At 51.6% G+C, this 115343-nt stretch carries 104 protein-coding genes (1 of these 104 cut by a window edge); 53 read left to right on the top strand and 51 right to left on the bottom strand.

Going from position 1 to position 115343, the window contains the following annotated elements; genetic code table 11:
- Positions 1-6: 6 nt before the first annotated feature.
- Together tag and SK38_RS21035 are read left to right on the top strand one after the other, a co-directional pair.
- Positions 7-576, top strand: a complete 570-nt coding sequence (gene tag, locus SK38_RS21030; RefSeq protein ID WP_008786423.1) for a DNA-3-methyladenine glycosylase I — start codon at positions 7-9, stop codon at positions 574-576.
- Positions 566-1006 carry an N-acetyltransferase gene (locus tag SK38_RS21035; protein ID WP_008786424.1) on the top strand — a complete coding sequence of 147 codons (441 nt, stop codon included), beginning with the start codon at positions 566-568 and terminating at the stop codon, positions 1004-1006. Before tag ends, SK38_RS21035 begins: the two co-directional genes overlap by 11 nt.
- Here the strand turns inward: SK38_RS21035 and SK38_RS21040 are convergent.
- Entirely contained in the window at positions 975-3308 is a 2334-nt protein-coding gene (locus tag SK38_RS21040; RefSeq protein ID WP_048236984.1) for a molybdopterin guanine dinucleotide-containing S/N-oxide reductase, read from the bottom strand. The genes SK38_RS21035 and SK38_RS21040 overlap by 32 nt on opposite strands.
- A 159-nt stretch (positions 3309-3467) precedes the next feature.
- Between SK38_RS21040 and SK38_RS21045 the strand changes: the two genes are divergently transcribed.
- The 6 genes from SK38_RS21045 (at position 3468) to ghrB (ending at position 9384) form a co-directional block, all read left to right on the top strand.
- Positions 3468-4130: an OmpA family lipoprotein gene (locus SK38_RS21045; protein ID WP_003827397.1), complete on the top strand. Its 663-nt coding sequence runs from the start codon at positions 3468-3470 to the stop codon at positions 4128-4130.
- Between the two features lie 104 nt (positions 4131-4234).
- Positions 4235-5251 (top strand): LacI family DNA-binding transcriptional regulator, encoded by a 1017-nt coding sequence (locus SK38_RS21050; RefSeq protein ID WP_005133828.1) that lies wholly within the window; start codon positions 4235-4237, stop codon positions 5249-5251.
- A 99-nt stretch (positions 5252-5350) separates the two neighbouring features.
- A complete protein-coding gene (locus SK38_RS21055) occupies positions 5351-6100 on the top strand; it encodes a sugar phosphate isomerase/epimerase family protein (protein WP_048236985.1) in 750 nt (249 codons plus the stop codon).
- Between the two features lie 3 nt (positions 6101-6103).
- The gene (locus SK38_RS21060) at positions 6104-7042 is read left to right on the top strand and encodes a sugar kinase (protein ID WP_048236986.1); all 939 of its coding nucleotides are present in this window, start codon (positions 6104-6106) and stop codon (positions 7040-7042) included.
- Positions 7043-7106: 64 nt separating this feature from the next.
- A complete protein-coding gene (locus SK38_RS21065; RefSeq protein WP_003827389.1) occupies positions 7107-8387 on the top strand; it encodes an MFS transporter in 1281 nt (426 codons plus the stop codon).
- Positions 8388-8409: 22 nt separating this feature from the next.
- Entirely contained in the window at positions 8410-9384 is a 975-nt protein-coding gene (ghrB, locus tag SK38_RS21070) for a glyoxylate/hydroxypyruvate reductase GhrB (RefSeq protein WP_048236987.1), read from the top strand.
- A gap of 58 nt (positions 9385-9442) precedes the next feature.
- Here ghrB and SK38_RS21075 read toward each other — a convergent pair whose 3' ends face one another.
- Positions 9443-10153, bottom strand: coding sequence for a DUF3053 domain-containing protein (locus tag SK38_RS21075; protein ID WP_003827386.1), 711 nt, complete (start codon positions 10151-10153; stop codon positions 9443-9445).
- 380 nt (positions 10154-10533) lie between these two features.
- Between SK38_RS21075 and SK38_RS21080 the strand changes: the two genes are divergently transcribed.
- The 3 genes from SK38_RS21080 to cueP all read left to right on the top strand — a co-directional run bounded on the left by SK38_RS21080 (position 10534) and on the right by cueP (position 12043).
- Positions 10534-10824, top strand: a complete 291-nt coding sequence (locus tag SK38_RS21080) for an HTH-type transcriptional regulator (protein WP_003827383.1) — start codon at positions 10534-10536, stop codon at positions 10822-10824.
- Between the two features lie 279 nt (positions 10825-11103).
- Positions 11104-11316, top strand: a complete 213-nt coding sequence (cspE, locus tag SK38_RS21085; protein ID WP_000014594.1) for a transcription antiterminator/RNA stability regulator CspE — start codon at positions 11104-11106, stop codon at positions 11314-11316.
- A 187-nt stretch (positions 11317-11503) separates the two neighbouring features.
- Complete coding sequence (gene cueP / locus SK38_RS21090; protein WP_048236988.1) at positions 11504-12043, top strand: copper-binding periplasmic metallochaperone CueP; 540 nt, start codon at positions 11504-11506, stop codon at positions 12041-12043.
- Between the two features lie 113 nt (positions 12044-12156).
- Here the strand turns inward: cueP and glyS are convergent, their stop codons facing one another.
- From glyS to SK38_RS21105, 3 genes are all read right to left on the bottom strand, one after another.
- Positions 12157-14226, bottom strand: a complete 2070-nt coding sequence (glyS, locus tag SK38_RS21095; RefSeq protein WP_008786433.1) for a glycine--tRNA ligase subunit beta — start codon at positions 14224-14226, stop codon at positions 12157-12159.
- Between the two features lie 9 nt (positions 14227-14235).
- The gene (glyQ, locus tag SK38_RS21100; RefSeq protein WP_001168551.1) at positions 14236-15147 is read right to left on the bottom strand and encodes a glycine--tRNA ligase subunit alpha; all 912 of its coding nucleotides are present in this window, start codon (positions 15145-15147) and stop codon (positions 14236-14238) included.
- Between the two features lie 95 nt (positions 15148-15242).
- Positions 15243-15551 (bottom strand): YsaB family lipoprotein, encoded by a 309-nt coding sequence (locus SK38_RS21105; protein WP_048236989.1) that lies wholly within the window; start codon positions 15549-15551, stop codon positions 15243-15245.
- Between the two features lie 172 nt (positions 15552-15723).
- Between SK38_RS21105 and SK38_RS21110 the strand changes: the two genes are divergently transcribed.
- Complete coding sequence (locus tag SK38_RS21110) at positions 15724-16719, top strand: acyltransferase (RefSeq protein ID WP_048237065.1); 996 nt, start codon at positions 15724-15726, stop codon at positions 16717-16719.
- On the opposite strand, the gene yiaB is transcribed toward SK38_RS21110, so the two are convergent.
- The 3 genes from yiaB to xylA all read right to left on the bottom strand — a co-directional run bounded on the left by yiaB (position 16716) and on the right by xylA (position 20097).
- On the bottom strand, positions 16716-17081 hold the full coding sequence (yiaB, locus tag SK38_RS21115; protein WP_048236990.1) for an inner membrane protein YiaB: 366 nt from the start codon (positions 17079-17081) through the stop codon (positions 16716-16718). The genes SK38_RS21110 and yiaB overlap by 4 nt on opposite strands.
- A gap of 167 nt (positions 17082-17248) precedes the next feature.
- A complete protein-coding gene (gene xylB / locus SK38_RS21120) occupies positions 17249-18703 on the bottom strand; it encodes a xylulokinase (protein WP_048236991.1) in 1455 nt (484 codons plus the stop codon).
- A gap of 71 nt (positions 18704-18774) precedes the next feature.
- Positions 18775-20097: a xylose isomerase gene (xylA, locus tag SK38_RS21125; protein ID WP_048236992.1), complete on the bottom strand. Its 1323-nt coding sequence runs from the start codon at positions 20095-20097 to the stop codon at positions 18775-18777.
- Positions 20098-20458: 361 nt separating this feature from the next.
- On the opposite strand from xylA, the gene xylR reads away from it, so the two are divergent.
- On the top strand, positions 20459-21637 hold the full coding sequence (xylR, locus tag SK38_RS21130; protein ID WP_008786439.1) for a D-xylose utilization transcriptional activator XylR: 1179 nt from the start codon (positions 20459-20461) through the stop codon (positions 21635-21637).
- A 44-nt stretch (positions 21638-21681) separates the two neighbouring features.
- Here the strand turns inward: xylR and SK38_RS21135 are convergent, their stop codons facing one another.
- Positions 21682-22506: a protein bax gene (locus tag SK38_RS21135; protein WP_008786441.1), complete on the bottom strand. Its 825-nt coding sequence runs from the start codon at positions 22504-22506 to the stop codon at positions 21682-21684.
- 316 nt (positions 22507-22822) lie between these two features.
- Between SK38_RS21135 and malS the strand changes: the two genes are divergently transcribed.
- Entirely contained in the window at positions 22823-24853 is a 2031-nt protein-coding gene (gene malS, locus SK38_RS21140; RefSeq protein WP_048236993.1) for an alpha-amylase, read from the top strand.
- 176 nt (positions 24854-25029) lie between these two features.
- Positions 25030-26280 (top strand): valine--pyruvate transaminase, encoded by a 1251-nt coding sequence (avtA, locus tag SK38_RS21145; protein WP_048236994.1) that lies wholly within the window; start codon positions 25030-25032, stop codon positions 26278-26280.
- 34 nt (positions 26281-26314) lie between these two features.
- Here the strand turns inward: avtA and SK38_RS21150 are convergent, their stop codons facing one another.
- Positions 26315-26788, bottom strand: a complete 474-nt coding sequence (locus tag SK38_RS21150; protein WP_048236995.1) for a 4Fe-4S dicluster domain-containing protein — start codon at positions 26786-26788, stop codon at positions 26315-26317.
- Positions 26789-26953: 165 nt separating this feature from the next.
- Positions 26954-27769, bottom strand: a complete 816-nt coding sequence (locus tag SK38_RS21155) for a helix-turn-helix domain-containing protein (protein ID WP_003827350.1) — start codon at positions 27767-27769, stop codon at positions 26954-26956.
- A gap of 252 nt (positions 27770-28021) precedes the next feature.
- Between SK38_RS21155 and SK38_RS21160 the strand changes: the two genes are divergently transcribed.
- The gene (locus SK38_RS21160; RefSeq protein WP_048236996.1) at positions 28022-29422 is read left to right on the top strand and encodes an MFS transporter; all 1401 of its coding nucleotides are present in this window, start codon (positions 28022-28024) and stop codon (positions 29420-29422) included.
- Positions 29423-29432: 10 nt separating this feature from the next.
- Positions 29433-31388: a glycoside hydrolase family 127 protein gene (locus SK38_RS21165; RefSeq protein WP_048236997.1), complete on the top strand. Its 1956-nt coding sequence runs from the start codon at positions 29433-29435 to the stop codon at positions 31386-31388.
- Between the two features lie 87 nt (positions 31389-31475).
- On the opposite strand, the gene SK38_RS21170 is transcribed toward SK38_RS21165, so the two are convergent.
- Complete coding sequence (locus tag SK38_RS21170; RefSeq protein WP_008786446.1) at positions 31476-32216, bottom strand: MipA/OmpV family protein; 741 nt, start codon at positions 32214-32216, stop codon at positions 31476-31478.
- A gap of 121 nt (positions 32217-32337) precedes the next feature.
- Between SK38_RS21170 and SK38_RS21175 the strand changes: the two genes are divergently transcribed.
- Positions 32338-33288, top strand: coding sequence for a LysR family transcriptional regulator (locus SK38_RS21175; RefSeq protein ID WP_020996058.1), 951 nt, complete (start codon positions 32338-32340; stop codon positions 33286-33288).
- Positions 33289-33303: 15 nt separating this feature from the next.
- Here SK38_RS21175 and SK38_RS21180 read toward each other — a convergent pair whose 3' ends face one another.
- Entirely contained in the window at positions 33304-34440 is a 1137-nt protein-coding gene (locus tag SK38_RS21180; protein ID WP_003827345.1) for an HlyD family secretion protein, read from the bottom strand.
- Positions 34441-34445: 5 nt separating this feature from the next.
- A complete protein-coding gene (locus SK38_RS21185) occupies positions 34446-34769 on the bottom strand; it encodes a DUF3302 domain-containing protein (RefSeq protein WP_003024200.1) in 324 nt (107 codons plus the stop codon).
- Positions 34770-35469: 700 nt separating this feature from the next.
- Here SK38_RS21185 and SK38_RS21190 point away from each other — a divergent pair.
- On the top strand, positions 35470-36558 hold the full coding sequence (locus SK38_RS21190) for a type I restriction endonuclease (RefSeq protein ID WP_048236998.1): 1089 nt from the start codon (positions 35470-35472) through the stop codon (positions 36556-36558).
- Positions 36559-36598: 40 nt separating this feature from the next.
- On the opposite strand, the gene aldB is transcribed toward SK38_RS21190, so the two are convergent.
- The 7 genes from aldB to SK38_RS21225 form a co-directional block, all read right to left on the bottom strand.
- Positions 36599-38137 (bottom strand): aldehyde dehydrogenase AldB, encoded by a 1539-nt coding sequence (aldB, locus tag SK38_RS21195; RefSeq protein ID WP_008786449.1) that lies wholly within the window; start codon positions 38135-38137, stop codon positions 36599-36601.
- A 92-nt stretch (positions 38138-38229) separates the two neighbouring features.
- The gene (gene yiaY, locus SK38_RS21200; RefSeq protein ID WP_008786450.1) at positions 38230-39381 is read right to left on the bottom strand and encodes an L-threonine dehydrogenase; all 1152 of its coding nucleotides are present in this window, start codon (positions 39379-39381) and stop codon (positions 38230-38232) included.
- A 188-nt stretch (positions 39382-39569) separates the two neighbouring features.
- Positions 39570-41414 (bottom strand): selenocysteine-specific translation elongation factor, encoded by a 1845-nt coding sequence (selB, locus tag SK38_RS21205; RefSeq protein WP_048236999.1) that lies wholly within the window; start codon positions 41412-41414, stop codon positions 39570-39572.
- Entirely contained in the window at positions 41411-42802 is a 1392-nt protein-coding gene (gene selA / locus SK38_RS21210) for an L-seryl-tRNA(Sec) selenium transferase (RefSeq protein ID WP_048237000.1), read from the bottom strand. The genes selB and selA overlap by 4 nt, the downstream gene beginning before the upstream one ends.
- Positions 42803-42900: 98 nt before the next feature.
- Positions 42901-43509, bottom strand: coding sequence for a glutathione S-transferase (locus tag SK38_RS21215; RefSeq protein ID WP_008786453.1), 609 nt, complete (start codon positions 43507-43509; stop codon positions 42901-42903).
- Between the two features lie 97 nt (positions 43510-43606).
- The gene (locus tag SK38_RS21220) at positions 43607-44743 is read right to left on the bottom strand and encodes an HlyD family secretion protein (protein ID WP_003827339.1); all 1137 of its coding nucleotides are present in this window, start codon (positions 44741-44743) and stop codon (positions 43607-43609) included.
- Positions 44744-44745: 2 nt separating this feature from the next.
- Positions 44746-45108, bottom strand: a complete 363-nt coding sequence (locus SK38_RS21225) for a DUF3302 domain-containing protein (RefSeq protein ID WP_003827338.1) — start codon at positions 45106-45108, stop codon at positions 44746-44748.
- 531 nt (positions 45109-45639) lie between these two features.
- Here SK38_RS21225 and mtlA point away from each other — a divergent pair.
- The 3 genes from mtlA (at position 45640) to mtlR (ending at position 49427) form a co-directional block, all read left to right on the top strand.
- Positions 45640-47553, top strand: coding sequence for a PTS mannitol transporter subunit IICBA (gene mtlA, locus SK38_RS21230; RefSeq protein WP_008786455.1), 1914 nt, complete (start codon positions 45640-45642; stop codon positions 47551-47553).
- Positions 47554-47691: 138 nt separating this feature from the next.
- Entirely contained in the window at positions 47692-48840 is a 1149-nt protein-coding gene (gene mtlD, locus SK38_RS21235) for a mannitol-1-phosphate 5-dehydrogenase (protein WP_020996057.1), read from the top strand.
- Entirely contained in the window at positions 48840-49427 is a 588-nt protein-coding gene (mtlR, locus tag SK38_RS21240) for a mannitol operon repressor MtlR (RefSeq protein ID WP_003024179.1), read from the top strand. Before mtlD ends, mtlR begins: the two co-directional genes overlap by 1 nt.
- 12 nt (positions 49428-49439) lie before the next feature.
- Here the strand turns inward: mtlR and SK38_RS21245 are convergent, their stop codons facing one another.
- Entirely contained in the window at positions 49440-49646 is a 207-nt protein-coding gene (locus tag SK38_RS21245) for a hypothetical protein (protein WP_032945348.1), read from the bottom strand.
- 292 nt (positions 49647-49938) lie between these two features.
- Between SK38_RS21245 and SK38_RS21250 the strand changes: the two genes are divergently transcribed.
- The 7 genes from SK38_RS21250 to trmL all read left to right on the top strand — a co-directional run bounded on the left by SK38_RS21250 (position 49939) and on the right by trmL (position 60201).
- Positions 49939-50301, top strand: coding sequence for a YibL family ribosome-associated protein (locus tag SK38_RS21250; RefSeq protein WP_048237001.1), 363 nt, complete (start codon positions 49939-49941; stop codon positions 50299-50301).
- A 488-nt stretch (positions 50302-50789) separates the two neighbouring features.
- Positions 50790-51431, top strand: a complete 642-nt coding sequence (locus SK38_RS21255) for a SadB/YajI family lipoprotein (RefSeq protein ID WP_048237002.1) — start codon at positions 50790-50792, stop codon at positions 51429-51431.
- Between the two features lie 43 nt (positions 51432-51474).
- On the top strand, positions 51475-55776 hold the full coding sequence (gene sadA, locus SK38_RS21260) for a trimeric autotransporter adhesin SadA (RefSeq protein WP_048237003.1): 4302 nt from the start codon (positions 51475-51477) through the stop codon (positions 55774-55776).
- Between the two features lie 295 nt (positions 55777-56071).
- The gene (lldP, locus tag SK38_RS21265; protein WP_003827332.1) at positions 56072-57727 is read left to right on the top strand and encodes an L-lactate permease; all 1656 of its coding nucleotides are present in this window, start codon (positions 56072-56074) and stop codon (positions 57725-57727) included.
- Positions 57724-58500 (top strand): transcriptional regulator LldR, encoded by a 777-nt coding sequence (lldR, locus tag SK38_RS21270; protein ID WP_048237004.1) that lies wholly within the window; start codon positions 57724-57726, stop codon positions 58498-58500. Before lldP ends, lldR begins: the two co-directional genes overlap by 4 nt.
- Positions 58497-59687, top strand: coding sequence for an FMN-dependent L-lactate dehydrogenase LldD (gene lldD, locus SK38_RS21275; RefSeq protein ID WP_048237005.1), 1191 nt, complete (start codon positions 58497-58499; stop codon positions 59685-59687). The genes lldR and lldD overlap by 4 nt, the downstream gene beginning before the upstream one ends.
- 40 nt (positions 59688-59727) lie before the next feature.
- Entirely contained in the window at positions 59728-60201 is a 474-nt protein-coding gene (trmL, locus tag SK38_RS21280) for a tRNA (uridine(34)/cytosine(34)/5-carboxymethylaminomethyluridine(34)-2'-O)-methyltransferase TrmL (protein ID WP_048237006.1), read from the top strand.
- A gap of 87 nt (positions 60202-60288) precedes the next feature.
- Here trmL and cysE read toward each other — a convergent pair whose 3' ends face one another.
- The 5 genes from cysE to SK38_RS21305 form a co-directional block, all read right to left on the bottom strand.
- Positions 60289-61110, bottom strand: coding sequence for a serine O-acetyltransferase (gene cysE, locus SK38_RS21285; protein ID WP_003024160.1), 822 nt, complete (start codon positions 61108-61110; stop codon positions 60289-60291).
- 77 nt (positions 61111-61187) lie between these two features.
- Positions 61188-62207: an NAD(P)H-dependent glycerol-3-phosphate dehydrogenase gene (gene gpsA / locus SK38_RS21290; protein ID WP_008786462.1), complete on the bottom strand. Its 1020-nt coding sequence runs from the start codon at positions 62205-62207 to the stop codon at positions 61188-61190.
- Positions 62207-62674 carry a protein-export chaperone SecB gene (secB, locus tag SK38_RS21295; protein WP_003024155.1) on the bottom strand — a complete coding sequence of 156 codons (468 nt, stop codon included), beginning with the start codon at positions 62672-62674 and terminating at the stop codon, positions 62207-62209. Before secB ends, gpsA begins: the two co-directional genes overlap by 1 nt.
- A 46-nt stretch (positions 62675-62720) precedes the next feature.
- Positions 62721-62972 (bottom strand): glutaredoxin 3, encoded by a 252-nt coding sequence (gene grxC, locus SK38_RS21300; protein WP_003024152.1) that lies wholly within the window; start codon positions 62970-62972, stop codon positions 62721-62723.
- A gap of 52 nt (positions 62973-63024) precedes the next feature.
- Entirely contained in the window at positions 63025-63456 is a 432-nt protein-coding gene (locus SK38_RS21305) for a rhodanese-like domain-containing protein (protein WP_003024148.1), read from the bottom strand.
- Positions 63457-63704: 248 nt separating this feature from the next.
- Between SK38_RS21305 and gpmM the strand changes: the two genes are divergently transcribed.
- The 3 genes from gpmM to SK38_RS21320 are packed head-to-tail and all read left to right on the top strand — an operon-like array spanning position 63705 to position 67481.
- Positions 63705-65249, top strand: coding sequence for a 2,3-bisphosphoglycerate-independent phosphoglycerate mutase (gene gpmM, locus SK38_RS21310; protein ID WP_003827325.1), 1545 nt, complete (start codon positions 63705-63707; stop codon positions 65247-65249).
- A gap of 33 nt (positions 65250-65282) precedes the next feature.
- Positions 65283-66542, top strand: a complete 1260-nt coding sequence (envC, locus tag SK38_RS21315) for a murein hydrolase activator EnvC (RefSeq protein WP_231587333.1) — start codon at positions 65283-65285, stop codon at positions 66540-66542.
- Positions 66543-66545: 3 nt separating this feature from the next.
- Positions 66546-67481, top strand: coding sequence for a divergent polysaccharide deacetylase family protein (locus tag SK38_RS21320; protein WP_048237007.1), 936 nt, complete (start codon positions 66546-66548; stop codon positions 67479-67481).
- On the opposite strand, the gene SK38_RS21325 is transcribed toward SK38_RS21320, so the two are convergent.
- The 3 genes from SK38_RS21325 to kbl form a co-directional block, all read right to left on the bottom strand.
- Entirely contained in the window at positions 67482-68519 is a 1038-nt protein-coding gene (locus tag SK38_RS21325) for a glycosyltransferase (protein WP_048215306.1), read from the bottom strand.
- A 182-nt stretch (positions 68520-68701) separates the two neighbouring features.
- Positions 68702-69727, bottom strand: coding sequence for an L-threonine 3-dehydrogenase (gene tdh, locus SK38_RS21330; RefSeq protein WP_003024132.1), 1026 nt, complete (start codon positions 69725-69727; stop codon positions 68702-68704).
- 9 nt (positions 69728-69736) lie between these two features.
- Positions 69737-70933 carry a glycine C-acetyltransferase gene (kbl, locus tag SK38_RS21335; protein WP_003827313.1) on the bottom strand — a complete coding sequence of 399 codons (1197 nt, stop codon included), beginning with the start codon at positions 70931-70933 and terminating at the stop codon, positions 69737-69739.
- Positions 70934-71147: 214 nt separating this feature from the next.
- Here kbl and rfaD point away from each other — a divergent pair, with 214 nt between their 5' ends.
- The 7 genes from rfaD to SK38_RS21370 all read left to right on the top strand — a co-directional run bounded on the left by rfaD (position 71148) and on the right by SK38_RS21370 (position 78534).
- Complete coding sequence (rfaD, locus tag SK38_RS21340) at positions 71148-72128, top strand: ADP-glyceromanno-heptose 6-epimerase (RefSeq protein WP_048227317.1); 981 nt, start codon at positions 71148-71150, stop codon at positions 72126-72128.
- A gap of 79 nt (positions 72129-72207) precedes the next feature.
- Positions 72208-73254, top strand: coding sequence for an ADP-heptose--LPS heptosyltransferase RfaF (gene rfaF, locus SK38_RS21345; RefSeq protein ID WP_048237008.1), 1047 nt, complete (start codon positions 72208-72210; stop codon positions 73252-73254).
- 3 nt (positions 73255-73257) lie between these two features.
- Complete coding sequence (gene rfaC, locus SK38_RS21350) at positions 73258-74226, top strand: lipopolysaccharide heptosyltransferase RfaC (protein ID WP_048237009.1); 969 nt, start codon at positions 73258-73260, stop codon at positions 74224-74226.
- 16 nt (positions 74227-74242) lie between these two features.
- A complete protein-coding gene (locus tag SK38_RS21355; RefSeq protein WP_231587332.1) occupies positions 74243-75526 on the top strand; it encodes an O-antigen ligase family protein in 1284 nt (427 codons plus the stop codon).
- Positions 75519-76532: a glycosyltransferase family 2 protein gene (locus tag SK38_RS21360; RefSeq protein ID WP_048215303.1), complete on the top strand. Its 1014-nt coding sequence runs from the start codon at positions 75519-75521 to the stop codon at positions 76530-76532. The genes SK38_RS21355 and SK38_RS21360 overlap by 8 nt, the downstream gene beginning before the upstream one ends.
- Position 76533: 1 nt before the next feature.
- Positions 76534-77589 carry a lipopolysaccharide core heptosyltransferase RfaQ gene (rfaQ, locus tag SK38_RS21365; RefSeq protein ID WP_048215302.1) on the top strand — a complete coding sequence of 352 codons (1056 nt, stop codon included), beginning with the start codon at positions 76534-76536 and terminating at the stop codon, positions 77587-77589.
- Positions 77590-78534, top strand: coding sequence for a glycosyltransferase family 8 protein (locus SK38_RS21370; RefSeq protein ID WP_048237010.1), 945 nt, complete (start codon positions 77590-77592; stop codon positions 78532-78534).
- A gap of 26 nt (positions 78535-78560) precedes the next feature.
- On the opposite strand, the gene SK38_RS21375 is transcribed toward SK38_RS21370, so the two are convergent.
- From SK38_RS21375 to SK38_RS21390, 4 genes are read right to left on the bottom strand one after another with little or no spacing between them, the layout of a single operon-like run.
- A complete protein-coding gene (locus tag SK38_RS21375) occupies positions 78561-79553 on the bottom strand; it encodes a glycosyltransferase family 8 protein (RefSeq protein ID WP_048237011.1) in 993 nt (330 codons plus the stop codon).
- 47 nt (positions 79554-79600) lie between these two features.
- The gene (locus tag SK38_RS21380; protein WP_048215299.1) at positions 79601-80620 is read right to left on the bottom strand and encodes a glycosyltransferase family 8 protein; all 1020 of its coding nucleotides are present in this window, start codon (positions 80618-80620) and stop codon (positions 79601-79603) included.
- A gap of 30 nt (positions 80621-80650) precedes the next feature.
- The gene (gene rfaP / locus SK38_RS21385; protein ID WP_048237012.1) at positions 80651-81448 is read right to left on the bottom strand and encodes a lipopolysaccharide core heptose(I) kinase RfaP; all 798 of its coding nucleotides are present in this window, start codon (positions 81446-81448) and stop codon (positions 80651-80653) included.
- On the bottom strand, positions 81441-82565 hold the full coding sequence (locus tag SK38_RS21390) for a glycosyltransferase family 4 protein (RefSeq protein WP_048237013.1): 1125 nt from the start codon (positions 82563-82565) through the stop codon (positions 81441-81443). Before SK38_RS21390 ends, rfaP begins: the two co-directional genes overlap by 8 nt.
- A 424-nt stretch (positions 82566-82989) precedes the next feature.
- Between SK38_RS21390 and waaA the strand changes: the two genes are divergently transcribed.
- Positions 82990-84267 (top strand): lipid IV(A) 3-deoxy-D-manno-octulosonic acid transferase, encoded by a 1278-nt coding sequence (waaA, locus tag SK38_RS21400; RefSeq protein WP_048237015.1) that lies wholly within the window; start codon positions 82990-82992, stop codon positions 84265-84267.
- Between the two features lie 8 nt (positions 84268-84275).
- Entirely contained in the window at positions 84276-84755 is a 480-nt protein-coding gene (gene coaD, locus SK38_RS21405; RefSeq protein ID WP_003024099.1) for a pantetheine-phosphate adenylyltransferase, read from the top strand.
- A gap of 38 nt (positions 84756-84793) precedes the next feature.
- Here coaD and mutM read toward each other — a convergent pair whose 3' ends face one another.
- The 4 genes from mutM to radC all read right to left on the bottom strand — a co-directional run bounded on the left by mutM (position 84794) and on the right by radC (position 87068).
- Positions 84794-85603, bottom strand: a complete 810-nt coding sequence (gene mutM / locus SK38_RS21410) for a bifunctional DNA-formamidopyrimidine glycosylase/DNA-(apurinic or apyrimidinic site) lyase (protein WP_048237016.1) — start codon at positions 85601-85603, stop codon at positions 84794-84796.
- Positions 85604-85701: 98 nt separating this feature from the next.
- Positions 85702-85869, bottom strand: coding sequence for a 50S ribosomal protein L33 (gene rpmG / locus SK38_RS21415; RefSeq protein ID WP_003024094.1), 168 nt, complete (start codon positions 85867-85869; stop codon positions 85702-85704).
- Positions 85870-85889: 20 nt separating this feature from the next.
- Positions 85890-86126: a 50S ribosomal protein L28 gene (gene rpmB, locus SK38_RS21420; RefSeq protein WP_003024071.1), complete on the bottom strand. Its 237-nt coding sequence runs from the start codon at positions 86124-86126 to the stop codon at positions 85890-85892.
- 276 nt (positions 86127-86402) lie between these two features.
- A complete protein-coding gene (gene radC / locus SK38_RS21425) occupies positions 86403-87068 on the bottom strand; it encodes a RadC family protein (protein ID WP_020996053.1) in 666 nt (221 codons plus the stop codon).
- A gap of 171 nt (positions 87069-87239) precedes the next feature.
- On the opposite strand from radC, the gene coaBC reads away from it, so the two are divergent.
- From coaBC to slmA, 3 genes are all read left to right on the top strand, one after another.
- Positions 87240-88460, top strand: a complete 1221-nt coding sequence (gene coaBC / locus SK38_RS21430) for a bifunctional phosphopantothenoylcysteine decarboxylase/phosphopantothenate--cysteine ligase CoaBC (RefSeq protein WP_108912454.1) — start codon at positions 87240-87242, stop codon at positions 88458-88460.
- Entirely contained in the window at positions 88438-88896 is a 459-nt protein-coding gene (gene dut, locus SK38_RS21435; protein WP_003827259.1) for a dUTP diphosphatase, read from the top strand. Before coaBC ends, dut begins: the two co-directional genes overlap by 23 nt.
- Positions 88897-89012: 116 nt before the next feature.
- Positions 89013-89609: a nucleoid occlusion factor SlmA gene (slmA, locus tag SK38_RS21440; RefSeq protein ID WP_003827257.1), complete on the top strand. Its 597-nt coding sequence runs from the start codon at positions 89013-89015 to the stop codon at positions 89607-89609.
- Between the two features lie 66 nt (positions 89610-89675).
- Here the strand turns inward: slmA and pyrE are convergent, their stop codons facing one another.
- Both pyrE and rph read right to left on the bottom strand, forming a co-directional pair.
- On the bottom strand, positions 89676-90317 hold the full coding sequence (gene pyrE, locus SK38_RS21445) for an orotate phosphoribosyltransferase (protein WP_003837602.1): 642 nt from the start codon (positions 90315-90317) through the stop codon (positions 89676-89678).
- 65 nt (positions 90318-90382) lie between these two features.
- Positions 90383-91099 carry a ribonuclease PH gene (rph, locus tag SK38_RS21450; protein ID WP_003024054.1) on the bottom strand — a complete coding sequence of 239 codons (717 nt, stop codon included), beginning with the start codon at positions 91097-91099 and terminating at the stop codon, positions 90383-90385.
- A gap of 125 nt (positions 91100-91224) precedes the next feature.
- Between rph and SK38_RS21455 the strand changes: the two genes are divergently transcribed.
- Together SK38_RS21455 and SK38_RS21460 are read left to right on the top strand one after the other, a co-directional pair.
- Entirely contained in the window at positions 91225-92088 is an 864-nt protein-coding gene (locus SK38_RS21455) for a YicC/YloC family endoribonuclease (protein WP_003024052.1), read from the top strand.
- A gap of 257 nt (positions 92089-92345) precedes the next feature.
- The gene (locus SK38_RS21460) at positions 92346-92963 is read left to right on the top strand and encodes a trimeric intracellular cation channel family protein (RefSeq protein WP_003024049.1); all 618 of its coding nucleotides are present in this window, start codon (positions 92346-92348) and stop codon (positions 92961-92963) included.
- Here SK38_RS21460 and ligB read toward each other — a convergent pair.
- Positions 92960-94639 carry an NAD-dependent DNA ligase LigB gene (ligB, locus tag SK38_RS21465; RefSeq protein WP_048237017.1) on the bottom strand — a complete coding sequence of 560 codons (1680 nt, stop codon included), beginning with the start codon at positions 94637-94639 and terminating at the stop codon, positions 92960-92962. The genes SK38_RS21460 and ligB overlap by 4 nt on opposite strands.
- 261 nt (positions 94640-94900) lie before the next feature.
- Here ligB and gmk point away from each other — a divergent pair, with 261 nt between their 5' ends.
- From gmk to recG, 5 genes are read left to right on the top strand one after another with little or no spacing between them, the layout of a single operon-like run.
- The gene (gmk, locus tag SK38_RS21470; protein ID WP_003024042.1) at positions 94901-95524 is read left to right on the top strand and encodes a guanylate kinase; all 624 of its coding nucleotides are present in this window, start codon (positions 94901-94903) and stop codon (positions 95522-95524) included.
- Between the two features lie 54 nt (positions 95525-95578).
- On the top strand, positions 95579-95854 hold the full coding sequence (rpoZ, locus tag SK38_RS21475; protein ID WP_000135058.1) for a DNA-directed RNA polymerase subunit omega: 276 nt from the start codon (positions 95579-95581) through the stop codon (positions 95852-95854).
- An 18-nt stretch (positions 95855-95872) separates the two neighbouring features.
- Positions 95873-97987: a bifunctional GTP diphosphokinase/guanosine-3',5'-bis pyrophosphate 3'-pyrophosphohydrolase gene (spoT, locus tag SK38_RS21480; protein ID WP_003024038.1), complete on the top strand. Its 2115-nt coding sequence runs from the start codon at positions 95873-95875 to the stop codon at positions 97985-97987.
- A gap of 4 nt (positions 97988-97991) precedes the next feature.
- Positions 97992-98681 (top strand): tRNA (guanosine(18)-2'-O)-methyltransferase TrmH, encoded by a 690-nt coding sequence (gene trmH, locus SK38_RS21485; RefSeq protein ID WP_048237018.1) that lies wholly within the window; start codon positions 97992-97994, stop codon positions 98679-98681.
- A gap of 5 nt (positions 98682-98686) precedes the next feature.
- Complete coding sequence (gene recG, locus SK38_RS21490; protein ID WP_048237019.1) at positions 98687-100768, top strand: ATP-dependent DNA helicase RecG; 2082 nt, start codon at positions 98687-98689, stop codon at positions 100766-100768.
- A gap of 42 nt (positions 100769-100810) precedes the next feature.
- Here the strand turns inward: recG and gltS are convergent, their stop codons facing one another.
- On the bottom strand, positions 100811-102016 hold the full coding sequence (gltS, locus tag SK38_RS21495; protein WP_003024029.1) for a sodium/glutamate symporter: 1206 nt from the start codon (positions 102014-102016) through the stop codon (positions 100811-100813).
- A gap of 225 nt (positions 102017-102241) precedes the next feature.
- Between gltS and xanP the strand changes: the two genes are divergently transcribed.
- Complete coding sequence (xanP, locus tag SK38_RS21500) at positions 102242-103633, top strand: xanthine/proton symporter XanP (protein WP_003024026.1); 1392 nt, start codon at positions 102242-102244, stop codon at positions 103631-103633.
- A gap of 121 nt (positions 103634-103754) precedes the next feature.
- The gene (locus tag SK38_RS21505; protein ID WP_048237020.1) at positions 103755-105464 is read left to right on the top strand and encodes an AsmA family protein; all 1710 of its coding nucleotides are present in this window, start codon (positions 103755-103757) and stop codon (positions 105462-105464) included.
- 42 nt (positions 105465-105506) lie between these two features.
- Here the strand turns inward: SK38_RS21505 and SK38_RS21510 are convergent, their stop codons facing one another.
- The 9 genes from SK38_RS21510 to SK38_RS21550 form a co-directional block, all read right to left on the bottom strand.
- Complete coding sequence (locus tag SK38_RS21510) at positions 105507-106184, bottom strand: D-lyxose/D-mannose family sugar isomerase (protein ID WP_020996051.1); 678 nt, start codon at positions 106182-106184, stop codon at positions 105507-105509.
- A gap of 49 nt (positions 106185-106233) precedes the next feature.
- Entirely contained in the window at positions 106234-107094 is an 861-nt protein-coding gene (locus SK38_RS21515; RefSeq protein WP_048237021.1) for a ketose-bisphosphate aldolase, read from the bottom strand.
- Positions 107095-107174: 80 nt separating this feature from the next.
- Positions 107175-108026 (bottom strand): class II fructose-bisphosphate aldolase, encoded by an 852-nt coding sequence (locus SK38_RS21520; protein ID WP_008786487.1) that lies wholly within the window; start codon positions 108024-108026, stop codon positions 107175-107177.
- An 11-nt stretch (positions 108027-108037) separates the two neighbouring features.
- Positions 108038-109129 (bottom strand): PTS fructose transporter subunit IIC, encoded by a 1092-nt coding sequence (locus tag SK38_RS21525; protein ID WP_048237022.1) that lies wholly within the window; start codon positions 109127-109129, stop codon positions 108038-108040.
- 26 nt (positions 109130-109155) lie between these two features.
- Entirely contained in the window at positions 109156-109476 is a 321-nt protein-coding gene (locus SK38_RS21530) for a PTS fructose transporter subunit IIB (RefSeq protein WP_003827230.1), read from the bottom strand.
- Between the two features lie 19 nt (positions 109477-109495).
- Positions 109496-109966, bottom strand: a complete 471-nt coding sequence (locus tag SK38_RS21535; protein ID WP_008786490.1) for a PTS sugar transporter subunit IIA — start codon at positions 109964-109966, stop codon at positions 109496-109498.
- Between the two features lie 26 nt (positions 109967-109992).
- Positions 109993-111546, bottom strand: a complete 1554-nt coding sequence (locus tag SK38_RS21540) for a BglG family transcription antiterminator (protein WP_048237023.1) — start codon at positions 111544-111546, stop codon at positions 109993-109995.
- Between the two features lie 456 nt (positions 111547-112002).
- Positions 112003-114321 carry an alpha-xylosidase gene (gene yicI, locus SK38_RS21545; RefSeq protein ID WP_048237024.1) on the bottom strand — a complete coding sequence of 773 codons (2319 nt, stop codon included), beginning with the start codon at positions 114319-114321 and terminating at the stop codon, positions 112003-112005.
- A 10-nt stretch (positions 114322-114331) separates the two neighbouring features.
- On the bottom strand, positions 114332-115343 hold the 3' portion of the coding sequence (locus tag SK38_RS21550; protein WP_048237025.1) for a glycoside-pentoside-hexuronide family transporter. The gene runs 371 nt beyond the window's last position; only the last 1012 of its 1383 coding nucleotides appear in the window; the start codon falls outside the window, past its right edge — the gene reads right to left on this strand; its stop codon occupies positions 114332-114334.

Below are 115343 nucleotides of genomic sequence, written 5' to 3' on the forward strand. Positions count from 1 at the left end.
AAGAATATGCAGCGTTGCGGATGGGTCAGTCAGGATCCACTTTACATTGCCTACCACGACAAGGAATGGGGCGTCCCCGAAACCGATAGTAATAAACTGTTCGAAATGATCTGCCTGGAAGGTCAGCAGGCCGGGTTATCGTGGATTACCGTGCTAAAGAAACGGGAAAATTATCGCCACGCTTTCCACCATTTTGACCCGGAAAAAGTGGCGGCCATGACCGAAGAGGATGTGGAAAGGCTGGTACTGGATGCCGGCATTATTCGCCATCGCGGAAAAATTCAGGCCATTATCGGCAACGCTCGTGCTTTTCTGACGATGGCGCAAAACGGAGAGTCGTTTAGCGAATTCGTCTGGTCATTTGTTGATAACCAACCGCAAGTGACTCGCGCCGCCAACCTGAGCGATATTCCCACCTCCACGCCTGCGTCAGACGCGCTGTCTAAAGCGTTAAAAAAACGCGGATTTAAGTTTGTCGGCACCACCATTTGTTACTCCTTTATGCAGGCGTGCGGCCTGGTCAACGACCATGTCACCAGCTGCATCTGTTATCCGGGAGAACAACATGATTCGTGAATCCAAGGCTGACGATCTGCCGTCAATTTTGGCGCTGTGGATGGAAAGCACAATCCATGCCCATCCATTTATCGAAGAGCGCTACTGGCGCGAAAGTGAATCCGTGGTACGGGATGTTTATCTGCCAGCCGCGCAAACCTGGGTTTGGGAAGAAGAAGGCGAGCTCAAAGGCTTTGCCAGCGTGATTGACGACCGCTTTCTCGGCGCGCTGTTTGTCGCACCTGCCGCCATCAGAAGCGGGATCGGCAAAGCGCTGGTGCAGCATGTCCAGCAGCGCTTTTCGATACTCAGCCTTGAGGTCTACCAAAAGAATCAATCAGCGGTGAACTTCTACCATGCGCTGGGTTTTCGCATTGAAGACGGCGCATGGCAGGAAGAGACTCACCACCCCACGTGGATTATGGGCTGGCAGGCGGATCAAACGCCGTAAGCGCCAACGTTGGTCCACTATATTTTTCAAGCCACGCCAGCGCAGTATTGCCCGCGCAGCCATTCCCCAGCTTCGAGCTGGGGAGATCTTTGGTCAGCACGTTGACGGCGCCATTTTTACAAATACCGTTCGCTGCGAGATCCAAATCAGGCCAGGCGCCTTCATGAATACAGATGACGCCGGGTTTAATACCCGCCGTCACCACCGCGCCCGCCAGAACTTGCCCGCGCTGGTTCCACACCCTGACCGTATCGCCATCCGCAATGCCGCGCGCGTGGGCGTCCTGCGGATGAATCGTTATCGGCTCACGATCCGCTACCGCGTACTGCTCACGTAGCGCACTGTAGTTAAGCTGACTATGCAAACGGTGCGCCGGATGGGCGGAAAGCAGCTGTAGCTGGTCCGGTTCGGCGTTACCGAACCACTCATCCGGCTCCAGCCACATCGGGTGCCCCCCGCAGTCCGCGTAGCCGTAACCGGCAATCCTCGCGGAGTAGATTTCAATTTTCCCGCTATCCGTTTTCAGCGGATGCGCCTGCGGGTCGCAGCGAAAATCCGCAAAACGGATAAACTGCGCGCTGGCGGCGTTTTCCGGCATTTCGATCAGGGCGTTGCGCTGCCAAAACTCGGCGAAAGGCGGCAATGTCACCTGCTGACTGGCCCCACGTTGCCCGGCAATATTGTAAAAAGTCTCCAACCACGCCAGTTCGCTTTTACCTTCGGTGAACCGTTCATATCCGCCCTTTTCCCAGCGCTCACTCAGCTCGGCAAAGACATCAAAATCATTTCGCGCTTCGTCCTGCGGCGGTACGACCTGCTTCATCGGCACCAGGTGCTGGTTGCTGTAATCGCCAGTCATGGTCAAATCATTACGCTCAAAGGAGGTGGTTGCTGGCAGCACGATATCGGCATGCTTTGCTGCGGCGGTCCAGAAACACTCCGAGATGACCACCAGCTCCGGTTTTTGCCAGGCGCGAATTAAACGGTTAGTGTCCTGATGATGGGTGAAGTTAGCCCCGCCCGCCCACCACAGCATACGGATGTCCGGGAAATGGCGGTCCATGCCGTTGTGCTGGTAAAAACCGCCGGGATTTTCCAGCGCTTCGACAATTCGCGCCACCGGGATTTTATCTACCGCGTCGGTGCCGCCTTTAACGCTGCCCTGCATTGAAGCCAGCACCGCAGCCCGGCGCGTTGGGTTGCCGCCATTGGCAAAATGGTACGACAGCCCAAAACCGCCGCCTGGCGTCCCGATTTGTCCGAGCATGGCGGCCAGGGTGACAATCATCCAGTGTTTCTGCTCGCCATACTGTTGGCGCTGCATGCCCCATCCGGCCATCAGCATGGTGGTATTTTGGTGAAATATCGCCGCAAGTTCGCGTATCTTCGCCGTCGGAATGCCACAAATCTCTGCCGCCCATTCTGCCGTTTTTGCAACATCATCAGATTTACCCAGCAGATAGTCGGCAAAACGGTCATATCCGGTAGTACACCGGGCGAGAAAGTCCTCGTCATGCCAGCCGTTTTCCACCAGCGTATGCGCGATGCCCAGCATCAGCGCTACGTCGGTCCCCATATGCGGGGCAATCCATTCCATCTTATCGCCAAAGAAATCGACGCTTTCCGATCGCATCGGATCGATACAGATCAACCGTTTACCGCTGTCGCGCAATGCCTCAAAGTACGCGAGGCCCTGCTCATCGGACGCATTCCAGGCAATCTTCAGGGTATTCAGCGGATTGGCGCTCCACAACACCACCACCTCGCTGTTCTCCAGCACCACCGGCCAGCTGGTTTGCTGCTGGTAAACTTCGTTCCCGCCCACCACGTACGGCATGATCGCCTGCGCAGCCCCCGTCGAGTAATCCCCCAGATGCCCGGTATAACCGCCCGCCAACGCCATATAACGCTGTAACAGGGTCGCCGCTTTGTGTAACACGCCGTTGGAACGCCAGCCGTACGAACCGGCAAAAATTGAGGCCGGGCCGTAGCTGTCACGGATGCGTTTATGCTGCGTATGGATAAGATTCAGCGCGTCGTCCCAACTGACGCGAACAAACTCATCCTGCCCACGTACGCCCTGTGGGTTCTCCGGCGAGGCGAGAAACCCTTTACGCACCATCGGAAAACGTACCCGCGTTTTACTGTGAACCTGGTCGCGCACCACGGTTTGCAAAGAGTTGGGATGAGTGGTGGGCAGCGCGCCACGCGAGGAGAAAACTGTCTCACCATCAGTGTCGACGAGGATTGGTCCCCAGTGGGCGGCGGTTAACACCGAGTAATGTGCGGGTGAATTAGCCAAGATGGCGCTCCTGAATGCGATGTGACGGCTTATTTATTTTGCCGTTCAATGTTACTTACAAATTTCAGAGTCTTCCCTGGAATTTTCTTCATGTTCACACGTCATAATCAACCGCCACGGTCGCTGTGGCAAAGAAGAAAAAGTCATTAAGGAATTAAGATGAAGAAACGTGTATTTGTTATTGCTGCCATCGTGAGCGGCGCCCTGGCGGTTTCTGGCTGCACAACAAACCCTTACACCGGCGAACGCGAAGCAGGTAAATCCGGCATTGGCGCAGGTATTGGCTCTCTGGTCGGCGCGGGCATTGGCGCACTCTCTTCTTCGAAGAAAGATCGCGGCAAAGGCGCACTGATTGGCGCAGCGGCTGGCGCGGCCGTTGGCGGTGGTATCGGCTATTACATGGATGTACAGGAAGCAAAACTGCGCGAAAAAATGCAGGGAACGGGCGTCAGCGTGACACGCAGTGGCGATAACATCATTCTGAACATGCCAAACAACGTCACCTTCGACAGCAGCAGCGCCAACCTGAAGCCTGCGGGTGCTAACACCCTGACCGGCGTGGCGATGGTACTGAAAGAGTACAATAAAACCGCCGTCAATGTGCTGGGCTTCACCGACAGCACCGGCAGCCAGGATCTGAATATGCGTCTGTCACAGCAGCGCGCAGACTCCGTAGCCAGCGCCTTGATCACTCAAGGGGTCGCTGCTAACCGTATCCGTACCCAGGGTATGGGGCCGGCAAATCCGATCGCCAGCAACAGCACAGCGGAAGGTAAAGCGCAAAACCGTCGCGTAGAAATTACCTTAAGCCCGATCCAGTAACGTTTTGTGCCGGATGGAGACAGTCCGCGTCCATCCGGCATGAAGCACTTGCCATCGTTGATTTTCGCGTTAAGGTGTTGTCACCAAATTCAGGGAAATCAGCGATGAGCAAATCAACACGGGCAACCATCAGCGACGTGGCGAAAGCCGCAAAAACCGGCAAGACCAGCATTTCACGTTATCTCAACGGTGAAAAGCACCTGCTTTCCGACGCGCTGCTGGCCCGCATTGAACAAGCCATTGCCGATCTCGATTACCGTCCCAGCCTGATGGCAAGAGGCCTGAAACATGGTCGTACCCGCCTGATTGGCCTGATCATCGCCGATATTACTAATCCCTACTCCGTCAACGTGCTAAGTGGTATTGAAGCCGCCTGTCGCGATAAAGGCTTTACCCCGCTGGTGTGTAACACCAACAACGAAGTGGATCAGGAGCTGCATTATCTCGATCTGCTGCGCAGCTACCAGGTCGAAGGGATTGTGGTCAACGCCGTCGGGATGCGCGAAGAGGGGCTGAACCGCCTGCAACAGTCTGCGCTGCCGATGGTGCTGATTGACCGTAAAATTCCCGATTTCGCCTGTGATATGGTCGGGCTGGATAACACCCAGGCGGCAACGGTTGCCACCGAACATCTGGTCGAACAAGGTTTTGAAGCCATCCTGTTCCTCAGCGAACCACTCGGCATGGTGAATACCCGCCGCGAACGCCTGAGCGCTTTTCGCGCCACGCTCGCGCAATACCCCGGCGTTATCGCGCAAAATGCCGAAGTCCCGCTCACGGACAATACGCAACTGGACGACACCCTGCGCCAGTTTCACCAGCAGCATCGTGGAATGCGCAAAGCCGTTATCTCTGCCAACGGTGCCCTCACGCTACAAGTAGCCCGCGCCCTGAAACGCATTGGCCTCAACTGGGGGAGCGACATTGGCTTACTCGGCTTTGACGAACTGGAATGGGCTGAGCTGGCGGGCGTTGGTATTACCACGTTGAAACAACCCACCTGGCAGATTGGTTACACCGCCGTTGAGCAGGTTGTGCGCCGGATTGATGGCGGATCCGCTGCCATTCAGGAACAGGTCTTCTCCGGCGAGCTGATCGTGCGCGGCTCTACCGCCCGTTAAATTACCTTCGTGATGGTGATCATAAATTCGACATCATAGACTTTTCTTTGGAACCGGTTCCATCTAGCGTTATAACAAGAACGCTAGTCTGGAGTTTCCATGAAAAGAAAAATTATGGTGGTCACCGCCGCTTACGGTCACGACCAGGTACGGGCCGCAGGCGGGCAAACGGCAATGCTACCCATCATCGCTGAAGCCGGTGCTGACGGCGTCGAAATCCGCCGCGAGCTATTAACTGACGCCGAGCTGAAAACGCTCTCTACGATGGCCTCTGCGATCGAAATCTTCGGCCTGCTGGCCTGTTACTCAGCGCCTGAACCGTTGTTCCTTGAGGACGGTAACCTCAACCCCTGTCTTCCAGAACTACTTGAGGAAGCGCAGGCCTTGCAGGCGCTGTGGTTAAAAGTCTCCCTCGGCCATTTTTCCCATACAAAACAGTTCGACGTTCTACGCCAATGGCTGGACAACAGCGGAATGGAGCTGGTTGTCGAGAACGATCAGACCGACTGCGGACACCTGCAGCCAATGCAGCGCTTTAACGAAGCCTGTCAGGCGCAAAACCTGCCGATATCTCTGACCTTCGATATGGGCAACTGGCTGTGGGTGGGCGACTCCCCGGAAGAAGCAGCACAAAACCTGGCGTCAACCGTTGGCTATATCCATGTCAAAGCCGCAGTTGCATATCACGACAGCTACCGCGCCTTACCGCCTGATGAAGCCGATCCGCGCTGGCTGGCGCTGCTAAAAACGCTGCCCAACGATGTCCCACGCGGCATTGAGTTCCCCCTGGAAGGGCAGGATTTGGTGGCGGTTACCCGCCGCTACGTTGAGCTGTTACGCGAGGAGTAACGCATGAAAAATTCACTGGATGTGGTCACTATTGGTGAAGCGATGGCGATGTTTGTCGCCACGCAAACCGGCGAACTGGCGGATGTGGAGCAGTTTATCAAGCGCGTTGCAGGCGCGGAGCTTAACGTAGCGACCGGTCTTGCCCGTCTGGGCCTGAAGGTCGGTTGGGTGAGCCGCGTTGGCAACGACAGCTTTGGCCGTTTTATCGTTAAGTCGCTGGAAAAAGAAGGGATTGATGCGCAGGGAGTCACCCAGGACGGGCGTTACGCTACTGGCTTTCAGCTTAAATCTAAAGTCGAAAATGGAACCGATCCCATTGTGGAATATTTCCGTAAAGGTTCCGCTGCCAGCCACCTCAGCATTGAAGATTATCACGAGGCCTATTTCGCCAGCGCGCGCCACCTGCACCTGAGCGGCGTAGCAGCAGCGCTTTCTGCCAGCTCTTATGAACTACTGGCGCATACCGCCCGCACCATGAAGGCCCAGGGGAAGACCATCTCGTTCGACCCGAATTTGCGCCCGGTATTGTGGAAAAGCGAAGCCGAAATGGTGGAAAAACTGAACCGCCTGGCATTCCAGGCAGACTGGGTTTTACCAGGGTTAAAAGAGGGCATGATTTTAACCGGTCAGCAAACACCTGAAGCCATCGCCGACTTTTATCTGCGCCATGGCGTGAAGGCCGTGATCGTGAAAACCGGGGCTGATGGCGCCTGGTACAAAACCGCCAGCGGCGAACAAGGCTGCGTGGCACCGGTAAAAGTCGACAATGTGGTCGATACGGTCGGCGCAGGCGATGGCTTTGCCGTGGGCGTTATTAGCGCCCTGCTGGAAGGCCACTCGTTGCATCAGGCGGTGACACGCGGCAATAAAATTGGCGCACTGGCCATTCAGGTTCAGGGCGACAGCGAAGGATTACCCACACGTGAACAATTAGGGGAATAAACTCCCGGCCAACTCTGTACCCTACATACAGAGGCGGCGTATCAGCATAACCAGAGGGCAGTCTATGAATAGCTCAACTAATGCAGCAAAACGCTGGTGGTACATCATGCCAATCGTGTTTATCACGTATAGCCTGGCGTACCTTGACCGCGCGAACTTCAGCTTCGCCTCCGCCGCCGGTATCAACGAGGACCTCGGCATTACCAAGGGGATCTCTTCCCTGCTGGGCGCACTGTTTTTCCTCGGCTATTTCTTCTTTCAGATCCCGGGCGCAATTTACGCTGAACGCCGCAGCGTACGAAAACTGATTTTTGTCTGTCTGATCCTCTGGGGCGCATGCGCGTCGTTAACCGGCATGGTCAGCAATATTCCAATGCTTGCCGCCATCCGCTTTATTCTTGGCGTCGTTGAAGCCGCCGTGATGCCGGCAATGCTGATTTACATCAGCAACTGGTTTACGAAATCTGAACGCTCGCGCGCAAACACTTTCCTGATCCTCGGTAATCCGGTCACCGTCCTGTGGATGTCCGTGGTTTCCGGTTACCTGATTCAGGCGCTGGGCTGGCGGGAAATGTTCATCATCGAGGGCTTCCCGGCCATCATCTGGGCGTTCTGTTGGTGGGTGCTGGTAAAAGACAAACCGTCTCAGGTCGGTTGGCTGTCAGAATCTGAAAAAGCCGCTCTTCAGGCACAACTGGAAAAAGAGCAGCAAGGCATCAAAGCCGTACGTAACTATAGCGAGGCTTTCCGCTCACGTAACGTCATCCTGCTGTGTATGCAGTATTTCGCCTGGAGTATTGGCGTTTATGGTTTTGTCCTGTGGCTGCCGTCGATTATCCGCAACGGCGGCGCAAACCTGGGGATGGTGGAAGTTGGTTGGCTGTCATCCGTACCGTATCTGGCGGCAACGGCGGCGATGATCCTCGTCTCCTGGGCGTCCGATAAGCTGCAAAACCGTAAGCTGTTTGTCTGGCCACTGTTACTGATCGCGGCGTTCGCGTTTATCGGCTCCTGGGCCGTAGGCGCAGACCACTTCTGGATCTCTTACACGCTGTTGGTTATTGCAGGCGCGGCAATGTATGCACCCTATGGTCCCTTCTTCGCCATCATCCCGGAAATGCTGCCGCGCAACGTCGCCGGTGGGGCAATGGCGCTGATCAACAGCATGGGCGCGCTAGGTTCATTCTTTGGTTCATGGTTTGTCGGCTACCTCAATGGCGCTACCGGCAGCCCGTCTGCCTCGTACATTTTTATGGGGGTAGCGCTTTTTGTCTCAGTGTGGCTAACTCTCATTGTTAAGCCTGCTAATAATCAACAGCTACCTATTGGCGCACGCCACGCTTAAATTTTAACTTACGGAGATTCGCATGAAGCCGTCCATTATTCTCTATAAAGCGTTACCTGACGATTTACTGCATCGCCTGGAAGAACATTTTACTGTGACTCAGGTGCCTAACCTGCGCCCGGAAACGGTCGCACAGCACGCCGACGCTTTTGCCAATGCAGAAGGTCTGCTGGGCTCCAGTGAAGCCGTCAATACCGCTCTGCTGGAGAAAATGCCCAGGCTGCGTGCGACATCCACGATTTCCGTAGGCTATGACAACTTCGACGTCGATGCCCTCAACGCGCGTAAGGTGCTGTTGATGCACACGCCAACCGTGCTGACGGAAACCGTCGCCGATACGGTAATGGCGCTGGTGTTAAGCACCGCTCGACGCGTAGTGAAAGTTGCCGAACGGGTAAAGGTCGGCGAATGGACCAAAAGTATCGGACCGGACTGGTTTGGTACCGATGTACACCACAAAACGCTGGGGATTGTCGGTATGGGCCGCATTGGGCTGGCGCTGGCACAACGTGCGCATTTCGGCTTTAGCATGCCGATTCTCTATAATGCGCGCCGTCATCATCAGGAAGCAGAAGAGCGCTTCAATGCACGTTACTGCGACCTCGATACGCTGTTGCAGGAGTCTGATTTTGTCTGCCTGATCCTGCCGTTAACCGACGAAACGCATCATCTGTTCAGCACCGAGCAGTTTGCCAAAATGAAATCTTCCGCCATTTTCATTAACGCCGGACGTGGCCCGGTGGTCGATGAAAAAGCGTTGATTGCTGCCCTGCAAAAAGGCGAAATTCATGCCGCTGGCCTGGATGTATTTGAGCAAGAGCCATTATCGGTAGACTCACCGCTGCTGTCACTGCCCAACGTGGTGGCCGTACCGCACATTGGTTCAGCCACGCACGAAACGCGCTACAACATGGCGGCCTGTGCGGTGGATAACTTAATCGATGCGCTGCAAGGACACGTTGAGAAGAACTGCGTAAACCCGCAGGTCGCATCATAAACAAAAGGCCGGGTAGCGCTTACGCTCACCCGGCCTTTCATGTATTACCGTATCTTAATTACTGAGCGGCATTCACCGCAGCAGTCCAGGCCTGATTAAATGCCTGATGCTGAGCAGCCAACGGGCCAATCAGCGTATTGTACTGACTTGCCTGCTGTGACGTTGGGAACTGGATACCGTTGGCGACAAAGCTCACCTGCGTATCCTGCTGCGCCACAAAATCACCAACCTGCACCAGCTGCTGCGTGAAAATTTGCGCGGCAGGGATCAGCGGCTGTAAGGCCTCTGCTGGTGCAGTAACAACTTTGTTGTAGACCTGATCAAAGACCGGCTTCAGATCTTCGCCCTGCTTCAGCGCGCCATGCGCAGCATCTGCCTGTAGTTTCGCATTCTGCAACTGTTGCCCTAATACACCTAGCGCACCATTTGCCTGACGCAGCGGTTCACGCTGAGTCACATAATCCTGAGGAACACGAATCGCATTTACGCTATCAACCACCGGACGCAGACCGGAGTCCATCGCCTGATTAACCTGCTGCGAATAGCCATACAGAATCGCGTAATCGGACACAAACGGGCCAAACTGTTTTTTCTGATCGGCGGTCAGCGTTGGTAAACGCTCTCCGCTACGCATTGCAGTATTCTGCAGAAAATCGATAAACGCTTTGCGTTGATCGCCTTCTTTATCAAAACACCCACTCAGGCCAACTACCATTAAGAGCGCCAAAACAGGCGCAAACCAGCGAGAGCAGGACTTACCTGTCGCCATTTTAATACTCCTTTCACCCAAAAATGCGCACAACGACACCCGCGTGCCTGACGTTGACAAGGATAGTCCAGGTCAGCCCCGCAAGATACCCTTTCCGCGTAATCTTGTGGGGGAAAATAACCGTTCCCGCCACCGTTCGTTTTGCTAAACAATGCTGCATTCACCACTCGGCGTCATATTTTAGTCATCTTTACAATCGGAATCGATCGTTCGGAGATCCCGACCTTTATCAGTTCGTTAGCCAGCAAAAGATTGTCACCTGCGATCCGCTGAAACGAATCCATCACACAACCCTTAAATCCGGCTTCATTTTTTCCGACTACTCTTAATGAGCTTCGAAGAAATTCACGATCCCGCTGTGTGATTTGTAGGAGTTCTCAATGGAATACAAAGATCCTATGTTTGAACTGCTAAGCAGTCTGGAGCAGATTGTTTTTAAAGATGTATCGCAGACGGTCACTCTGCCGCAAAAAACCAACCCTTTCACCGAATTTGAACAGCTACGACGAGGGACAGGTTTAAAAACAGATGATTTTGCCCGAGTGATGGGCGTGACGGTCGCGATGGTTCATGAATGGGAGTCTAAACGCGTAAAGCCTTCCACTACCGAATTGAAGTTAATGCGCCTGATTCAGGCAGACCCTAGGTTAAGTAAGCAACTGATGGATTGAACTATTTTTCAATTTTGCTTAAGAACGGTCCTGTTTCAGGGCCGTTCTCTTACGAAGGTTATCCACAAAAAAGAAAATAGTAGTTGCATCCACATGCGTAAAATGAGTTAATGCCCTCAACGGTTTGACGTACAGACCATTACAGCAGTTAGTAAGGCAAGTCCCTTCAAGAGTTATCGTTGATACCCTTCGTAGTGAGCATTTCCTTTACTGTTAAAAAATCTGTAAAGCACGCCATATCGCCGAAAGGCACACTTATTTTTTAAAAGGTAATACACTATGTCCGGTAAAATGACTGGTATCGTAAAATGGTTCAACGCTGACAAAGGTTTCGGCTTCATCACTCCTGACGATGGCTCTAAAGACGTGTTCGTACACTTCTCTGCTATTCAGAACGATGGCTACAAATCTCTGGACGAAGGTCAGAAAGTTTCCTTCACCATCGAAAGCGGCGCTAAAGGCCCGGCAGCTGGCAACGTAACCAGCCTGTAAGCTTAAAAAGCTCAAAATTCTGAATCCCTGCCAAACGGCGGGGATTTTTTTTATCTGTACTTCGCAGCACATCCCACCTAAACGCTTCTTTGCATTACTTTACCCGTCGCCCCTTTGACCTTTCCCTAAGGGCAAGCTTTATAGTGAGCCAGTCTATATCCCACAATTTTCACAAGGAATTGAAGCTATGTCGAAATCCTCACTGCTGCTGATTTTAGGTTTGCTCACTACAGGTACTGCGTTCGCGGCAACGCCGGAAGCTACTTTTCTGGCCGAACACGGGCTTAGCGGGAAATCCGTCGAACAAATCGTAGAGACGATTGATCAGTCACCGCAGAGTCGCCCGCTGCCGTACTCAGCGTCCATCACCAGCACCGCGTTGAAGCTCTCTTCGGGCGATCAGGTTTATACCCTGCCGCTCGGTGAAAAATTCTATCTGTCATTTGCCCCGTATGAATGGCAAACACATCCTTGCTTCAACCACAGTCTTTCTGGCTGCCAGGGCGAAATGCCGGAGAAGACATTCAATGTCAAAGTGACGGATAACAAGGGTGATGTGGTGGTACAAAAAGCGATGAAGAGCGGCCGTAATGGCTTTGTCGGGGTATGGCTACCGCGCAATATGGAAGGCACCATTGCAGTGAGCTACAACGGTAAAACGGCGGAGTATCCTATTAAGACGATGGAAGACAGCCAGACATGTCTGACAAAATTGCAGTTGCGCTAACAACATAAAAAAATGCCGGATGGCGCAATGCTTATCCGGCCTACTGGTGTTTCTCTCGTAGGCCGGATAAGGCGAAGCCGCCATCCGGCATTTTCTAAGTCAGCGCAGGGCCGTTACTGCAGCAGAGAAATATCTGCCACGCGCAGGAACAGCTCGCGCAGTTTTTCGAGCATAGACAGACGGTTAATACGCAGATCTTTATCTTCTACGTTGACCATCACTTTCTCGAAGAACGCATCAACCGGTTCACGCAGTTCCGCCAACTCAACCAGCGCTTCCTGGTAACGACCGGCAGCGAAGACAGGCTCCAGCTTATCGCGCAGCACAACCACCTGCATCGCCAGCGCAATTTCTTCCGGCTCTTTCAGCGTTGCCGCATTCACGCGGTCATTCAGAGTCTCTTCAGACTTCGCCAGGATGTTCGATACACGCTTGTTCGCGGCAGCCAGCGCGGACGCGGCTTCCAGCGTACGGAAGTGCGAAACCGCCTTCATACGTGCGTCAAAATCAGCCGGACGAGTCGGACGACGTGCCAGTACGGCCTGAATGGTGTCGACGGTGTAACCTTCGTCCTGATACCAGGCGCGGAAGCGACCGAGCATAAAGTCGATAACGTCATCCACCACGTTGGCGTTGGTCAGCTTGTCACCATACAGACGAACCGCTTCTTCGGTCAGCGTTTGCAGATCCAGATTCAGGTTCTTCTCAACGATAATACGCAGCACACCCAGCGCAGCACGACGCAGCGCAAACGGGTCTTTGTCGCCTTTCGGATGCTGACCGATACCGAAGATACCCGCCAGGGTGTCCATCTTGTCAGCAATCGCCACGGCACAAGCTACCGGGTTCGACGGCAGGTCATCACCGGCAAAACGCGGCTGATACTGCTCGTTCAGCGCCACAGCTACATCTTCTGCTTCGCCATCGTGACGCGCGTAGTGCATGCCCATCACACCCTGGGTGTCGGTGAACTCGAAGACCATGTTGGTCATCAGGTCACACTTGGACAGCAGGCCAGCACGCGTTGCGTGGTTAACATCAGCGCCAATCTGACCAGCAATCCAGCCCGCCAGCGCCTGGATACGGTCAGTCTTGTCGCGCAGCGTACCCAGTTGCTGTTGGAACAGCACGGTTTGCAGACGCGGCAGATGGTCTTCCAGACGTTTTTTACGGTCGGTATTGAAGAAGAACTCGGCATCCGCCAGTCGCGGACGAACGACTTTCTCGTTACCGGAGATAATCTGGATCGGATCTTTCGATTCGATGTTGGCAACGAAGATAAAGTTCGGCAGCAGTTTGCCGTCGTTCGCGTAAACCGGGAAGTACTTCTGGTCACCTTTCATGGTGTGAACCAGCGCTTCAGACGGAACTGCGAGGAATTTCTCTTCGAATTTCGCGGTCAGCACTACCGGCCATTCCACCAGCGAGGTGACTTCTTCCAGCAGACTTTCGCTCAGATCAGCGTTACCGCCAATCTTACGCGCCGCTTCTTCAGCATCGGCTTTGATTTTCGCTTTACGCTCAGCGTAATCCGCAATTACTTTGCCGCGCTCACGCAGGATTTCCGGGTACTGATCGGCAGAATCGATGGTGAATTCCGGCTCGCCCATAAAGCGGTGTCCACGGATCACGCGATCGGACTGAATGCCCAGAATCGTTGCCGGAATCACTTTGTCGCCCAACAGCAGGGTCACGGTGTGAACCGGACGCACGAAGTGGACATCAGACGCGCCCCAGCGCATCAGTTTCGGGATAGGCAGCTTCGCCAGTGACGTGGCGATCATGTTTGGCAGCAGCGTTTCTGCGCTTTCGCCTTTTACATGCGCACGGTACAGCAGCCATTCGCCTTTGTCGGTAGTCAGACGCTCAGCCTGATCAACCGTGATACCGCAGCCACGTGCCCAACCTTCTGCCGCTTTGCTCGGTTTGCCTTCAGCGTCAAACGCCTGAGCAATGGCCGGACCGCGTTTTTCAACTTCGCGATCGGGTTGAGATTCCGCCAGATTCGCGACTTTCAGCGCCAGACGACGCGGCGCGGCGAACCACTCAACGTTGCCGTGCGCGATGCCAGCGTTATCCAGCTCCGCGGTAAAGTTTGCAGCAAAGGACTCAGCCAGGCTGCGCAGTGCTTTTGGTGGCAGCTCTTCAGTGCCGATTTCCACCAGAAAAGTTTTCTCAGACATGGCCGCCTCTTATTTGTCTTTGTTGCACATCGGGAAGCCAAGGGCTTCACGGGAAGCGTAATAAGCTTCTGCCACTGCTTTGGTCAGGGTGCGAATGCGCAGGATATAGCGCTGACGCTCGGTGACGGAGATGGCTTTACGCGCATCCAGCAGGTTGAAGCTATGGGCGGCTTTCAGAATACGTTCATACGCAGGCAGCGGCAGCGGATTTTCCAGCGCCAGCAGCTGCTGCGCTTCTTTCTCGTACTGCTCGAAGCAGGTGAACAGGAAGTCCACGTCGGCGTATTCGAAGTTGTAGGTGGATTGCTCCACTTCGTTCTGATGGAACACGTCGCCGTAAGTGGTTTTACCCAGCGGGCCGTCGCTCCAGACCAGGTCGTAAACGCTGTCTACGCCCTGAATGTACATGGCCAGACGTTCCAGACCGTAAGTAATTTCCCCGGTTACTGGTTTACATTCCAGGCCACCAACCTGCTGGAAGTAGGTGAACTGCGTCACTTCCATGCCGTTCAGCCACACTTCCCAACCCAGACCCCAGGCACCCAGCGTTGGGTTTTCCCAGTTATCTTCCACGAAACGGATATCGTGAATGGTCGGGTCCATACCCAGCTCTTTCAGAGAACCCAGGTACAGCTCCTGAATGTTGTCCGGAGACGGCTTAATCACTACCTGGAACTGATAGTAGTGCTGTAAGCGGTTCGGGTTTTCGCCATAGCGGCCATCGGTCGGACGACGAGAAGGCTGCACATACGCAGTCGCCATCGGTTCCGGCCCCAGCGCACGCAGGCAGGTCATTGGGTGAGATGTTCCCGCGCCGACTTCCATGTCCAATGGTTGAACAATGGTGCAGCCCTGGCGAGCCCAGTAATCCTGTAAGGTCAGGATCAAGCCCTGGAAGGTCCTGGTATCAAACTTTTGCATATTATTTCGTGCTGGATACGTGTGGATTTAAAGGAAGCGGTCAGTATACCCGCTGGCTGCAAGATATACAGTACGAAACGGGAAAAAGGGGGAACTTAGCGCATGGAAAGGTGCAAAAACTGCCCGTCTGCATCAAAAGAGCAGACAAAACTCTCTTTACGGAAGGTAGAACCACGCATCTCATAGCTGCCCTGGAATTGCTCCAGGCCGGAGATATCAATTTTCTGCACGCCAGTGTTGTAGCGTTGCGCCGCCTCATTTTTGCACAATGACTCCATATCCAGCGAACGTGTGGCACTGACCTTAACCTTTTGCGCTTTCTGCGCAGGTGCAGACGATTGTGTGTCAACGCACGCTACCAGCAAAAGGGCAGCGATCGCGGGAAAGAAATACTTCATCATCATTTTATTACCGCCTGGTTTGCTGGTCAGTCTTATTATTAGTGTCTGGAAACAGATCCTATTTTGAGAATCTCATCAGACCATCTCAAGCTTTAGCGTAAGAACTCGGATTATTCCAGTGAGCTACGTTCGCAAAATATCGGTCAGACTTTTTTTAATGGACACAGAGGAACTGATGCAGCCCAAAATTTTCTGGATTGATAACCTGCGCGGGATAGCCTGTTTAATGGTCGTGATGATCCACACCACAACCTGGTACATCACCAATGCGCAAAGCGTCAGCCCGTTGAATTGGGATCTGGCTAACGTGCTCAATTCAGCCTCTCGCGTCAGCGTTCCGCTGTTCTTTATGATTTCGGGCTATCTGTTCTTTGGTGAGCGTAGCGCCAAACCGCGCCATTTCCTGCGCATCGCGCTCTGCATCCTGTTTTACAGCAGCGTGGCGCTGGCCTATATTCTGCTGTTTACCTCGATCAACGCTGAGCTGTCGCTGAAGAACCTACTGCAAAAACCGGTGTTCTATCACCTGTGGTTTTTCTTCGCGATCGCCGTCATCTACCTGGTTTCTCCGCTGATACAGGTGAAAAATATCAGCGGCAAGATGCTACTGGCGCTCATGGTTGTGATTGGGGTGATTGCCAATCCCAACACCGTCTCGCAAAAAATCGGCGGCTTTGAGTGGCTCCCAGTCAACCTGTACATCAGTGGCGATACTTTCTATTACATCCTGTACGGCATGCTGGGCCGGGCGATTGGCATGATGGATACGCAAAAGCGTGCGCTCAGCTGGCTCTGTGCGGCGTTATTCATTACCGCAGTATTTATTATTTCTCGTGGCACATTGCATGAACTGCGCTGGCGAGGCAATTTTGCCGACACCTGGTACCTCTACTGCGGCCCAGCGGTATTTATTTGCGCCGCCTCGCTCCTGACGCTGGTCAAAAATACGCTCAGCACACGTACCCTGCCGCTACTGGGCCTTATTTCTCGCCATTCATTGGGCATTTATGGTTTTCATGCGCTGATCATTCACGCACTACGTACCAACGGAATTGAACTCAAAAACTGGCCACCGCTGGATATGCTGTGGATTTTCAGCGCCACGCTGGCAGGAAGTTTACTGTTGTCTATTCTGTTGCAGCGTATTGATACACGTAGGCTGGTGAGTTAGGTGTCTCCAGGCAGCGCCCGATTACACGAACGCTGCAGTAAAAATTGCCCCATTAAACAGACGAAGAATGCTGCCGGGTATAACCCTATTTCGAAGGGCGCCAACGGGGCATTCCACACCCCCACCAGCAACAACCCTGCCGTGATGAGCGCCACCATCTGACATACGGAAGTGAAGCGTTCATCGTTTTGATTGAGATTTACTGCGCGCTGATAGGCATACGTTACGAACATCCCCGTCATCAGCGCCCCCAAAAAATACCCCTTGCCGCTCAATAACGGGCATGCGCGCCATAAACCGATACTGTAAGTCAGTATGCCTGAGAGAAATAATATCCATGGCAACAGCCTGGTTGTCTTCATTGGGATCTCCTTATCCATCATGGATACAATATGAATAACCCGCTAAAGACAACACAGAAAAAAGCGACTACGCAGGACTTTCAGAATACATCCATACGTGTAACTTATTATTTTTGTGGATATATGTATGCGGCAAATTCCCCTCTGCTAGCCAGAGGGGAAAGTGGTCAGGACATCAGCGGTTGTAATTGCTGATAGATACGACGGAAGGTTTCTCGACGCTGTTGATAACGAGCATGACGCTCCGCGTCAGGATAATGCGCCTGCTCCAGCGTAAGCTGAGGCAGTAACTCTGATAACGACGTTTGCGGATTCATGGCAACTTGCGCCAGGCGCGCCGCGCCGAGTGCAGGGCCAACGTCACCGCCGGTACGGTAATCCAACTGCAATCCGCTGATGTCAGATAGCATCTGACGCCAGTATTCACTGCGTGCCCCACCGCCGATCAGCGTAATGCTGGCGGGCTGAACGCCACATGCATGTACCACGTCCATACCGTCAGCCAGCGCGAAACCCACACCTTCCAGCACCGCCTGTGCCAGTTCTGCCGGACCATGCTGATGCGTCAGACCGAAAAATACGCCCTTAGCCTGCGGATTGTTATGCGGCGTACGCTCGCCGGACAAATAAGGTAAAAACCAGACCGGCTCCGCGTGTTCATCCGCCTGTTGCGCAGCGTCAATCAACGCAGGAACGCTCGCCAGTCCAGTTAATTTTGCCGCCCAGTCCAGACACGATGCTGCACTTAACATTACAGACATCAGATGCCATCGCTCAGGCAAAGCATGGCAAAAACTGTGAACCGCACTTTCCGGTTTGCTAAGGAAACCATCACTCACCGCAAAATAGACGCCGGATGTCCCCAGCGAAAGCATCGCCTGACCGGCATTCATCATACCTACGCCAACCGCGCCCGCCGCGTTATCACCGCCTCCGGCAACAACCGCAACCTCCTGCATTCCCCAGGCTTTAGCGACGTATGGCAATAAGGTTCCGGTAATCTCGCTGCCTTCATAGAGCGCAGGCATATGTGCGCGAGTCAGTTTACAGGCAGCCAGCATGACATCGCTCCAGTCACGCTTCGCGACATCCAGCCACATTGTCCCTGCCGCATCAGACATATCGCTGGCAAAATCACCGGTCATGCGCAAACGCAGGTAATCTTTCGGCAGCAGGACTTTATCAATCTGGTTGAAAATCTCCGGCTCGTGGCGTTGCACCCACAGCAGTTTTGGCGCGGTAAAGCCAGGCATCATCAGGTTGCCAGTGATGGCACGAGACTGCGGAACCTGACTCTCCAGCATCTCGCACTCTTCAGCACAGCGACCGTCGTTCCATAAGATAGCCGGACGCAATACCTTCTGTTGTTCATCCAGTAGCGTCGCGCCGTGCATCTGCCCGGCAATCCCCAACGCTTTCACCTCGCGGAGTGAATGCTGCTGACCCAGTGCTTTTACCGCCCGATCCGTTGCCAGCCACCACTGCTCAGGGTCTTGTTCTGACCATAACGGGTGCGGGCGCGAGACGGTGAGTTTCTCCGTTTGTGAAGCCACCACATCGCCCTGCTCATTGAGCAGAATGGCCTTTACGCCTGATGTGCCAAGATCTATCCCGATATACATAAGGCATCGTTCCTTAAAGAAAGGCCCGGTAGCGCTAGCTGACCGGGCTTACGGACGTTCTCAGAGACCCGTTATTTGTCGAACAAATAATGGTTTACCAGATTTTCCAGCAATTCCTGATGACCGCTCTGGTGCACTGGCGCCAGGTTGTGTTGTTCAGCGTACTGCGCAATTTCTGTCAGCGTCATCTGGCCTTTCAGAATTTGCTGGCCCAGCTCACCATTCCAACCGGCATAACGTTTAGCCACACGCTGATCCAGGCCACCGTCTTCAATCATACGGGCCGCAATTTTCAGCGACAGCGCCATGGTATCCATCGCGCCAATATGACCATAGAACAGATCGTATTTATCGGTGCTCTGACGACGTACTTTGGCATCAAAGTTCAGGCCGCCGGTAGTGAAACCGCCCGCTTTCAGGATTTCGTACATCACCAAGGCATTCTCTTCTACGCTGTTCGGGAACTGGTCGGTATCCCAGCCCAACTGTGCGTCGCCGCGGTTGGCATCGACAGAGCCAAACAGACCCAGCGCGATAGCAGTGGCGATTTCGTGATGGAACGAATGGCCTGCAAGCGTAGCGTGGTTGGCTTCGATATTCAGTTTGATCTCTTTTTCCAGACCGAACTGCTTGAGGAATCCGTACACGGTCGCCGCATCGTAGTCGTACTGGTGCTTGGTCGGTTCCTGCGGTTTCGGCTCGATAAGCAAAGTGCCCTGGAAACCGATTTTGTGTTTGTGTTCCACGACTAATTGCATGAAACGACCAATCTGCTCACGTTCCTGACGCAGATCGGTATTCAGCAGTGTTTCATAACCTTCACGGCCGCCCCACAGAACGTAGTTTTCTCCACCTAACTTGTGCGTGGCATCCATGGCCGTAACCACCTGCGTGGCGGCCCAGCTGAACACTTCTGGATCTGGGTTTGTGGCCGCACCCGCACCGTAGCGTGGGTTAGTGAAGCAGTTTGCTGTTCCCCACAGCAGCTTCACGCCGCTCTGTTCCTGTTTTGCCGCCAGCACATCAACCATCTGCGCAAAGTTGTTTTTGTACTCTTTCAAAGACGCGCCTTCCGGCGAAACATCCACGTCATGGAAGCAGTAGTAAGGCACGTTCAGCTTGTGGAAAAACTCAAATGCCACATCCGCTTTGCGTTTCGCCAGCGCCAGAGCTTCACCAGGCTGCTGCCATGGACGATCGAAAGCGCCCATACCGAACATATCCGCCCCGTTCCAGCAGAAGGTATGCCAGTAGCAGGCCGCAAAACGCAGATGATCTTCCATGCGCTTGCCCAATACGATTTCGTCAGGGTTGTAATGGCGAAATGCGAGCGGGTTGGTGGATTGAGTGCCTTCGAAACGAACACGATCGAGTTGGTCAAAATAAGCCGGCATAATAAGCTCCATAATCAGGTAATACGGCAAGTAAACTGCGATATGGCTATACTGGAATTTCCTGATTTATTGCTCAATTACGTTATTTCACACCGCCATTAAGAGAATACCCAAACGTGCGCTGGCTCCCAAAAAAACGCGCTAAATAAAGAAATAAAAAAGCGATCGCGATCGAAGGTTAGTCATTAAACAAAAAACCGTAATGCGCAGATAAAAAATGACAATTGTCATCCCGCGACCAGTATGTAAATTTTGCGTAGCCTCAGGCAATCAGGAATTTTGTCACGCTTCATCAAGCAGTCGTACCTGCGGTTTTGCTAGTATCGACAGGCCCACGTTAACCTTTCCAGGACAGGTTCTTATGTTTGATAAACGTCACCGCATCACTCTGCTATTTAATGCCAATAAAGCCTACGACCGCCAGGTGGTAGAAGGTGTGGGTGAATATTTACAGGCATCGCAATCCGAGTGGGATATATTCATTGAGGAAGATTTCCGCGCCCGTATCGATAATATTAAAGACTGGTTAGGCGACGGCGTTATTGCTGATTATGACGATGATGATATTGCGCAATTACTTGCCGATGTTGAAGTTCCCATCATCGGCGTTGGAGGCTCCTACCATCTGGAGCAAGATTATCCACCGGTACATTACATCGCCACCGACAACCACGCGTTGGTAGAAAGCGCTTTCCTGCACCTGAAAGAAAAAGGGATTAACCGCTTTGCGTTCTATGGTCTGCCATCGTCAAGCGGCAAACGCTGGGCCGCGGAACGTGAATATGCGTTTTGCCAGCTGGTTGCCAAAGAGAAGTACCGCGGCGTTGTCTATCAGGGGCTGGAAACCGCACCGGAAAACTGGCAGCACGCGCAAAATCGTCTGGCGGACTGGCTACAAACACTACCGCCGCAAACCGGTATTATCGCCGTTACCGACGCGCGGGCACGACACGTCCTGCAAGTCTGCGAGCACCTGCATATTCCAGTACCGGAAAAGCTGTGTGTGATTGGGATCGACAACGAAGAACTGACCCGCTATCTGTCACGGGTGGCGCTTTCATCCGTGGCTCAGGGAGCCAGGCAGATGGGGTATCAGGCCGCTAAGCTCTTACATCGTTTACTGGCAAATGAAGAGCTGCCGCTGCAACGTACACTGGTTCCTCCGGTGCGCGTCATTGAACGCCGCTCAACCGACTACCGTTCATTAACCGATCCGGCGGTGATTCAGGCGATGCACTTTATCCGCAACCATGCCTGTAAAGGTATTAAGGTTGAACAAGTGCTGGATTCAGTGGGGATTTCTCGTTCGAATCTGGAGAAACGTTTTAAAGAAGAGGTCGGAGAGACTATCCACGCCGTGATTCATGCCGAAAAGCTGGAAAAAGCGCGCAGCCTGTTGATATCTACCACACTTTCAATCAACGAAATCTCACAGATGTGCGGCTATCCGTCTCTGCAATATTTTTATTCGGTCTTTAAGAAAGAGTATGACACGACGCCCAAAGAGTATCGCGATGTGAACAGCGAAGTGTTGCTGTGAGGATTATTGCCGGATGCGGCGAAGCCGCCATCCGGCACACAGAATTACATATGCGCGGCGATTAAACGCTGGTTATCCTGATACATTGCGAACAGATAATTGTTGTAGCTCTGTCCTTTAGTGGAATAACCCTTCAGCTTATGAATCATCGCGGTAGCGGTGACTTCCTGATCGGCTTTACGCAGCTGCGCACGTGACTTACGGAATGAAGAGTAAGCCGGATGCGTGTTCAGGTTGATGACGTAAGCATTCACCGACTCTTTCACCGATTCAAACTGTGAGTAGCCTTTCACCTTACCCGGGGCATTGTTACAACGACCTTTGCCACATTTCATGCCAAACAGGTTGTTGTTGCTACGCGCCAGCTTCGACGTACCCCAGCCACTTTCAGCCGCAGCCATGGTTGCCACCATACTGGTCGGGATAATGTCTACGCGCTCAAGCAGCGTATTCCATGGGATTTTACGCGTGTTGCCAGACCAGCTCACCTTGTAGCGCTTCGCGATATCCTTCATACGCGTACGCTCAGTCGGTGACCAGCGGTTCTGGTACTGTTTTGAAATCAGCCAGTTACGGTCCGCCGTAATGGCAGCATTTTGACTGGTAATATAAGGCATAACCGTCCGGAGAAACGCTTTTTTCCTTGGTGTTCCGGAAGGGTATTTTCGCAAATCAGGAAGTGAACTACTCTTTGCACTATTGCGAGAATACTCTTGTTTACTGCTTACCTGTGTATTACTTGTCTTGATTACCTGGGGCTTGTGACTCGTTGTCGCCGTGTGTGTCTTTGCCAGCACCTCACCCGAAAATGCAACGGTGAGTAACATAAGAATCATTGCCCCATATCGTCGAATGGGAGTCAATATCATTAGGTCTCCTGGTCGGATTTATACATTCCAACACCTTATATTTTTCACAAAAATGAGAGATGAATCTCAAATCATATCAAAAATAGCCGTCAAGAGCACCCAAAGGAATAGTCCAATTCTGAAACCATGTCACGCATTAACGGTTCAGGGTGCGATTAATTCGAAGAAAATGTGGAGGTTATCGCAAAATGAGTTCATTTTTTGCGCGCGATCGCTCACCCTCACTTCTCCTCCTGGCGGAATCGACTCAAAGGAGGAGTTTCCGGCCTGATTTCACTGGCAAACTGGCGAAAATCGCAGCACCAAGGACAGCATTATGAAACTTGCCGCCGTTGCGCTGGCGCTCATGCCCGGCATTGCCATCGCCTCATCATGGACTTCTCAGGGACTCCCCACCTTCGAAGCGGAAGGTACGGGTAAATTCGTCAGCCATGCAGCGTTGACGAAGGGTACGCGTCCTTTAATCCTAAATTTTGACCAACAGTGCTGGCAGCCTGCTGATGCGATAAAACTCAACCAGATGCTGTCGCTAAAACCGTGTGAAGGCGCCCCGCCGCAGTGGCGCTTATTCAAAGACGGCGATTACACACTGGAAGTGGATACCCGCTCCGGAACGCCAACGTTGATGCTCTCGGTAAAAAGCGCCGCAGACCCTGTCACGACCCAGATTCGCCAGTGCCCGAAATGGGATGGTTCGCCGTTAACACTGGATGTGAGCCAGACCTTTCCGGAAGGTGCCGTGGTGCGCGATTTCTACAGCCAGAAAACGGCAACGGTAAAAAATGGGACAATTACCCTACAGCCTGCCGCAGCCAGTAACGGACTGTTGCTGCTGGAACGGGCGGAAACCGATGCCCCGGCCGCTTTCGACTGGCATAACGCTACGGTGTATTTCGTCCTGACAGACCGCTTTGTAAATGGTGACCCGAGCAACGACCACAGCTACGGTCGGCGCAGCGATGGCATGCAGGAAATTGGCACCTTCCACGGGGGCGATTTACGCGGTCTTGCCAGCAAACTCGACTATCTGCAACAACTGGGCGTCAATGCGTTATGGATCAGCGCGCCGTTTGAGCAAATCCACGGCTGGGTCGGCGGTGGCACCAAAGGCGATTTCCCCCATTATGCTTACCACGGCTATTACACTCAGGACTGGACCACGCTCGATGCGAATATGGGTAATGAAGCTGACCTGCGTGCGCTGGTTGACGGCGCGCACCAGCGCGGCATTCGCATCCTGTTTGATGTCGTCATGAATCATACCGGCTACGCCACGCTGGCGGATATGCAGGAGTATCAGTTTGGGGCCCTGTACTTGTCGGGCGATGAACTGAAAAACACGCTCGGTGAACGCTGGACGGACTGGAAGCCAGCCGCCGGGCAAAGCTGGCACAGCTTTAATGATTACATCAACTTCAGCGATAAAGCAGGCTGGGAAAAATGGTGGGGGAAAAACTGGATCCGCACCGATATTGGTGATTACGACAATCCGGGTTTTGACGACCTGACCATGTCGCTGGCTTTCCTGCCCGATCTGAAAACCGAATCCACCACGCCTTCCGGGCTGCCAAACTTTTATCAACACAAACCGGATACGCACGCTAAAGCTATTGCTGGTTATACGCCCCGCGATTATCTGACCCACTGGCTCAGCCAGTGGGTGCGTGATTACGGGATTGACGGGTTTCGGGTCGATACCGCCAAACACGTCGAACTTCCCGCATGGCAGCAGTTAAAAACACAGGCCAGCGCGGCGCTGGTTGAATGGAAGAAAGCGAACCCGGATAAAGCGCTTGATGACAAACCTTTCTGGATGACCGGCGAGGCCTGGGGTCACGGCGTGATGCAAAGCGACTATTACCGTCACGGCTTTGATGCGATGATCAATTTCGACTATCAGGAGCAGGCGGCAAAGGCCGTCGATTGTCTGGCAAATATGGATGTCACCTGGCAACAAATGGCTGAAAAACTACAGGATTTCAACGTCCTGAGCTATCTTTCCTCGCACGATACGCGCCTGTTCCGCGAAGGTGGAGACAAAGCCGCCGAGCTATTGCTGCTGGCGCCAGGCGCGGTACAACTCTTTTACGGAGACGAGTCGGCCCGGCCCTTTGGACCAACAGGTTCAGACCCATTGCAGGGTACGCGCTCAGAAATGAACTGGCAGGATGTGGCCGGGAAATCTGCCGCTAGCGTCGCTCACTGGCAGCGCATCAGTCAGTTCCGGGCCAGACATCCCGCCATCGGTGCTGGTAAACAGACCACGCTGACATTGAAGCAGGGATACGGATTTATCCGCGAGCATGGCGACGATAAGGTGATGGTGGTGTGGGCCGGTCAGCCCTGATCCCAACAGGCTTCCCGCTGTGCATACAGCGGGAAGCCCAACACAAAATAAAAAACCAGCCAGGCAAACATCTGCAGCACAAAACATCAATCCAGCTCGTTCCCCCTGATTTGCACCCTGCCATAGGTAGCGCTATGGTTAGCCACTTTACTACTCAGTTCGACAGACCCCCTGCTATGACATTCTCACTTTTTGGCGACAAATTTACCCGCCATTCAGGCATCACCCGCCTGATGGAGGACCTCAACGACGGTTTACGCACCCCAGGCGCCATCATGCTCGGCGGTGGTAATCCGGCGCAAATTCCAGAGATGCAAAATTACTTCCAGTCTCTGCTGGCAGATATGCTGGAAAACGGCAAAGCCACTGATGCGCTTTGCAATTATGACGGTCCGCAAGGGAAAACCGAGCTACTGTCTGAACTGGCGAAACTGCTACGTGAGAAACAGGGTTGGGATATCGAGCCACAAAATATTGCACTGACAAATGGCAGTCAGAGCGCGTTTTTCTACTTATTCAATTTGTTCGCCGGACGCCGCGCTGACGGAACAACGCAAAAAGTGTTATTCCCGTTAGCGCCGGAATACATTGGCTATGCAGATTCCGGGCTGGAAGAAGATCTCTTCGTCTCAGCACGTCCGAACATTGAGCTGCTACCGGAAGGCCAGTTTAAGTATCACGTTGATTTTGAACACCTGCACATCGGTGAAGAGACAGGGATGATCTGCGTATCGCGCCCCACTAACCCGACAGGCAACGTGATCACCGACGACGAGCTGATGAAGCTGGACCGGCTGGCCAACCAGCATGGGATCCCGCTGGTGATTGATAACGCCTATGGCGTACCGTTCCCTGGCATTATCTTTAGCGAAGCACGCCCGCTGTGGAACCCCAACATTGTGTTGTGCATGAGCCTTTCCAAGCTGGGTCTGCCAGGTTCCCGCTGCGGTATCATTATCGCGAATGAAAAAATCATCACTGCGATTACCAATATGAACGGCATCATCAGCCTTGCACCTGGCGGGATGGGACCGGCGATGATGTGCGAGATGATTAAACGTAACGATCTGCTGCGCCTGTCCGAAACGGTTATCAAGCCGTTTTACTATCAGCGCGTTCAGGAGACGATTGCGATTATTCGCCGCTACTTGTCTGAAGATCGCTGCCTTATCCATAAACCTGAAGGCGCGATTTTCCTGTGGCTATGGTTCAAAGATTTACCGATCACCACCGAACTGTTGTATCAGCGTCTGAAAGCGCGCGGCGTACTGATGGTTCCTGGTGACTACTTCTTCCCGGGGCTGGATAAACCCTGGCCGCATACCCATCAGTGCATGCGGATGAACTACGTGCCAGAGCCGGAGAAAATCGAAGCTGGCGTGAAGATTCTGGCGGAAGAGATCGAACGCGCCTGGCTGGAAGGCTAACGCAAACCCGACCCAGGTGCGGGTCGGGCTCACTTCACAGCGGCTGTGAACGCAGGCGCTGGCGCTGAATACTGACGGCATCAACACACTGCAACGCGCTGGTCGGGCAGGCTTCGACACACGCTGGTCCCGCCTCGCGATGCCAGCACAAATCGCATTTTATCGCCTGCGCCCGCGACGAACGGGCAACGACATTCATTGCCCCAAACGGGCAGGCCAGCATACAGCTTTTACAACCAATACAACGTGCCTGTTCAACGAAGATATGCCCATGTTCACGACGAATGGCGTGAGTTGGACAAACATTCGCACAGGGAGCGTCTTCGCATTGATGGCAGGCGACCGCCGTGGTAAAGGCGTCGTCTTTGATGACCCGAATCCGCGGTATAAACGCAGAAGAAGAGACCGAAGCACAGTCCTGATTTTGCTGATGCGCGACGACGCAGGCAACTTCGCAGGTACGACACCCAATACATTTTGCCGCATCCGCCATAATAAACGCGTTCATTGCCCCCTCCCTCTGCGTGAAAACCACAGAGTGCCAGAGAGACCGCCCCTGACGCTTTGATCGGACAGGGGAAACGGTTAAATACTGTCAGGTGACTGAACGACTTTGGGGATTGCCTGCAATTTTTTAGGCCGGGTAAGCATAGCGCCACCCGGCGATCCTCATTTACGCCGAATTAATATGCTCTTTGCAGTAGCGCCTTTTCCACGCCGCAGGCGTCAGGCTGGTATGCTTACGAAAGATTTTACGAAAGTAACCCACATCATTAAATCCACATTTAATCGCCACTTCGGTAAGCGACAGCGAGTCACTGATCAACAGCTTTTCTGCCGCCCTTACCCGCTGGCGATGCAATGCTTCAGTTAGCGTCAGCCGGAAAGCGCTCCGGAATACACGCCCCAGATAATCCGCATTGCAATGCAGCTCTTTCGCCAGAGTTGAGGCACTAATCGGCAGGTGGAACTGGGTGTGGATTATTTGTTGCGCTTTCCATGCCAGCGCATTACCGGGGCTATCTGCGGGTTGCTCGCTAGCCGCCGCGGAGATTTGCTGCAAAATCAGCAGTAGGATCAGTTCCAGCGCAACGCTGCGATGAATATTTTCCTGCTCACGTAAGAACTGGCGAAACAGCGAAATAATATATTGTGGCTCGCTAACCCGGGCATGCTGAGGAATCGCAAGCAACGGTTCTGTAAGTGAAGCATCGTTTTCTGCTGTCACCTCAAAGTGTAGCCAGTAAAATTTCAAATCAGCCGGAAACTGTCCCACACCAATATGCGAACGCTGCGGCCATAACAGCAAACTTTCTCCAGCATTCACGCAAAAAACGGTCTGACCTTCGCGAATCGTTAATGTCCCTTTTTCGACAAAGATGATTTCCCAGGATTGCAATTGCCGCGCCGGATGGCTTCCCACACCTCGGGAAATAAATAGCCCACCATTTTGCACTTTAATCGGAAGAGACATGGATAATTCGAGCATATATATTCAAATTCCCGCTTTTTGCATTATTTAAACTGCTCTTTATTATTGATTATTCACGATAAACTTGCTTTTCGCTGGATCGAAATCACATTTTTATAATGAAGTCGGAATTGTCATCTTTTTATACTTTTCTCTTCCCTTGTTGACCCAAACATTTCGTGCAGAATAAATAACGTACTTTGCAAATTACAAACAAATAACCCGCAACGTAGCGGGATACTTTCTGAACATCCTCTCCGGGAGTTATTTATGACTTCGGCTCCGATTACGACATCTGATTTGGCACAGCGTGCCCAGGACGACAAATTATCCCTGCGTGAAAAAATAGGTTATGGGTTAGGCGATGCAGGCGGGACGGTAATTACCTGTCTGATCATGAACTTCCTGACATTTTTCTACACCGATGTCTTCGGGTTAACGCCCGCGCTGGTCGGCACATTGTTTATCGCCCTGCGCGTATTTGATGCCATTTCCGATCCGATAATGGGCATACTTGCCGACCGCACGCAAAGCCGCTGGGGGCGTTTTCGCCCATGGCAGCTGTGGGTGGCAATTCCCATTGGCATCATTGGCGTACTCACGTTTACCGTCCCTGACGCCAGCATGAGCGTAAAAATCGCCTGGGCATTCGGCACCTATCTACTGCTCTCTGTCGGCTATACCGCCATCAACGTACCGTATTGTGCGCTGATCAACACCATGACGACCCGCCATAACGAGGTGATCGCCTGTCAGTCCTGGCGCTTTGTGCTGTGCGGCGTGGCGGGATTCCTTGTCTCCGTTGGTCTGCCGTGGATGGTGGATATTCTGGGTCAGGGCAATGTCGCGCAGGGTTATCAGTTCGGCGTGGGCATCCTGTGCGCCATCGCTGTGGTGATGTTCCTGTGCTGCTTCTTCTGGGTTCGCGAGCGTGTACCGCTGGCGATGATGGGGAAATTTACCCTGCGTGAACACATTGGTGGGCTACGCAAAAATGACCAGTTGCTGCTGATGCTGGTGATGTCTTTCCTGCTGATTAACGTCTTCAATATTCGTGGCGGCGGGTACATGTATTTCATTACCTACGTGCTGGAAGGCAGTACCGCTTACACGTCGCTGTTTTTCACCATGGTGACCTTTGCGTCCATCATCGGTTCAGTGGTTGTCAGCCCGCTGACCCGCCGTATAGATACCGTCAAACTCTATTACTACACCAACCTGGTGCTGGCAGCCCTGGCAGTGATGATGTGGTTCCTGCCGACCGGTCCGGCTTATCAAACATTATGGCTGGCGGTTATTCTCGGCAACGGCATTATTCTGGGCTTTACGCTGCCTCTGCACTTCTCGCTGATGGCCTTTGCCGACGATTACGGCGAGTGGAAAACCGGCGTGCGTTCTTCCGGCATGAATTTCGCCTTCAACCTGTTTTTCATCAAGCTGGCCTGGGCCTCAAGCGCGGGGATCATCAGCCTGTTATTTATTTTTGTCGCCTATCAGCCAGGCGCTGGTAACCAAACCGCCAGTTCGCTGCAAGGAATTACCGCGATGGAGACGCTGCTTCCCGCGCTGTTCCACCTGCTGTTGGCGCTGTCTATCCGCATCTGCAAACTCAATAATCCGATGATGTCGCGCATTGCCACCGATCTGCGTCAGCGTCATGTACAGCCTTAAGGAGCACGAAATGAACGTACTGGAAGTCGACCTGCATAAGCTCACCGTCAGCGATCCGTTCCTCGGACAATACCAACAGTTGGTCCGTGATGTAGTGATCCCCTACCAGTGGGATGCGTTGAATGACCGCATTGCAGAGGCGGAACCAAGTCATGCGATAGAGAACTTTCGTATCGCCGCAGGACTGCAGGATGGCGAATTTTACGGCATGGTTTTTCAGGATAGCGACGTAGCGAAATGGCTGGAGGCAGTCGCCTGGTCCCTGTGCCAGAAACCTGATGCGGAACTTGAGAAAACCGCAGATGAGGTCATCGAGTTGGTGGCCGCTGCGCAGTGTGAAGACGGCTATCTCAATACATACTTTACAGTGAAAGCCCCGGATGAACGCTGGACTAACCTCGCCGAGTGTCATGAGTTGTACTGTGCAGGTCATTTGATCGAAGCAGGCGTCGCGTTCTTTCAGGCGACGGGAAAACGTCGTCTTTTAGACGTAGTGTGCCGTCTGGCGGACCACATCGATAACGTTTTCGGGCTTGGAGAGAATCAACTGCGCGGCTATCCGGGACACCCGGAAATTGAGCTGGCGTTAATGCGCTTATACGAAGTGACCCAGCAACCACGCTACATGGCGCTGGTAAATTACTTTGTGGAGCAGCGCGGCGCGCAACCCCATTTCTATGACGAAGAGTACGAAAAGCGTGGCCAAACCTCTTACTGGCATACTTACGGCCCGGCATGGATGGTGAAGGACAAACCCTATAGCCAGGCTCATCAGCCCATTTCAGAACAGCAAACGGCGATCGGTCATGCAGTACGTTTTGTTTATCTGATGACCGGCGTGGCGCATCTGGCACGCTTGAGTCAGGACGAAGGCAAACGTCAGGATTGCCTGCGTCTGTGGAAAAACATGGCCCAGCGTCAGTTGTACATTACCGGCGGTATTGGTTCACAAAGCAGCGGCGAGGCGTTTAGCAGCGATTACGATCTGCCTAACGACTCCGTGTATGCGGAAAGCTGCGCCTCAATCGGTCTAATGATGTTCGCCCGCAGAATGCTGGAGATGGAGGCAGACAGCCAGTATGCCGACGTGATGGAGCGCGCCCTGTATAACACCGTATTGGGCGGGATGGCGCTCGATGGCAAGCACTTCTTCTATGTGAACCCGCTGGAAGTGCATCCTAAATCATTAAAATTCAATCATATTTATGACCACGTGAAACCCGTTCGTCAGCGCTGGTTTGGCTGCGCCTGTTGCCCGCCGAATATCGCCCGCGTACTCACCTCTATTGGTCATTACATCTACACACCACGTCAGGACGCGCTGTATATCAATATGTACGTGGGCAATAGCATGGAAGTCCCCGTGGCGGATGGCTCGCTCAAGCTGCGCATTAGCGGGGATTATCCATGGCATGAGCAGGTGAAAATCGCCATCGAATCACCGCAGTCGATATATCACACCCTGGCCCTGCGCCTGCCAGACTGGTGTACCGCACCGCAGGTTTTACTGAATGGTCAGCCAGTTGAGCAGGATATTCGTAAAGGCTATTTGCACATCAGCCGAACCTGGCAGGAAGGCGATACGCTCAGTCTGACCCTGCCAATGCCGGTGCGTCGGGTGTACGGAAATCCATTAGTGCGTCATGTTGCCGGTAAGGTCGCCATTCAGCGTGGACCGCTGGTGTATTGCCTGGAGCAGGCCGATAACGGTGAGGAATTGCATAACCTGTGGTTGCCAAAAGAGAGTAAGTTCAGAGTATTCGAGGGTAAGGGATTGTTCAGCCATAAAATGTTAATTCAGGCTGAAGGCGTGAAGCAAAGTACTGCCGATGCAGCACAACAATCGTTGTGGCACTACGATGTTTCCCCAGCTTCGCGCCAGGCGCATACATTGACGTTTATTCCGTGGTTTAGCTGGGCGAACCGTGGTGAAGGCGAAATGCGTATCTGGATAAACGAGCAGTAATAATAAGGCGGATGGCGGCGGTTAGCCCCCATCCGTCAATGTCTCATGAAAAGATTGCCCTCCTCCCTGAGGACAAACGGGTGAGAATCAGAAACGCCAGGTCAGACCGGACATAAAGGTGAAGCTGTCATCACGATCAACCATCGGGCTATTTTTAATGTCATCCGGCAGTGCGCTATAGTTGGCGCTTGCCAGCAGCGTCAGGTTAGTGGTTAATGCGTATTTAGCGGACAGGCCAACATACGGTGTCCAGCTATCGCCTGGGGAATAGCTTGATAAACCACTACGACGGGACTCATTACCCGAAATGCCGTAGTAGTATTCATTGAATTTTTCGTCATAGTAGAGCACGCCAATTGATGGCGTCAGCGTCAGCTTGCCCATCGGCATTGGACGGAACAGTGAAACTTCCCCTACCCAGCCATTACTGTTGTCCAGCACATCCGCAGCGGCGGAGACTTTCACGCTACCCCATCTTTCATGGTGATACCACGCAGCACCCGCCATTGCAGTTGCGTCACGCTTATCCAGCGCTTTCATCGCGTGATCGTCATTGTCACCGGGATCAAACTCCAGCGGCATATAAGAGGCAGTAATACTAAATTCATTACTTTCACTCTTAGACAAAATATAACCTAGCGTTGTTTGCCTAAAATAAAATGATTCACTTTCATAACTGACAAGCGGTACTGCGTGAACATTATCATTATACCCGCGATAAGGTGATTCATTATATACAGCGCCAGCGCCAATAGAAAATTCTGCGGCAGTTGCACTCGCCATAAAAGAAAAGGCGAGCAGCGCCACAATATTGTGTTTAATTAACATGCCAACATTCCATTTTAAAATAAGCTACAAAGCGGGTGCATAATAATGCTTACAATTTCATCGGTGCAAGGTTCATATTTATATAGTAATATATATAAAATTATATATATTGGGCTTGGCGATGAATAAATTACAACTTAAACACCGGGAACTGAAGATTATTTCGGTAATTGCTGCCAGTGAAAATATCAGCCATGCCGCTACTGTTCTCGGCATTGCTCAGGCCAACGTAAGTAAGTATCTTGCTGATTTTGAATCAAAAGTTGGGCTAAAGGTATTTGACCGCACCACCAGACAACTGACCCTCACGCCGTTTGGTATTGCGTTACTTCCTTACATCAATGACATGTTAGACAGAAATGAGCAGTTAAATAATTTCATTGCTGATTATAAGCACGAGAAACGTGGCAAAGTAACGGTATATGCACCAACCGGAATTATTGCTTACTTATCGCAACATGTTATTGCAAAAATTATGGATATTGGCGATATCAGTCTGGTGCTAAAAACCTATAACCTGGATCGCAAAGCATTTTATGAAGGCGTCGACTTTCCTGACGATTGTGATATTTTACTTTCCTATGCTCATCCTAAAGATGAATCACTGGTCGCCAGTTTTATCACTAAATATGCGGTTATTGCTTTTGCCAGTCGGGAATATCTCACCAAGAATCCTATTAGTAGTCCTGATGAATTAGTTAACCATTCCTGCATTCTAATTGATTCTATGATGATTGATGATGCCAACATTTGGCGATTCAATTCTGCTGAAGACAAAAAGATGCGCGACTATCGTGTGACGGGAAATTACATCTGCGACAATACACAATCGGCACTGGCGCTGGCGCGTAACCATTTGGGGATTGTTTTTGCGCCAAATGAAAGTGTGCAAAAAGATTGTCGTTCCGAGATGCTGGTCCCGTGTTTCTCAGAACAACATGAATGGTGGCTGGATTTAGTGGCGATTTTCCGCAAGCGTGAATACCAGCCCTGGCGAGTGCAGTATATTCTCGATGCAATGCTCGCGGAGATACGTCAGCAGCTTGCTCAGGCGATACGACAGCCTGAGTAAGCGAATAGCCTGCGCTTAGTGGTCGAGATACAGGTAATGAACCCAACTGGTCATCCGCAGCAACACCTTGCGCATGACCGACACATGTTCGAAGTGATCAGAGTAAACGGCGACCTGCGCGTAGATCCCATCAGGCAACGCATTCACATCCGCATTGTCGTTCAGCTCAATCGTGGCGATTACCCCTTCCGAACCAGGCGTAGAGTTTAAAGATTGCAGTGCCCCGTTCGACTGGTATGTACCACCCGGTACTGCCGGACTAATGGCGGCCAGTTTACCGCTAAACACCTTACCCGGCAGGGCATTAAACACCACTTCCGCTTCATCGCCTGGCTCCAGTCGCAACAACGAGTTTTGACGGAACTGGGCGATAATTTGTCGTTTCTGATCCGGGATGAATACCATGACCGGGCGCATCGGCAGCGCGGCGGCATAGGTTCCTGGGCGCATCAGCACCTGAGTGACGTAACCATCGCTGGGCGCGCGAACCACGGTCTGGTCCAGGTTGAACTCTGCTTCCGCTAGCTGTGCTTTCAGGCTGGCAATTTGCGAATTCTCACCCAGTACCAGGCTGTCCAACTGGCTCTGAATTTGCTGTTGTTCTGCAACGGAGGATTTCACCGAAGCTTCCTGCGCCAGGTAGTTTTGGCGCGCCGCGTCGATATCGCGTTCAGAAAAAGGATTCACCTTCGCCTGACTCCCCTGCGCATAGCGCTGGTAATCTTTTGCCAGCTTGTCACGCGTGGCCTTTGCCCGCTGCGTGTTGGCTTTCATTTCGTCTAACTGCGCAACCAGAGCCTGCTCTTTATGCTGTGCGGTAACAATATCAGCCTTCAGGCGATCTACCCGCGCCTGATAACGCCCTGGATTAAGCTTAAACAGAACCTCGCCTTTTTTGATTAGCGTATTCTTCTTATCCGTCACTTCTGTCACTACACCCGTTACCTGCGGCACCACGGGAATAGAAATTACCGCTTTTTGTGCCTTAAATGTATACGGATGGTTATAATTCATCAGTAATATAAGTCCGCAAACAATGAATATACCGCCTAATGCCGCGGTAGGAACTGTCCATTTATTTACAGGAATTTTAAAAATTTTAAATATTGACCATGCACACGCCACATAGGTCAGAACAATCAGTAAATCCATCGATATTACTCCGCCGGAGAGGTCTTGGCCTCACCCAGTTTCTTTTCCAGATCCGCAACCCTTGCCTGAAGCTGGATCAGGGAAGAATCCGCGCTCTGCATGCCCCACCCGCGTTCCGGGCGATAAAGCGTTGCCCAGATCCATAAAAAGGGCCAAATAACATGTAAGGTAAACAAACTAACCCAACCCGCAACATGTATTGCGTCGGCATGAGGATGGTTACGTTTCTTTGCAATTAGATAGGGAATATCATGCAGAATAATAATCCCGTAAAAAATGACCAGGAATACAAAAATAAGCACTCCTAATGCAAAATAATTAAGGAACATATTTGCCTCAGGGATTTAAATTAAGGAATTCGGATGCAATTTGATTTAAACAATAGAGTTGATAATAGTATTGGAATGACCAGATTGGATGCAATTATCTTATTTATATAACGATATATGGGTTTATATATATAACACTTAAAGCCTGACAGTATGATGATGTTTTCCTGGAATAGAGCACGTTAATACCTGACCAGCTACCCTTGGCACAAAAATACTCTACGGACATACCTCTCTAAATGTTGATTTCTATACCTGAAACCAACTCATTTGTAACCAAATAGTTAATTTTGCCTACAATTTGTTAACCAAGATAATAATGTGCACAATAACTATATCTACTTGCAATGCCTGCTATTTTTTTACTCTTTTGATGTGCTATATACTCCTTTCACTTACAGTTCAGATGAAAAAAAATTACTCCACCTTTCCCCCATAAAAAATGTACTTATCCATCTAAATGGCTTAACCATAGTCATAACATTTAATAATGCAATATTATTATTTATATAGATGATGATTTCTTTTTGATTAAGAATTAGAAATATTTAATTTCATATTTCGCTGCATTTACACTAATAATGTGACAAACTTCAAATTTTCAACATTTATGTTCTTGCATGATACCTAATATAGGACTACTTACCTTGCTACCATGTTTTATCTACTTTTTATGGCAAATAGTTACAAGGAGTTTGTTATGTCCGTTGAGTTTATGGAAAAGCTAAATCAACTAGCTTCAAAAATAAAACAGCAATCTGGAGCTACTGAAACTGAGGAAGCAACAAAGAATGCTTTTGTTATGCCATTTATTAATAATGTACTTGGCTACGATGTTTTTGACCCTACAGAAGTTATTCCAGAATTCGTATGTGACGTAGGTACTAAAAAAGGCGAAAAAATAGACTATGCCATTCTAAAAAATGGTGAAGTTCAAATTCTAATTGAGTGCAAGAAAATTGGAGAACCTCTTAACATAAATCATGCCTCACAACTTTTTCGCTACTTTCATGTAACTAACGCCAGAATTTCAATACTAACGAATGGGCAGGAGTATAAGTTTTTCACTGACTTAGATGCTCCGAATAAAATGGATGAAAAACCATTTCTCGAGATCAATCTTCTTGATTTAGATGAAATGGTCATCCCTGAAATAAAGAAACTAACCAAATCAGCATTTGACCTCGAGTCGATACTGAATGCAGCTGGTGAATTAAAGTATGTGAGTTTAATAAAAAAACACCTTCATACGCAATTGAATAATCCTGAAGAAGATTTCGTAAAATTCTTTGCATCAAGAATATATGAAGGCATGTTGACACAGAAGGTTAGAGAAACATTTACGATACTAACTAAAAAAGCGTCGACTCAATATATCAACGCCCAAGTTAATGAAAGATTAAAATCAGCCATCGGTGGAAATGTAATTCAGATTCAGGAATCAACAAATCCGACGAACGAGACTGACACTCCTACTAACATTATAAAAGATGAGAGTGATATTATTACAACAATGGACGAACTTGAAGGGTTTCACATTGTTAAAGCGATAACTCGGACGGTAATTGATGCACCCAGGATAATGCACAGAGATACAAAAAGCTATTTTGGTATCTTAATAGATGACAATAATAGAAAACCACTTTGTCGACTTCATTTTAACCGAAATCAAAAATACATTGGAATATTCGATCTAGAGAAAAATGAAACTCGCCATCCAATTGAATCATTGGATGATATTTATAAATTCAGCACTGAGCTACAAGCTACAGCTGCATTATATAACTAATAGAGAATAGGCAGTATTAATACTGCCTATTTATACTATATTAAAACAGCCCCAGTGGTTTATCAGAGTAGCTCACTAACAGGCATTTGGTTTGCTGATAATGCTCAAGCATCATCTTATGCGTCTCGCGCCCGATACCCGACTGCTTGTAGCCGCCGAACGCCGCATGCGCCGGGTAAGCATGGTAACAGTTGGTCCAAACTCGCCCCGCCTGAATCCCACGCCCCATTTTGTAAGCCAGATTTCCGTTTCGACTCCAGACACCAGCGCCAAGCCCATATTGGGTGTCATTAGCGATTTCCAGCGCTTCCTCCATAGTTTTGAAGGTCGTGACGGCCAGCACCGGTCCGAAGATCTCCTCCTGGAAAACCCGCATGTTGTTCTTACCAAACAGAATAGTCGGTTCGAGGTAGTACCCCTCTTTTAACTCGCCATCCAGCTGCTTGCGCCGCCCGCCGGTGAGAACATCTGCCCCTTCTTTTTTACCAATGTCGATGTAATTCAGAATGGTTTCCAGTTGACCATGCGACACCTGCGCGCCCATTTGCGTCACGCTGTCTAACGGGTTGCCGCTACGGATACTTTCCACCCGACGTATGGCTCTTTCCATAAAACGTTCGTAAATGGATTCTTGTACCAGTGCCCGACTCGGGCAGGTACATACTTCGCCCTGGTTGAAGGCAAACAATGCAAAACCTTCCAGCGCTTTGTCAAAGAACGCATCTTCTTCATCCATCACGTCCGCGAAGAAGATATTGGGGGATTTCCCGCCCAGCTCCAGCGTGACAGGGATAATGTTCTGCGTGGCGTACTGCATGATCTGCTGCCCAACTTCCGTTGAGCCGGTAAACGCCACTTTTGCAATGCGTTTTGACGTCGCCAGATACTCACCGATTTCCCCACCCGCGCCGTTTACCACGTTCACCACGCCAGGCGGGAGCAGATCGCCGACAACTTCCATCAGCAACAACACGGACAGCGGCGTCAGGCGCGCAGGTTTAAGCACGACACAGTTACCGGCAGCCAGGGCGGGCGCCATCTTCCAACTGGCCATCAACAGCGGGAAGTTCCACGGGATAATTTGCCCCACCACGCCAAGAGGTTCATGGAAGTGATACGCCACGGTATCGCTATCAACTTCGCTTATTCCCCCTTCCTGTGCACGAATACAGGACGCGAAATAGCGGAAATGGTCAATCGCCAGCGGCACATCTGCCGCGCTGGTTTCACGGATGGGTTTACCGTTATCCCAGGTTTCAGCCGTCGCCAGCAGCTCCAGATTTTGCTCCATACGATCGGCAATTTTGAACAAAATCGCCGCCCTGTCCTGCACGGAAGTCTGCGCCCATTTGTCTTTTGCTTTGTGCGCGGCATCCAGTGCCAAATCGATGTCCTTTTTGCCGGAAGAGGCCACTTCGCACAGTAATTGCCCGGTTACCGGCGTCAGGTTTTGGTAATACTCACCGTCCACCGGTGCGATCCAGTCACCGCCGATAAAGTTATCGTATCGGGCTTTTAACTTCAGAGGGTAACCATACTCGCCGGGATAAATACGCGTTGAAGGGGGGTTATTGGTCATGACCGTCTCCTTGCTGTAGGGGTACTACAAGGGTAGACGGGGCTGGCGAATTATTCGCCAGCCTTTTACTGCTTTACGACAGGTATCACGAATTACATGGCAGCACGATAAATCGCCATGATTTCTTCATGTGTCGCCTGAATCGGGTTAGTGAAACCACAGGCATCTTTCAGGGCATTAGTCGCCAGAACGGCAAAATCTTCTTCTTTCACGTTCAGCTCACGCAGCCCAGCCGGAATATTCACTTTCTGCGCCAGTTCGCGGATCGCCGCGATGCAGGCTTCTGCCCCTTGCTCTTCGCTCAGACCAGCAACGTTCACACCCATTGCCGAGGCGCAATCGCGCAGGCGGGCGGCAGCAACTTTGCTATTAAATACCTGTACGTGCGGCAGCAGTACGGCATTACATACTCCGTGTGGCAGATCGTAGAAGCCACCCAGCTGGTGCGCCATCGCATGCACGTAGCCAAGAGAGGCATTGTTAAAGGCCATGCCTGCGAGGAACTGCGCATAGGCCATGGCTTCGCGCGCCTGAGCATTGCCGCCCTCTTCCACGGCGACCGGCAGGTTTTCCGCAATCATGGTGACAGCTTTAAGCGCGCACGCATCGGTAATGGGGGTCGCAGCAATAGAAACATAGGCTTCGATAGCGTGAGTCAGCGCATCCATACCGGTAGCCGCCGTCAGAGACTTCGGCATACCGACCATCAGCGAGGAGTCATTGACGGACAGCAGCGGTGTAACATGCTTATCCACAATCGCCATTTTAATGTGGCGTACTTCATCAGTGATGATGCAGAAGCGGGTCATTTCAGATGCCGTACCCGCCGTGGTGTTGATGGCGATCATCGGCAGCTGCGGTTTTGCAGAGCGGTCTACGCCTTCGTAGTCACGAATATCGCCACCATTAGCCGCCACCAGCGCAATGCCCTTCGCACAATCATGAGGAGAGCCGCCACCGAGAGAAATAACGCTATCACAGTCATTTTCTTTCAGCATTTTCAGGCCAGCGGCAACGTTACTGGTCGTGGGGTTAGGATGCGTACCATCGTAAATTACGCTGGAAATATCATGTTCCTGTAGCGCTTTTTGAATATCGCCAGCCATACCTAATTTCGTCAGCATGGCATCCGTAACAATCAGCGTACGGCGAAAACCATATTCCGCCATTGTATTCATTGCGTCTTTTAATGCGTCAGCGCCGATTACATTCACGGAAGGAATAAAAAATGTTGAAGCAGCCACTGTACGATCCTTAATTACTCTAAAGAGGTAGGAAGCATACGAGTGAAATTTCCAACAAAATATGATCGTGGTTGTTATTTTAATAACACTTACAATTAAAAAGCACATTAGGTTCATAATCTAATGTGCTTATTTCAATCAACATCTATTTTGTATTAATTCATTTAATCCATGAATTAATTGTTTCATTATTTTTCAGGGAACAGCAACGCATCGCGTAATAAATGATCATTTCCCCGACGGCGAGTAAAACCAATGCGGTCAAAATATTCCAGAATTTGGATAGCCAATTTGCGCCCAACGTTAAGCCTGTCGCGAAAATCGGCGGCACATGTCGATCCCCTTTCCTGATCCAGTTCGCGGATCATATTGGCAAAGGCCACAATCCGATCGTTACGGTAATAACGATCTTTCACGATCGCGGTAATGATGCCTTGCTGTGCCGCTTGTCGTAACGCCACACGCATCATCTGTTCATCCGTTCCCGTCTGTTTTGCCAAATCGCGCACCCACCACGGCTCATCGCCAAAAAGTGGTTCTACTTTTTGCCAGATTGCCAACTGCTCATCGCTGAAACCCGCCTTATGTTCCGGCAAATGCAACCAGCCATGATGGCTATGAATAGCGCCACTCTCGCGCATCTTTTCAATTAGCAGCAATACCAGCGCTTCGTCTTCCATCGGCAAAGCCATACGGCGCAGGCGCTCGCGCCCGGGCCCTGGTTCATCACGGTGCTGCTCATGGTAGGTCGCCAGCGTATCGAGAACTTTCCGCTGCCAGCGCGCGGCAACAGGGGCATTCAACAGGCTGTATCCCGCCTGAATAAATCCATGTTGCTCAATCAACGGACGCATACCGTTGCCATTGAGCTGACGCGCCCAGGCAAAGTCAGGAATATTCACCGCCCCACGCGCCAGGTGCAGCGCCAGAGCGTCACCGTCAGTCTGCGCGTTTTCCAGCGCCGACAGCCACTGTAAATATTCCGGCTTACGCTTTCCGCGTCGCGGCGGATTAAGCGTCACAACACGTGCACCTGCCAGCGTTGTGCGGGCAGAAATATCACGCAGCACCAGACGGTCGTTATCGGCAAGCCAGAGTGGTGTATCAAACACCAGTTCAGCTAGTGTCCCTTCAAGCAGAGAGATACGCCCGGTAACATGGCTAGCCGCGTGGTGAATATGCAACGGTTGCCACTGCATCAGCGGCGCGGCATGTTCTAAAGAAACAATCACGCGGGTAAAAGCCTCTGGCGGCGCATCGGAAAGCAGCCAATCGCCGCGGTTTAGTTCTTCTTTTTGTGCATCACCGGCAATATTCAGCGCAATACGTTGTCCCGCTTGCGCGCGGTCGGTGGCCTGATTTTGTGCATGCAGGCTACGTACGCGCATCGGTTTGTTGACGCCCGTGAGCCACAGCGTGTCACCGACATTCACTTCACCGCTGAGCGCCGTCCCGGTCACCACCAGCCCTGCGCCTTTGACCGTAAAGGCGCGGTCAATCGCCAGGCGGAAGCTGTGATCGCGGGCATGCTCGCGCGACGTTAATTGCAACAAATGGTCACGCAGTTCCTCTATGCCACGGCCTTCATTGGCCGCAGTGACGAAAAGCACCGACTCCGCGAAACCATAATTCCCCAGCGTGGCCTGAATCTCCGCACGTACCTCTTCAATTCTTGCTTCGTCTACGCGGTCGGCTTTCGTGAGTGCCACGGTGATCTGCGGATTGCCCGTCAGCTGCAGAATTTGCAAATGCTCACGGGTTTGCGCCATTACGCCATCATCACACGCCACCACCAGCAACGCGTGATCGATGCCGCCGACCCCCGCCAGCATGTTGGACAGAAACTTTTCGTGTCCAGGAACGTCGATAAACCCCAGCACCCGCCCATCCGGCTGCGGCCAGTAGGCATAGCCGAGATCGATGGTCATGCCGCGCTTTTTTTCTTCCGGCAGACGGTCGGCATTCACACCGGTAATCGCCTGTAATAACGTTGTTTTTCCGTGGTCAACGTGTCCGGCGGTTGCAATAATCATTTCAGCATCATCTCCATAAACCGGGTCTCGTCTTCAAGGCAGCGCAGATCCAGCCATAAGCGGCCATCATAAATTCGCCCAATAACCGGCACGGGCAGCGTACGCCAACGGGCTGCCAACGCTTCAAGGCGGCTCCCGCGCCCGTCATGTGGGGTAAAGGTTAGCGCCGCGCTGGGCAGCCTATCAACAGGTAGTGAGCCGCTGCCAATCTGCGACAGGCAAGGCATCACATTCAGGGCGAACTCATCACCGTAATGCTCTGCAAGCTGTGCCTGTAATTGCTGTGCCTGCGCGTGGATCGCTTCTTGTGAGCGGGTGAGCTGGCGCAATGTGGGCAACTTCTCCGCCAGTGCTTCCGGGTGCAGATAGAGCCGTAGCGTAGCTTCCAGCGCAGCCAGTGTCATTTTATCTGCCCGTAATGCGCGTTTCAGCGGATGGCTCTGCAAACGAGCGATCATCTCTTTTTTACCGACAATTATCCCTGCCTGCGGCCCGCCCAGCAGTTTATCGCCGGAGAAACTCACCAGACTGACGCCAGCGGCAATCAGTTGCTGCGGCATCGGCTCCTGCGGCAAACCATACTGGCTGAGATCGACCAGCGAACCACTGCCCAGATCCGCCACCACCGGTACATCCAGTTCCTGCCCAATTACGGCCAGCTCCGCCTCATCCACCGACTTTGTGAAGCCTTCAATGCTGTAATTACTGGTATGCACTTTCATCAGCAGACCGGTGTTTTCATTCACCGCCTGGCGGTAATCTTTCGCATGGGTCCGGTTGGTGGTCCCCACCTCACGCAAAATGCATCCGGCCTGACACATGACGTCCGGAATACGAAACGCGCCGCCAATTTCCACCAGCTCGCCGCGAGAAACAACCACCTCTTTGCCGTTCGCCGTGGCGGCCAGCATCAGTAGAACAGCTGCCGCATTGTTATTGACGATACAGGCATCTTCCGCCCCCGTCAGACGGCAGAGTAAATCCGCCAGGGCCCGATCCCGATGTCCCCGCCCGGCATCATCCAGACTATATTCCAGCGTCACCGGCGTGCGCATCGCCTGTACCACCGCTTCAATTGCTTCTTCGGCCTGCGACGCGCGCCCAAGGTTGGTATGCAGCACCGTTCCGGTCAGGTTAATCACCGGGCGTAGCGCGCTTTGCGATTCTCGTTCAAGCCGGGCGCTGGCTTCTTGCGCCCAGTCCTCACACCATTCCGGGAGCGCGTGCGTGTCGCGAATAGCGTCTCTGGCTTCATCGAGCATGTGACGCAGCAGGTCAACCACCCGGGTATGGCCGTGAGATTCACGTAAGGCTGGGAAGGCGCTATCGCGCAATAAACGATCGATAGCAGGAAGCTGGCTGTAGAGTGAACGCATGTCGGTTGTCATGAAAGGGCCTGGCTGTTGGTGGCCCTCTCCACCGTGGAGAGGGATATCGATATAGGAAGGATTGTACCGTGACTTTGCTCAGGCGGACATAATACGCATCAAGCCTTTGGCGGTTCTGTACGGGCAAAACTCTCGCGTTGAAAGAGCGTTTCCACCAGTTTGACCAGACGGGGGCGATCAACACACCAGCCAGGCGCAACCCGACGGAAATTGAGATAACCGACGGCGCAGGCAATCGCAATGGTTGCCAGGTTAACCGTATCCGTTTTCAGCGTACCATCCGCCAGATAGCCTTCCAGCACATCCAGACTACGGGTGATCTTCTCACGCTGACGTAACAATTCAGTTTCTGACTGCTGCGCGGCAGGGCGAGCCTGTTCGCGCACCGAAACTAAACCGGCATCCATAATGCCGTCTGCCAACGCTTCCAACTGGCGTACCTTCAGCGCAGCCAGCGGATCACGCGGCAGCATGGCTGGTGCAATATCCAGTAGCTCTATATATTCCGCAATGATAGGAGAATCAAACCAATACTCGCCCGCATCGGTGACCAACGCGGGTACTTTACCTAACGGGTTATAGCGCGCCACGCCGCTATCCGCGTTATAGGGGAGTTCATTCACAAATTCGAAGGTGATGCCCTTTTCCAGTAACAGAATAGAAATTTTACGCACAAAAGGGCTGGTATAGCTGCCAATGAGTTTCATGCCGGGTCCTTTTTGCCAACAAAAAAGCGGTGCCCAACGATAGTGGGACACCGCTTAGTATGGCTCAGGTCACTGAAAATGGCAGGTGATGGCAGTCTCAATGATCCAAATAAAGGTAATGCATCCAACTGGTCATGCGCAGCAGTACTTTACGCATTACCGACACGTGGGCGAAATGGTCGGAATAGACTGCAACCTGAGCATAGATACCGTCCGGCAGCGCATCCACATCGGCATTCGGATCCAGCTCAATAGTGGCCAGCACGCCATCGGTACCCGGCACCACCGTTAAGGACTGTAATGCGCCCTGCGCCTGATAAGAACCGCCCGGAACGACCGGAAGAATACTGGTCAGCTTGCCGGTGAAAACCTGGCCAGGCAGCGCATTAAACACCACTTCCGCTTCATCGCCCGGTTTAAGGCGCAGCAGCGAGTTCTGGCGGAATTGCGCCACGATTTGCCGTTTTTGCTCAGGAATAAACACCATTACCGGACGCAAAGGTAATGCTGCTGCGTAAGTCCCCGGACGAATTAAAATCTGCGTGGCATAACCGTTGCTGGGGGCACGAACTACCGTCTGTTCAAGATTGTATTTAGCCTCGGCAAGCTGGGCACGTAGGGACGCAACCTGAGATTGCTCACCGTTGACCATACTGTCTAATTGGCTCTGTATCTGCGTCTGTTCTGCAACAGAGCCTTTGACCAGCGCATCCTGTGCCAGATAGTTTTGCCGGGCGTTATCGATATCGCTTTCAGAGAACGGATTAACCTTCGCCTGACTGCCTTTCAAATAGCGTTGATAATCTTTATACAGACGGTCACGTTCAGCAGATACACGGGTGGTATTGGCGACCGCTTCCGACAACTGTGCTTTCAGGTTGTCGATGTTGTGCGTAGCGGTAACCAGATCAGCCTGCAGCCTGTCGACACGCGCCTGATACCGTACCGGATCGAGCTTAAACAGCACATCGCCTTTTTTAATTAGCTGATTATTTTTATCCGTTACCTCACTAACAATTCCTGTGACTTGCGGAGTGACCGGAATTGAAATAACCGCTTTTTGCGCCGTAAAGGTATATGGGTGGTTATAGTTCATTAATAAAATCAATCCCGCAACAATGAACACCCCACCTAATGCAGCGGTAGCAAGCGTCCATTGGTTTACCGGAATACGGAATATTTTAAAGATGGCCCAGGCAAAGGCCACATAGGTCAGGACTATCAACAAATCCATGATTAAATCTCCGGAAAGGTGGAGTTATCGGTTTTTTTCTCCCCATCCAGTCTTTTTTCCAACTGGGTGATTCGCGCTGCCAGCGCGGCAATCTCAGGGTCTGACTCCTTTCCGGTCGGTGTGATGTGTGACTGCATTCCCCATCCCTTTTCAGGCTGGTAGAGCGTGGCCCAGATCCACAGGAACGGCCAAATAACATGAAGAGTGAACAAGCTCACCCATCCTGCAGTATGGATGGCATCGGCATGGGGATGGTTGCGCTTCTTAGCCATGTTATAGGGGATATCGTGGATGGCGATGATTCCATAAAACAGAACCAGAAATACGAAAATCAGCACGCCCAACGCGAAATAATTTAGAAACATACCTGCCTCGAATTCACGCTAATTAGAGTTTTTTTATGCCGGCAGCCGTATGCACCCTGGCTGATGTTTTGAACATAACTGGAGTTAAGGGTTTTTGCCATACCACAAAATAAATATTTTTTCTGGTGAGAAATTGCTTTGTTTTGCAATAAAAAATGTCGGGGGTAGAACCTGCCGCAGATCACATCTGATAAATTTCAGATGAAAATACTTTGCGATTCACATCACAAAAATCCAACAAACAAGGAAAGCAAAAATGTGAACCACTTCACATTTAATCCTCATTTTCAGCTAATTATTGCACTACGATGTTTTTTTGTACGGGTATTTTGTGATTAAAATCACATTAACTAACGCCATACACCCTATATTTACGTGACGAACGTCACATAAAAGGCCGTCGACTGGACAGTTGAACGATTCAGTGCCAGATTTCGCAGTATCTACAGGGTCCGGCTACCTCCTGCCGCTACATTAACAAACCTCGGGCTTTCAGCCTGCGTGATAGCAAACATAAGAAGGGGTGTTTTTATGTCATCCGATATTAAGATCAAGGTGCAAAGCTTTGGTCGATTCCTCAGCAACATGGTGATGCCAAATATCGGCGCGTTTATCGCGTGGGGTATTATCACCGCATTATTCATTCCGACAGGGTGGTTGCCGAACGAAACGCTGGCGAAGCTGGTCGGCCCGATGATCACCTATCTGCTGCCGCTACTGATCGGTTATACCGGTGGTAAACTGGTTGGCGGCGAGCGTGGCGGCGTAGTTGGTGCAATCACCACCATGGGCGTTATCGTCGGTGCGGACATGCCAATGTTCCTCGGCGCGATGATTGCAGGTCCACTGGGCGGCTGGGCGATCAAACACTTCGACAACTGGGTAGACGGTAAGATCAAATCCGGTTTTGAGATGCTGGTGAATAACTTCTCCGCTGGCATCATCGGTATGATCCTCGCCATTCTGGCATTCCTTGGCATTGGTCCATTGGTTGAAGCACTGTCCAAAATTCTGGCGGCAGGCGTTAACTTCATGGTTGTCCATGACATGCTGCCGCTGGCATCGATTTTCGTTGAACCGGCGAAAATCCTGTTCCTCAACAACGCCATTAACCACGGTATTTTCTCACCGCTGGGTATTCAGCAGTCCCATGAGATGGGCAAATCCATCTTCTTCCTGATTGAAGCTAACCCAGGTCCGGGTATGGGCGTGCTGCTGGCGTACATGTTCTTCGGTCGCGGCAGCGCTAAGCAGTCTGCAGGCGGCGCGGCTATCATCCACTTCCTGGGTGGTATCCACGAAATTTACTTCCCGTACGTGCTGATGAACCCGCGCCTGATCCTGGCCGTTATTCTCGGCGGTATGACTGGCGTATTTACCCTGACTATCCTGAACGGCGGTCTGGTTTCTCCGGCGTCTCCGGGTTCTATCCTGGCCGTGCTGGCAATGACACCTAAGGGAGCTTACTTCGCTAACATCGCTGCTATCTGTGCGGCTATGGCAGTCTCCTTTGTGGTCTCAGCCATTCTGCTGAAAACCAGCAAAGTGAAAGAAGATGATGACATTGATGCCGCAACCCGTCGTATGCACGACATGAAAGCGGAATCCAAAGGCGCATCTCCGCTGGCGGCTGGCGATGTAACCAACGATTTGAGCCATGTGCGTAAAATCATCGTTGCCTGCGATGCCGGTATGGGTTCCAGCGCCATGGGTGCGGGCGTACTACGTAAGAAAGTGCAGGATGCAGGGCTGTCTCAGATTTCCGTCACTAACAGCGCGATTAACAATCTGCCGCCGGATGTGGATCTGGTCATTACCCACCGTGACCTGACCGAACGCGCGATGCGCCAGGTGCCTCAGGCACAGCACATTTCGCTGACCAACTTCCTCGACAGCGGTCTGTACTCCAACCTGACCGAACGTCTGGTCGCTGCGCAGCGCCACAACGTGAACGAGGAGAAAGTTCGCGACCACCTGAAAGACAGCTTTGAAGAGGGTGATACCCACCTGTTCAAACTGGGTGCGGAGAACATCTTCCTTGGCCGTAAAGCGGCTAACAAAGAAGAAGCGATTCGCTTTGCTGGTGAGCAACTGGTGAAAGGCGGTTACGTTGAGCCAGAATACGTCGAGGCGATGCTGGACCGCGAAAAACTGACCCCGACTTACCTGGGTGAGTCCATCGCAGTACCGCACGGTACGGTTGAAGCCAAAGACCGCGTGCTGAAAACCGGTGTGGTGTTCTGCCAGTACCCGGAAGGCGTTCGCTTCGGTGAAGAAGAAGACGATATTGCCCGTCTGGTTATTGGTATCGCAGCGCGTAACAACGAGCACATCCAGGTGATTACCAGCCTGACCAACGCTCTGGATGATGAATCCGTGATCGAACGTCTGGCCCATACCACCAGCGTGGATGAAGTTCTGGAACTGCTGGCAGGTCGTAAGTAAGCGTTATTGCCCGGTGGCGATCACGCTTACCGGGCCTACAAAATCCTCTCCCTTGTGGAGAGGGTTAGGTTGAGGGGAAATCAATGCAGTCCCTCACCCCAGCCCTCTTGGGTAAAAACATTAATGAAGGTTAATACTATGAAAGCATTACATTTTGGCGCAGGTAATATCGGTCGTGGCTTTATCGGCAAACTGCTGGCGGACGCGGGGATACAGCTGACGTTCGCGGATGTAAATCAGGTCGTGCTCGATGCCCTGAATGCCCGTCATAGCTATCAGGTTCATGTCGTGGGTGAAAATGAGCAGGTTGATACCGTCTCCGGCGTCAACGCTGTAAGCAGCATCGGCGATGATGTTGTTGAACTGATTGCCCACGTAGATTTAGTCACTACCGCCGTCGGTCCGGTTGTACTTGAGCGTATCGCTCCAGCCATCGCCAAAGGACTGGTTAAACGCAAGGCGCAGGGCATCGCTACTCCACTAAATATTATCGCTTGTGAAAACATGGTGCGCGGAACGACCCAGTTGAAAGGCCATGTAATGAACGCGTTAGCAGATGAAGATAAAGCCTGGGTTGAAGAACATGTTGGCTTTGTCGATTCTGCCGTGGACCGCATTGTTCCGCCTTCAGCTTCAGCAACCAACGATCCGCTGGAAGTTACCGTCGAAACCTTCAGTGAGTGGATTGTCGACAAAACACAGTTCAAAGGTGAACTGCCAAATATCCCAGGAATGGAATTAACTGATAACCTGATGGCATTTGTCGAACGTAAACTCTTCACGCTGAACACCGGGCATGCTATAACCGCGTACCTCGGAAAATTGACCGGTCATCAGACCATCCGTGACGCGATTCTCGACGAGAAAATCCGCGCAGTGGTAAAAGGTGCGATGGAAGAGAGCGGCGCGGTACTGATCAAACGCTATGGCTTTGATGCAGCAAAACATGCGGCATACATTCAGAAAATCCTCGGTCGTTTTGAAAACCCGTATCTGAAAGATGACGTTGAGCGCGTGGGTCGTCAGCCGCTGCGTAAGCTGAGCGCAGGCGACCGCCTGATTAAACCACTGCTGGGTACGCTGGAATATGGTTTGCCGCATGCGAATCTGGTTACCGGTATTGCGGCAGCGATGCACTATCGCAGCGAAGAAGATCCGCAGGCACAGGAACTGGCCGCGCTGATTGACGAAAAAGGTCCACAGGCCGCGCTGGCGCAAGTTTCCGGGCTGGATGCCAATAGTGATGTCGTGCTTGAGGCTGTTAACGCGTATAACGCAAAGAAATGATGCAGGACCTGGCGCAGGATATCCTGCGCCTGAATAATAGATTGTCAGATATGCAGGCAATAATGGAACAAACGCAGGCCTTTGAAAATCGTGTGCTTGAGCGTCTGAATGCTGGCAAAACCGTACGCAGCTTCCTCATCACCGCCGTAGAACTGCTCACCGAGGCGGTGAATATCCTTGTGCTTCAGGTATTTCGCAAAGACGACTATGCGGTGAAATACGCCGTAGAACCGCTGCTCGACGGCGATGGTCCGTTGGGCGATCTTTCCGTTCGTCTGAAGTTAATCTACGGCCTGGGCGTACTCAGTCGCCCGGAGTACGAAGATGCGGAGCTGCTGATGGCGCTGCGGGAGGAGCTGAATCACGACGGCAACGAATACGCATTCACCGACGACGAAATTCTTGGACCGTTTGGTGAACTTCACTGCGTGACGGCACTCCCGCCGCCACCCCAGTTTGATACCTCAGACTCTGGTTTGCATGCCATGCAGATCCAGCGTTACCAGCAGATGGTACGATCCACCATGGTCCTTTCCCTGACCGAGCTGATTTCTAAAATCAGCTTAAAAAAAGCCTTTCAAAAATAAGACGATGCTTGCTTATTTCTCTTCCTGCTGCGGTCGATACAGCTGCCGATAGTACGCCAGACGTTGCAGATACAGCTGCGCGTTTTCCTGCGGTATTTCTGAAGGGACAACGTTGCGCGGCGGTGTTTTATTCAAATATTCGCGAAAAGCCTGGCTTGAAGCCATAAAATCGACAGTTTTATCAATCAGGATTGAAACGTTCTCACCTATTTTCGCCATAATCTTCCCTCCTCCATGTATTAACCGCGCTCAGCCTGTGCGGTTGATCATTTAAGTTTAGGATCAGTTGGGTGTTTATATTGAGGAAAACGTGCTTCACCACGAACACGCCAATAAAAAGCACCACGGCCGATCTTATCGCTTAAAATTCCTTGTTAATCAATGCGGTAACATTATCATTAGCTAATTAATACTTACGGTATTTGATTATTTATCTTCGAGCAGTTGTGAATAATCCCGCTCTGCGCGCATACTATAGGGCATTCATCCTATTTTTATCAGAAGCTATCCTATGAAAGAAGTCGAAAAAAACGAAATTAAACGCCTGAGCGATCGTCTGGACGCTATTCGCCACCAGCAGGCAGACCTGTCCCTGGTTGAAGCCGCCGACAAATACGCGGAGCTGGAAAAAGAGAAAGAAACTCTGGAAGCCGAGATCGCACGCCTGCGTGAAGTTCACAGCCAGAAGCTGAGCAAAGAAGCGCAAAAGCTGACAAAACTTCCGTTCCGTCGGGCCATCACCAAAAAAGAGCAGGCTGACATGGGCAAACTGAAGAAAAGCGTGCGCGGCCTGATCGTCGTCCACCCGATGACCGAGCTTGGCCGTGAAATGGGCCTGAAAGAGATGACTGGCTTTGCGAAGAACGAGTTCTAAACACTCTCGTATCACAGGCTCTCAAGACACCCGTCGTACAGCGGGTGTCTTGAGAGCATCGGGCTATATTCCGAATTTTTCCCCATAAATATTTACACCGCTTATATACAAGTTCATTTTTAACGGCCCTCCCTGCTTTTCATGAAAATAAATTACTCCACCATGTCCATTTGTATTTATACAATGAATTTTTTCTTCCACTTTTCTCATGACCCGCAGAATATAATTGACCCACAAAATTAAATAACATTATCATCTATAAAATAATTCCCCATACATAAATATTATGATTATATTTTTATAAGGCATTGCCATGGGTAATTGATAAAAATTATCGAGCACTGGCTCAATCCTATAAAAGCAATGAATGTGTTCATTATAACCATGCATTAACGGGTTATTGATAATACTCGCAGGATGATGAGTTAGCTGTATAAATAATAGGTTAACTATTTATACTACATTAGTAATTAATAAGGATATTTTATATGCACAAAAATGGAAAATTTATTCCCCTGATTGTTTTGGGATTCACATTCTTGTTATCTGGTTGTGATTACTTTGCAGATAAACACCTTGTCGAAGAACTAAAAAAACAGCAAAAAGAACAAGAAGCAAAGATAGACCTTTTAGAAAAACAACAAACTACGCTTATCCAGGCGACCCAAAAGGTCGCCGAAGTCGTTGGCCGCATTGAACGTAAACAACGACTATTCGACTACACAGAACTGGACCCATCACAAACGCACTATTTTATTATTAACAACGGCAATATTGGATTAGCCGGGCGTATTTTATCTATTGAGCCAATAGATGATGGAAGTGTTATTCATCTTGATTTGGTTAACTTACTCAGCGTTCCCGTATCAAACCTGGCGTTTAATATGACGTGGGGTACGAAAAAACCTTCCGAGGCAAAAGATCTACCTCGCTGGCGACAACTCCTGCTCAACACGCAAATGGATTCGACAATCGAACTCTTACCGGGAGCATGGACCAATGTCACGCTGACATTAAAAGGCGTATCGCCCAATAATCTTAAGTATCTAAAAATAGGCATTAACATGAAGAATGTTATTTTCGAAAGCACACAACCTATTAACGATACAAAAAAGAAGCCCAAAAAATAATAGCTATTGATACAACTATTTTAGAAAAGGAAAGCATTTATCCATGAACAGAATATTTAAAGTCCTCTGGAATGCCGCTACGGGAACATTTATTGTCACCAGCGAAACCGCAAAAAGCCGCGGGAAAAAAAGCGGCCGTAGAAAGCTGGCGGTTTCCGCACTCATCGGTCTTAGCAGTATTATGGTTTCTGCGGATGTATTGGCCAATGCAGGTAAAGATACTGGCGACGGCGTTACTCCAACGGGTACCCAGACAGGAGGAACAGGGTGGATTGCAATTGGTACCGATGCCACAGCCAATACTTACACCAACGTTGATGGCGCAAGCGCCGCAATGGGTTATCACGCCTCCGCGATGGGGAAATGGAGTACCGCTATTGGTTCATACAGTGATTCATCCGGTGACTCTTCCCTAGCGCTCGGCGTAAAAGCAAGCTCAACCGGCAACCGTGCCATTGCGATGGGTGCCTCATCTTCAGCCGCGGGAAGTTATTCAATGGCAATGGGTGTTAATGCCAATTCGAGCGGTGAAAAATCGGTTGCATTAGGTAATAAAGCCACTGCGAGCGGAGCTACATCCGTTGCATTAGGCAATCAATCCACTGCGAGCGGCGACGACAGCACTGCATTTGGTAATGGCGCAAAAGCGATAGGCACCAACTCAGTTGCTCTTGGCGCAGGCTCTACCGCCCAGGAAGACAATTCCGTCGCCGTGGGTAACAGCACCACGCAGCGGCAGATCACCTACGTTGCTAAAGGCGACATCAATTCCAGCAGTACAGATGCAGTCACAGGTGCGCAAATTTATTCTTTAAGTCAATCCGTCGCCGACCGACTCGGCGGAGGAGCTTCCGTTAATTCTGATGGTACAGTAAATGCGCCCCTCTACGAGGTAGGCACAGGCATCTACAATAACGTAGGCAGTGCGTTAAGCGCACTTAACACTTCTATCACGAATACAGAGGCCTCTGTCGCAGGGTTAGCCGATGACGCGTTGTTGTGGGATGACAGCGCAAGCGCATTCAGCGCTAACCACAGTGGAAGCGACAGCAAAATCACCAATCTGGCGGCAGGCACCCTGGCCGCGGACAGCACCGATGCCGTTAACGGCTCCCAGTTGTTTGATACAAATGAGAAAGTGGATCAGAATACTGCTGATATCACCACCAATACCGACAGCATCAACCAAAACACTGCCGATATTACCGCCAATACCGACAGCATTAACCAGAACACCACTGATATCGCCACCAATACCACCAATATCAATAACCTGAGCGACTCTGTTACCACGCTCACCGATGATGCCCTGCTGTGGGATGCTGACTCTGGTGCATTCAGCGCTAACCACTCGGGAAGCGCCAGCAAGATCACCAATCTGGCGGCAGGCACCCTGGCGGCGGACAGCACCGATGCCGTTAACGGCTCCCAGTTGTTTGATACAAATGAGAAAGTGGATCAGAACACTGCTGATATCACTACCAATACCGACAGCATTAACCAGAACACAACCGATATCGCCACCAACACCACCAATATCAATAACCTGAGCGATTCTGTTACCACGCTCGCCGATGATGCCCTGCTGTGGGATGCTAACTCTGGTGCATTCAGCGCTAACCACTCGGGAAGCGCCAGCAAGATCACCAATCTGGCGGCAGGCACCCTGGCCGCGGACAGTACCGATGCCGTTAACGGCTCCCAGTTGTTTGCCACCAACGAAAATGTGTCTCAGAACACCACTGATATCGCCACCAACACTACCAATATCAACAACCTGAGCGACTCAGTTACCACGCTCACCGATGATGCCCTGTTGTGGGATGCAGCCTCTGGCGCTTTCAACGCTAAGCACGCGGGAAGCGCCAGCAAAATCATTAATGTCGCCGCCGGCGACCTTTCTGAAGACAGTACAGACGCGGTGAACGGCTCACAGCTGTATGAAACCAACCAGAAGGTGGATCAAAACACATCAGATATTGCAGATATCAATACGACGATCACCAACTTTAGCACTGATGCACTGAGCTGGGATGAAACAACGAGTTCGTTCTCTGCCAGCCACGGAAGTAGTACGGCAAACAAAATCACCAACGTTGCTGCCGGGGACCTTTCTGAGAGCAGTACCGACGCGGTTAACGGCTCGCAGTTGTTCGAAACCAATGAAAAAGTGGATCAGAACACGACCGATATCGCCGCCAATACCACCAACATCACTCAGAACAGCACCGCGATTGAGAACCTGAATACTTCTGTCTCCAACATTAATACGTCCATTACCGGCCTCACTGATAACGCTCTGTTATGGGACGAAGACATCGGAGCTTTCAGCGCAAACCACGGTGGAAGTACCAGTAAAATAACCAATGTCGCCGCCGGGGTGCTTTCTGAGGACAGTACCGACGCGGTAAACGGCTCACAGTTGTATGAAACCAACCAGAAGGTAGATCAAAACACCTCTGCTATCGCGGATATCAATACGTCCATCACCAACCTTGGTACCGATGCACTGAGCTGGGATGACGAAGAGGGTGCGTTCAGCGCCAGCCACGGTACCAGCGGTACCAATAAGATAACCAATGTAGCAGCAGGTGAAATCGCCAGTGACAGTACTGACGCCGTTAATGGCTCTCAGCTCTATGAAACTAACATGCTGATTTCTCAGTACAACGAATCTATTAGCCAAATAACCGGCGATACCAGCGAAACCTATATCACGGAAAATGGTACCGGCGTGAAATACATCCGCACGAATGATAGCGGGCTTGAAGGCCAGGATGCATACGCAACGGGTGACGGCGCAACAGCAGTGGGTTACAACGCCGTCGCATCCGGTGCTTCGAGCCTGGCTCTTGGAGAGAACAGCAGCAGCAGCATTGAGGGCAGCATCGCCTTGGGCAGTGGCTCCAGCTCTAACCGCGCTATTACAACCGGTATACAAGCAACGAGTGTAACAAGCGATGGCGTCGTCATTGGTTACGATACAACAGACAGAGAGTTGCTGGGCGCGTTGTCATTGGGGACGGATGGAGAAAGCTATCGTCAAATTACCAACGTTGCGGACGGCTCTGAAGCGCAAGATGCAGTAACAGTTCGTCAGTTACAAAATGCTATCGCCGCCGTTTCCACGACGCCGACACAATACTTCCATGCCAACTCGGATGAGGGAGATTCCCTGGCTGTGGGTGAAAACGCGATTGCCGTCGGCGCTAAAACCATCGTCAATGCTGATGCAGGTATTGGTATTGGTCTGAATACACTGGTGATGGCTGATGCCATCAACGGTATTGCTATCGGTTCTAACGCACGCGCCAACCATGCAAACAGTATTGCAATGGGTAATGGTTCTCAGACCACTCGCGGCGCACAGACTGACTACACCGCCTACAACATGGACGCACCGCAGAACTCTGTCGGTGAGTTCTCTGTCGGCAGTGAAGACGGTCAACGTCAGATCACTAACGTCGCGGCGGGTTCGGCAGACACCGATGCCGTAAACGTTAGTCAACTGAAAGTCACCGACAGCCATGTTGCCGCAAATACCGAAAGCATCAATAACCTGAACACGCAGGTGAGTAGTCTTGATACCCGCGTCACCAATATCGAAAACTCTGTCGGCGATATTGTCACTACCGGTAGCACCAAGTACTTCAAGACCAACACCGATGGCGTAGATGCAAATGCCCAAGGTACGGACAGCGTCGCGATAGGTTCCGGATCTATTGCGGCTGCTGAAAACAGCGTGGCGTTAGGTACAAATTCAGTCGCAGATGAAGCGAATACGGTGTCTGTCGGTTCCTCGACTCAACAACGTCGTATTACCAATGTTGCCGCAGGGGTGAACAACACTGACGCGGTTAATGTGGCGCAACTGAAAGCCTCAGAAGCAGGTTCCGTTCGTTACGAAACCAATACCGATGGCTCGGTTAACTACAGTGTGCTCAACCTGGGAGACGGGAGTGGCGGTACCACTCGGATCGGCAATGTTTCAGCGGCGGTGAACGATACGGATGCGGTGAACTATGCGCAATTGAAACGCAGCGTAGAAGAAGCAAACACCTATACCGATCAAAAAATGGGTGAAATGAACAGTAAAATCAAAGGAGTAGAAAACAAGATGAGCGGCGGTATTGCCTCAGCAATGGCCATGGCTGGTCTTCCACAAGCTTACGCACCGGGAGCCAACATGACCTCGATTGCTGGGGGTACGTTTAATGGTGAAAGTGCCGTCGCCATTGGTGTCTCCATGGTAAGTGAAAGCGGGGGCTGGGTGTATAAATTGCAAGGAACCAGCAACAGCCAGGGCGATTACTCTGCAGCCATTGGTGCTGGCTTCCAGTGGTAATGAAGTAACAATACTCCCGACATCAAAGGCAATGGCATCATGCCATTGCCTTTTCACTTCTCTTTGTTGCCCTCACCCCTCAATTGGCCCTACCAATTTTAGCCAGATCATACCAACACCTCACATTTCATTAAAATGTGAATACAATACCGTTGCCAATAAATAACATTTGATTAACCATTCATTGTCATTACCCCTACACAACAATATTGGCAGGGCCACTTTTACACATAATGTGACGAAGATTTGAGCAAAGACTCATTCCATTATGTCAGCGGCCCCCAGGAGACCTGCAATGAATCTCTGGCAACAGAACTACGACCCGGCCGGTAATATCTGGCTTTCCAGCCTGATCGCATCGCTCCCTATCCTGTTCTTTTTCTTCGCCCTGATTAAGCTCAAGCTGAAAGGCTATGTTGCGGCGTCATGGACGGTGGTGATCGCTTTGTCGGTCGCCCTGCTGTTCTACAAAATGCCGGTCGATCACGCACTGGCATCCGTAGTGTACGGTTTCTTCTACGGCCTGTGGCCAATTGCCTGGATCATTATCGCCGCGGTATTCGTCTATAAAATCTCGGTGAAGACCGGGCAGTTCGACATCATCCGCTCATCAATACTCTCGATTACCCCAGACCAGCGTCTGCAAATGCTGATTGTTGGTTTCTCCTTTGGGGCATTCCTCGAAGGAGCGGCAGGCTTTGGCGCTCCGGTAGCGATTACCGCCGCACTGCTGGTTGGTCTTGGCTTTAACCCGCTGTATGCGGCAGGTTTGTGCCTGATCGTAAATACCGCGCCGGTCGCTTTTGGCGCAATGGGCATTCCGATTCTGGTCGCCGGTCAGGTTACCGGACTGGACAGCTTCGAGATTGGCCAGATGGTAGGTCGTCAGCTGCCGTTCCTGACCATTATCGTGCTGTTCTGGATTATGGCGATTATGGATGGCTGGCGTGGTGTCAAAGAAACCTGGCCTGCGGTGATGGTCGCTGGCGGCTCGTTTGCTATCGCACAGTACCTCAGCTCTAACTTTATCGGGCCGGAACTGCCGGACATCATCTCTTCTCTGGTCTCACTGGTGTGTCTGACGCTGTTCCTGAAACGCTGGCAGCCGGTACGTATCTTCCGTTTTGGCGATATGGGCGCTTCGCAGGTCGATATGGATCTGTCGCGCACCCGCTACACCGCTGGGCAGGTGGTACGCGCCTGGTCACCGTTCCTGTTCCTGACCGCTACCGTCACACTGTGGAGCATACCGCCGTTTAAAGCGCTGTTTGCGCCAGGCGGCGCGATGTACCACTGGGTGGTCAATATTCCGGTTCCGTTCCTCGACAAGCTGGTTGCCCGTATGCCACCGGTCGTACATGAAGCCACGGCCTACGCGGCGGTGTACAAATTTGACTGGTTCTCCGCGACCGGTACCGCAATACTGTTTGCCGCCCTGCTGTCTATCGTCTGGCTGAAGATGAAGCCATCTGCTGCGCTGCAGACCTTTGGCAGCACGTTGAAAGATCTGGCGCTGCCTATCTACTCCATCGGGATGGTGCTGGCGTTCGCGTTTATCTCTAACTACTCCGGGCTTTCATCCACCCTGGCACTGGCCCTGGCACATACCGGCAGCGCATTTACCTTCTTCTCGCCGTTCCTTGGCTGGCTGGGGGTATTCCTGACCGGGTCCGACACCTCATCAAACGCATTGTTCGCCGCCCTGCAGGCCACGGCCGCTCAGCAAATCGGCGTTTCGGATGTGCTGATGGTGGCCGCAAATACCACCGGCGGCGTGACCGGCAAGATGATCTCTCCACAATCTATCGCTATCGCCTGTGCGGCAGTGGGATTAGTGGGGAAAGAGTCTGATCTGTTCCGCTTTACCGTGAAGCACAGTCTGATTTTCACCTGCATGGTGGGTGTGATTACCACGCTGCAGGCCTATGTCTTAACCTGGATGATTCCATGATAGTGATGCCCAGACGCCTGTCAGACGAAGTCGCATCTCGTGTGCGGGCGCTGATTGAAGAACAACAGCTGGAGGCGGGCATGAAGTTGCCCGCTGAGCGCCAACTGGCCGTACAGCTCGGCGTATCGCGCAACTCGCTGCGCGAGGCGCTGGCGAAACTGGTGAGCGAAGGCGTGTTGATTAGCCGTCGTGGCGGCGGGACGTTTATCCGCTGGCAGCATGAGGCATGGTCTGAACAAAACATCGTTCAGCCGCTGAAAACTCTACTGGCAGACGACCCTGATTACAGTTTCGATATTCTGGAAGCCCGCCACGCCATCGAAGCCAGCACCGCCTGGCATGCAGCTATGCGTGCCACTGCTGCCGACAAAGAGAAGATCAGACTCTGTTTCGAGGCCACACAAAGCGAAGATCCAGATCTCGCCTCGCAGGCAGACGTTCGCTTTCATCTCGCCATTGCGGAAGCCTCGCACAACGTGGTGCTGTTACAGACCATGCGCGGTTTCTTCGACGTATTGCAGTCTTCGGTGAAACAGAGCCGCCAGCGAATGTACCTTGTGCCGCCCATATTTTCGCAACTGACGGCGCAGCATCAGGCCGTCCTGGATGCGATTGTTGCCGGAGATGCCGACGGAGCGCGTAAAGCAATGATGGCGCACCTCAGTTTTGTCCACACCACGATTAAACGATTTGATGAAGATCAGGCCCGCCAGGCGCGTATCACCCGCCTGCCCGGTGACCCTGGTGAGAATAGCAGGGAGAACAACACATGATTATTTCAGCAGCCAGCGACTATCGCGCCGCAGCCCAGCGCATCCTACCCCCCTTCTTGTTCCACTATATAGACGGTGGGGCGTATGCAGAGCACACTCTGCGCCGTAACGTGGCAGACCTGTCTGAAGTGGCACTTCGCCAGCGCGTGCTGAAGAATATGTCCGACCTGAGCCTGGAGACAAAGCTGTTCAACGAAACGCTCTCCATGCCGGTGGCCCTTGCACCTGTCGGTCTGTGCGGCATGTACGCGCGCCGGGGCGAAGTTCAGGCCGCCGCCGCCGCTGATGCCAAAGGCATTCCATTTACGCTTTCCACGGTATCCGTATGTCCGATTGAAGAAGTCGCCCCAACCATCAAACGTCCGATGTGGTTTCAGCTATATGTTCTGCGCGATCGTGGCTTTATGCGCAACGCGCTGGAGCGCGCCAAAGCGGCAGGTTGCTCCACGCTGGTCTTTACCGTCGATATGCCAACACCGGGTGCACGCTACCGTGACGTCCATTCCGGGATGAGCGGCCCAAATGCCGCACTACGCCGCTACTGGCAGGCAGTCACCCATCCACAGTGGGCATGGGACGTTGGCCTGAACGGTCGCCCACATGATTTAGGCAATATCTCGACTTATCTTGGTAAACCTACCGGTCTTGAGGATTACATCGGCTGGCTGGCGAATAATTTCGATCCGTCGATTTCCTGGAAAGACCTCGAGTGGATCCGCGAATTTTGGGATGGTCCGATGGTGATCAAAGGGATCCTCGATCCCGAAGATGCCCGAGACGCCGTACGCTTTGGTGCGGACGGCATCGTTGTCTCTAACCACGGTGGTCGCCAGTTAGACGGCGTGCTGTCTTCAGCTCGCGCGTTACCCGCTATTGCCGATGCGGTAAAAGGCGATATCACCATTCTGGCAGACAGTGGGATCCGCAACGGTCTGGACGTCGTACGTATGATTGCGCTGGGCGCGGATAGTGTTCTGCTGGGACGTGCTTATCTGTACGCGCTGGCCACCCACGGTCAGGCCGGGGTGGCGAATCTGCTGAATCTGATCGAGAAAGAGATGAAGGTGGCAATGACCCTGACCGGGGCGAAATCGATTAGCGAAATCAGCCGTGATTCGCTGGTACAGGAACTGGGCAAACAGGTGGCTGACTACCCGATGCAGCCCAAACGTGGAAATGCGGCGTAAACGTTAATTTGCTATGCTGCCCCGTACTTAAGGGGGCAGCATGCTAAACATCGTTTTATTCGAACCAGAAATCCCGCCAAATACCGGCAATATTATCCGTCTTTGCGCCAACACCGGCTTTCGTCTGCATATTATTGAGCCAATGGGCTTTACCTGGGACGACAAGCGCCTGCGTCGCGCGGGGCTGGATTACCATGAATTTACCGCTGTGCTACGCCACCCTGATTACGCCGCCTTCGTCGCCGCAGAAAATCCGCAACGTCTGTTTGCCCTGACCACCAAAGGTACTCCAGCGCATAGCGCGGTAAGCTATCAGGATGGGGATTATCTGATGTTTGGCCCGGAAACTCGCGGTCTGCCAGCCAGCATCCTCGACGCGCTGCCTGCCGAACAAAAAATTCGTATTCCGATGATGCCGGACAGTCGCAGCATGAACCTGTCGAATGCGGTGTCGGTGGTGGTGTATGAGGCCTGGCGCCAGTTAGGTTATCCCGGCGCGATATTGCGTAGTTGATTTTTGTCGGATGGCGGCTGACGCCTTATCCGACCTACGAGGTTTGTAGGCCCGGTAAGCACTGTGCCGCCGGGCATAGCTCGGAAATCAGATTCCATCGCCGTATTCGAAAGTATGATGAATCCCGTTGAAATGCTGATCCATATCCATAGACGGCTTATCGCTGTCTGGCTTACCGACGATGCGCGCCGGTACGCCTGCGGCGGTGGTATGCGGCGGTACGGGCTGTAGCACGACCGAACCTGCGCCAATCTTCGCGCCGCGTCCGACTTCAATGTTGCCGAGAATTTTTGCTCCCGCGCCGATCATCACGCCTTCACGAATTTTCGGGTGGCGGTCACCGCCGGCTTTACCGGTCCCGCCCAGCGTGACGGATTGCAGAATAGAGACGTCGTTTTCAATCACCGCGGTTTCACCGACCACAATGCCGGTGGCGTGATCGAGCATAATCCCACGGCCAATTTTTGCCGCCGGATGAATGTCTACCTGGAAGGTAACGGAAACCTGATTTTGCAGGAAGATCGCCAGCGCCTGACGCCCCTGATGCCACAGCCAGTGACCGATACGGTAGGCCTGAAGCGCATGAAAGCCCTTCAGATACAGCAGTGGAGTGGAATATTTATCGACAGCCGGGTCACGCGTGCGTACTGCCTGAATATCGCAGGCCGCTGAGGCAATCATTTCAGGATCGGCCGCGTAGGCCTCTTCTACGACTTCGCGAATCGCAATGGCGGGCATGATTGGAGAAGCGAGTTTATTCGCCAGCATATAGCTTAGCGCACTGCCGAGATTTTCATGCTTGAGCAGCGTTGCGTGGTAAAAACTGGCCAGCATTGGCTCACATTCCGCCAGTGCCCGGGCTTCCGCTTTAATGTTTTTCCAGACGATATCCAGTTCTTCACACGGCATTGCGTACTCCAGAAGGTAGCAAAACGACCGATCCGTTCTTCGCGGATCGGGTCGTTATATTCAACAGTTCCTTACAGCTAGTGGCGACTCAGCTCGTCCTTGCGTGCACGGCCTAATAACGTCAATGCTGCCTCGCGCGCGTTTTTTCCGCAATACAATACTTGATAAATTTCCTCGGTTATTGGCATCTCAACACCAAAACGGTGCGCCAATTCACGAACTTCTTTCGTATTGCGATAGCCTTCAACCACTTGGCCAATTTTGTCCTGCGCACCCTGCACGTCCATCCCCTGGCCGAGCATCATGCCAAAACGACGGTTGCGCGACTGGTTGTCAGTACAGGTCAGCACCAGATCGCCTAAACCCGCCATCCCCATAAAGGTGGCAGGATCGGCCCCCAGCGCCGCACCAAGACGAGACATTTCGGTCAGCCCACGGGTGATCAATGCGGTTCGTGCATTCGCGCCAAAACCGATGCCGTCAGACATCCCCGCACCAATGGCAATGACGTTTTTCACCGCGCCGCCAAGCTGCACGCCAATGAAATCCGGGTTGCTATAAACGCGGAAGCTTTTGCCGCAGTGCAGCAACTGCTGGAGATCGTCAGCAAAAGTGTCGTCCGTCGAGGCCAGAGAAATCGCCGTCGGCATGCCCGCAGCCAGTTCTTTGGCGAACGTCGGGCCGGAAATAACCGCCAGTGGAATTGAGTCCCCCAGCGCTTCACGCGCGACGTCCTGCAGCAGACGCCCTGTTTCCGCTTCCAGACCTTTTGTCGCCCAGACCAGTCGTGCGTCAGGACGCATCAATGGTTTGATGTTACGCAGCACTTCGCCAAAGACGTGGCTCGGCACCACCACCAGAATATTACGACTGGCGGCCAGTGCAGTGGCTAAATCACTTTCCAGGCGCAGTGTGTCGGGAAAAGGCACATCAGGAAGGAACGCGACGTTGCAGCGATCGTGCTCGAGAGTCGCGATATGTTTAGGATCATGGCCCCACAGGACAACCTGATGGCCATTTCTTGCCAGGGTGATGGCAAGAGCGGTGCCGTACGAGCCGGCACCAATCACAGTCATTGAAGCATTACTTTGGTTCATCAGGCATCCTGATGTTCTTCAGTACCTTCGCCAGCCTGCTGCTGTAAATAGTTCATGAACAGCGCATCAAAGTTGACCGGCGCAAGGTTCAGTTGCGGGAACGTACCGCGTGAAACCAGGCTGGTGATGCATTCGCGGGCATACGGGAACAGAATGTTCGGGCAGTATGCGCCCAGGCAATGCGCCATCTGAGTCCCTTCGATACCACTGATGGAGAAAATACCGCCCTGCTGAACTTCGCACAGGAACGCAGTTTCTTCACCCAGGGAAGCCGTTACGGTGACACGCAGCACTACTTCATACACGTCATCTGCCAGTTGGGTAGATGCGGTATCAAGATCCAGTTTAACCTCTGGCTGCCAATCTTTCTGGAAAACATGCGGTGCATTTGGCGCTTCGAAAGACACATCCTTGGTATAAATACGTTGGATCTGGAAAGCCATTTCAGTGTTATTTTGTTCTGACATGTTGAGAAAACCCTTTAGTGTTGTCCTTTAAATACTTCGGTACGCCTTAACGCAGCAGCGGATCCAGTCCACCACGCGCATCCAACGCATACAAGTCGTCACAACCACCAATGTGCTGTGCATCAATAAAAATCTGCGGAACCGTAGTACGGCCACTGCGCTTGATCATTTCTTCACGCTTAACGGCATCGCCGTCAATCGGAAGCTCCTGGAAACTCACACCCTTGCTGTTCAGGAGCGCCTTTGCGCGATGGCAAAACGGGCAGGTTGCTTTGGTATAGATCTCAATATTGGCCATGACTTATCTCCAGTGTTCTTTTTACCCTGCGGCATGAAAGAAGACGGGTAAATTACTTGCCGCGAACCAGTGGCAGATTCTCACCACTCCAGCCCGCTACGCCATCTTTCAGTACAGACACCTGCTCAAAACCGGCTTTGATCAGCGCAGTCGCTGAATCCTGGCATTGCATGCCTGAGCCATCAACCACAATAACAGGTTTGTTTTTGTGTTTTTCCAGTTCGCCAAAGTTGTTGGCTTTGATTTCGCTCGGCAGCAGGTTCGTGGAGCCAGCGATATGACCTTTGCGGAAGTCGTCGCGCTGACGTAAATCCACGACAACGGCGTCTTCTTTATTGATGAGACGTGTGGCTTCTCCGCGCGTAATCACCTTCACTTTGGAAGTCAGGCTCTTAAACGTGGTAAATAATACAGCCGCCAGTAACGCAATCCAGGCGATACTCAATACAGGGTGGCGACTAACAAATTGCATAATTTCTTGCATGGGGGGTAACAACTCCCAACTCAGTGATTAAAAAAACCAGGAAAGGAGTATACCTGCGCGTTGACGCAAATACAGCCAGAGCGTGCATTGGATTGCATTTTTGCGGGGCGCTACGGAAAAAAAAACCTAAAACCACGCCCTCTGCGGCGCGCTCTGGTCGATTATTTGATCTTCCGGGGCTACTTTATCGATTCAGCTGTAGTAAAATTACGCAATTATTTTTATCTATTAAGTGTGAGGTTGTCGCAATGTCGGTTTCTAAAAAACCTATGGTACTGGTGATTCTGGATGGCTATGGCTATCGCGAAGACAGCCAGGATAACGCCATCTTTAATGCCAAAACCCCGGTAATGGATGCCCTGTGGGCAAAACGTCCGCATACCCTGATTGATGCGTCTGGCCTGGAAGTTGGCCTGCCCGATCGCCAGATGGGCAACTCCGAAGTCGGTCACGTCAACCTGGGCGCGGGCCGCATCGTGTATCAGGACCTGACCCGTCTGGATGTAGAAATTAAAGAGCGTACTTTCTTCGCTAACCCGGTGCTGACCAATGCGGTCGACCAGGCAAAAAATAGCGGCAAAGCGGTTCACATCATGGGTCTGCTCTCTGCGGGCGGTGTTCACAGCCACGAAGATCACATCATGGCGATGGTAGAAATGGCTGCTGAACGCGGCGCGGAAAAAATCTATCTGCACGCTTTCCTTGATGGCCGTGATACCCCGCCGCGCAGCGCTGAACATTCACTGCAGAAATTCGAAGAGAAATTTGCCGCACTGGGCAAAGGCCGCGTAGCGTCCATCATCGGTCGTTACTACGCGATGGACCGCGACAACCGTTGGGATCGCGTTGAACAGGCTTATGACCTGATGACGTTGGCTAAAGGCGAGTTCCAGTTCGCTACGGCGGTTGAAGGCCTGCAGGCTGCTTATGCCCGCGACGAAAACGACGAATTCGTGAAAGCGACCGTGATCCGTGCTGAAGGCCAGGCTGAAGCCGCCATGGAAGACGGCGATACGCTGATTTTCATGAACTTCCGTGCTGACCGTGCGCGTGAAATCACTCGTGCGTTTGTTAACGCTGACTTCGACGGCTTCGCCCGTAAGAAAGTCGTTAACCTCAACTTTGTGATGCTGACCGAATACGCGGCCGACATCAAAACTGCGGTTGCTTACCCACCAGCATCTCTGGCTAACACCCTTGGCGAGTGGATGGCGAAGCACGACAAAACGCAGTTGCGTATTTCCGAAACCGAAAAATATGCGCACGTGACCTTCTTCTTCAACGGCGGCGTAGAAGAGCCGTTCAAAGGCGAAGACCGCATCCTGATCAACTCGCCGAAAGTTGCGACCTACGATCTGCAGCCGGAGATGAGCTCTGCTGAGCTGACCGAAAAACTGGTTGCGGCGATTGAGAGCGGAAAATACGACACCATCATTTGTAACTACCCGAACGGCGACATGGTTGGTCATACCGGAGTGATGGAAGCAGCGGTTAAAGCGGTTGAAGCGCTGGATCACTGCGTTGAACAGGTCGCGAAAGCGGTTGAATCCGTTGGCGGCCAGTTGCTGATCACCGCGGACCACGGTAACGCAGAGCAGATGCGCGATCCGTCCACCGGTCAGGCGCACACTGCGCACACCAACCTGCCCGTTCCGCTGATTTATGTCGGTGGTAAGAACGTTAAAGCAGTCGAAGGCGGCAAACTTTCTGATATCGCCCCGACGATGCTGACGCTGATGGGTATGGAAATCCCGCAAGAGATGACTGGTAAGCCGCTGTTCATCGTGGAATAATCCCTCCCCATGAGGGGAAAGGCGATTAATACCATCACTCGGGCCGTGAAACCGCGTAAGTTTTCAGTCAGGCCCTTGTTCTACGCCAGCGCGCTTAGCGCTGGCGTATTGCTGTGCGCCTTTTCCGCCCACGCGGACGAACGCGACCAGCTCAAATCTATTCAGGCCGATATCGCGGCAAAAGAACGCGCGGTACGCCAACAGCAACAACAACGCGCCACCCTACTCGCTCAGCTTAAAGCGCAGGAACAAGCCATCGCCGTTGCCGCAAGGCAGTTGCGCGAAACGCAAAACTCACTGGCGCAGCTGAATGCGCAAATCGCAGAGATGAACGCAGCACTCGCGAAGCTGGAAAAACAGCGGGCCGCGCAAGAGCGCAGCCTGGCAGCGCAGCTAGACGCAGCTTTTCGACAGGGCGAACACACCGGCATTCAGCTCATTCTTAGCGGTGAAGAAAGCCAGCGTGGGCAACGCCTGCAAGCCTATTTCGGCTATCTGAACCAGGCGCGACAGGAAACCATCGCGCAACTGAAACAAACCCGCGAAGAGGTCGACTCGCAAAAAGCCGAGCTGGAAGATAAGCAGAGCGAACAGCAGACGCTACTGTACGAACAGCGCGCTCAGCAGGCTAAGCTGGAACAGGCACGTAACGAACGCCAGAAAACACTTTCGAGTCTGGAATCATCGATTCAACAGGGTCAACAGCAACTGGGCGAAATGCGCGCCAACGAATCCCGTCTGCGCAACAGCATTGCTCGCGCCGAAGCCGCTGCCAAAGCGCGCGCGGAACGTGAAGCGCGCGAGGCGCAGGCCGTACGTGATAAGCAGAAGGATGCGTCACGAAAAGGCTCAACCTATAAACCGACCGAAAGTGAAAAATCACTGATGTCGCGTACCGGCGGTTTAGGTTCGCCACGCGGTCAGGCATTCTGGCCCGTTCGTGGTCCAACTCTACATCGTTATGGCGAACAGCTGCAGGGTGAGCTACGTTGGAAGGGTATGGTTATTGGTGCATCCGAGGGCACCGAAGTTAAAGCCATTGCCGATGGTCGCGTCATTCTGGCGGACTGGCTGCAGGGCTATGGCCTGGTGGTCGTCGTTGAACACGGTAAAGGCGATATGAGCCTGTACGGTTATAACCAGAGCGCACTGGTCAGCGTCGGTACGCAGGTTCGCGCCGGGCAGCCTATAGCACTTGTGGGTAGCAGCGGCGGTCAGGGCAGGCCGGCACTCTATTTCGAAATTCGTCGCCAGGGTCAGGCGGTCAATCCACAGCCGTGGTTGGGAAGATAAGTTTTGCCACAACAATTTCGTCGTCTACTACTCTCTCTCGCCAGTCTGCTGGCCTTCGCAACACCTGTATTTGCTGGCAAACTCGCCATCGTCATTGATGATTTCGGCTATCGCCCACACACTGAAAACCAGGTACTGGCGATGCCTTCTACCATCTCCGTTGCCGTTCTGCCTAACGCCCCACATGCGCGTGAAATGGCAATCAAAGCGCATAACAGCGGGCATGAAGTCTTAATCCATCTGCCAATGGCGCCGCTGAGCAAGCAGCCGTTAGAGAAAGACACGTTACGCCCTGAAATGAGCAGCGAAGAGATTGAGCGGATTATTCGCGACGCAGTAAGCAAAGTACCGAATGCGGTCGGTCTGAACAACCATATGGGCAGCGCGATGACCTCCAGCCTGTTCGGCATGCAGAAGGTGATGCAGGCGCTGGAACGCTACGACCTCTACTTCCTGGACAGCATGACCATTGGTAACAGCCAGGCAATGCGCGCAGCGTCAGGCACAGGTGTGAAGGTCATCAAACGCAAAGTCTTCCTGGATGACACGCAAAACGAAGCCGATATTCGCCGTCAGTTTAATCGTGCCGTCGAGCTTGCGCGCCGCAACGGTTCCGCAATCGCCATTGGCCACCCTCACCCGTCTACGGTTCGCGTCCTGCAGCAGATGCTGTATAGCCTGCCAGCCGACATCACGCTGGTTCGCCCAAGCAGTTTGCTCAATGAACCACAGGTGGATACCTCCAGACCAAACCTCACACCACCGAAGAACGGTACGCCTGATGCGCCGCGTAATCCTTTCCGCGGGGTGAAATTATGCAAACCGAAACAGCCGTTAGAGCCGGTGTACGCCAGCCGCTTCTTCAGCGTGCTCGGCGAAAGAATCACCCAAAGCACGCTGGTGCAGTATATGCGCCTGCAGTGGCAGGGCTGGCAATAATCAGTCTTTACTATCCAGCGTTAAATGGGCCAGGCGGCGCGGCGTCAATGATTTATCGCGCCACTGGCTAAAACGGATAGCCCACAACAGCACCTGATAACCCAGCTTAACGCTGCAGATATTACTCACCATACGCTTGAACATACCCGATACAAATACTTCAGCAATCATGCGCTGGCGGATTTTCTCGTCCGGCTCTTTACGTATGCAATGACAAACGCGTAGCGCTTCGTAAATCACCTGCTGTTTGAATTCCGGGTAAATTGGAATGCGTCCGGCGTAGTCGTGATTCATCTTATCCAGCAGACGGGTAATTTTGATGTAGTGGCGCTGGTAAGCGAGGTTTTTCAGCCCGGTGCGCGGCAGACGGCTAACAGATGCGCCGTGCAGGAAGTATTTGTACAGCGGGACTTCCGTGTAACGCGCGCGCTTCGCATTAAACATAAACTCCGTTGTCCAGATAATATCCTGGTGGTGCAGGCCAGACAGGAAGGTCAGCCCCGCGTCGCGGATAGTCTGATGACGATAAACGCCCATCCAGACAACGTGCCGCCAACGGCGGCTGGCTAACGCTTTGCGTAACCAGTCTGGCCCGGTCATCACGCCGGTAGAACGAATACGATCGGTAGGAATGGATGCCCAGGTATGGCCCGTCTCAGCAATACACCAGTCAGCGTTGCACTGCGCAACATCCAGGTTGTCTTTCAGCGCCATATTCATCAGCGTTTCATACATTTCCGGATAGGCAATATCATCGCCGTCTACGTACGCGATGTACTCCCCCCTGGCAACTTTCATACCGGTATTGCGCGCCGCAGAAACGCCCCCATTGCGCTGGTGCAGCAGATGAACGTGCGGATAACGATCCGCATAAGACTGAGCAAGCTCCGCAGAGTTATCCGTAGAGCCATCATTAACAATAATGATCTCCAGGTTCTTCCAGGTTTGCGCAATCAGTGAATCCATACACGCAATGAACGGCTCACCCGTGTTGTAAAGCGGCATAATGACGCTCAGGAGACCAGGGGTATAGGTCATATCAAATCCTGCCAAACAGTAGAGTTATCGGCACTTTTTAGCATATTAAGCGGTAGGTTTTCAGAAAAAAATATTAATTCTTTAGCGGAAAATGCGCCGGGCAGGAGGAAGCAAAAAAGCCCCGGACGGTAATGATAATCAACATCCGGGGACAACACACAGAATCCACAGGGTGGATACGGTTAATCCCAGCTCAGGATCACTTTCCCTGACTGGCCTGAACGCATCGCGTCAAAGCCCTGCTGGAATTCATCAATGGAGAATCGATGGGTGATGATCGGCGACAAATCCAGACCAGACTGGATCAGTGCAGCCATTTTGTACCAGGTTTCAAACATCTCACGACCGTAGATACCTTTAATAAACAGCCCCTTAAAGATAACTTTGGTCCAATCGATTGACATATCAGATGGCGGAATACCCAGCATAGCAATACGGCCACCGTGGTTCATGGTGTCCAGCATGGCGCGAAACGCTGGCGGCGCCCCGGACATCTCCAGGCCCACATCAAACCCTTCGGTCATACCCAGTTCAGCCATCACGTCGGTCAGATTCTCTTTCGACACGTTGACCGCGCGGGTGATACCCATTTTGCGCGCCAGCTCAAGGCGATACTCATTAACGTCGGTGATCACCACGTGGCGTGCGCCAACGTGCTTCGCGACCGCCGCCGCCATAATACCGATTGGACCCGCACCGGAAACCAGCACATCTTCCCCAACCAGATCGAACGACAGCGCCGTGTGCACTGCATTACCGAACGGATCGAAGATAGACGCCAGGTCGTCGGAGATATTGTCCGGGATTTTAAATGCGTTAAATGCCGGGATCACCAGGTACTCCGCAAAGCAGCCAGGACGGTTTACACCGACACCGGTCGTATTGCGGCACAGGTGAGTACGTCCACCGCGGCAGTTACGGCAATGCCCGCAGGTGATATGACCTTCGCCTGAAACACGATCGCCGATTTTAAAGCCTTTAACTTCCTGGCCGATGCCAACAACTTCGCCGACATATTCATGCCCAACGACCATCGGTACCGGGATGGTTTTTTGCGACCATTCATCCCAGTTATAAATGTGAACGTCAGTCCCGCAGATGGCTGTTTTACGGATTTTAATCAGCAAATCGTTATGACCGACTTCCGGTTCAGGAACGTCGGTCATCCAAATGCCCTCTTCCGCTTTCAGTTTGGATAACGCTTTCATTTCACATCCTCAGGCAATAACGCCCAGTTGTTTACCAATGCGTGTGAACGCCTCAACAGCACGCGTAATCTGCTCAGGGGTATGCGCCGCAGACATCTGGGTACGGATACGCGCCTGGCCTTTTGGAACCACCGGATAGAAGAATCCGGTAACGTAAATCCCCTCTTTTTGCAGCTCGCGGGCGAATGCCTGCGCCACTACTGCATCACCCAGCATAACCGGGATAATCGCGTGATCCGCACCGGCTAACGTAAAGCCTGCGGCAGACATTTGCTCGCGGAACTGACGTGCATTCGCCCACAGGCGATCGCGCAGGTCGCTGCCAGCTTCAACCATTTCCAGCACTTTAATGGAAGCCGCAACAATCGCCGGTGCCAGTGAGTTGGAGAACAAATAAGGGCGGGAACGCTGACGCAGCCACTCAACAACTTCTTTGCGCGCTGCGGTGTAACCACCGGATGCGCCGCCGAGTGCTTTACCCAGCGTACCGGTGATGATGTCCACGCGACCCATCACGTCACAGTATTCATGGGAGCCACGACCATTTTCGCCGACAAAACCGACGGCATGGGAATCATCAACCATGACCAGCGCGTCGTATTTATCCGCCAGATCGCAAACGCCTTTCAGGTTAGCGATTACCCCATCCATAGAGAACACGCCATCAGTGGCGATCAGGATATGACGAGCGCCCGCTTCACGCGCTTCTTTCAGGCGAGCTTCCAGTTCCACCATATCGTTGTTGGCGTAACGGAAACGTTTTGCTTTACACAGACGCACGCCATCAATGATAGAAGCGTGGTTCAGGGCATCGGAAATAATTGCGTCTTCTGCGCCCAACAGCGTTTCAAACAGGCCGCCGTTGGCGTCGAAGCAGGAAGAGTAAAGGATGGCATCTTCCATACCGAGGAATGCCGCCAGTTTTTGCTCCAGTTGTTTATGGCTGTCCTGGGTACCGCAAATAAAGCGAACCGAAGCCATACCAAATCCGTGAGAATCCATACCCGCTTTTGCCGCTGCAATCAGTTCCGGATGGTTAGCCAGTCCCAGATAGTTGTTCGCACAAAAGTTAATAACGTGGCTTCCATCCGCCACGGTGATATCCGCCTGCTGGGCAGATGTAATAATGCGTTCTTCTTTAAACAATCCTTCCGCACGTGCGGTTTCGAGATCGTTCGTTAACTGTTTGTAAAAATCCCCACGCATTTCAATTCTCCAGACTGGGCAAATTTCAGCACATATTACCCAAAGCTATACGTTGATACGAGATGACGCATCATCACTTCTTCAAAATGAAGCATAAATCACGTGTACCCGCACGGCTTATCGGTGAATGGCTGAAGCCTAAGCCATGTAGTGATATGATAGAAGTATTCGTGTCTGAGATTGTCTCTGACTCCATAATTCGAAGGTTACATTTATGATCATCGTTACCGGCGGCGCGGGCTTTATCGGCAGCAACATCGTTAAGTCCCTGAATGATAAAGGCATCACCGACATCCTGGTGGTGGACAACCTGAAAGACGGCACCAAGTTTGTTAACCTGGTGGATCTGAATATTGCTGACTACATGGACAAGGAAGACTTCCTGATCCAGATTATGGCCGGGGAAGATTTCGGCGATATCGAAGCGATTTTCCACGAAGGCGCATGCTCTTCCACCACCGAGTGGGACGGCAAGTATATGATGGACAACAACTATCAATACTCCAAAGAGCTACTGCACTACTGCCTGGAGCGTGAAATCCCGTTCCTGTACGCATCCTCTGCCGCCACCTACGGCGGTCGCACTTCTGATTTCATCGAATCCCGTGAATATGAGAAACCGCTGAACGTCTACGGCTACTCAAAATTCCTGTTCGACGAGTACGTGCGTCAGATCCTGCCAGAAGCCAATTCTCAGATTGTTGGCTTCCGCTATTTCAACGTCTACGGACCGCGTGAAGGCCACAAAGGCAGCATGGCAAGCGTTGCTTTCCACCTCAACACCCAGCTTAACAATGGCGAAACGCCAAAACTGTTTGAAGGCAGTGAAAACTTCAAACGTGATTTCGTTTACGTAGGCGACGTGGCTGCGGTAAACCTGTGGTTCCTGGAAAACGGGGTTTCCGGCATCTTTAACCTCGGTACAGGTCGTGCGGAATCTTTCCAGGCCGTTGCCGATGCTACGCTGGCGTACCACAAAAAAGGCAGCATTGAGTACATTCCATTCCCGGAAAAACTGAAAGGCCGCTACCAGGCATTTACCCAGGCAGATCTGACGAACCTGCGCGCAGCGGGCTATGACAAGCCGTTTAAAACCGTCGCCGAAGGCGTCACGGAATATATGGCCTGGCTGAACCGCGACAACGCTACAAATTCACAAAATCATTCGAGCGGTATCAAGGCGGCAACTAAGTGAACCTCCGGGAGCTTACAAGAGTAAGTGACCGGAGTGAACACAGGCAGCCAACGCAGAGACAGCTTGAAGGATGAAGTGAATGAAGATTTTGGTGGTTGGCCCGTCTTGGGTGGGTGACATGATGATGTCGCAAAGTCTCTATCGCACGCTCAAGGCGCGCTATCCCCAGGCGATAATCGACGTGATGGCACCTGCATGGTGCCGTCCGTTATTGTCGCGCATGCCAGAAGTCAACGAAGCTATCGCCATGCCGTTGGGGCACGGCGCGCTGGAGATCGGCGAGCGCCGTAAACTCGGCCACAGTCTGCGTGAGAAGCGCTATGACCGCGCTTATGTGCTGCCTAACTCGTTTAAATCAGCTCTGGTGCCATTCTTTGCGGGTATTCCCCATCGTACCGGTTGGCGTGGCGAGATGCGCTACGGTCTGCTGAACGATGCGCGCGTACTGGATAAAGACGCATGGCCACTGATGGTCGAGCGCTATGTGGCTCTGGCTTATGATAAAGGCGTGATGCTGACGGCCAAAGATTTGCCGCAGCCTCTGCTATGGCCACAGTTGCAGGTCAGCGATGGTGAAAAATCGCTAACCTGTAGCCAGTTCTCCCTTTCAGCCGAACGCCCCATCATCGGTTTTTGCCCAGGTGCGGAATTTGGTCCAGCAAAACGCTGGCCACATTACCACTACGCAGAGTTGGCGAAGCAGTTGATCGATGAAGGCCATCAGATTGTGCTGTTTGGCTCAGCAAAAGACCATGAAGCTGGCAATGAAATCCTGGCAACGCTGAGCACTGAACAGCAAGCCTGGTGCCGTAATCTGGCGGGCGAAACACAGCTGGAACAGGCCGTCATTCTGCTCGCCGCCTGCAAAGCGGTCGTCACCAACGATTCTGGATTAATGCACGTGGCCGCAGCACTGAACCGTCCACTGGTCGCATTGTATGGTCCAAGCAGCCCGGATTTTACGCCTCCGCTTTCCCACAAGGCACGTGTCATTCGCCTGATTACGGGGTATCACAAAGTGCGTAAGGGCGATGCGGCAGAAGGCTATCACCAGAGCCTGATTGACATCACACCCCAGCGCGTACTGGAAGAACTCAACGACCTGTTGTTACAAGAGGAAGCCTGACGGATGCGGGTTCTGATCGTTAAAACGTCGTCTATGGGCGATGTACTGCATACGTTGCCCGCATTAACCGATGCGCAGCAGGCTATTCCGGGTATTCAATTTGATTGGGTGGTGGAAGAAGGGTTCGCTCAAATCCCCTCTTGGCATTCAGCTGTTGACCGGGTTATTCCAGTAGCGATCCGTCGCTGGCGTAAAGCCTGGTTTTCAGCGCCGATTAAAGCCGAGCGTAAAGCGTTTCACGATGCGGTGCGTTTACAGCATTATGACGCAATAATCGATGCTCAGGGTTTAGTTAAAAGCGCCGCGTTGGTGACACGTCTGGCACGTGGCATCAAGCATGGTATGGACTGGAGCACAGCCCGCGAACCGCTGGCGAGTCTGTTTTATAATCGCAAACATCACATAGCCAAACAGCAGCACGCGGTAGAACGTACGCGTGAATTGTTCGCCAAAAGTCTGGGGTATGCTAAACCGCAGTTGCAGGGTGATTACGCGATTGCGCAGCATTTTATGAATGAACATAAGGCTGATGCAGGCCAGTATGCTGTATTTCTGCACGCCACCACACGTGATGATAAGCACTGGCCAGAAGCCAACTGGCGGGAGCTTATTGGCCTGTTAAATAATACGGGCATCCGTATTAAACTCCCCTGGGGTGCTCCTCATGAAGAAGCGCGCGCCAAAAGGCTGGCAGAAGGGTTTCCCTACGTTGATGTCCTGCCGCGAATGAGTCTGGAAGATGTGGCTCGCATTCTGGCGGGGGCAAAATTTGTGGTGTCGGTTGATACAGGATTGAGCCATTTAACCGCCGCGTTGGATCGCCCTAATATTACGTTGTATGGCCCAACGGATCCCGGACTGATTGGGGGATATGGGAAGAATCAATACACACAGCAAAGCCATTCCGGAAAATTGCAGGATCTGGATGCTAACTTAGTCAACATATCGCTAGTTGATAATAATTTGCTTTAACTTTAAGAGATGAACCATGCTTCGCCAACACATGTTTTCTCGCTTTATTTGTAGTATAAGAAATAACCCATTCGATTTTATATACTTCTTATTTTACGCTGGGATCCTGGCAACGCTTGCGATGGTGTTGGTCAATCCAGATGAAGCGCTGAAGGTGTTTATTTTCTCCACGGCGCTATCTCTACCGCTTATAGGAAAAAATATAAAACATGTGTGCAGCAACAAAAAAAACCTGTTTTTACCTGTTATGTTGTTGCTCTTCGGTTTACTCCAGATTATTTGGGTAGAAATATTCAAACAGCCAGGATCTGCTTTTACCGGAGCCTATAGGTCATACCAGAACGGTGGCAAAGTGATGATTTTTGCCGCACTGGTTATGACCGCTTTGGCATCGCGAGAGCCATGTGCCAACACAACTCGCATCACCAGTATCTGGACAATTCTTACAGCAATAGGTCTGTATCTTTTCGCAGGCTACGAGGTCGCCGGGGCACCAGATATTATGACCTACCGTGTTGCGCTGGGCTTTGAACACCAAACCGGCACAGCCTACGCTCTGACGCTAATTGCATTATTAGCCTCTCAGGCCATTATTAATCTGCGTCTAAAACACACCGTTGCACTCTATCTGTTACATTTTTTGATATCGCTGGCAGTCATCATCACAACGCAAACTCGAGCCGCTATTTTGGTATACCCGATCCTGAGTGTCGGCCTATTCCTGATGTACTATCGTCACAACCGTATCATGTTATTCAAAGCGTTATTGGGCTTCGTGATACTAGTCGGTCTGGCGGCCATTCCTTTAAAGCCAGTACTTGAAAATCGCTATCAGAATTTTATGCTAGATGTGCACTCTTACAGCCAAAACAATAGTAATACCTCAATAGGCGCACGACTCGCAATGCAACAAGTCGGCATTGAAACGGGGAAAGCACATATCTGGGGCCAATCACTTGAACAACGTAGTGATGAGATCCAGCGACTTACTGTACAGCACCCCTCATGGCAAGTCGCTCTTATATTCGTTAACGTCCACCTACATAACGAAGTTGTTGATACCTTCTCGCTGAAAGGCATCCCTGGTGTTGTTGTGCTACTCTTGCTTTATACTGCCATGTTTTTAATAGCTTACTGGCAACGTAGTCCTCTGTTGTTCGTCGTCTCAGGCGCTATCGCTGTCTATGGCTTGAGTGATTTATTATTGTATGCCAAAGGTGAAGCCCTGAGCAGCGTGCTGGCGTTATGTGTAGCAGCAGTACTGAGCTCGAATCCAACAAGAGAACGATGCCATGGTTAACGCTTCCGGTTATTTACTGAGCATTATTATACCTACATACAACAACGCTGAACTCATCACAGCGACGTTGGCGTCTATACATCAGAGCATCACTGATGATGTTGAGGTAATAATTGTTAATGATGGCTCTACGGATTTAACCGAAGAGCGTATAAATGCGTTTTACCGCGAAAAAGATTGTCATAATGTTAAATATATAAGTCAAAAAAATCAGGGTGTTGCAATCACCCGCAACGTTGGGCTTGCTCATGCGACAGGGAAATATATTGGCTTTGTAGACAGTGATGATATTGTCTGCCAGAATTATTTTACAATTCTCCTGCCTAAGTTAAGAGACGAAAAATATGACATCATCGAATTTAACTTAACTCGAGATATAAATAATTTGTATAAGAACGCGCCGAAAATGGAAAACAACATTACCCAGCGCGAAATAATCTTATCAGATGACAATTACGCCCCTCTATTACCAATATTCAAGGCAGGGCAATGGCATCTGATGACAAAAATCTTTCACCGTAATATCATTGGTAGCGATAAGTTCGAGGAACATCATCGCTACGAAGACATGATTTTTTGTCCATTCCAGTATTTTAAATGTCATAAGATTCTAAAAATCGAGAATAAGTTATATTACTACCGAGTAAACGATAAAAGTATTACCGAGAACATTATTGATAGTGACGCTGACAGCATTTTCTTTGCTATGCGAAAAATGTATAAATATATTAATGAAAATAGTTCCAAGCGTACTGTTGCGACATTTATGATTATCAATTGCTTTCTCGAAGGACGTAAACTTTTACGCAAGAAAAAAGGCTATTATCGCTATAGCGAGAGTATGCTAAATGACATTCAGAATGCACTTGCATGCTGCGATACGAAAATCGTTAAGAAGAAAATAATTCTGAAGATGAAATACCCCCATATCGATCGTTCTATTTCTGAAACAAGATATAAGATAATATCTGCTTGCAAAAGCTTATTCTTGCGAAAGGGATTTTAACATGTTTGAAAAAGTTGACCGGATTCTTATTTGCAAGCTCAAGTTTTATGGGGATGTTCTGCTAACTACACCTGTTATTGCCAGCATTCGGGCTCGTTATCCGCAAGCTAAGATCGATTTGCTGCTCTATAAAGATACCAAAGCAATCTTAGCCGCCCATAAAGATATCAATAATTTTTATCTGATTGAGAAAAAGCAAGGCCTGCTGTCAACAGTGAAAAATTACCTTTCAGTGCGTCAAAAACTGAAGAAAAATCACTACGACCTGATCGTTAACCTCACCGAACAATGGCCGATCGGCGCTCTTATAGCCTCTTTGCGTTGCCCTTCAATTGCTTTTGAGCGCGAAAAAGATCAGTGGAACCGACTTTTTACGCGAGTAACGCCATCCATTGGAACGCATATTGTTGAACAAAATTTATCTATTCTAAAAGGTATTGGGTTTAGCGAAACAGAACTGAAGAAAGAGATGTCTCTTTGTTATCGCCCTGACGACTATCAACATTTAGTTACCCTACTCCCGGAATTGCCTTCACAAAAATATGTCGTTATTCAACCCACTGCCAGACAAGAGTTTAAATGCTGGGACGATGAAAAATTTGCGCATGTTATAGACCACCTTCATCGGCGTGGTCTGCATGTTTATCTTACCTGTGGGCCAGCGCTAAGTGAGCAGCAGCAGGTTCAGCGCATTGCTGAACTGTGTCAATCCTCCCCTGATCTGACGCTGGCAGGTAAAACCACCTTTTTGCAGTTGGCTGCATTGATCGATCATGCAGTTCTGTACATTGGCGTCGATTCTGCTCCTATGCATATGGCAGCGGCGCTAAAGACACCGCAGGTCTGCCTGTTTGGTGCCACCAATTATCAACAGTGGAAGCCATGGTCAAATAAAGCTTTATTGATTTGGGCTGGCGATTATCATCCGATGCCTTCTCGAGATAAACTCGACAGATCTAAAAAATATCTAACATGGATACCGGAGCAAGCTGTGATTGACGCTATCGATAAGGTACTTCATGATAGTGACAATATAAAAGGTAATGAGAAAGCATAAATGGACAGCAAAAAAAACGTTATTAACATTGCTTACTGTACAGATGCCAATTATCTGGAATATGTAGCAGTGTCCATTATGTCTGTCATAATGAACAATCCGGGGCAAGATCTGTCATTCTTCGTCTTTGTCTATGACGTTACAGATGAAGAAATCAATAAACTGCGTTCTACCAGTGATAAAATTCAGGTTATCAATATCGATAAGGAAGAGATTGAAAAGTATAACAATGACTTTGCAATCAAACACCTGAACCGTTCTACCTATATGCGTCTGGCCGTACCGCGCTTACTTAAAGATAAGGTTGAACATTTTATCTATTTAGATGCTGATACACTATGTTTTGATAAGCTCAATGATATTAACAGCATTGATATTAGCAATGTCATTTGCGCTGTCAGCCATGATTCTCTCGATATTCATGATACAAAAAATGCCAAACGTCTGAGCCTCAGTACTGGTCATTATTTCAATGCTGGTTTTTTATATATTAACATTGAAAACTGGATCAAGTTTGACATTGAAAATAAAGCAAATACAGTGTTATTTGAACAAGGTAAATCCTTACCTTACTTTGATCAGGATGCACTGAACATCGCAATGAACGGTAACGTTAAATTTATTGATAAGCGATGGAACTTCTTATTTAACTGGTTCACAGACCAGCAAAAAGATACCTTTTTTTACCAAAAAGATATCCTGCCTCGCATTATTCATTTTACTGGTGGGAGAAAACCCTGGTATAAAGAACATACTGGGCTTTCACAGCAACTTTATCTTTTCTACCATCATTTCACACCATGGCGAAACACCGAAATGCGTTCTTATGCTCCACGCATGAGACCTACTGATTACCGAGTCTATTCACGCCAGGAAGCTAAAAAAGGGAATTATTTCGCCTCATTCAAATGGTATTTGAAATACCTTAAGAGTAAATTACGTTAAAAAAAAACTCCCTTACGGGAGTTTTTTTACTTACTTTTTAATTTTTCACGCAAATAACCAATATAGCTTATTACCGAGGCGAAATACTTCCCTTGTAATCTTTCATGGCGTGATTTCTTTTTATACTGTTTTGGCGTTCTGGCTGGTAGCAGTGGAACATCCGCCCACGGCGAAGCCTTCCAGGCTTCAACAAAGTACTGTGCAGAGGGATAGCTAGCCCATGAATTCCATGGTTTAGTTACACCTATATAATGGATAAGAATCGTTTCAGGCGTTATATACTCTTTATATTTCGAAAGGTTCTTGCTTTTTAATTCTTGCTTAATACCATAGATAGCATTAAATCTTCTTTCCAGAAAAATCACTTTTTTAAAGAAAAGAATATTCAAGACATCCTGATCCGGAAATGAAAGTTTGTTATTTTTGTCTAATAAGATATCAAAAGCTGCATTGATAAAATTCTGCTCTTTCCACTTTTTCAGGTTTGCAAATATGACACCTGAATTGAAATAATCTTTATTTATCTCAATATCTCTGGCAGGGCTATCATCCACATCAGTAATTACCGCTGCGACATGTTTTCCAAGATCAATCTGCGTGAGTTCAAAAAGTGAACCTTTGCACATCACATCCGCATCAATGTATAAAAGTGAATCAATTTTCTCACCAAGATATTCAAAGGCAATAAATCTGAAGTACATTGCGTGTGACCAAGCGTGGCTACTTGGTAAAACCTTTAACCCATTAGCATCCATAACATAAATTGAGATGTTTGTGGAAAATTGCTCTGCTAATTTAGAAATCCGCTGCTGGTAATCAGCATCAATGTAGTCAGTAAAAAGATGAAAATGGATATTTAAATCTTTATTATTCAATAGTACCGATGTCATCGAAATTGCAGCACCAAACATAAAATTCCTGTCAACACCCCAGGCGATGTTAAGTTGTATTTTTTGTTCTGTCGGCGCTTGATTAAACTCAAGTATCTTTTTTATAGACTGATGACAATCAAAGTTCATTCGCTACACCTATTTAATCTATTATCAATAAGTTATTGTTTCTATATTCAATATGCTTTTGAATTGTGTAACTTATTTTTTATATACATTACATGACTAAGTACCGAGCGAATATATTTACGCTGCACTCTTTCATGCCGTGACTTACGTTTATACAACTTTGCCGTATTTGCATTTAACAAGGATTGTTCCGCCCATGCGGATTTTTTATATGCTTCGATGAAGAATTTAGCCACCGGATATTTAGCCCATGTATGCCATGGCTTAGTAACACCGACATAATGGATTAAAACAGTATCATCTGTAATATAATCCTGATAAATCTTATCGTTTTTGTTTTTTAGTTCCTGATCCACACCATAAATACAGTTAAAATCTCTTCTCAGGAAAATCACATTCCCTACAAATAATATATTTAACACATCCTGGTCAAAATATAGAAGTTCCTTTTGACGTTTTTCTAAAATAGAAAATGCTTTGGTCAACAGGTTCTGTTCACGCCACACTTCGAGATTAGCAAATACCACGCCAGAGTTAAAGTAACCGTTACTCAGTTCAGGAATACCGAGTCTGTTACCGGATTTAATACGCACTTCATCAATATCATTAATAACAGCGGCATATTCTCCACAGAAATTAATCTCGGTAAGCTCGCGGAGAGATCCTTTGCAAATAACATCTGCATCAAGATACAGTACGGAGCTTAAGTCTGTGCTTAAATATTCAAATGCGAAATAACGATAGTACATTGCATAAGTCCATGCTTTTGTACTCGGTAAGTCACGAAACGCCGCGTTATCGAACACAAGAACCGTCACCGTCGTACTATACATTTGGGTCAGGCGTTTTACACTCTCCAGATAATCGTCATCTATATAGTCTGTTGCTATATAAAAGTGAATATCAATATCAGGGTTATTCACTAACACTGAGGTCATTGAAATGCCAGAGCCAAATAAAAAATTACGGTCGACACCATACGCAACACTTAGTTTTTTACTCTTCTCATGCGTAGAGCTGTCTATGACGTGTTTTTGAATAACTAGCTTCTGGAAATCAATGTTCATAATAAAATGGCCTCAAACTTTATGTGTGATTTATAGCGCTTTTCTTATTGTTCTTCGTCTTATTTTTTGCGCTTTTGTGACAGCCTGTTCAAACAACCTGACTTCCTGACGAAAGATTTCACGTAGTGGCATCGAAAAATAGACACGTAAAAAACGGTAGATATCTCTGGACGTCAGACCGATCTCAAGTGAAGAGAAATAGAGTCCGATCAAGTCCTTGTCTCGCCAGCGGCGCGGTACATGTTGACGAATTTGTGCACGATGCAGATCGATTACGGAAAGTTTGATATCCGCAATATTTTCTGGCATCGGTTGTTGGAGTAAAAAATGGCAAATATAGCAATCCCGATGATTTACTCCACCCCGATGCATTTTACCCACCATTTCTGCCACACGGGTAATAATGGTCCGTTTTAATACAAAATCAGGACGCTCAACTCCCCACCCGGCACAAAAATCTTCAAGGCTGATGGTGGGAGAAAGGTCCTCAGTGATGATAAACGAGGTTCGCTCTAACGGATTCAGACCTTTTTGACCAAATGCAACCCCTGTCATAGTATCAACATTCAGTTCTTTTAAGCGGTGAATCGCCAGCCACTCACGGTCGGCACCCAGTACAGGCATACGCAGAGATATAAGGTTCTTCACCACTTCTTTAAGCGTGGTCCCATGATGATATTTAAGAAAATAACCCTTTCCCATCATCTCAAAACGTAGGGTACGCCGTGTTTCCAGAGCGCGAAAAACCTCACCATCCAGCTTAGTGACTTCAGTAAACGGGTCTTTTCCTTGCCACTGCGTGGCAAATGGTTCTTTTAATTCAATCATTCTTAGGACCTAAAATGATATCTGCAGCTTTATCTGCCAGGCTGTAGAGATCTTCTGTATCAGCAAAATGCCGCGCGTTCCCGGCCCAACGACTTCTCTGCTCATTATTTTGCAGCGCATCGAAAAGTGCTGTATTCAGATTTTCCTGCTCAAAAGGTTCAGGAATCACCACCCCACATTGTGCGGCGTTGATATAACCCGCATAGCCGCAAACTTCGGTAGTTAATACCGGTAGCCCGGCAACTACAGCTTCTAGCAAGACAATACCGGCAGCTTCCTGTACAGCGGGGTGAAGTAATAAATCAGCAGCAGACATCAATTCTGCGACATCGTCTCGCCCCGAGAAGAACTGCACTTGTTCTTCAACCCCCAATTGACGAGCCTGAGCGCGATAGCGATCGGCCTTATCCTGACCAACAACCATCAATCGCGTGCGGTGGCGGATGACATCAGGCAAAGAAGCCAACGCCTGTAATGTTCTTGGCACGCCTTTGCGTTTGAAATCGGAACCTACCTGTAAGAGTAAGTACTGATCGAGACCAATACCGTTTTTTTCTCTGACAACCTGCCGGCTGTTTTCAGGTTGTTGGCTGTACTTTCGGTCAGGATAGATTCCTGGTGGCAGGATACAAAAACGCTGGCTCTCAGTTTGGTAATGGTGTTTGAAGTCACCAATTTGCTTATCGGTTAACATCAAAAGCGTAGTGCCGGCACCCTGCTGAAATACAGCTTGTTCAAATGCAGAATAGTGTCGGTACCTGCGCGTCAATTTGTAGAAAAAGCCTTTCTCGCGGGCGACCTTTTCCGCATAGCAAACGTCCGCAGCGTAATACACATCCAACCCAGGCATTTTATTAAAACCAACGACACGATCGACGGGATGTTGAGTTAAATAATTCTGAACCCACTGATAATATTGCTCGTTTTTCCCATGATTCGTTCTGGATGTGACGGGGACGAGTATAATCTCCAGCCCTTTCGGACGCTCGCCCTGCCATGACTGGGTAAATACCTGAACATGATGACCACGAGAAGCAACCGTCAGCGCTACCCGCAAGAAATCACGTTGTAACCCACCATAGGGAAAATACTTGTACAAACAAAAAGCAATATTCATGCATTAATATCCGCATCGCGTCGCCAGGCATGTCAGGTTTGAAGCATCAGAATCGTGTAATCCTTGCCTAAAGCATCCAAAGATGACTTTCTGTGCTTTCGAAACGTTTCTGCCCGCTAGCTACCTGAAATTGCGCAGTAGTATATCATTTATTATCACGCATTCCGAAATGAATATTTTTTGAACAAAATACAAAATAAGCCATGAAAAACATACAGATAAAAAAGACACCAGTTCATCAGAAAACGTACACCGCACAAGAGGTTAAGGCATATAAATGCGGCCATGTGCATTTTTGAAATAGCCATCAGCGAAATCGGTCCCCCATCAATTCCATCGTTTTGATAGAACCTGGATAAAAATGATGGTAAAGCCATAGTTAAATACATAGAATCCCCAGCACATTCATAAGTCAGCTACCATTATGCTCGAATTGCTTTACACCGCCCTTTTCTACCTTATTCAGCCTTTGATCTGGATACGGCTTTGGGTGCGCGGACGTAAGGCTCCGGCCTACCGTAAACGCTGGGGCGAACGCTACGGCTTTTATCGCCGCCCGCTAAAACCTGGCGGCATCATGCTTCATTCGGTTTCTGTGGGCGAAACGCTGGCTGCAATCCCATTAGTTCGCGCTCTGCGACATCGTTATCCCGACTTGCCGATCACGGTAACCACCATGACGCCAACCGGTTCCGAGCGCGTACAATCTGCTTTTGGCACTGACGTTCAGCACATTTATTTACCATACGATTTACCGGATGCTTTGAACCGTTTTCTGAATAAAGTTGACCCCAAACTGGTGTTAATTATGGAAACCGAGCTGTGGCCAAATCTGATCGCGGCACTCCATAAGCGCCACATTCCTCTGGTCATTGCCAACGCACGTCTTTCTGCTCGTTCAGCCGCTGGTTATGCGAAATTAGGTAAATTTGTTGGCAGACTACTGCGTCGAATTACGTTGATTGCCGCACAAAACGAAGAAGATGGCGCGCGTTTTATTACGCTTGGCGCCAGAAGCAATCAAGTCACCGTTACTGGCAGCCTGAAGTTTGATATATCCGTCACACCGCAACTGGCCGCAAAAGCGGTGACATTACGTCGTCAATGGGCGCCTCACCGCCCGGTATGGATTGCAACCAGCACCCACGACGGTGAAGAAAGCATCATCATTGCCGCTCATCAGGCGTTATTAAATCAGTTCCCGAATCTTTTATTGATTCTGGTTCCCAGACATCCTGAACGGTTCCCGGATGCCATTAACCTCGTACGCCAGGCTGGACTAAGCTATACCACTCGTTCTTCGGGTGAAGTTCCATCATCAGGTACTCAGGTTGTGATCGGCGATACCATGGGTGAGCTGATGTTGCTGTATGGCATTGCCGACCTTGCTTTTGTCGGCGGTTCACTGGTTGAACGTGGTGGACACAACCCGCTGGAAGCGGCAGCGCATGCTATTCCGGTGTTGATGGGACCACATACGTTTAATTTTAAAGATATTTGCGCCCGTCTCGAACAGGCAAGCGGATTGATCACCGTCACCGACGCAACTACGCTGGTGAAAGAGGTCTCTTCCTTACTGACCGATGCAGATTATCGTAATTTTTATGGCCGTCACGCAGTTGAAGTTCTGTATCAAAATCAGGGCGCGCTACAGCGTCTTCTGCAACTGCTGGAACCTTACCTGCCACCCAAAACGCATTGAGGCAAGTCATGCAAAAACGGGCGATTTATCCAGGAACCTTTGATCCTATTACTAACGGCCACCTCGATATCGTGACGCGTGCGACAAGCATGTTTGATCACGTGATTCTGGCAATAGCCGCAAGTCCCAGTAAAAAGCCGATGTTTACTCTGGAAGAGCGTGTTGAGCTGGCACAACAGGCAACGGCGCATCTTGGCAATGTGGAAGTGCTGGGATTCAGCGATCTGATGGCAAACTTTGCCCGTGATAATCAGGCGAACATTCTGATCCGTGGCCTGCGCGCGGTAGCCGATTTTGAGTATGAAATGCAGCTGGCCCATATGAACCGCCACCTCATGCCACAGCTGGAAAGCGTTTTTCTGATGCCATCTAAAGAGTGGTCATTTATCTCATCGTCACTGGTGAAAGAAGTTGCCCGCCACCAGGGTGACGTGACGCACTTTTTGCCGGAAAACGTCCATCAGGCATTAATGAGTAAACTGAAGTAATGCACCAGGCCGGATGCAGCATCCGGCCTGCAATGACACTATTTCTGACAGCGACGGCAATAGAACGTTGTACGCTGGGCGTGTTTTGTCGCAACAATCGGTGCGCCGCATGCACGACACGGTTCACCTTCTCTCCCATAGACCTGCAGCTCCTGGGCAAAATAGCCAGGCTTACCGTCACTTTGCAGAAAGTCCTTCAGCGTCGTCCCACCCTGCTCGATAGAACGCAGCAACACCGCCTTGATAACGCGTACCAGCAATTCACACTCATCTTTCGACAGCGATGACGCAAGACGGTCAGGATGAATCCCAGCCGCAAATAGCGACTCACTGGCGTAGATATTACCCACACCCACCACCAGCTTGTTATCCATCAGCCAGGGTTTAATCGCCGTTTTCTTCTTCGAACATTTCTGCTGTAGATAATTGGCGTTGAAATCGTCGCTCAGCGGCTCAGGGCCAAGATGAGCGAGGACATTATGTCCATCCAGTTCTTTAGTCCACAGCCAGGCGCCAAAGCGGCGGGGATCGGTATAACGCAGAACTTTGCCGTTGCTCATCACTAAGTCAACGTGGTCGTGCTTGTCTGCCGGAAGCTCTTCAGGAAGGATACGCAAGCTACCCGACATCCCCAGATGAATGATTATCCAGCCATCCGCCAGTTCTAGCAGCAGGTATTTCGCGCGCCGCTGTACGCTGAGGACAGGTTGATCACTCAGACGATAGATTTCCTCAGATACTGGCCAACGCAAACGACCGTTACGCACCGTCGCGTGCATAATCGTTGCCCCCACCAGATGCGGCTCAATACCACGGCGGCTGGTTTCGACTTCAGGTAATTCAGGCATAGTATCTCCGGCGGTATGTCAGGTCTCATTAATATGGGGACGGCCAGAAAACAAAAAACCCCGCCGAGGCAGGGTTTTTCTTTACATCAAAACGAAAATTATTTGATTTTCGCTTCTTTGTATAAAACGTGCTGACGAACAACTGGATCGAACTTTTTCAGTTCCAGTTTTTCCGGCTTAGTACGTTTGTTCTTCGTAGTGGTATAGAAGTGACCAGTACCAGCAGAAGAAACCAGCTTGATTTTCTCACGAATACCTTTAGCCATGATTTATTTCCTCTTAGTACTTAGTACTTTTCGCCACGGGCACGCAGTTCAGACAGAACTGTTTCGATGCCTTTCTTATCAATAACACGCATACCTTTAGCAGATACACGCAGGGTGACAAAACGCTTCTCGCTCTCAACCCAAAAACGGTGAGAGTGCAGGTTAGGCAGGAAACGGCGTTTAGTCGCGTTCAGTGCGTGGGAACGGTTGTTACCGGTCACCGGACGCTTGCCAGTAACTTGGCAGACTCGGGACATGTCTATTCTCCAAAAATCAAATTAGCTCGAGCTTCGTATGGGGTATTGGCGCCTCGTCAGGCTTCTCAGCCCGGTTATCGCAGTTCAATACACTTAATCTTTCAATGTTGCCTCGTCATTGGACGCAACAAGAATGATTTTGCGTATTTGCGAACTCTCGATTGCCAGGCCCAAATGCCAAACCCGAGATTCTCAAAGGTGGCGTAGTATACGCTGAGTCAGCGATGTGCTCAAGTCCCGAACAGACAAAGATCCCGATGGATCGCGTAAAGTGCGTTAAATCCAACCGCGTTCCGCAAAAGAAACGTACTCTCCGCGCCCAATGACCAGATGATCAAGCACCCGGATATCCATGAACTGACAGCATTTCACAACACGCTCGGTGATGAGTTTATCTGCTTTACTCGGCTCTGCACACCCCGAAGGGTGATTATGCGCAAGGATCACCGCAGAAGCATTCATTTTTATCGCTTCACGGACAATTTCTCTCGGATGCACCTCGACATGGCTAAGCGTACCGGAAAAAAGTTTGCTGTGTTTAATCACGCGATGTTGAGAATCCATAAAGATCACCAGAAAGATCTCGCGTTCCTCTTGCGAAAGCTGGCTTTGCAGAAATTCACGCGCCATTTCAGGACTAAGTAGAGCACGCTCCTCTATCACTCGCACGTTGTAGTAGCGTCTTGCCAGCTCTGCAATCCCCTTCAACTGTGCGTACTTCGCGATACCGATTCCCTGAACATAGCTAAAATCCATGTAATCAGCAGACAGCAGGCCATACAGCGACTCAAAATGCTGAAGCATCTCTTTCGCCAGCGTAAGCACATCTTTACCCTGCAGGCCGGTACGTAAAAAAAGAGCCAAAAGCTCAACATCGGTCAGAGAACTGGCCCCCTGCGCCAATAGCTTTTCCCGGGGCATCATACTTCCTGTATTTTCCATGCTTCTCCCTCCTCTCGCGTCCGCATAGTGGCATAACACCGACGGTGAATCGACGTACTGTTTTCACTTCTTCGTAGCGCCTCGCAAAGTGGAGCACGGTCAAAAGCACGACAAATTGCGGATTGTGATAAAATATCCGCCTTCTGGTGAAATCCAACAGGAAAGATCATGATGAGCCTGGCCGGTAAAAAAATCGTACTTGGCGTCAGTGGCGGTATTGCTGCGTACAAGACCCCTGAGTTGGTGCGTCGTTTACGGGAACGCGGCGCTGACGTCCGCGTGGCGATGACCGAAGCGGCAAAAGCATTTATTACTCCCCTGAGTTTACAGGCGGTTTCAGGTTATCCCGTTTCCGACAGCCTGCTTGACCCCGCAGCCGAAGCCGCGATGGGCCACATTGAGCTGGGAAAATGGGCCGATTTGGTCATCCTGGCACCCGCTACAGCAGACCTGATTGCTCGTGTCGCCGCAGGTATGGCCAACGACCTGGTGTCAACGATTTGTCTGGCAACGCCTGCTCCTGTTGCTGTACTGCCAGCCATGAACCAGCAGATGTACCGCGCTGCCGCGACCCAGCACAATCTGGGTATTCTTGCCTCACGCGGTTTGCTCATTTGGGGTCCTGACAGCGGTAGTCAGGCATGTGGTGATATCGGCCCTGGACGTATGCTGGATCCGTTAACGATTGTGGATATGGCGGCAGAACATTTTTCACCTGTCAACGATCTGCAACATCTCAACATCATGATTACGGCGGGTCCGACGCGTGAACCGCTTGATCCCGTGCGTTATATTTCCAACCACAGTTCCGGGAAGATGGGGTTTGCGATCGCGGCCGCTGCCGCAAAGCGCGGGGCAAACGTCACACTGGTATCGGGTCCGGTTTCGTTATCCACACCACCATTTGTTCAACGGGTTGATGTGATGACCGCGCTGGAAATGGAAGCCGCTGTGCAGTCTACGGTGCAACAACAGCATATTTTTATCGGCTGCGCTGCAGTCGCTGATTATCGCGCTGAAACTGTCGCCCACGAAAAAATAAAAAAACAAGCGACGCAGGGCGATGAATTAACAGTAAAAATGGTCAAAAATCCGGACATTATCGCCGGTGTTGCCGCACTGGATGTTAACCGTCCTTTTGTCGTTGGGTTTGCCGCCGAAACAAATAATGTGGAAGAATATGCCCGGCAAAAACGCATCCGCAAAAACCTTGATGTGATCTGTGCGAACGACGTTTCGCTGTCAACTCAAGGGTTTAACAGCGATAGCAACGCATTACACCTTTTTTGGCAGGATGGAGACAAAGTCTTACCGCTTGAGCGTAAAGAACTCCTGGGCCAATTATTACTCGACGAGATCGTGACCCGTTATGATGAAAAAAATCGACGTTAAGATTCTGGACCCGCGCGTAGGGCAACAATTTCCGCTCCCGACGTACGCCACTTCTGGTTCTGCCGGACTTGACCTGCGTGCTTGTCTTGATGACGCCGTAGAGCTGGCGCCGGGCGCAACAACGCTGGTGCCAACCGGGTTAGCTATCCACATTGCCGATCCTTCTCTGGCAGCGGTAATGCTCCCGCGCTCCGGACTGGGCCATAAGCACGGTATCGTGCTGGGCAATCTGGTTGGTTTGATTGATTCCGACTACCAGGGACAACTGATGGTGTCCGTCTGGAACCGTGGTCAGGACAGCTTCACTATTGAGCCGGGCGAACGTATCGCGCAGATGGTATTTGTACCGGTCGTGCAGGCTGAATTTAATCTGGTGGAAGAGTTTGAAGCCACCGATCGTGGCGAAGGTGGCTTCGGCCATTCCGGGCGCAAGTAACCCGCAGAAAAGTATCCCATAGCGTAATAACGCAATAACACACCGCAAACAACAGTTTGCGGTCGCTGTGTGGATGCCTGCCTGGCAAGAGCTTATTTTCAGGGGTATTTTGTAACATGGTAGAAAAGCAAACTGCGAAAAGGAATCGTCGCGAAGAAATACTTCAGTCTCTGGCACTGATGCTTGAGTCCAGCGATGGTAGCCAACGCATCACCACAGCAAAGCTGGCAGCCTCAGTTGGCGTATCCGAAGCGGCATTGTATCGCCATTTCCCCAGCAAGACCCGTATGTTCGATAGCCTGATTGAGTTTATCGAAGATAGTCTGATTACGCGTATCAATCTGATTTTGAAAGATGAAAAAGACACCAACGCGCGTCTGCGTCTGATCGTTCTGCTGATTTTAGGGTTTGGTGAGCGTAATCCAGGCCTGACACGAATTCTTACCGGACACGCGTTGATGTTCGAGCAAGACCGTCTGCAAGGTCGCATTAACCAACTTTTTGAGCGCATTGAAGCGCAGTTGCGCCAGGTTCTGCGAGAAAAAAGAATGCGTGAAGGTGAAGGCTACACCGTGGATGAAACGCTGCTGGCCAGCCAGTTACTGGCTTTCTGCGAAGGTATGCTGTCCCGGTTTGTGCGTAGCGAATTTAAATACCGCCCAACGGATGATTTTGACACCCGCTGGCCGTTGGTTGCCGCTCAATTGCAGTAGCGATTTCGTCTTGTCCGGCCTACGGGGTTACGTAGGCCGGATAAGCGCAGCGCCATCCGGCAGTTCTTAAACGCCGTACGCTTCGCGATAGGCCCGTACTGCCACCAGATGCTCCGCCATCTCTGGTTTCTCTTCCAGATACGCAATCAGATCTTTCAGGGTAATGATAGAAATCACCTTGCAGCCATAATCGCGTTCCACTTCCTGAATCGCGGAAATCTCGCCGCGACCGCGTTCCTGACGATCGAGAGAAATCAGTACCCCCGCCAGAGTGGCGCCATTCGCCTGGATAATTTCCATCGACTCACGAATCGCCGTACCTGCGGTGATAACATCATCCACCAGCATCACGCGTCCCTCTAGTGCGCTACCGACCAGATTCCCGCCTTCACCGTGGGTCTTCGCCTCTTTACGGTTAAAGCAGTACGGCAAATCTTTATCGTGGTGTTCCGCCAGCGCAACGGCCGTTGTGGTCGCAATCGGAATACCTTTGTAGGCAGGGCCAAACAGCAAATCGAACTCAATACCGGAATCCACCAGCGCTTCGGCATAAAAACGGCCTAACAGTGCCAGGTCGCGCCCGGTATTAAACAGCCCGGCGTTGAAGAAATAGGGGCTTTTGCGCCCGGATTTCAGCGTAAATTCGCCAAACTTTAGTACCTGCTTGCTAAGCGCAAACTCAATAAACTGGCGCTGATACGGTTTCATGGATTCGCTCCTCATCTCACTTTATTACAGACAAAAAAAAGGCGACTCATCAGTCGCCTTTAAAATCAATTTTCTAACGCCGCCTTCTGCGTCGCTACAATGGATTCGATTCCCCCTCGGGCCAATGCCAGTAGGGTGAGAAGTTCTTCATGGCTGAACGGTTCGCCTTCCGCCGTACCCTGAACCTCTATAATGCGACCGTCCTCAGTCATCACTACGTTCATGTCGGTTTCAGCAGCAGAGTCTTCAACATACTCAAGGTCACAGAGTGCTTCACCGTTCACAATGCCCACGGAAACCGCGGCAACCATCCCTTTCATCGGGTTAGTTTTCAGCTTACCGCTCGCCACCAGCTTGTTCAGCGCATCCGCCAACGCAACGCATGCGCCGGTAATTGATGCGGTGCGCGTACCGCCATCGGCCTGAATAACATCGCAGTCCAGCGTAATTGTGAATTCGCCGAGCGTTTTCAGATCAACAGCTGCGCGCAGCGCGCGGGCGATCAGACGCTGGATTTCCATGGTACGACCGCCCTGCTTACCTTTTGCCGCTTCACGGGCGTTACGGGTGTGCGTAGCGCGTGGCAGCATGCCATATTCTGCGGTGATCCAGCCCTGGCCCTGACCTTTCAAAAAACGCGGTACGCCTTCATCAATAGAGGCGGTACACAGCACTTTGGTATCACCAAATTCGACCAGCACGGAGCCTTCAGCGTGTTTTGTATAATTACGGGTCAGGGTGACGGGACGCACCTGATTGGCACTACGACCTGCTGGACGCATGATAAAATCTCCGGCTTGAAACGAATGTGGCTGCGCATTATACGGACTTCCGACTGTTATTCCTATCCTGACAAGACGCGGATGGCTATAATCCTCCCATCTCATCTTTAAAAACAGGAACGTCTATGATCCGCAGCATGACCGCCTACGCCCGGCGTGAAATCAAGGGTGAATGGGGTAGCGCCACCTGGGAAATGCGCTCGGTAAACCAGCGTTATCTGGAAACTTATTTTCGCCTGCCGGAGCAGTTCCGTAGTCTCGAACCCGTTGTTCGCGAACGTATTCGCACGCGTCTGACGCGCGGTAAAGTCGAATGTACGCTGCGTTTTGAGCCTGATGCCAGCGCGCAAGGCGAGCTGATTCTGAATGAAAAACTCGCTAAACAGCTCGTTAGCGCTGCTAACTGGGTCAAAATGCAGAGCGATGAAGGTGAAATCAACCCGGTTGATATCCTGCGCTGGCCAGGCGTAATGGCTGCCCAGGAGCAGGATCTGGACGCCATTGCCGCCGAAATCCTCGCCGCGCTTGACGGTACGCTGGATGACTTCATCGTTGCGCGTGAAACCGAAGGTCAGGCGCTGAAGGCGCTGATCGAGCAGCGTCTGGAAGGCGTCAGTGCTGAAGTCACAAAAGTGCGTGCTCATATGCCGGAAATCCTGCAATGGCAGCGCGAGCGTCTGGTAGCCAAACTGGAAGACGCCCAGGTACAGTTGGAGAATAACCGCCTTGAGCAAGAACTGGTGCTGATGGCGCAGCGTATCGATGTGGCAGAAGAATTAGATCGTCTGGAAGCCCACGTCAAAGAAACCTACAACATTCTAAAGAAAAAAGAGGCGGTTGGCCGTCGTCTGGACTTCATGATGCAGGAATTCAACCGTGAGTCGAACACTCTGGCATCGAAGTCTATCAATGCCGAAGTGACGAATTCCGCGATTGAACTGAAGGTACTGATCGAGCAAATGCGCGAGCAGATTCAGAACATCGAGTAAGCAACCATTCTACGTAGCCCGCCAATAAATGGCGAGGCTACGTGTTTTTCCCGACGCTTTGGTACTTCCCTGTTCAATTCGAATTATATTTTCTCATCATTCTTTATTGAAGCTCATAACACAAAGCGCATATCACCACGCATTTTCACCAAACCAGCATTAGCTGTAGTTATTAAAATCACTTCACCTTAGAAAATCTCAATCGTGACAAGGCGCACAAATCGTTAACCTTAGCCCCAGCAAATCAGGGGGAATGCATGCTGTTACACGTTTTATATTTAATTGGTATTACTGCCGAAGCCATGACCGGTGCGCTTGCTGCTGGGCGTCGTCGTATGGATACATTTGGCGTCATCATCATTGCCACCGCGACGGCCATTGGCGGCGGATCGGTACGCGATATTCTTCTCGGCCACTATCCTCTTGGCTGGGTAAAGCACCCTGAATACGTCATTATCGTGGCGACCGCTGCGGTACTCACCACCATTATTGCTCCCGTCATGCCCTATCTGCGCAAAATATTCCTCGTACTGGATGCGCTGGGCTTGGTGGTCTTTTCTATTATCGGTGCTCAGGTGGCACTGGATATGGGTCATGGACCGATTATCGCCGTGGTCGCTGCGGTCACGACCGGCGTCTTCGGTGGCGTATTACGCGACATGTTCTGCAAACGCATCCCGTTAGTGTTCCAGAAAGAGCTGTATGCTGGCGTATCATTCGCCGCTGCTGTGTTGTACATCGTGCTACAGCATTATGTCTCCAGTCATGATGTAGTGGTTATCTCTACCCTGCTCTTCGGTTTTACCGCCCGATTACTGGCACTGCGCCTGAAGTTAGGTCTGCCAGTATTTTACTATCGCCACGAAGGCCATTAACGCATAAAGCCCGCGATCCGCTGAGCAGCTAACCAGTTGCTCAGTGCTGTGACCTCTCGATCCTCCAGCCATTGAATAACCTGCCGTGCCCGCCGTTCTCCCATGAAAGGGAGCTGCCGCCAGCTTTGTTCATCGCGTTCTTTTAATTGCTGCCACGAACCATCCCGGCTGGCATTTAGCGTTGCCTGTGTTAACGGTATTCCCATGGCAATCACCCAGCGCGTGAACGGGAGATCGCGCGACAGGTTGAACTGATGCCACAGCTTCTCCCCTTTGATTACACCAAGTGCAGACTCTAACTGTTCCTGAGTTAACCCAAGCCAGGAAAAGATATGTTCAAAGCGATACACCTGGTTGAGCTCTCGCCATCCCACCTCGCCGATCCCCTCCAGCCCCAGCACCTCTTTGCCGCCCAGCCAGACCAGTCTGGCAACAAACTGTTCCTGGCACTCCGCTGTAGCATAAAAACAGGTTAATGAATTGAAGCGCCCCTCGGGGGGTATTGGCTTAGTACGCTGAGTGCTGCGCCAGACCACCTCGTCGATACGGGGTATCCCTTGTCCAGCCAGGCTCACCAGAATCTGATCGCCAGGCGCGATATCCCATTCATTCCAGCGTCGGACGGAGCCAATATTGACGCGCTGTACGCGTTTATCATCCAGCATGACGGGAGTCAGCAATGCAACCACCGCAATTTTCCCGCTTTTACCAACGGAGAACTGAATACCCGTTACCTCAGATACCCTCGTCACGGGAGGATATTTCCACGCCGCCAGCCAGTCACCCTGTCCGGGTAGCCAATACTGCGCCCGTGGTTCTTTTGCCGTTCGCACCACGACACCATCTGTCACAAAAGGTAATGCTGAACTCCACCACCTGTCGCGCGACTTTTCGACGTCATCCGCATTCTTCACGGCCTGAGTATAACGTTGCGTGTAACTAAACCCGGCAGCCGTGAGCTGCTCCAGTCTTTCAGGCATGACCGCCGGACCATCAGGCCAGGCCCAGATAAAAATTGCCAGCGAGCGTAACATTTCCGGATTGCCCTGGCGCATCATTAATCCAGCAACCTTCGAGCGGGCGTTCATTCCCCCTCTCTGCTTCTGAATATGCCCCTCTTGCTGCAAAAATATCTCACCCTGCAACGTACTGTTAGCGAGTTTCCCCTTGGTGGAATGTGGTACAGAAGGGATCTGCAGAACCTTTTGCGTCCAGTCTTCGCCTTTCAGGCCATTACCACGGCTAATCGCCCGTACCAGATTGCCATGGCGATAGACTAACGTCACCGCCACGCCATCCACCTTCGGTTGCACCCAGAGATCGCTGCGAGCGAGCATCCATTGCTGTAGCGCTTGCTTATCAGCAAGTTTTCGAACGCCCGTGTGGGGAACTGGATGCGAGACGGTGCCACTTATTGGGGGCACAGACAGATCTGGTGGGACTTCATCGCCAAAACAGCGCTGCCATTGAATTAGTTGCGCATTGAGCTGGTCATAAACGCCGTCGTCTACGGCACTTTCCCCTTGTTTCCAGTAACTGTCATTCCACTGTGTAATCTGCTGCTGTAGTCGTGAAATTTCCTCGTTTGCCCTGGCAGGCGACCAGACGGGGCATACCGCCCACGCAGGTAAATGCCACACCAGTAAAACCAGCCCTATGCATTTCCATAATCCCATGCTATCTCCGCTGAACGATACGTTTCCCGGCAGGTATAGCGCGAAGTGAAATAGAAACAGAGCGGCAAAAATTCATCCTGCGAACAGCTTTCCGGACATTTGCATGTATTGCTGCAAATCATCGATAAAACAGGAAACTGGTACGCAAAACGCAATAAACATGCGCAAAAAGTGTGACAAGGGCTACGTCACATAGCGGCTACGTGTATAATAAGCTCGTATGTAGGCTCTCTTTCGACAATCACATACATTAAGATACTCATGGCTCAAGGCACGCTTTATATTGTTTCTGCCCCCAGTGGCGCGGGTAAATCCAGCCTGATTCAGGCTTTATTAAAGACCCAACCGTTGTATGACACCCAGGTTTCTGTTTCGCACACCACGCGCGCACCGCGCCCGGGGGAAGTGCACGGTGAACACTATTTCTTTGTGAACCATGATGAATTCAGAACCATGATTGGCAGAGACGCGTTCCTGGAACACGCGGAGGTTTTCGGTAATTACTACGGCACCTCGCGTGAAACCATTGAGCAAGTATTAGCATCCGGCGTAGACGTCTTTTTAGATATCGACTGGCAAGGTGCGCAGCAAATTCGTGAAAAAATGCCGCATGCGCGCAGTATTTTTATTTTGCCACCGTCTAAGATTGAGCTGGACCGCCGCCTGCGTGGCCGCGGTCAGGATAGCGAAGACGTGATCGCGAAACGTATGGCGCAAGCTGTTGCAGAAATGAGCCATTACGCCGAATATGATTATCTTATTGTGAATGATGATTTCGACACCGCCCTGGGCGATTTGAAAACCATCATTCGCGCCGAACGTCTGCGCATGAGCCGCCAAAAGCAGCGTCATGACGCTTTAATCAGCAAACTGTTGGCAGACTGAACCCACATTCAGTATCATGCCCAGTCATTTCTTCACCTGTGGAGCATTTTAAGTATGGCACGCGTAACTGTTCAGGACGCTGTAGAGAAAATTGGTAACCGTTTTGACCTGGTACTGGTCGCCGCGCGTCGCGCTCGTCAGATGCAGGTAGGCGGAAAGGATCCGCTCGTACCGGAAGAAAACGATAAAACTACCGTTATCGCGCTGCGCGAAATCGAAGAAGGTCTGATCAACAACCAGATCCTCGACGTGCGTGAGCGCCAGGAACAGCAAGAGCAGGAAGCCGCTGAATTACAAGCCGTTACCGCTATTGCTGAAGGTCGTCGTTAATCACAAAGCGGGTCGCCCTTGTATCTGTTTGAAAGCCTGAATCAACTGATTCAAAACTACCTGCCGGAAGACCAGATTAAGCGTCTTCGGCAGGCGTATCTCGTTGCACGTGACGCTCACGAGGGCCAGACACGTTCAAGCGGTGAACCCTATATCACGCACCCGGTAGCGGTAGCCTGCATTCTGGCCGAGATGAAACTCGACTACGAAACGCTGATGGCTGCGCTGCTGCATGACGTGATTGAAGATACCCCAGCCACCTATCAGGACATGGAACAGCTTTTTGGTAAAAGCGTTGCAGAGCTGGTAGAAGGGGTATCGAAACTTGATAAGCTTAAGTTTCGCGATAAGAAAGAGGCGCAAGCTGAAAACTTTCGCAAGATGATTATGGCGATGGTGCAGGATATCCGCGTCATTCTCATCAAACTTGCCGACCGCACCCACAACATGCGCACGCTGGGCTCATTACGCCCGGACAAACGTCGCCGCATCGCCCGTGAAACCCTCGAAATCTATAGTCCGCTGGCACACCGTTTAGGTATTCATCACATTAAAACCGAGCTGGAAGAGCTGGGTTTTGAAGCGCTGTACCCAAACCGCTATCGCGTGATTAAAGAAGTGGTTAAAGCCGCTCGCGGCAACCGCAAAGAGATGATCCAAAAAATCCTCTCGGAAATCGAAGGGCGTTTGCAGGAGGCAGGTATTCCGTGTCGCGTAAGCGGGCGTGAGAAGCACCTGTACTCTATTTACTGCAAAATGGTGCTCAAAGAGCAGCGTTTTCACTCCATCATGGATATCTACGCATTTCGCGTCATCGTTCATGATTCCGATACCTGCTATCGCGTACTCGGCCAGATGCACAGCCTGTACAAACCACGCCCTGGTCGCGTGAAAGACTATATCGCCATTCCGAAAGCGAACGGATATCAGTCTTTGCACACCTCAATGATCGGCCCTCATGGCGTCCCGGTTGAAGTACAGATTCGTACTGAAGACATGGACCAGATGGCAGAGATGGGTGTCGCAGCGCACTGGGCTTACAAAGAGCACGGCGGCGAAAGCAGCACCACTGCGCAAATCCGCGCTCAGCGCTGGATGCAAAGCTTGCTGGAACTGCAGCAGAGCGCCGGTAGCTCGTTTGAATTTATTGAAAGCGTCAAATCTGATCTCTTCCCGGATGAGATTTATGTTTTCACACCGGAAGGGCGCATTGTCGAACTGCCCGCCGGTGCAACGCCTGTCGACTTCGCCTACGCCGTGCATACCGATATCGGTCACGCCTGCGTCGGCGCGCGCGTCGACAGACAGCCTTACCCGCTTTCACAACCGCTCTTTAGCGGCCAGACCGTTGAGATTATCACCGCGCCGGGTGCACGTCCGAACGCAGCGTGGCTAAACTTCGTCGTCAGTTCGAAAGCGCGCGCCAAGATTCGTCAACTGTTGAAAAACCTCAAGCGCGATGATTCCGTCAGTCTGGGTCGTCGACTGCTCAACCATGCCCTGGGCGGTAGCCGTAAACTGGCTGAGATCCCCCCAGAGAGCATCCAGCGTGAGCTTGAGCGTATGAAGCTCGCCACGCTTGACGATCTGCTCGCAGAAATCGGTCTGGGTAACGCCATGAGCGTGGTGGTAGCGAAAAACCTCCAGCAGGGCGAAGCAACAGCGAACGTACCAGCACAATCTGGCCATGGTCATCTGCCAATCAAAGGCGCAGACGGCGTGCTGATCACCTTCGCGAAATGCTGTCGTCCAATTCCAGGCGATCCAATCATTGCCCACGTCAGTCCGGGTAAAGGTCTGGTGATCCACCATGAGTCCTGCCGTAATATTCGTGGCTACCAGAAAGAGCCAGAGAAGTTTATGGCGGTGGAATGGGATAAAGAGACGGAGCAGGAATTCATCACCGAGATTAAGGTGGATATGTTTAACCACCAGGGTGCTCTGGCGAACCTGACGGCGGCAATCAACACGACCACCTCCAATATTCAAAGTCTGAATACGGAAGAGAAAGATGGCCGCGTTTATAGCGCCTTTATTCGCCTGACCGCTCGCGATCGTGTGCACCTGGCGAACATCATGCGCAAAATCCGCGTCATGCCGGACGTGATAAAAGTCACCCGTAACCGAAACTAGTCTTATGAATGAACAGCGCTATGCACGTATCCGCGAGATGCTCGCACGTCGTCAGCCCGATCTGACCGTCTGCATGGAGCAGGTTCACAAACCTCATAACGTTTCTGCGATTATTCGTACTGCAGATGCGGTTGGCGTGCATGAAGTCCACGCCGTCTGGCCGGGTAGCCGTATGCGCACCATGGCCTCTTCTGCCGCAGGCAGCAACAGTTGGGTGCAGGTGAAAACTCACCTTACCATTGGCGATGCGGTCACACATTTAAAAAGCCGGGGCATGCAGGTCCTGGCAACCCATCTGTCAGATAAAGCTGTGGATTTTCGCGAGATTGATTACACGCGCCCCACCTGCATCCTGATGGGCCAGGAGAAAACCGGCATCACTCAGGAAGCGTTGAATCTGGCTGATCAGGACATCATCATTCCCATGACTGGCATGGTGCAGTCACTGAACGTTTCTGTCGCCTCCGCGCTGATTCTGTACGAAGCACAGCGCCAGCGGCAAAACGCGGGGATGTACCGACGAGAAAACAGCATGCTGCCACAAGAAGAGCAGCAGCGCTTACTGTTTGAAGGCGGTTATCCGGTGCTGGCGAATGTCGCTAAGCGCAAAGGTCTTCCCTACCCTCACGTAAACACGCAGGGCGAAATTGAAGCCGATGCAACGTGGTGGGCCACTATGCAATCTGCGAGATAAACGCGATGAAAGGCCGTTTACTGGATGCCATCCCACTCAACTCTCTGACCGGCGTTGGCGCAGCGCAAAGCAGTAAACTGGCGAAAATTGGCCTGCACACCGTGCAGGACCTCCTGCTCCACCTCCCTCTGCGTTACGAAGACCGTACCCATCTGTACCCAATTGGCGAACTGCTGCCGGGTGTCTATGCCACCGTTGAAGGCGAAGTGCTGAACTGCAATATTACCTTCGGCGGCCGCCGGATGATGACCTGTCAAATCAGCGATGGCTCGGGGATTCTCACCATGCGCTTTTTCAACTTCAGCGCAGCGATGAAAAACAGCCTCGCTACCGGGCGTAGGGTACTGGCCTACGGCGAAGCCAAACGCGGGAAATACGGCGCAGAGATGATTCACCCGGAATACCGCGTACAAGGCGATCTCAGCACGCCAGAATTGCAGGAAACACTCACACCAGTATATCCAACCACCGAAGGTGTGAAGCAGGCCACGCTGCGCAAGCTGACCGATCAGGCACTGGATCTACTCGATACCTGCGCCATTGCCGAACTGCTGCCGCCAGAGCTGTTACAGGGCATGATGAGCCTACCCGAAGCACTTCGCACGTTGCACCGCCCCCCACCGTCGCTGCAACTCAGCGATCTGGAAACCGGACAACATCCGGCGCAGCGACGTCTGATTCTCGAAGAACTGCTGGCGCATAATCTCAGCATGCTGGCACTACGCGCCGGGGCACAGCGTTTTCACGCCCAGCCGTTAAGTGCTAACAACGCGCTAAAAGATAAGCTGCTGGCAGCATTGCCGTTCAAACCTACTGGTGCACAGGCCCGTGTTACCGCTGAGATTGAACGCGATATGGCACTGGATGTGCCGATGATGCGCCTGGTACAGGGTGATGTCGGCTCCGGTAAAACGCTGGTTGCCGCGCTGGCCGCGCTGCGGGCTATCGCACATGGTAAGCAGGTTGCGCTAATGGCCCCTACCGAACTATTGGCTGAACAACATGCAAATAACTTCCGCAACTGGTTCGCGCCACTGGGCATTGAAGTGGGCTGGCTGGCGGGCAAGCAGAAAGGTAAAGCGCGTCTGGCGCAACAAGAAGCCATCGCCAGCGGTCAGGTGCAGATGATTGTCGGCACGCACGCGATTTTCCAGGAACAGGTGCAGTTCAACGGGCTGGCGCTGGTTATCATCGACGAACAGCACCGCTTCGGCGTTCATCAGCGTCTGGCGCTGTGGGAAAAAGGTCAGCAGCAGGGTTTCCACCCACACCAGCTAATCATGACCGCCACGCCGATTCCGCGCACCCTGGCGATGACAGCCTATGCTGACCTCGACACATCGGTTATCGATGAACTCCCTCCGGGGCGTACGCCGGTCACCACAGTCGCCATTCCGGATACCCGCCGCAGCGATATCATTGATCGCGTGCGCAACGCCTGTACCCACGAAGGACGTCAGGCATACTGGGTCTGTACGCTGATTGAAGAGTCTGACTTGTTGGAAGCTCAGGCGGCAGAAGCGACGTGGGAAGAGCTTAAACTGGCGCTGCCAGAACTCAATATTGGCCTGGTACACGGGCGCATGAAGCCCGCCGAGAAGCAGTCAGTAATGGCGGCCTTCAAGCAGGGTGAACTGCATCTGCTGGTTGCCACCACGGTGATTGAAGTGGGCGTGGACGTGCCAAACGCCAGCCTGATGATTATTGAAAACCCGGAACGCTTAGGTCTGGCCCAATTGCACCAGTTGCGTGGTCGCGTAGGCCGTGGCGCGGTGGCTTCCCACTGCGTTCTGCTCTACAAATCACCGCTGTCTAAAACCGCGCAGAAACGCCTGCAGGTTCTGCGAGACAGCAACGACGGGTTCGTAATTGCGCAAAAAGATTTAGAGATTCGCGGACCCGGCGAGCTGTTAGGTACTCGCCAGACCGGAACGGCAGAATTCAAGGTCGCAGATTTACTGCGCGATCAGGCGATTATCCCGGAAGTTCAGCGCATTGCCCGCCATATTCACGAACGTTATCCGCAACAGGCCGCGGCACTGATAGAGCGCTGGATGCCGGAAACCGAACGCTACTCCAACGCGTAGTTAATTCATAGCGGCGGCGGATGTTACCCCGCCGCACAGCCGTTATTGCGCGAAAATCGGTAACAGCAGATACAGCTTAATCACCAGCGCGTTAACGATATCGATAAAGAACGCCCCCACCATCGGCACCACCAGAAACGCCATATGGGATGGTCCAAAACGTTCGGTAATCGCCTGCATGTTGGCAATCGCCGTCGGCGTCGCGCCGAGGCCAAAACCGCAGTGTCCGGCTGCCAGCACGGCGGCATCGTAGTTCTTACCCATCATGCGCCAGGTGACGAATATCGCGTACAGCGCCATGAAAATAGTCTGCACAACCAGGATTGCCAGCATCGGCAAGGCCAGTGAAGCCAGTTCCCACAGCTTCAGGCTCATCAACGCCATCGCCAGAAACAGCGACAGACTAACGTTACCCAGTACAGAAACCGCACGTTCGAACACCCGATAAAAGCCCAGTAGCGCCAGACCGTTACTGAGGATCACCCCAACAAACAGGACGCAGACGAAGGTCGGCAATTCCAGCACTGTTCCAACCAGCATTTGCGCAACGATTTTACCCACCGTCAGACAGATAGCGATCAGAGCAATGGTTTCAATCAGCACCAACGAGGTGATCATGCGCCCAACGTCCGGCTTTTCAAATGCGGTCGGCACGGCCTGATCGTCCGGCATACCGTCTGGCGTGGTGGAGTGTTTGACCAGATAGCGTGCCACCGGGCCGCCAATCAGCCCACCCAACACCAGACCAAACGTTGCGCAAGCCATCGCCACTTCAGTCGCATTGGTGAAGCCATAACGTTCAATAAACAGCTTGCTCCACGCGGCCCCGGTTCCGTGTCCACCAGAGAGGGTGATCGAGCCAGCGATCAGACCCATCAGCGGGTCCAGACCCAGCAGGGTCGCCATACCAATACCGATGGCGTTTTGCATCAGCAACAAGCCAACAACCACAATCAGAAAAATACCCACCACGCGGCCACCAGCACGCAGACTGGCGATATTGGCGTTCAGACCGATAGTGGCGAAAAAGGCCAGCATCAGCGGATCGCGCAGGGTCATATCGAAGTTCACTTCCCAACCCATGCTTTTTTTCAGCACCAGCAGCGCAATCGCCACCAGCAATCCGCCTGCAACAGGTTCGGGAATGGTGTATTTTTTCAGGAAGGAAACAGACTGGACGAGCTTACGTCCCAGCAGCAACACAAGGGTTGCCGCAACCAGCGTTGATAACGTATCGAGATAAAACATTTACAGCTCCATTAGTGCGTTTAGCACAATCACGCACGATGCATTCCAGACCGATTTTTAGCTCTTATTGAGTTTTCGGAGTGGATTTTAAGCAGAAAATGATGAAAAGTTATATAAAAATGTTTGTTTATCCGTTTTAAATATTAAGAATACCTGCTAGCAAACGTTTGCTTTTCTGTCCTGGTCAGATAAAATCACCGCTTTTCCACCATGGGATTGCCTCTGATGTCCGTTAACGCCGTAGAGTCAACAAATGCGCAACCGGTTGCGCAGACTCACAACAGTGAACTGATTTACCGTCTTGAAGATCGCCCCCCGTTAGCCCAGACCCTGTTTGCCGCCTGCCAGCATCTGCTGGCCATGTTCGTCGCGGTGATCACCCCTGCTCTGTTAATTTGCCAGGCGCTTGGTTTACCGGCTCAGGATACTCAACACATTATCAGTATGTCGCTGTTCGCCTCCGGCGTGGCTTCTATCATTCAGATCAAAGCCTGGGGGCCGGTCGGCTCAGGGCTGCTATCCATTCAGGGCACCAGCTTTAACTTTGTTGCGCCACTGATTATGGGCGGTACGGCGCTAAAAACCGGTGGCGCAGATGTCCCAACCATGATGGCGGCGCTGTTCGGTACGCTGATGCTGGCAAGCTGCACCGAGATGGTTATCTCGCGTGTCCTGCACCTGGCGCGTCGTATTATTACTCCGCTGGTCTCAGGGGTGGTAGTGATGATTATCGGCCTGTCGTTGATTCAGGTGGGTCTGACATCGATTGGCGGTGGCTATGCCGCAATGAGCGACAACACCTTTGGTGCGCCGAAGAATTTACTGTTGGCAGGCGTGGTGCTGGCGCTAATCATCCTGCTTAACCGTCAACGCAACCCGTACCTGCGCGTTGCGTCATTGGTGATTGCGATGGCGGCAGGCTATCTGCTGGCCTGGTTTATGGACATGCTGCCGCAAAATACCGCACCGGTAAGTCAGGACCTGCTGATGGTGCCAACGCCGCTGTATTATGGCCTGGGCATCGACTGGAGTTTACTACTGCCGCTGATGCTGGTCTTTATGATCACGTCACTGGAAACCATCGGCGATATTACGGCCACCTCTGATGTCTCCGAGCAGCCGGTTTCTGGTCCGCTGTATATGAAGCGCCTGAAAGGCGGCGTGCTGGCGAACGGTCTGAACTCGTTTGTTTCCGCCGTGTTCAACACCTTCCCGAACTCCTGTTTTGGCCAGAACAATGGGGTTATTCAGTTAACAGGCGTTGCCAGCCGCTACGTTGGTTTTGTGGTGGCGCTGATGTTGATCGCGCTGGGCCTGTTCCCGGCAGTCAGCGGTTTTGTACAGCATATTCCTGAGCCGGTACTGGGCGGCGCAACGCTGGTGATGTTCGGTACTATCGCAGCATCCGGTGTGCGTATCGTGTCCCGCGAGCCGTTGAACCGCCGCGCGATTCTGATTATCGCGCTGTCGCTGGCCGTTGGTCTGGGTGTTTCCCAGCAGCCGCTGATTCTCCAGTTCGCCCCGGATTGGGTGAAAAACCTGCTCTCTTCCGGTATCGCCGCTGGCGGTATTACCGCAATCGTTCTGAATCTGGTATTCCCGCCAGAAAAGCAATAAGCAAAATGCGGCGTTGGTTCTGAATCAACGCCGCTGTAACGCTCTTTCACCATTCCCGCCTTGAGCATTGCGCCTAAATCGTGCATAACTTGACTATGTGCACTTCGCGGGATGGAAGACCATGAAATTTATTGGAAAGCTGCTTCTTTACGTGCTGATCGCCCTTGCAGTGGCGATTCTCGGCCTTTATTTTCTACTGCAAACCCGCTGGGGGGCAGAGCACGTCAGCGCCTGGGTTTCGGAGAACAGCAGCTACCATCTGGCGTTTGATGCCATCGATCACCGGTTTTCCTCCCCTTCCCATATTCTGCTGGAAAACGTCACCTTTGGCCGGGATGGTCAGCCCGCAACGCTGGTCGCTAAAACGGTCGATATTGGGCTGAGTAGCCGCCAAATCACCGACCCGCTGCACGTAGACACCATTTTGTTGCAAAACGGCACACTGAATCTTTCCCAGCAAACCGCGCCGCTACCGTTCCAGGCCGATCGCCTGCAATTGCAGGATATGGCGCTTAACAGCCCCGGCAGCGAGTGGAACCTCAGCGCCCAGCGCGTTAACGGCGGCGTCATTCCCTGGAGCCCTGAGGCAGGTAAAATTCTCGGGAGCAAAGCGCAAATTCAGCTCAGCGCCAGTTCGTTGACGCTCAACGATGTTCCAACTACCAACGTCTTGATTGAAGGCAGCATCGACCATGACCGGGTGACGCTAAGCAATATTGGCGCTGACGTGGCGCGTGGGGCATTAACCGGCGTAGCGCAACGCAATGCCGACGGAAGCTGGGTTGTGGAGAATCTGCGCCTGAACGATATCCGGCTGCAAAGCGACAAATCGCTGGCCGACTTTTTTGCCCCGTTAAGCACTATTCCTTCCCTGCAAATTGGTCGTCTGGAAGTGACGGATGCCCGTCTGCAAGGCCCCGATTGGGCGGTGACGGATCTCGATCTGAGCTTGCGCAACATGACCTTCAGCAAGGACGACTGGCAAACTCAGGAAGGCAAACTGTCGATGAATGCCAGCGAGTTTATTTACGGCTCTCTGCACTTCTTCGATCCGATTCTGAACGCCGAGTTCTCACCGCAGGGCATTGCGCTGCGCCAGTTCACCACCCGCTGGGAAGGCGGTATGGTCAGAACATCCGGAAACTGGATGCGCAGCAACAAAGCGCTGGTCCTTGACGATGCCGCTATTGCTGGTCTGGAATACACGCTGCCGGAAAACTGGAAGCAGCTGTGGATGAAACCCCTGCCAGCGTGGCTAAACAGCCTGACGCTGAAGAAATTCAGCGCCAGCCGCAATCTGGTGATTGATATCGACCCGAATTTCCCGTGGCAGCTCACCGCGCTGGACGGCTACGGCGCTAACCTCGGGCTGGTACAGAACAATCAGTGGGGGATCTGGAGCGGGAGCGCCACCCTCAACGCTGCCGCAGCCACCTTTAACCGTACGGATGTGCGTCGTCCTTCTCTGGCGCTAACGGCAAACAGCAGCACCATCAATATCAGCGAACTGAGCGCCTATACGGAAAAAGGACTGCTGGAGGCTACCGCCAGCATTTCGCAGCTACCTCAGCGCCAGACGCAGGTCAGCCTGAACGGGCGCGGCGTGCCAATGACGATCCTGCAGCAGTGGGGCTGGCCCGCACTGCCGCTTTCCGGCGATGGCAACATCCAGCTTACCGCCAGCGGCAATATTCAGGCCGATGCGCCGCTCAAGCCAACGGTCAACGGTCAGCTGCATGCGGTGAACGTGGAGAAACAGCAGGTAACGCAAACCATGCAGGCGGGCGTGGTTTCGGGGAGTGAAGTCACTGCACCACCACCCGCACAATGATTTATTGCCCGGTGACGCTTCGCTTACCGGGCCTACTCACGCTCATAAGCGAATATATTCACTGCACAACAGCCATTTCACCGGCTCGTCTTCTTCAATCACCGGGAAGCGACCGCCAGGTTCCAGAAAGTGGTTGTCATGCTGGTCGTCATTGACCATCGAGATTTCCCAGCCCAGCACGAACGCCTTCTCCGCCCAAAAGCGATGATACAAGCGCGGTGGCAGGCACACTCCTTGTCCCGGTTTCAATACCAGCGTCTCGCCAGCGTTAACGGTACGCCGCTGACCATCCACGCTAACCTCAACAACGCGTCGGGCGTCATACTCATCATCAGGCGTGACCCACGCCAGCTGCATACATAAATCACCGCCGCCGCGATTAACGATATCTTCCATTTTATGGCGATGAAAATGCCATGGCGTTTGCTGATCCTGCTGAATTTGCAGCATCTTTTCGGCATACGATTTGGGGTAATCCGCTGACCCCATCAGACCATTGCGCAACGTTAGTAACGTCAGCCCCGTTTGCGCAAAATCTCCGTGCCCGAAGTCGGTAATATCCCAGCCCAACTGGAGATCGCGCACTTCACGCCACAGAGTTTGATCCTGTTGCCGCCAGGCATCGACCGTAAAATACGCAAAATCAGGCAGACAGACCCGAAAAGTCTCAGCGATGGCATGCGCTTTATCGACGGCATAATTAATGTGTGAACGCTTCATTCCACTTTTCCTTGTTGCGAAAGAGGCGGGTCGCCCCGCCTGCATGCCGTTAGTAAAGTGATGCTTTGCCGGTTGAACCGAACAGTTTCATTTTGTGGCGGATCACGTCCCGCGCGGCGCTAATGGCTTCCGGATAGATTACGTTCGGGTCCCACCAGGTTTCTTTCGCCAGGATTTCGCGGACTTTCTGGAAGTAGGCGTATTTCATATCGCTGGAAATGTTGATTTTGCCAACGCCTAGCGTCACGGATTCGGCAATTTCCGCATCCGGGTTCGCGGAACCACCGTGCAGCACCAGCGGAATACCCACACGCCCGGCGATATCGCGCAGGATGTTCATTTGCAGCTCAGGCTGCATCCCTTTCGGGTAGATCCCGTGCGCGGTTCCAATCGCCACCGCCAGCGTGTCTGCACCCGTTCGGGCGATAAAATCCTCAGCCTGAGCAGGATCGGTATAAGTTACTTTCGACACGCCGCCTTCCACTGACGTCCCAGTCTGGCCAATCGTTCCCAACTCCCCTTCCACCGAAACACCTACCGCATGCGCCAGTTTGACCACTTCGCGGGTCAGCGCCACGTTCTCTTCATATGGTAGCAGCGAGCCATCAATCATCACCGAGGTAAACCCACACTGAATCGCTCGCAGGACATGCTCAACCGAAGCGCCGTGGTCCAGATGCAGAGTAAAGGGAACCGGGCTGCGCAGGGTGATATCACGGACATAGCTAAAAAACGCATCGCCGACAAAATCATGTTCGCTGGGGTGAATGGAGATAATCGCCGGGGTATTGGTCGCTTCCGCTTCTTCCACTACTGCGCGTACAAAGCAGCTGTCCGCCACGTTGAATGCGCCGATGGCAAAACCGTGCTGACGGGTAGGTTGCAGTAATTCTTTCATCGAAACTAACATGTTAATTCTCCAGTTTCAGGGTGTAGAAAGCCCTGCCAGTGCGTCATCGCAGAGGCATAGAAGGCGTTACAGAAAATGAATCAGGCTTTGCCGATAGCGCCGCTGGCCTGCAGGTACGGAATAATGGCTTCCTCGCAGGCCTGTTCCATCAGGGCCAGGGCATCAACGAGTTCACCGGATGTGTCGCGACACAGGGTATGCAGTAGCGCAGCCTTTCCGGCTTCGAAAACCGCCGCACCAACGTTTATCTTGGCGACACCAAACGTCGGGCAGCGCTGTAGCTGGTCAAACGGCGTTCCGCTGCCGCCATGCAGCGCCAGCGGCACCGTTGATAACCGGGCTATTTCCTCCAGCCGCTGGAAATCAATAGCAGGAGTGATACCCGGCGCGTACATGCCGTGTGCCGTACCCACCGACACCGCCAGCAAATCGATCCCGGTCTGTTGGATGAAGGGTTCCACGTCGGCGACCTGGGTCATCAAATCAGCGTTAGCGGCGTGGTCATAGCACGGAGCATCGGCCAGATGGCCCAGCTCGCCTTCCACGCACAGAGAAACGCTGGCGGCAAGCTCAACCACCGCCCGGGTCTGGCGAATGTTCTCCTCCAGCGCAAAGGCGGAGGCGTCGATCATTAAGCCGCTGAATCCGGCGCGAAAAGCCTGGCGAATGCGTACAGGATCCTTTCCATGATCCAGCGCCAGCGCGACCGGTACCGAGGCTTCCTCTGCCAGCGTTTTGACCACCGCTGCCGCTATCGGGGCCGGAAAATGCTCCAGATGCCCCTGATACAAATTCAGAATGATGGGCGCACGGTGTTTCTCCGCCACTCGCACCGCTGCGCGGGCGCTTTCCAGGTTCATACAGTTGATGGCCAGCAGCGCGTACTGCTCGCGCCAGGCTTTGGTCACCATGCTTTTCATATCGGCAAACATACGGCCTCCGGTTATTCCAGGGTGAAGGTGATTTCTTCGTCTTTCAGCTTTTGATCGCTGAGTTCGTCAAACTCTTCATCACGCTCGGTTACCGGTTTCTTCCACAGCGACAGCATGACGCCACAAATCAACGTACCGATCCCCAGCGCCAGGCAAAACAGCAACGGATGCGTAAAGAGCGGAACCACAAACATGCCGCCGTGCGGTACCGGACTTTCGACACCCCACACCATAATCAGGCCACCCGCAATCGCCGAGGCCACCACGCAGGAGCCCACCACCCGCAGCAGGTCGCGCGCCGCAATCGGAATAACCCCTTCGGTAATCATGCAGATCCCCATCGGGAATGCGGCCTTCAGCGCCTCACGTTCCGCACGGGTGTACTTGTGACGCGTCAGCAGGAAAGAGAGCGTAATGCCAAATGGAGGGATCATCGAACCAACAAACTTCACCGCTTCCGGACCGTACACGCCGCTGACCAGCATGCCGTCAGCAAACAGCGACATGGTTTTATTCACCGGCCCACCGAAGTCGAATGTCGCCATCGCACCGAGGATAGCGCCCATCAGAAAGCGGGATCCGCCCTGCATGGACTCCAGCAGATGAATCAACGCGTCCTGCAGCCAGGCAATCGGCTTGCCAATCAGCGTCATCATCAACAGGCCACCAATGACGGTACTCAGTACCGGCAGCACCATAATGGGCATCAACCCCTGCATCGACTGCGGCAAACGGATATAGCGCTTGAGCAGCAGGACGGTATAACCGACCAGAAATCCGCCCAGCATCCCACCGATAAAACCGGTATGAATTTCTCCGCAGACGAAGCCGACAATCAGGCCCGGCGCGAATCCCGGACGGTCAGCAATGGAGTACGCAATCGCCGCACTAATCAGCGGTACGATTAACCCCATCCCCCAGCCGCCAATCTGGTTGAGCATCCAGGGAATGGTTCCTGTTTTTTCACCGACGTTAGTGCCGCCAAGTATTTGCCCGAGAGCAATACAGATCCCGGCGGCGACAATTAACGGGATCATCCACGAAATTCCCGTTAATAAATGTTTTTTTATTTCCTGAGATAGCGGAATTTTATTTTCACTCATGTGAAACCCCTCCAAAATGAGGATCGCTACTGGTTATTATTAACTAATGATTTTTCGACCTTTTCAAGAAACTGAATGGGCGATTTTATGACGATTTCAGTTTTTACTCGCACAATGCGTTTGTTTGAAAATCGCTCCTCCCCTTTTATTTTTACATCGACAGCAAGAATTACGACATCAGCCGCAGAAATATCCTCTGTCAGCAGTTCGTTTTCTGTGCCAATGGTGCCCTGGGTTTCAACCTTTATATTATGACCAAGCGCTTTAGCACCTTTAATTAACTTCTCACGGGCAATATAGGTGTGCGCAATACCCGCCGTACAGGCGGCAACACAAACAATATTCATAACATGCTCCACATTTTATTTAGCAGACATTGGATTCAGCATATTGGCTAAAAAGCTCAATAATTTTTTGTGGACTACTTTCAACTAATAGTTGTTCAATAATGTCGTCATCTGCCAACGCGCCAGCAACCTGCGAAAGCAGACGAATATGGGTGGTGTTTTGATCTTCAAGACGTACGGCAAACAGAATAATGCACCGTACATTGCTGCCGTCCAGGGTTTCCCAGGGAATATCCTGGCGGGTACGCCCAATCGCCAGCGTGGTATTGACCACCGCCGAGGATTTTCCGTGCGGGATCGCAATATGGTTTTCGAAGCCGGTCGAGCCTTCTGACTCACGTTGCCAGACATCCTGAATAAACGTTTCGCGACAGCTAATTGCTCCATCTTTTTGCAGAATATCCGTCAGTTCCTCAATAGCCTCCGTTTTGCTTGTAGCCTTCATGTCCAAAATAACGCGATTTGTATTGAGTATTTTCGTGATGTCCATCAATCATACCTCATGGAGTTCAGACATTAATTTTCAACGACCAGCGACGTCGCCCGATGTAATTTTTCCGTAATAACCGTTTCTGTTACCCGCTTAATATCCGCATCATTGAAGAAGGCAGTGACATACACGACCGGCATGGCAACCGCGGGTAAATTAATCGTCGATACCACCAGTTCAATATCGTCCGTCAGTACAGAGGGCAGGCTGCCTGCCGACACCACGCCGACGATAGTCCAGTCCGGAAAGGCGCGCAGAATACGGCTTTTGAGTAAGTGAGAAGTGCCGATACCCGTTGAACAGACCAGTAGTACGCGTTTACGCGCTATCTGACGCTCCATTGCGGCCTGAAAATGCACGGTTAAATATCCCACTTCATCTTCCGACACGGCCCGCTCGCCCCAACCGCTAAACACCCGATTCACCGCACACTGGGTCAGACGCCACACGTCCTGCAACTCGCCTTTGATATCCTCCAGCAGCGGATTACGAATGCGGATCTGGTAGTTCAGTCGGTTAATCAGCGGCTTAATGTGGATCAGCAATCCGTCATACAGCGCCGTGTCCTGGCTAAGATCGCTGTCGACCATCTCGGCGAAGGTGGCAATCAACCGATGGGTAATCAAACGCGCTTCGTCGCTGGAGTGCATATGACCAATCACACTCACGTCATTATGCTCTTCAATCACCACACCCGAGGAGATAATGTATTGATATATAAACCAGACTTCGTCTTCTGGCAGCGGGTGGGCAATGCGCTTTTCGATATGCTGAATCATGCGACTGGCAATGGAAAATATGTTCTCATCACAGGTAGTGATGCTCTCTTCTTTTCTCGGAAGCGCATTGCCCCGCGTGATGCGGTACATCATGATCAGAATATGGGTAAAGATATTGACGTAATAAGGCTCGCCGAGCGACCAGCACAGGTCGTTCTCCATTTCCTGCAATAACGTCTGGACAAATAAAACGTCTTCTTCGCCAAAGTAATGCACTAACGCTTTATAACTGCCCGGATCCAGGCGTGAATAAATCACGCTGCCGGGTTCATTATGGTTAATCACACCGTTAATCAGCGATGCCATCGCCTGGCGCACACCGCTCTCGCTACCTTCAATGTGCGTGCCGCTCTGACTACGAATCAACGACAGGCCCAACGGGGTAATCCAGGATTCAATTACTTTCAGATCGTTAACAATCGATGCGCTACTAATGAAATAACGTTCGGATAATTTACTGATCGACGTTTCATGCGGCGTTTCGCTTAATAACTGTGAAGCTATCTTGACTCGCCGTGAATTATTCATCATGCCGTCAGCATCATCACCCTCCGATCCTAATAACTGGTCCATATATAAAAGGTCGGTAATATTATCTGCACTTAATATCACCCCAGCACCAGCACGTTTATCGATAGTTATTTTCCATTCTGATAACCATGGTTCCAGTAAGCGCAGATCGCGCTGCACAGTTTTCTCTGAAACAGATAAATACTCGGCAATTTTCAGCAGCGTGACATATTCCTTCTTAGACAGAAGAAATTTTAATAATCTGTTTTGTCGCGAGGTAATCATTTGCATTATTTACCCTTATTACATACCAGATTAAATATCTATACCCGTCATACTTCAAGCTGCATGTGCGTTGGCTTTCCTCGCTCACCCCAGTCACGTACTTATGTACGTTCAGGGGATTCGCTGCGTCGCCGCCTTCCTGCAACTCGAATTATTTAGGTTATAAAGAAGCATTGATGCTCCACGTGTAATCCGTGATGATAAATATAAGAGGACTACGATGCGCCAACAATACTAAATCGTGTCCTGTATTCCGGACAGAAATAAGACAAAAAAGGGAAATAGTGAGATATTTACGGCGCAGATCACATTTTTCGTGGGATTCAGAGTGATATCGCTCGCAAATATGGGGAGATAAAAATTTAATTCAGGATGTTTTGGATTTTCAGATCTGGAATGCTGCTCGCAGCGTGGGCCGGATAAAACGCATTGCGTCGCCATCCAGCCCACGTTGAGATTTACTTACAGGGTAATCGTCAGCACATCCGCATCCGGCGTGACAACCGTTCCCCACTCACTGCCCACAGACGAGCCGCCCTTCACGCCGCTAACCTGCGTAATATTACGCAGACACAGCGTCCAGTTACGCGCTTCGCCACTTCCTTGCACGGTGATGGTATTATCCGTGCGCGTCGCCTTCAGCGTGAAGATAACCGAACCGTCAGCCGCCGGGACTTCACAAATCGCCTCCCGACCCTCCTGCAGATGGAACAGCTGGAACGCCGTCCCTTCGTGCCAGGCGTAGTCCGGCTTCTGGTTATTGCAGCCCAGCGCCAGCAGTGTATTGTCACGCACATAAACCGGCAGACTCAGGAAGTCATGCTGCTGCTTATGCCAACGGCTGCCCACCACCTCGTCGTTACGCCACAGATGCGTCCAGCGTCCTTCCGGCAGATAGAACTGCACATCACCCGCCTCGCTAAACACCGGCGCAACCATCACGCTATCGCCCAGCATGTACTGGCGGTCGAGATAATCACATGCCGGATCGTCCGGGAACTCCAGCATCATTGCGCGCATCATCGGTGTTCCGAGTTCATTGGCGCGCGCCGCTTCGCGATACAGGTACGGCATCATGCGGCATTTCTGCTCAGTGAAGTAGCGCACCACGTCGCAGGATTCATCATCGTACGCCCATGGAACACGGTAGGATTTACTACCGTGCAGGCGGCTGTGGCTGGAGAGCAACCCGAACGCACACCAGCGCTTGTAGACGTGCGCCGGGGCGGTATTCTCAAAGCCGCCAATATCGTGACTCCAGAAGCCAAAGCCGGACAGGCCGATGGATAAGCCGCCACGCAGGCTTTCGGCCATTGATTCATAGTTGGCGTAGCAGTCGCCGCCCCAGTGCACCGGGAACTGTTGCGCACCCACTGAGGCCGAACGGGCGAACAGCACGGCCTCTTCTTCACCGACGGTCTCTTTCAGCACGTTCCATACCAGTTCGTTGTAGATGTACGCATAATGGTTGTGCATTTTCTGCGGATCGGCACCGTCAAACCACTTAACGTCAGTAGGAATGCGTTCGCCAAAGTCAGTTTTGAAGCAGTCAACGCCGATATCCACCAGACCTTTCAACTTGTTGGCATACCACTCGCAGGCTTCAGGATTGGTAAAGTCATAAATCGCCAGGCCCGGCTGCCATTTATCCCATTGCCACAGGGAGCCGTCCGGGCGCTTGAGCAGATAACCTTTCTCTTTCAGTTCATTGAACAGCGGGGATTTCTGGCCGATATAGGGGTTTATCCATACGCAGACCTTCAGCCCTTTCTCTTTCAGGCGGCGGATCATACCTTCCGGGTCAGGGAAGGTCACCGGATCCCACTCAAAGTCGCACCACTGGAAGGCTTTCATCCAGAAGCAGTCGAAATGGAAGACGTGCAGCGGCAGATTGCGCTCGGCCATCCCGTCGATAAAACTGTTCACCGTCGCTTCATCGTAATTAGTGGTGAACGATGTAGTCAGCCACAAACCGAATGACCAGGCTGGCGGCAGCGCCGGACGACCGGTAAAGCGGGTATAGCGATCCAGCACCGCTTTCGGCGTAGGGCCGTCGATGACGAAATATTCCAGATACTCGCTTTCAACGCTGAACTGCACTTTTGACACTTTCTCAGAGCCAATTTCAAACGACACGCACTGCGGATGGTTTACCAACACGCCGTAACCACGGTTGGTGAGATAAAACGGGATGTTCTTGTAAGACTGCTCGGTACTGGTGCCGCCATCGCGGTTCCATGTTTCCACCGTCTGGCCGTTACGTACCAGCGCAGTAAAGCGCTCGCCCAGACCGTACACCGTTTCGCCAACGCCCAGATCCAGGCGTTCAAACATATAGTTTTTCCCGCTGTTGGTGTCCTGCACGTAGCCGTTATTTTTCAGCTGGCTGCCGGTAATACGTTCGCCGTTACGCAGGAAATCCAGCGACCAGAACTCACCTTTAGTGACCCGCACGCTCAAATTTCCGCTTTTCAGTTCGGCAAATTCAGCGGTGTTTTGTATCTCTACGTTGACGTCCTGCAGCACGTTCAGCGGATAGTGCGGACCGTTATTCAACGCGCCCTGGAAATGTTCCATACGCACGCCCACCACGCCTTCCTGTGGCGAGAAAAAGCGCAGGGTGAAGAGTGGAGTATCCAGTTGCCAGGTACGTTCACGCACATCGCGCGGCGCAACGTAGACAATCATCTCGTTACCCTGTTGCTCGACCTCGAATACCTGAATCGGGTGAGTTAAATTCAGGCCAGGCTGCGTCAGCCAGTTTCCGTCGCTAATTTTCATCGTTGGTTCCTTAGTTCTGTAATTCTTTCGTCGAAAAATCCTGCTGATTGCGGTGCGCACCCTGAGCCAGCTGACTCATGATTTCCGTCAGATACGGCGTTTTCAGGGTATAGAAGCGTTTGGCAATCACGGCACTCAACAGGTAACAAATAGCCGGGACAATCGTGAACAATGCGATAATGATGCTAATGGTGGCGCTGTTCTGGGTTTTCGCTGCGGCATCGTAACCGCCGCCCGCCAGCATCCAGCCGATCATCGCCCCGCCGAGCGCCAGACCCAGCTTGAGCACGAACAGCGTGCCCGCGAAGCTGATCCCCGTCAGACGTTTTCCGTTACACCACTCGCCGTAATCAACGGTGTCGGACATCATCACCCACTGGATTGGCGTCACGAGCTGATGCAGTACGCCAATCACGAAGATGAAGGCGAACATGGTGAGATTTGCGTGCATCGGCACAAAGAACATTGCCAGACTGACGACCGCCAGCAGGGCGTTCGTCCACCAGAAGACGCTGACTTTGCATTTCCAGTCAGTCAGCGGTTTTGCCAGCGCAGAGCCGATAAGATTGCCGACGCAATAGGTGGTGAGGAAGGCGACAAACACTTCCGGGGTACCCAGAATCCAGGTGACGTAATACATCATCGCCCCGCCGCGAACGCAGACGGCAAGGATGTTGAGGATGGTCAGCAGGCCGACGATACGCCATTGGTCGTTCTGCCAGATGTCGCGCAGGTCTTCACGCATTGAGTTGCTGCTCGGCGGCGCTTCCACACGTTCTTTGGTGGTGAAGAAGCAAAATGCCAGCATCAGGAACGCCACAATCGAGAGCACGGCAATCCCGCCCTGGAAGCCCAGCGCTTTATTTTCGCCGCCAATCAGATTCACCAGCGGCATCATCAGCACGGTGGAGAGCATGCCGCCCGCCGTCGCCAGCACAAAGCGCCATGACTGCAGGGAGATACGCTGCGTTGGGTCATTGGTTATCACTCCGCCCAACGCGCAGTAGGGAATATTTACCACG

The organism is Citrobacter sp. MGH110, from assembly GCF_001037515.1.
GTDB lineage: Bacteria > Pseudomonadota > Gammaproteobacteria > Enterobacterales > Enterobacteriaceae > Citrobacter > Citrobacter portucalensis.

Excerpts from the sequence above, each read along its gene's own strand:
- SK38_RS21375 (WP_048237011.1), bottom strand. The coding sequence starts at position 79,553 with ATGAACTTTGATTGTCATCAGTCTATAAAAAAGATACTTGAGTTTAAT.
- dut (WP_003827259.1), top strand. The coding sequence starts at position 88,438 with ATGATGAAAAAAATCGACGTTAAGATTCTGGACCCGCGCGTAGGGCAA.
- rfaP (WP_048237012.1), bottom strand. The coding sequence starts at position 81,448 with ATGATTGAATTAAAAGAACCATTTGCCACGCAGTGGCAAGGAAAAGAC.
- rfaD (WP_048227317.1), top strand. The coding sequence starts at position 71,148 with ATGATCATCGTTACCGGCGGCGCGGGCTTTATCGGCAGCAACATCGTT.
- SK38_RS21390 (WP_048237013.1), bottom strand. The coding sequence starts at position 82,565 with ATGAATATTGCTTTTTGTTTGTACAAGTATTTTCCCTATGGTGGGTTA.
- SK38_RS21190 (WP_048236998.1), top strand. The coding sequence starts at position 35,470 with ATGTCCGTTGAGTTTATGGAAAAGCTAAATCAACTAGCTTCAAAAATA.
- SK38_RS21075 (WP_003827386.1), bottom strand. The coding sequence starts at position 10,153 with ATGGCGACAGGTAAGTCCTGCTCTCGCTGGTTTGCGCCTGTTTTGGCG.
- grxC (WP_003024152.1), bottom strand. The coding sequence starts at position 62,972 with ATGGCCAATATTGAGATCTATACCAAAGCAACCTGCCCGTTTTGCCAT.
- mtlR (WP_003024179.1), top strand. The coding sequence starts at position 48,840 with ATGCAGGACCTGGCGCAGGATATCCTGCGCCTGAATAATAGATTGTCA.
- SK38_RS21225 (WP_003827338.1), bottom strand. The coding sequence starts at position 45,108 with ATGTTTCTAAATTATTTCGCGTTGGGCGTGCTGATTTTCGTATTTCTG.
- rpmB (WP_003024071.1), bottom strand. The coding sequence starts at position 86,126 with ATGTCCCGAGTCTGCCAAGTTACTGGCAAGCGTCCGGTGACCGGTAAC.
- kbl (WP_003827313.1), bottom strand. The coding sequence starts at position 70,933 with ATGCGTGGGGATTTTTACAAACAGTTAACGAACGATCTCGAAACCGCA.
- glyS (WP_008786433.1), bottom strand. The coding sequence starts at position 14,226 with ATGTCTGAGAAAACTTTTCTGGTGGAAATCGGCACTGAAGAGCTGCCA.
- cspE (WP_000014594.1), top strand. The coding sequence starts at position 11,104 with ATGTCCGGTAAAATGACTGGTATCGTAAAATGGTTCAACGCTGACAAA.
- SK38_RS21535 (WP_008786490.1), bottom strand. The coding sequence starts at position 109,966 with ATGGACATCACGAAAATACTCAATACAAATCGCGTTATTTTGGACATG.
- SK38_RS21105 (WP_048236989.1), bottom strand. The coding sequence starts at position 15,551 with ATGATGATGAAGTATTTCTTTCCCGCGATCGCTGCCCTTTTGCTGGTA.
- SK38_RS21515 (WP_048237021.1), bottom strand. The coding sequence starts at position 107,094 with ATGTTAGTTTCGATGAAAGAATTACTGCAACCTACCCGTCAGCACGGT.
- lldD (WP_048237005.1), top strand. The coding sequence starts at position 58,497 with ATGATTATTTCAGCAGCCAGCGACTATCGCGCCGCAGCCCAGCGCATC.
- mutM (WP_048237016.1), bottom strand. The coding sequence starts at position 85,603 with ATGCCTGAATTACCTGAAGTCGAAACCAGCCGCCGTGGTATTGAGCCG.
- coaBC (WP_108912454.1), top strand. The coding sequence starts at position 87,240 with ATGAGCCTGGCCGGTAAAAAAATCGTACTTGGCGTCAGTGGCGGTATT.
- SK38_RS21520 (WP_008786487.1), bottom strand. The coding sequence starts at position 108,026 with ATGTTTGCCGATATGAAAAGCATGGTGACCAAAGCCTGGCGCGAGCAG.
- SK38_RS21540 (WP_048237023.1), bottom strand. The coding sequence starts at position 111,546 with ATGCAAATGATTACCTCGCGACAAAACAGATTATTAAAATTTCTTCTG.
- cysE (WP_003024160.1), bottom strand. The coding sequence starts at position 61,110 with ATGCCGTGTGAAGAACTGGATATCGTCTGGAAAAACATTAAAGCGGAA.
- tdh (WP_003024132.1), bottom strand. The coding sequence starts at position 69,727 with ATGAAAGCGTTATCCAAACTGAAAGCGGAAGAGGGCATTTGGATGACC.
- SK38_RS21110 (WP_048237065.1), top strand. The coding sequence starts at position 15,724 with ATGCAGCCCAAAATTTTCTGGATTGATAACCTGCGCGGGATAGCCTGT.
- xylR (WP_008786439.1), top strand. The coding sequence starts at position 20,459 with ATGTTTGATAAACGTCACCGCATCACTCTGCTATTTAATGCCAATAAA.
- tag (WP_008786423.1), top strand. The coding sequence starts at position 7 with ATGCAGCGTTGCGGATGGGTCAGTCAGGATCCACTTTACATTGCCTAC.
- aldB (WP_008786449.1), bottom strand. The coding sequence starts at position 38,137 with ATGACCAATAACCCCCCTTCAACGCGTATTTATCCCGGCGAGTATGGT.
- lldP (WP_003827332.1), top strand. The coding sequence starts at position 56,072 with ATGAATCTCTGGCAACAGAACTACGACCCGGCCGGTAATATCTGGCTT.
- rfaF (WP_048237008.1), top strand. The coding sequence starts at position 72,208 with ATGAAGATTTTGGTGGTTGGCCCGTCTTGGGTGGGTGACATGATGATG.
- SK38_RS21060 (WP_048236986.1), top strand. The coding sequence starts at position 6,104 with ATGAAAAATTCACTGGATGTGGTCACTATTGGTGAAGCGATGGCGATG.
- SK38_RS21050 (WP_005133828.1), top strand. The coding sequence starts at position 4,235 with ATGAGCAAATCAACACGGGCAACCATCAGCGACGTGGCGAAAGCCGCA.
- xylB (WP_048236991.1), bottom strand. The coding sequence starts at position 18,703 with ATGTATATCGGGATAGATCTTGGCACATCAGGCGTAAAGGCCATTCTG.
- gpsA (WP_008786462.1), bottom strand. The coding sequence starts at position 62,207 with ATGAACCAAAGTAATGCTTCAATGACTGTGATTGGTGCCGGCTCGTAC.
- mtlD (WP_020996057.1), top strand. The coding sequence starts at position 47,692 with ATGAAAGCATTACATTTTGGCGCAGGTAATATCGGTCGTGGCTTTATC.
- SK38_RS21065 (WP_003827389.1), top strand. The coding sequence starts at position 7,107 with ATGAATAGCTCAACTAATGCAGCAAAACGCTGGTGGTACATCATGCCA.
- SK38_RS21055 (WP_048236985.1), top strand. The coding sequence starts at position 5,351 with ATGAAAAGAAAAATTATGGTGGTCACCGCCGCTTACGGTCACGACCAG.
- SK38_RS21155 (WP_003827350.1), bottom strand. The coding sequence starts at position 27,769 with ATGCTCGAATTATCCATGTCTCTTCCGATTAAAGTGCAAAATGGTGGG.
- SK38_RS21325 (WP_048215306.1), bottom strand. The coding sequence starts at position 68,519 with ATGACCTATACCCCTGGTCTCCTGAGCGTCATTATGCCGCTTTACAAC.
- SK38_RS21530 (WP_003827230.1), bottom strand. The coding sequence starts at position 109,476 with ATGAATATTGTTTGTGTTGCCGCCTGTACGGCGGGTATTGCGCACACC.
- rph (WP_003024054.1), bottom strand. The coding sequence starts at position 91,099 with ATGCGTCCAGCAGGTCGTAGTGCCAATCAGGTGCGTCCCGTCACCCTG.
- cueP (WP_048236988.1), top strand. The coding sequence starts at position 11,504 with ATGTCGAAATCCTCACTGCTGCTGATTTTAGGTTTGCTCACTACAGGT.
- malS (WP_048236993.1), top strand. The coding sequence starts at position 22,823 with ATGAAACTTGCCGCCGTTGCGCTGGCGCTCATGCCCGGCATTGCCATC.
- SK38_RS21455 (WP_003024052.1), top strand. The coding sequence starts at position 91,225 with ATGATCCGCAGCATGACCGCCTACGCCCGGCGTGAAATCAAGGGTGAA.
- ghrB (WP_048236987.1), top strand. The coding sequence starts at position 8,410 with ATGAAGCCGTCCATTATTCTCTATAAAGCGTTACCTGACGATTTACTG.
- trmL (WP_048237006.1), top strand. The coding sequence starts at position 59,728 with ATGCTAAACATCGTTTTATTCGAACCAGAAATCCCGCCAAATACCGGC.
- ligB (WP_048237017.1), bottom strand. The coding sequence starts at position 94,639 with ATGGGATTATGGAAATGCATAGGGCTGGTTTTACTGGTGTGGCATTTA.
- SK38_RS21250 (WP_048237001.1), top strand. The coding sequence starts at position 49,939 with ATGAAAGAAGTCGAAAAAAACGAAATTAAACGCCTGAGCGATCGTCTG.
- sadA (WP_048237003.1), top strand. The coding sequence starts at position 51,475 with ATGAACAGAATATTTAAAGTCCTCTGGAATGCCGCTACGGGAACATTT.
- yiaB (WP_048236990.1), bottom strand. The coding sequence starts at position 17,081 with ATGAAGACAACCAGGCTGTTGCCATGGATATTATTTCTCTCAGGCATA.
- xanP (WP_003024026.1), top strand. The coding sequence starts at position 102,242 with ATGTCCGTTAACGCCGTAGAGTCAACAAATGCGCAACCGGTTGCGCAG.
- trmH (WP_048237018.1), top strand. The coding sequence starts at position 97,992 with ATGAATGAACAGCGCTATGCACGTATCCGCGAGATGCTCGCACGTCGT.
- SK38_RS21180 (WP_003827345.1), bottom strand. The coding sequence starts at position 34,440 with ATGGATTTACTGATTGTTCTGACCTATGTGGCGTGTGCATGGTCAATA.
- pyrE (WP_003837602.1), bottom strand. The coding sequence starts at position 90,317 with ATGAAACCGTATCAGCGCCAGTTTATTGAGTTTGCGCTTAGCAAGCAG.
- SK38_RS21150 (WP_048236995.1), bottom strand. The coding sequence starts at position 26,788 with ATGAACGCGTTTATTATGGCGGATGCGGCAAAATGTATTGGGTGTCGT.
- lldR (WP_048237004.1), top strand. The coding sequence starts at position 57,724 with ATGATAGTGATGCCCAGACGCCTGTCAGACGAAGTCGCATCTCGTGTG.
- selB (WP_048236999.1), bottom strand. The coding sequence starts at position 41,414 with ATGATTATTGCAACCGCCGGACACGTTGACCACGGAAAAACAACGTTA.
- rpoZ (WP_000135058.1), top strand. The coding sequence starts at position 95,579 with ATGGCACGCGTAACTGTTCAGGACGCTGTAGAGAAAATTGGTAACCGT.
- SK38_RS21220 (WP_003827339.1), bottom strand. The coding sequence starts at position 44,743 with ATGGATTTGTTGATAGTCCTGACCTATGTGGCCTTTGCCTGGGCCATC.
- mtlA (WP_008786455.1), top strand. The coding sequence starts at position 45,640 with ATGTCATCCGATATTAAGATCAAGGTGCAAAGCTTTGGTCGATTCCTC.
- secB (WP_003024155.1), bottom strand. The coding sequence starts at position 62,674 with ATGTCAGAACAAAATAACACTGAAATGGCTTTCCAGATCCAACGTATT.
- gpmM (WP_003827325.1), top strand. The coding sequence starts at position 63,705 with ATGTCGGTTTCTAAAAAACCTATGGTACTGGTGATTCTGGATGGCTAT.
- gltS (WP_003024029.1), bottom strand. The coding sequence starts at position 102,016 with ATGTTTTATCTCGATACGTTATCAACGCTGGTTGCGGCAACCCTTGTG.
- SK38_RS21380 (WP_048215299.1), bottom strand. The coding sequence starts at position 80,620 with ATGAACATTGATTTCCAGAAGCTAGTTATTCAAAAACACGTCATAGAC.
- rfaC (WP_048237009.1), top strand. The coding sequence starts at position 73,258 with ATGCGGGTTCTGATCGTTAAAACGTCGTCTATGGGCGATGTACTGCAT.
- SK38_RS21245 (WP_032945348.1), bottom strand. The coding sequence starts at position 49,646 with ATGGCGAAAATAGGTGAGAACGTTTCAATCCTGATTGATAAAACTGTC.
- SK38_RS21215 (WP_008786453.1), bottom strand. The coding sequence starts at position 43,509 with ATGAAACTCATTGGCAGCTATACCAGCCCTTTTGTGCGTAAAATTTCT.
- SK38_RS21185 (WP_003024200.1), bottom strand. The coding sequence starts at position 34,769 with ATGTTCCTTAATTATTTTGCATTAGGAGTGCTTATTTTTGTATTCCTG.
- SK38_RS21370 (WP_048237010.1), top strand. The coding sequence starts at position 77,590 with ATGGACAGCAAAAAAAACGTTATTAACATTGCTTACTGTACAGATGCC.
- SK38_RS21255 (WP_048237002.1), top strand. The coding sequence starts at position 50,790 with ATGCACAAAAATGGAAAATTTATTCCCCTGATTGTTTTGGGATTCACA.
- SK38_RS21035 (WP_008786424.1), top strand. The coding sequence starts at position 566 with ATGATTCGTGAATCCAAGGCTGACGATCTGCCGTCAATTTTGGCGCTG.
- radC (WP_020996053.1), bottom strand. The coding sequence starts at position 87,068 with ATGGAAAATACAGGAAGTATGATGCCCCGGGAAAAGCTATTGGCGCAG.
- waaA (WP_048237015.1), top strand. The coding sequence starts at position 82,990 with ATGCTCGAATTGCTTTACACCGCCCTTTTCTACCTTATTCAGCCTTTG.
- rpmG (WP_003024094.1), bottom strand. The coding sequence starts at position 85,869 with ATGGCTAAAGGTATTCGTGAGAAAATCAAGCTGGTTTCTTCTGCTGGT.
- yicI (WP_048237024.1), bottom strand. The coding sequence starts at position 114,321 with ATGAAAATTAGCGACGGAAACTGGCTGACGCAGCCTGGCCTGAATTTA.
- SK38_RS21165 (WP_048236997.1), top strand. The coding sequence starts at position 29,433 with ATGAACGTACTGGAAGTCGACCTGCATAAGCTCACCGTCAGCGATCCG.
- SK38_RS21175 (WP_020996058.1), top strand. The coding sequence starts at position 32,338 with ATGAATAAATTACAACTTAAACACCGGGAACTGAAGATTATTTCGGTA.
- SK38_RS21135 (WP_008786441.1), bottom strand. The coding sequence starts at position 22,506 with ATGATATTGACTCCCATTCGACGATATGGGGCAATGATTCTTATGTTA.
- rfaQ (WP_048215302.1), top strand. The coding sequence starts at position 76,534 with ATGTTTGAAAAAGTTGACCGGATTCTTATTTGCAAGCTCAAGTTTTAT.
- glyQ (WP_001168551.1), bottom strand. The coding sequence starts at position 15,147 with ATGCAAAAGTTTGATACCAGGACCTTCCAGGGCTTGATCCTGACCTTA.
- SK38_RS21170 (WP_008786446.1), bottom strand. The coding sequence starts at position 32,216 with ATGTTAATTAAACACAATATTGTGGCGCTGCTCGCCTTTTCTTTTATG.
- SK38_RS21355 (WP_231587332.1), top strand. The coding sequence starts at position 74,243 with ATGCTTCGCCAACACATGTTTTCTCGCTTTATTTGTAGTATAAGAAAT.
- SK38_RS21525 (WP_048237022.1), bottom strand. The coding sequence starts at position 109,129 with ATGAGTGAAAATAAAATTCCGCTATCTCAGGAAATAAAAAAACATTTA.
- selA (WP_048237000.1), bottom strand. The coding sequence starts at position 42,802 with ATGACAACCGACATGCGTTCACTCTACAGCCAGCTTCCTGCTATCGAT.
- SK38_RS21305 (WP_003024148.1), bottom strand. The coding sequence starts at position 63,456 with ATGCAAGAAATTATGCAATTTGTTAGTCGCCACCCTGTATTGAGTATC.
- SK38_RS21160 (WP_048236996.1), top strand. The coding sequence starts at position 28,022 with ATGACTTCGGCTCCGATTACGACATCTGATTTGGCACAGCGTGCCCAG.
- gmk (WP_003024042.1), top strand. The coding sequence starts at position 94,901 with ATGGCTCAAGGCACGCTTTATATTGTTTCTGCCCCCAGTGGCGCGGGT.
- SK38_RS21080 (WP_003827383.1), top strand. The coding sequence starts at position 10,534 with ATGGAATACAAAGATCCTATGTTTGAACTGCTAAGCAGTCTGGAGCAG.
- SK38_RS21505 (WP_048237020.1), top strand. The coding sequence starts at position 103,755 with ATGAAATTTATTGGAAAGCTGCTTCTTTACGTGCTGATCGCCCTTGCA.
- SK38_RS21360 (WP_048215303.1), top strand. The coding sequence starts at position 75,519 with ATGGTTAACGCTTCCGGTTATTTACTGAGCATTATTATACCTACATAC.
- coaD (WP_003024099.1), top strand. The coding sequence starts at position 84,276 with ATGCAAAAACGGGCGATTTATCCAGGAACCTTTGATCCTATTACTAAC.
- recG (WP_048237019.1), top strand. The coding sequence starts at position 98,687 with ATGAAAGGCCGTTTACTGGATGCCATCCCACTCAACTCTCTGACCGGC.
- SK38_RS21460 (WP_003024049.1), top strand. The coding sequence starts at position 92,346 with ATGCTGTTACACGTTTTATATTTAATTGGTATTACTGCCGAAGCCATG.
- slmA (WP_003827257.1), top strand. The coding sequence starts at position 89,013 with ATGGTAGAAAAGCAAACTGCGAAAAGGAATCGTCGCGAAGAAATACTT.
- xylA (WP_048236992.1), bottom strand. The coding sequence starts at position 20,097 with ATGCCGGCTTATTTTGACCAACTCGATCGTGTTCGTTTCGAAGGCACT.
- SK38_RS21510 (WP_020996051.1), bottom strand. The coding sequence starts at position 106,184 with ATGAAGCGTTCACACATTAATTATGCCGTCGATAAAGCGCATGCCATC.
- SK38_RS21045 (WP_003827397.1), top strand. The coding sequence starts at position 3,468 with ATGAAGAAACGTGTATTTGTTATTGCTGCCATCGTGAGCGGCGCCCTG.
- avtA (WP_048236994.1), top strand. The coding sequence starts at position 25,030 with ATGACATTCTCACTTTTTGGCGACAAATTTACCCGCCATTCAGGCATC.